Annotated in this window: 96 protein-coding genes and 2 pseudogenes (1 of these 98 cut by a window edge); 46 read left to right on the top strand and 52 right to left on the bottom strand. The window is 70.9% G+C overall.

Annotated elements, in window-relative coordinates; all coding sequences use genetic code 11:
• Positions 1-172: 172 nt before the first annotated feature.
• Positions 173-1,339, bottom strand: coding sequence for a CaiB/BaiF CoA transferase family protein (locus ACFT32_RS09500; protein WP_382487606.1), 1,167 nt, complete (start codon positions 1,337-1,339; stop codon positions 173-175).
• 143 nt (positions 1,340-1,482) lie between these two features.
• Positions 1,483-2,394 (bottom strand): LysR family transcriptional regulator, encoded by a 912-nt coding sequence (locus ACFT32_RS09505; protein WP_382488836.1) that lies wholly within the window; start codon positions 2,392-2,394, stop codon positions 1,483-1,485.
• Positions 2,395-2,550: 156 nt separating this feature from the next.
• Here ACFT32_RS09505 and ACFT32_RS09510 point away from each other — a divergent pair, with 156 nt between their 5' ends.
• On the top strand, positions 2,551-3,234 hold the full coding sequence (locus ACFT32_RS09510) for an SDR family NAD(P)-dependent oxidoreductase (protein WP_382487607.1): 684 nt from the start codon (positions 2,551-2,553) through the stop codon (positions 3,232-3,234).
• On the opposite strand, the gene ACFT32_RS09515 is transcribed toward ACFT32_RS09510, so the two are convergent.
• The gene (locus tag ACFT32_RS09515) at positions 3,231-3,863 is read right to left on the bottom strand and encodes an ABATE domain-containing protein (RefSeq protein WP_382487609.1); all 633 of its coding nucleotides are present in this window, start codon (positions 3,861-3,863) and stop codon (positions 3,231-3,233) included. The two genes, ACFT32_RS09510 and ACFT32_RS09515, sit on opposite strands and share 4 nt — an antisense overlap.
• 90 nt (positions 3,864-3,953) lie before the next feature.
• Between ACFT32_RS09515 and ACFT32_RS09520 the strand changes: the two genes are divergently transcribed.
• From ACFT32_RS09520 to ACFT32_RS09540, 5 genes are all read left to right on the top strand, one after another.
• Positions 3,954-4,745, top strand: coding sequence for an MBL fold metallo-hydrolase (locus ACFT32_RS09520; RefSeq protein ID WP_382487611.1), 792 nt, complete (start codon positions 3,954-3,956; stop codon positions 4,743-4,745).
• Positions 4,746-4,855: 110 nt separating this feature from the next.
• Complete coding sequence (locus tag ACFT32_RS09525) at positions 4,856-5,497, top strand: DNA alkylation repair protein (RefSeq protein ID WP_382488838.1); 642 nt, start codon at positions 4,856-4,858, stop codon at positions 5,495-5,497.
• A 411-nt stretch (positions 5,498-5,908) separates the two neighbouring features.
• The gene (locus ACFT32_RS09530) at positions 5,909-6,139 is read left to right on the top strand and encodes a hypothetical protein (RefSeq protein ID WP_382487613.1); all 231 of its coding nucleotides are present in this window, start codon (positions 5,909-5,911) and stop codon (positions 6,137-6,139) included.
• Positions 6,136-7,029, top strand: a complete 894-nt coding sequence (locus ACFT32_RS09535; RefSeq protein WP_382487615.1) for an XRE family transcriptional regulator — start codon at positions 6,136-6,138, stop codon at positions 7,027-7,029. The genes ACFT32_RS09530 and ACFT32_RS09535 overlap by 4 nt, the downstream gene beginning before the upstream one ends.
• Positions 7,013-8,002, top strand: coding sequence for a DUF6207 family protein (locus ACFT32_RS09540; RefSeq protein WP_382487617.1), 990 nt, complete (start codon positions 7,013-7,015; stop codon positions 8,000-8,002). The genes ACFT32_RS09535 and ACFT32_RS09540 overlap by 17 nt, the downstream gene beginning before the upstream one ends.
• Here the strand turns inward: ACFT32_RS09540 and ACFT32_RS09545 are convergent.
• Both ACFT32_RS09545 and ACFT32_RS09550 read right to left on the bottom strand, forming a co-directional pair.
• Positions 7,986-8,672 (bottom strand): DUF4397 domain-containing protein, encoded by a 687-nt coding sequence (locus ACFT32_RS09545; protein ID WP_382487619.1) that lies wholly within the window; start codon positions 8,670-8,672, stop codon positions 7,986-7,988. The two genes, ACFT32_RS09540 and ACFT32_RS09545, sit on opposite strands and share 17 nt — an antisense overlap.
• A 134-nt stretch (positions 8,673-8,806) precedes the next feature.
• Entirely contained in the window at positions 8,807-9,388 is a 582-nt protein-coding gene (locus tag ACFT32_RS09550) for an RNA polymerase sigma factor (protein WP_382487621.1), read from the bottom strand.
• Positions 9,389-9,500: 112 nt separating this feature from the next.
• Here ACFT32_RS09550 and ACFT32_RS09555 point away from each other — a divergent pair, with 112 nt between their 5' ends.
• Positions 9,501-10,502 (top strand): MerR family transcriptional regulator, encoded by a 1,002-nt coding sequence (locus tag ACFT32_RS09555; RefSeq protein WP_382487622.1) that lies wholly within the window; start codon positions 9,501-9,503, stop codon positions 10,500-10,502.
• Here ACFT32_RS09555 and ACFT32_RS09560 read toward each other — a convergent pair.
• From ACFT32_RS09560 to ACFT32_RS09575, 4 genes are all read right to left on the bottom strand, one after another.
• Positions 10,491-11,990, bottom strand: a complete 1,500-nt coding sequence (locus ACFT32_RS09560; RefSeq protein ID WP_382487624.1) for a cryptochrome/photolyase family protein — start codon at positions 11,988-11,990, stop codon at positions 10,491-10,493. The genes ACFT32_RS09555 and ACFT32_RS09560 overlap by 12 nt on opposite strands.
• 15 nt (positions 11,991-12,005) lie before the next feature.
• A complete protein-coding gene (locus ACFT32_RS09565) occupies positions 12,006-13,379 on the bottom strand; it encodes a cryptochrome/photolyase family protein (RefSeq protein WP_382487626.1) in 1,374 nt (457 codons plus the stop codon).
• A gap of 31 nt (positions 13,380-13,410) precedes the next feature.
• Positions 13,411-14,982: an SDR family oxidoreductase gene (locus tag ACFT32_RS09570; RefSeq protein WP_382487628.1), complete on the bottom strand. Its 1,572-nt coding sequence runs from the start codon at positions 14,980-14,982 to the stop codon at positions 13,411-13,413.
• Between the two features lie 169 nt (positions 14,983-15,151).
• A complete protein-coding gene (locus tag ACFT32_RS09575; protein WP_382487630.1) occupies positions 15,152-16,048 on the bottom strand; it encodes an SDR family oxidoreductase in 897 nt (298 codons plus the stop codon).
• A gap of 144 nt (positions 16,049-16,192) precedes the next feature.
• On the opposite strand from ACFT32_RS09575, the gene ACFT32_RS09580 reads away from it, so the two are divergent.
• Entirely contained in the window at positions 16,193-16,819 is a 627-nt protein-coding gene (locus ACFT32_RS09580) for a glyoxalase (protein ID WP_382487631.1), read from the top strand.
• Positions 16,820-16,852: 33 nt separating this feature from the next.
• Here ACFT32_RS09580 and ACFT32_RS09585 read toward each other — a convergent pair whose 3' ends face one another.
• The gene (locus tag ACFT32_RS09585) at positions 16,853-17,455 is read right to left on the bottom strand and encodes a peroxiredoxin-like family protein (RefSeq protein WP_382487633.1); all 603 of its coding nucleotides are present in this window, start codon (positions 17,453-17,455) and stop codon (positions 16,853-16,855) included.
• Between the two features lie 70 nt (positions 17,456-17,525).
• On the opposite strand from ACFT32_RS09585, the gene ACFT32_RS09590 reads away from it, so the two are divergent.
• Positions 17,526-18,140, top strand: a complete 615-nt coding sequence (locus ACFT32_RS09590) for a TetR/AcrR family transcriptional regulator (protein ID WP_382487635.1) — start codon at positions 17,526-17,528, stop codon at positions 18,138-18,140.
• A 22-nt stretch (positions 18,141-18,162) separates the two neighbouring features.
• Here the strand turns inward: ACFT32_RS09590 and ACFT32_RS09595 are convergent, their stop codons facing one another.
• The 6 genes from ACFT32_RS09595 to ACFT32_RS09620 all read right to left on the bottom strand — a co-directional run bounded on the left by ACFT32_RS09595 (position 18,163) and on the right by ACFT32_RS09620 (position 24,942).
• On the bottom strand, positions 18,163-19,389 hold the full coding sequence (locus ACFT32_RS09595) for an NAD(P)/FAD-dependent oxidoreductase (RefSeq protein ID WP_382487636.1): 1,227 nt from the start codon (positions 19,387-19,389) through the stop codon (positions 18,163-18,165).
• A 102-nt stretch (positions 19,390-19,491) separates the two neighbouring features.
• Positions 19,492-20,436 carry an RNA polymerase sigma-70 factor gene (locus tag ACFT32_RS09600; RefSeq protein ID WP_382487638.1) on the bottom strand — a complete coding sequence of 315 codons (945 nt, stop codon included), beginning with the start codon at positions 20,434-20,436 and terminating at the stop codon, positions 19,492-19,494.
• Positions 20,437-20,491: 55 nt separating this feature from the next.
• Positions 20,492-21,496 carry a TAXI family TRAP transporter solute-binding subunit gene (locus ACFT32_RS09605; RefSeq protein WP_382487640.1) on the bottom strand — a complete coding sequence of 335 codons (1,005 nt, stop codon included), beginning with the start codon at positions 21,494-21,496 and terminating at the stop codon, positions 20,492-20,494.
• Positions 21,493-22,884 carry a sensor histidine kinase gene (locus ACFT32_RS09610; protein WP_382487642.1) on the bottom strand — a complete coding sequence of 464 codons (1,392 nt, stop codon included), beginning with the start codon at positions 22,882-22,884 and terminating at the stop codon, positions 21,493-21,495. Before ACFT32_RS09610 ends, ACFT32_RS09605 begins: the two co-directional genes overlap by 4 nt.
• A gap of 26 nt (positions 22,885-22,910) precedes the next feature.
• On the bottom strand, positions 22,911-23,570 hold the full coding sequence (locus tag ACFT32_RS09615) for a response regulator transcription factor (RefSeq protein ID WP_382487643.1): 660 nt from the start codon (positions 23,568-23,570) through the stop codon (positions 22,911-22,913).
• 22 nt (positions 23,571-23,592) lie between these two features.
• Positions 23,593-24,942 carry an MFS transporter gene (locus ACFT32_RS09620; protein ID WP_382487645.1) on the bottom strand — a complete coding sequence of 450 codons (1,350 nt, stop codon included), beginning with the start codon at positions 24,940-24,942 and terminating at the stop codon, positions 23,593-23,595.
• Positions 24,943-25,187: 245 nt separating this feature from the next.
• Here ACFT32_RS09620 and ACFT32_RS09625 point away from each other — a divergent pair, with 245 nt between their 5' ends.
• Complete coding sequence (locus ACFT32_RS09625) at positions 25,188-27,650, top strand: SpoIIE family protein phosphatase (RefSeq protein WP_382487647.1); 2,463 nt, start codon at positions 25,188-25,190, stop codon at positions 27,648-27,650.
• Positions 27,651-28,000: 350 nt separating this feature from the next.
• Here the strand turns inward: ACFT32_RS09625 and ACFT32_RS09630 are convergent, their stop codons facing one another.
• Complete coding sequence (locus ACFT32_RS09630; protein WP_382487649.1) at positions 28,001-28,207, bottom strand: 2Fe-2S iron-sulfur cluster-binding protein; 207 nt, start codon at positions 28,205-28,207, stop codon at positions 28,001-28,003.
• Between the two features lie 109 nt (positions 28,208-28,316).
• Positions 28,317-29,192, bottom strand: coding sequence for a helix-turn-helix transcriptional regulator (locus ACFT32_RS09635; protein WP_382487650.1), 876 nt, complete (start codon positions 29,190-29,192; stop codon positions 28,317-28,319).
• Between the two features lie 194 nt (positions 29,193-29,386).
• Between ACFT32_RS09635 and ACFT32_RS09640 the strand changes: the two genes are divergently transcribed.
• Together ACFT32_RS09640 and ACFT32_RS09645 are read left to right on the top strand one after the other, a co-directional pair.
• Positions 29,387-30,409 (top strand): zinc-dependent alcohol dehydrogenase family protein, encoded by a 1,023-nt coding sequence (locus tag ACFT32_RS09640; protein ID WP_382487652.1) that lies wholly within the window; start codon positions 29,387-29,389, stop codon positions 30,407-30,409.
• Positions 30,410-30,499: 90 nt separating this feature from the next.
• Positions 30,500-31,213, top strand: a complete 714-nt coding sequence (locus ACFT32_RS09645) for an SDR family NAD(P)-dependent oxidoreductase (RefSeq protein ID WP_382487654.1) — start codon at positions 30,500-30,502, stop codon at positions 31,211-31,213.
• Positions 31,214-31,280: 67 nt separating this feature from the next.
• Here ACFT32_RS09645 and ACFT32_RS09650 read toward each other — a convergent pair whose 3' ends face one another.
• Positions 31,281-32,198, bottom strand: coding sequence for an aldo/keto reductase (locus ACFT32_RS09650; protein ID WP_382487656.1), 918 nt, complete (start codon positions 32,196-32,198; stop codon positions 31,281-31,283).
• 319 nt (positions 32,199-32,517) lie between these two features.
• Here ACFT32_RS09650 and ACFT32_RS09655 point away from each other — a divergent pair, with 319 nt between their 5' ends.
• The gene (locus ACFT32_RS09655) at positions 32,518-33,081 is read left to right on the top strand and encodes a cysteine hydrolase family protein (protein ID WP_382487657.1); all 564 of its coding nucleotides are present in this window, start codon (positions 32,518-32,520) and stop codon (positions 33,079-33,081) included.
• Positions 33,082-33,137: 56 nt separating this feature from the next.
• Here the strand turns inward: ACFT32_RS09655 and ACFT32_RS09660 are convergent, their stop codons facing one another.
• Entirely contained in the window at positions 33,138-33,578 is a 441-nt protein-coding gene (locus tag ACFT32_RS09660) for a MarR family winged helix-turn-helix transcriptional regulator (RefSeq protein WP_382487659.1), read from the bottom strand.
• Positions 33,579-33,692: 114 nt separating this feature from the next.
• Here ACFT32_RS09660 and ACFT32_RS09665 point away from each other — a divergent pair, with 114 nt between their 5' ends.
• Positions 33,693-34,181 carry an ester cyclase gene (locus ACFT32_RS09665; RefSeq protein ID WP_382487661.1) on the top strand — a complete coding sequence of 163 codons (489 nt, stop codon included), beginning with the start codon at positions 33,693-33,695 and terminating at the stop codon, positions 34,179-34,181.
• Between the two features lie 32 nt (positions 34,182-34,213).
• On the opposite strand, the gene ACFT32_RS09670 is transcribed toward ACFT32_RS09665, so the two are convergent.
• Positions 34,214-35,401 carry a PotD/PotF family extracellular solute-binding protein gene (locus ACFT32_RS09670; RefSeq protein WP_382487663.1) on the bottom strand — a complete coding sequence of 396 codons (1,188 nt, stop codon included), beginning with the start codon at positions 35,399-35,401 and terminating at the stop codon, positions 34,214-34,216.
• Between the two features lie 141 nt (positions 35,402-35,542).
• Between ACFT32_RS09670 and ACFT32_RS09675 the strand changes: the two genes are divergently transcribed.
• Positions 35,543-35,953, top strand: a complete 411-nt coding sequence (locus ACFT32_RS09675; RefSeq protein WP_382487665.1) for an MmpS family transport accessory protein — start codon at positions 35,543-35,545, stop codon at positions 35,951-35,953.
• Between the two features lie 100 nt (positions 35,954-36,053).
• On the opposite strand, the gene ACFT32_RS09680 is transcribed toward ACFT32_RS09675, so the two are convergent.
• The 12 genes from ACFT32_RS09680 to ACFT32_RS09735 all read right to left on the bottom strand — a co-directional run bounded on the left by ACFT32_RS09680 (position 36,054) and on the right by ACFT32_RS09735 (position 51,012).
• Positions 36,054-37,718 carry an alpha/beta hydrolase gene (locus ACFT32_RS09680; RefSeq protein WP_382487667.1) on the bottom strand — a complete coding sequence of 555 codons (1,665 nt, stop codon included), beginning with the start codon at positions 37,716-37,718 and terminating at the stop codon, positions 36,054-36,056.
• Positions 37,719-37,891: 173 nt separating this feature from the next.
• A complete protein-coding gene (locus tag ACFT32_RS09685) occupies positions 37,892-38,287 on the bottom strand; it encodes a zinc-binding dehydrogenase (RefSeq protein ID WP_382487668.1) in 396 nt (131 codons plus the stop codon).
• A 312-nt stretch (positions 38,288-38,599) separates the two neighbouring features.
• Positions 38,600-39,208, bottom strand: coding sequence for a TetR family transcriptional regulator (locus tag ACFT32_RS09690; RefSeq protein WP_382488839.1), 609 nt, complete (start codon positions 39,206-39,208; stop codon positions 38,600-38,602).
• Positions 39,209-39,237: 29 nt separating this feature from the next.
• Positions 39,238-40,629, bottom strand: a complete 1,392-nt coding sequence (locus ACFT32_RS09695) for an LLM class flavin-dependent oxidoreductase (protein WP_382487670.1) — start codon at positions 40,627-40,629, stop codon at positions 39,238-39,240.
• The gene (locus ACFT32_RS09700) at positions 40,626-42,332 is read right to left on the bottom strand and encodes a dipeptide ABC transporter ATP-binding protein (protein WP_382487672.1); all 1,707 of its coding nucleotides are present in this window, start codon (positions 42,330-42,332) and stop codon (positions 40,626-40,628) included. The genes ACFT32_RS09695 and ACFT32_RS09700 overlap by 4 nt, the downstream gene beginning before the upstream one ends.
• Positions 42,332-43,180 (bottom strand): ABC transporter permease, encoded by an 849-nt coding sequence (locus ACFT32_RS09705; protein WP_382487674.1) that lies wholly within the window; start codon positions 43,178-43,180, stop codon positions 42,332-42,334. The genes ACFT32_RS09700 and ACFT32_RS09705 overlap by 1 nt, the downstream gene beginning before the upstream one ends.
• 2 nt (positions 43,181-43,182) lie before the next feature.
• Entirely contained in the window at positions 43,183-44,136 is a 954-nt protein-coding gene (locus ACFT32_RS09710) for an ABC transporter permease (protein ID WP_382487675.1), read from the bottom strand.
• Positions 44,133-45,764, bottom strand: coding sequence for an ABC transporter substrate-binding protein (locus tag ACFT32_RS09715; protein ID WP_382487677.1), 1,632 nt, complete (start codon positions 45,762-45,764; stop codon positions 44,133-44,135). Before ACFT32_RS09715 ends, ACFT32_RS09710 begins: the two co-directional genes overlap by 4 nt.
• A 14-nt stretch (positions 45,765-45,778) precedes the next feature.
• Positions 45,779-46,975: an acyl-CoA dehydrogenase family protein gene (locus ACFT32_RS09720; protein WP_382487679.1), complete on the bottom strand. Its 1,197-nt coding sequence runs from the start codon at positions 46,973-46,975 to the stop codon at positions 45,779-45,781.
• A gap of 167 nt (positions 46,976-47,142) precedes the next feature.
• Positions 47,143-47,238, bottom strand: coding sequence for a putative leader peptide (locus tag ACFT32_RS09725; protein ID WP_382487681.1), 96 nt, complete (start codon positions 47,236-47,238; stop codon positions 47,143-47,145).
• A 105-nt stretch (positions 47,239-47,343) separates the two neighbouring features.
• Complete coding sequence (locus ACFT32_RS09730; protein WP_382487683.1) at positions 47,344-49,875, bottom strand: hypothetical protein; 2,532 nt, start codon at positions 49,873-49,875, stop codon at positions 47,344-47,346.
• A gap of 240 nt (positions 49,876-50,115) precedes the next feature.
• A complete protein-coding gene (locus tag ACFT32_RS09735) occupies positions 50,116-51,012 on the bottom strand; it encodes a helix-turn-helix domain-containing protein (RefSeq protein WP_382487685.1) in 897 nt (298 codons plus the stop codon).
• Positions 51,013-51,122: 110 nt separating this feature from the next.
• Here ACFT32_RS09735 and ACFT32_RS09740 point away from each other — a divergent pair, with 110 nt between their 5' ends.
• The 4 genes and pseudogenes from ACFT32_RS09740 to ACFT32_RS09755 all read left to right on the top strand — a co-directional run bounded on the left by ACFT32_RS09740 (position 51,123) and on the right by ACFT32_RS09755 (position 57,462).
• On the top strand, positions 51,123-51,290 hold the full coding sequence (locus tag ACFT32_RS09740; protein ID WP_382487687.1) for a hypothetical protein: 168 nt from the start codon (positions 51,123-51,125) through the stop codon (positions 51,288-51,290).
• Positions 51,291-51,425: 135 nt separating this feature from the next.
• A pseudogene (locus tag ACFT32_RS09745) lies at positions 51,426-51,590 on the top strand (hypothetical protein); the annotation flags it as partial.
• Between the two features lie 45 nt (positions 51,591-51,635).
• Positions 51,636-52,016, top strand: coding sequence for a nuclear transport factor 2 family protein (locus ACFT32_RS09750; RefSeq protein ID WP_382487689.1), 381 nt, complete (start codon positions 51,636-51,638; stop codon positions 52,014-52,016).
• A gap of 211 nt (positions 52,017-52,227) precedes the next feature.
• Positions 52,228-57,462, top strand: a complete 5,235-nt coding sequence (locus ACFT32_RS09755; RefSeq protein WP_382487691.1) for a family 43 glycosylhydrolase — start codon at positions 52,228-52,230, stop codon at positions 57,460-57,462.
• Between the two features lie 37 nt (positions 57,463-57,499).
• Here ACFT32_RS09755 and ACFT32_RS09760 read toward each other — a convergent pair whose 3' ends face one another.
• From ACFT32_RS09760 to ACFT32_RS09790, 7 genes are read right to left on the bottom strand one after another with little or no spacing between them, the layout of a single operon-like run.
• Positions 57,500-58,399 (bottom strand): TauD/TfdA dioxygenase family protein, encoded by a 900-nt coding sequence (locus tag ACFT32_RS09760; protein WP_382487693.1) that lies wholly within the window; start codon positions 58,397-58,399, stop codon positions 57,500-57,502.
• A 55-nt stretch (positions 58,400-58,454) separates the two neighbouring features.
• Complete coding sequence (locus tag ACFT32_RS09765) at positions 58,455-58,823, bottom strand: 4Fe-4S dicluster domain-containing protein (RefSeq protein WP_382487695.1); 369 nt, start codon at positions 58,821-58,823, stop codon at positions 58,455-58,457.
• The gene (locus ACFT32_RS09770; protein WP_382487697.1) at positions 58,820-60,424 is read right to left on the bottom strand and encodes an FAD-dependent oxidoreductase; all 1,605 of its coding nucleotides are present in this window, start codon (positions 60,422-60,424) and stop codon (positions 58,820-58,822) included. Before ACFT32_RS09770 ends, ACFT32_RS09765 begins: the two co-directional genes overlap by 4 nt.
• Positions 60,421-61,776, bottom strand: coding sequence for an LLM class flavin-dependent oxidoreductase (locus tag ACFT32_RS09775; RefSeq protein WP_382487699.1), 1,356 nt, complete (start codon positions 61,774-61,776; stop codon positions 60,421-60,423). The genes ACFT32_RS09770 and ACFT32_RS09775 overlap by 4 nt, the downstream gene beginning before the upstream one ends.
• 53 nt (positions 61,777-61,829) lie before the next feature.
• Positions 61,830-62,792, bottom strand: a complete 963-nt coding sequence (locus tag ACFT32_RS09780) for an ABC transporter permease (protein ID WP_382487700.1) — start codon at positions 62,790-62,792, stop codon at positions 61,830-61,832.
• Complete coding sequence (locus ACFT32_RS09785; protein ID WP_382487702.1) at positions 62,789-63,625, bottom strand: ABC transporter ATP-binding protein; 837 nt, start codon at positions 63,623-63,625, stop codon at positions 62,789-62,791. The genes ACFT32_RS09780 and ACFT32_RS09785 overlap by 4 nt, the downstream gene beginning before the upstream one ends.
• Positions 63,626-63,629: 4 nt before the next feature.
• Positions 63,630-64,646, bottom strand: a complete 1,017-nt coding sequence (locus ACFT32_RS09790) for an ABC transporter substrate-binding protein (protein WP_382487704.1) — start codon at positions 64,644-64,646, stop codon at positions 63,630-63,632.
• A 483-nt stretch (positions 64,647-65,129) separates the two neighbouring features.
• Here ACFT32_RS09790 and ACFT32_RS09795 point away from each other — a divergent pair, with 483 nt between their 5' ends.
• Complete coding sequence (locus ACFT32_RS09795; protein WP_382487706.1) at positions 65,130-65,864, top strand: GNAT family N-acetyltransferase; 735 nt, start codon at positions 65,130-65,132, stop codon at positions 65,862-65,864.
• A gap of 7 nt (positions 65,865-65,871) precedes the next feature.
• A complete protein-coding gene (locus tag ACFT32_RS09800) occupies positions 65,872-66,000 on the top strand; it encodes a hypothetical protein (protein ID WP_382487708.1) in 129 nt (42 codons plus the stop codon).
• Between the two features lie 151 nt (positions 66,001-66,151).
• Here ACFT32_RS09800 and ACFT32_RS09805 read toward each other — a convergent pair whose 3' ends face one another.
• The 3 genes from ACFT32_RS09805 to ACFT32_RS09815 are packed head-to-tail and all read right to left on the bottom strand — an operon-like array spanning position 66,152 to position 68,572.
• A complete protein-coding gene (locus tag ACFT32_RS09805; protein ID WP_382487709.1) occupies positions 66,152-66,673 on the bottom strand; it encodes an AAA family ATPase in 522 nt (173 codons plus the stop codon).
• 4 nt (positions 66,674-66,677) lie between these two features.
• A complete protein-coding gene (locus ACFT32_RS09810) occupies positions 66,678-67,745 on the bottom strand; it encodes an LLM class flavin-dependent oxidoreductase (RefSeq protein WP_382487711.1) in 1,068 nt (355 codons plus the stop codon).
• Positions 67,742-68,572, bottom strand: coding sequence for a DUF1684 domain-containing protein (locus tag ACFT32_RS09815; protein ID WP_382487713.1), 831 nt, complete (start codon positions 68,570-68,572; stop codon positions 67,742-67,744). Before ACFT32_RS09815 ends, ACFT32_RS09810 begins: the two co-directional genes overlap by 4 nt.
• Before the next feature lie 520 nt (positions 68,573-69,092).
• On the opposite strand from ACFT32_RS09815, the gene ACFT32_RS09820 reads away from it, so the two are divergent.
• On the top strand, positions 69,093-70,367 hold the full coding sequence (locus tag ACFT32_RS09820) for a sulfite oxidase (protein ID WP_382487715.1): 1,275 nt from the start codon (positions 69,093-69,095) through the stop codon (positions 70,365-70,367).
• Here the strand turns inward: ACFT32_RS09820 and ACFT32_RS09825 are convergent.
• The 4 genes from ACFT32_RS09825 to ACFT32_RS09840 are packed head-to-tail and all read right to left on the bottom strand — an operon-like array spanning position 70,354 to position 74,081.
• Entirely contained in the window at positions 70,354-71,289 is a 936-nt protein-coding gene (locus tag ACFT32_RS09825) for a TauD/TfdA dioxygenase family protein (protein ID WP_382487716.1), read from the bottom strand. The two genes, ACFT32_RS09820 and ACFT32_RS09825, sit on opposite strands and share 14 nt — an antisense overlap.
• A gap of 27 nt (positions 71,290-71,316) precedes the next feature.
• On the bottom strand, positions 71,317-72,135 hold the full coding sequence (locus ACFT32_RS09830) for an ABC transporter ATP-binding protein (RefSeq protein WP_382487718.1): 819 nt from the start codon (positions 72,133-72,135) through the stop codon (positions 71,317-71,319).
• On the bottom strand, positions 72,122-73,174 hold the full coding sequence (locus ACFT32_RS09835) for an ABC transporter substrate-binding protein (RefSeq protein ID WP_382487720.1): 1,053 nt from the start codon (positions 73,172-73,174) through the stop codon (positions 72,122-72,124). The genes ACFT32_RS09830 and ACFT32_RS09835 overlap by 14 nt, the downstream gene beginning before the upstream one ends.
• 40 nt (positions 73,175-73,214) lie before the next feature.
• Positions 73,215-74,081, bottom strand: coding sequence for an ABC transporter permease (locus tag ACFT32_RS09840; protein WP_382487722.1), 867 nt, complete (start codon positions 74,079-74,081; stop codon positions 73,215-73,217).
• Positions 74,082-74,491: 410 nt separating this feature from the next.
• Between ACFT32_RS09840 and ACFT32_RS09845 the strand changes: the two genes are divergently transcribed.
• Together ACFT32_RS09845 and ACFT32_RS09850 are read left to right on the top strand one after the other, a co-directional pair.
• Positions 74,492-74,623 (top strand): hypothetical protein, encoded by a 132-nt coding sequence (locus ACFT32_RS09845; protein ID WP_382487724.1) that lies wholly within the window; start codon positions 74,492-74,494, stop codon positions 74,621-74,623.
• Positions 74,624-74,840: 217 nt separating this feature from the next.
• Positions 74,841-76,598, top strand: a complete 1,758-nt coding sequence (locus tag ACFT32_RS09850; protein ID WP_382487726.1) for a lysyl oxidase family protein — start codon at positions 74,841-74,843, stop codon at positions 76,596-76,598.
• Between the two features lie 57 nt (positions 76,599-76,655).
• Here the strand turns inward: ACFT32_RS09850 and ACFT32_RS09855 are convergent.
• Positions 76,656-77,246: pseudogene (locus tag ACFT32_RS09855) on the bottom strand (metallophosphoesterase); the annotation flags it as partial.
• 12 nt (positions 77,247-77,258) lie between these two features.
• Positions 77,259-78,725 (bottom strand): non-reducing end alpha-L-arabinofuranosidase family hydrolase, encoded by a 1,467-nt coding sequence (locus ACFT32_RS09860; protein WP_382487728.1) that lies wholly within the window; start codon positions 78,723-78,725, stop codon positions 77,259-77,261.
• A 684-nt stretch (positions 78,726-79,409) separates the two neighbouring features.
• On the opposite strand from ACFT32_RS09860, the gene ACFT32_RS09865 reads away from it, so the two are divergent.
• Complete coding sequence (locus ACFT32_RS09865) at positions 79,410-80,840, top strand: endo-1,4-beta-xylanase (protein WP_382487730.1); 1,431 nt, start codon at positions 79,410-79,412, stop codon at positions 80,838-80,840.
• A gap of 292 nt (positions 80,841-81,132) precedes the next feature.
• Here the strand turns inward: ACFT32_RS09865 and adh are convergent, their stop codons facing one another.
• Complete coding sequence (adh, locus tag ACFT32_RS09870; RefSeq protein ID WP_382487731.1) at positions 81,133-82,650, bottom strand: aldehyde dehydrogenase; 1,518 nt, start codon at positions 82,648-82,650, stop codon at positions 81,133-81,135.
• 105 nt (positions 82,651-82,755) lie between these two features.
• On the bottom strand, positions 82,756-84,006 hold the full coding sequence (locus tag ACFT32_RS09875; RefSeq protein WP_382487733.1) for a transcriptional regulator: 1,251 nt from the start codon (positions 84,004-84,006) through the stop codon (positions 82,756-82,758).
• A 278-nt stretch (positions 84,007-84,284) separates the two neighbouring features.
• Between ACFT32_RS09875 and ACFT32_RS09880 the strand changes: the two genes are divergently transcribed.
• Positions 84,285-84,713: a hypothetical protein gene (locus ACFT32_RS09880; protein WP_382487735.1), complete on the top strand. Its 429-nt coding sequence runs from the start codon at positions 84,285-84,287 to the stop codon at positions 84,711-84,713.
• Here ACFT32_RS09880 and ACFT32_RS09885 read toward each other — a convergent pair.
• Positions 84,679-85,167, bottom strand: a complete 489-nt coding sequence (locus tag ACFT32_RS09885; RefSeq protein ID WP_382488840.1) for a hypothetical protein — start codon at positions 85,165-85,167, stop codon at positions 84,679-84,681. The two genes, ACFT32_RS09880 and ACFT32_RS09885, sit on opposite strands and share 35 nt — an antisense overlap.
• Positions 85,168-85,875: 708 nt before the next feature.
• On the opposite strand from ACFT32_RS09885, the gene ACFT32_RS09890 reads away from it, so the two are divergent.
• The 20 genes from ACFT32_RS09890 to ACFT32_RS09985 all read left to right on the top strand — a co-directional run.
• Positions 85,876-87,741 carry a phage tail sheath family protein gene (locus ACFT32_RS09890; protein ID WP_382487736.1) on the top strand — a complete coding sequence of 622 codons (1,866 nt, stop codon included), beginning with the start codon at positions 85,876-85,878 and terminating at the stop codon, positions 87,739-87,741.
• Between the two features lie 33 nt (positions 87,742-87,774).
• Complete coding sequence (locus tag ACFT32_RS09895; protein WP_004003113.1) at positions 87,775-88,299, top strand: phage tail protein; 525 nt, start codon at positions 87,775-87,777, stop codon at positions 88,297-88,299.
• Positions 88,300-88,452: 153 nt separating this feature from the next.
• Entirely contained in the window at positions 88,453-89,184 is a 732-nt protein-coding gene (locus ACFT32_RS09900) for a hypothetical protein (protein WP_382487739.1), read from the top strand.
• Complete coding sequence (locus ACFT32_RS09905) at positions 89,177-89,929, top strand: hypothetical protein (protein ID WP_382487740.1); 753 nt, start codon at positions 89,177-89,179, stop codon at positions 89,927-89,929. The genes ACFT32_RS09900 and ACFT32_RS09905 overlap by 8 nt, the downstream gene beginning before the upstream one ends.
• A gap of 73 nt (positions 89,930-90,002) precedes the next feature.
• Entirely contained in the window at positions 90,003-90,872 is an 870-nt protein-coding gene (locus tag ACFT32_RS09910) for a DUF4255 domain-containing protein (RefSeq protein WP_382487742.1), read from the top strand.
• A gap of 32 nt (positions 90,873-90,904) precedes the next feature.
• On the top strand, positions 90,905-93,019 hold the full coding sequence (locus ACFT32_RS09915) for an ATP-binding protein (RefSeq protein ID WP_382487744.1): 2,115 nt from the start codon (positions 90,905-90,907) through the stop codon (positions 93,017-93,019).
• A gap of 29 nt (positions 93,020-93,048) precedes the next feature.
• Entirely contained in the window at positions 93,049-93,327 is a 279-nt protein-coding gene (locus ACFT32_RS09920; protein WP_382487746.1) for a hypothetical protein, read from the top strand.
• Positions 93,324-100,196: a DUF4157 domain-containing protein gene (locus tag ACFT32_RS09925; protein WP_382487747.1), complete on the top strand. Its 6,873-nt coding sequence runs from the start codon at positions 93,324-93,326 to the stop codon at positions 100,194-100,196. Before ACFT32_RS09920 ends, ACFT32_RS09925 begins: the two co-directional genes overlap by 4 nt.
• Before the next feature lie 15 nt (positions 100,197-100,211).
• Positions 100,212-100,895 (top strand): hypothetical protein, encoded by a 684-nt coding sequence (locus ACFT32_RS09930; protein ID WP_382487749.1) that lies wholly within the window; start codon positions 100,212-100,214, stop codon positions 100,893-100,895.
• On the top strand, positions 100,892-101,593 hold the full coding sequence (locus tag ACFT32_RS09935) for a hypothetical protein (protein WP_382487751.1): 702 nt from the start codon (positions 100,892-100,894) through the stop codon (positions 101,591-101,593). Before ACFT32_RS09930 ends, ACFT32_RS09935 begins: the two co-directional genes overlap by 4 nt.
• An 8-nt stretch (positions 101,594-101,601) precedes the next feature.
• Positions 101,602-101,976, top strand: a complete 375-nt coding sequence (locus tag ACFT32_RS09940) for a hypothetical protein (protein WP_382487753.1) — start codon at positions 101,602-101,604, stop codon at positions 101,974-101,976.
• The gene (locus tag ACFT32_RS09945; protein WP_382487755.1) at positions 101,969-103,108 is read left to right on the top strand and encodes a hypothetical protein; all 1,140 of its coding nucleotides are present in this window, start codon (positions 101,969-101,971) and stop codon (positions 103,106-103,108) included. Before ACFT32_RS09940 ends, ACFT32_RS09945 begins: the two co-directional genes overlap by 8 nt.
• A gap of 37 nt (positions 103,109-103,145) precedes the next feature.
• The gene (locus ACFT32_RS09950; protein ID WP_193483451.1) at positions 103,146-103,682 is read left to right on the top strand and encodes a phage baseplate assembly protein V; all 537 of its coding nucleotides are present in this window, start codon (positions 103,146-103,148) and stop codon (positions 103,680-103,682) included.
• Positions 103,683-103,701: 19 nt separating this feature from the next.
• Positions 103,702-104,046 carry a hypothetical protein gene (locus ACFT32_RS09955; protein WP_382487757.1) on the top strand — a complete coding sequence of 115 codons (345 nt, stop codon included), beginning with the start codon at positions 103,702-103,704 and terminating at the stop codon, positions 104,044-104,046.
• A 14-nt stretch (positions 104,047-104,060) separates the two neighbouring features.
• Positions 104,061-104,471, top strand: a complete 411-nt coding sequence (locus ACFT32_RS09960) for a GPW/gp25 family protein (RefSeq protein ID WP_382488842.1) — start codon at positions 104,061-104,063, stop codon at positions 104,469-104,471.
• Positions 104,468-107,578 carry a putative baseplate assembly protein gene (locus ACFT32_RS09965; RefSeq protein ID WP_382487758.1) on the top strand — a complete coding sequence of 1,037 codons (3,111 nt, stop codon included), beginning with the start codon at positions 104,468-104,470 and terminating at the stop codon, positions 107,576-107,578. The genes ACFT32_RS09960 and ACFT32_RS09965 overlap by 4 nt, the downstream gene beginning before the upstream one ends.
• Entirely contained in the window at positions 107,575-111,411 is a 3,837-nt protein-coding gene (locus ACFT32_RS09970; RefSeq protein WP_382487760.1) for a putative baseplate assembly protein, read from the top strand. The genes ACFT32_RS09965 and ACFT32_RS09970 overlap by 4 nt, the downstream gene beginning before the upstream one ends.
• Positions 111,411-113,558, top strand: a complete 2,148-nt coding sequence (locus ACFT32_RS09975) for a hypothetical protein (RefSeq protein WP_382487762.1) — start codon at positions 111,411-111,413, stop codon at positions 113,556-113,558. Before ACFT32_RS09970 ends, ACFT32_RS09975 begins: the two co-directional genes overlap by 1 nt.
• Before the next feature lie 77 nt (positions 113,559-113,635).
• Positions 113,636-115,180, top strand: a complete 1,545-nt coding sequence (locus ACFT32_RS09980) for a DUF6519 domain-containing protein (RefSeq protein WP_382487763.1) — start codon at positions 113,636-113,638, stop codon at positions 115,178-115,180.
• Positions 115,180-115,343 carry the 5' end (the start) of a peptidoglycan-binding protein gene (locus ACFT32_RS09985; RefSeq protein ID WP_382487765.1) on the top strand. It continues 733 nt past the right edge of the window, so 164 of the gene's 897 nt are visible here — the first part of the coding sequence; its start codon is at positions 115,180-115,182; the stop codon falls past the right edge of the window. The genes ACFT32_RS09980 and ACFT32_RS09985 overlap by 1 nt, the downstream gene beginning before the upstream one ends.

The following is a 115,343-nucleotide window of genomic DNA, read 5'->3' on the forward strand; positions in this document are numbered from 1 at the left end:
CGGGCGGCGGCCCGCCCCCCCCCCCCCCGCCGCCCGGGGCCGGCCCGCCCGCGCGCCGCGCCCCGCCCCCCCCCCGGCGGGGGGGGGGGGGGGGGGGGGGGGGGCCCGGCGGGGGGGCCGGCGCCCCCCCCCCCCCCCCCCCGAGACGGGGGGGGAGGGAAAGCGACGGCGCTCAGCGGGCGGCGTCGAGTTCGGCGAGGACTTCCTCGGTGTCCTGGCCCGCGACCGGCGCCAGCCGGCGGATCGAGCCGGGGGTCGCGGAGAAGCGCACCGGGATGCCGATGGTGCGGACGGTGCCCTCGGTCGGGTGCTCGACGGTGTCGAGCAGGTGACCGTCGCGGACGTAGGGGTCCTCGTGGGCGTTCTCCAGCTCCAGCACCGGCGCCATCGGAATGCTGTGCTTGGCGCACACCTCCGCCCACTCCTCGGTGGTCAGCGCCGGGGCGCACACACCGATCAGCTCGGCCAGGCCCTCGTGGTCGGCGCTGTCGATGGCTTCCCCGCCGACCCGCGGGTCCTCGGCGAGGTCCGGGCGACCGGCGGCCGTGAAGAAGTCACGGTAGTTCTGCGGGTTGTACGGGATGACACAGGCCAGGCCGTCCTTGGTGCGCACCGCCTTGTGGCCCTTGAGCATCGACAGCGGGAAGCCGGTGGGGCTGCTCTCCGGGACGTGGGTGTGGCCCGCCAGGTGCTCGACGAGGTTGAAGGCGATCAGCGTGTCCGTCATCGGGATCTCGACCTGCTGGCCCAGGCCGGTCCTGTCCCGGTGCAGCAGGGCCGCGAGCACGCTGTAGGCGATGGTCAGGGAGGAGACCTTGTCGCCGATGATGGTCGGCAGGTAGACGGGCTCGCCCAGTGCGCGGTCGGCGATGTCCACCAGGCCGGACGCTGCCTGCACGGTCTCGTCGTACGCGGCGTGACCGGCGCGGTCCGAATCGCCGCGGAAGCCCTGGGCGTGCGCGTAGACGAGCCGCGGATTGCGGGCGGCGATGTCGGCGTACGACAGACCCAGGCGGTGCAGCGCGCCCGGCCGCATGTTCGTGATCAGCACGTCCGCGGTGTCGACCAGGTCGAGGGCGCGCTCCCGGTCGGTCTCGTCCTTGAGGTTGAGGGTCACGCTCCGCTTGTTGCGGTTGACGTTCAGGTTCAGCGGGGTCATGCCCGGCGTCGTGCGGTAGTGGCCCACCCGCACGGTGTCGGCGGGCGACTCGATCTTGATCACGTCGGCGCCCAGGTCACCGAGGATCTGGGCGGCGTACGGGCCCATCACCACGGTCGAGAGGTCGATCACGCGCACGCCGTCCAGAGGGCCGGCGGTGGTGTCCGTGATTTCCGTCATCGTTACCTTCACTCCTAGCTTCGCCGCATGTGTGTATCTGGAAACTAAGTTAGCAAGGGCCGGTCTCGAACGGAATGACCAAATAGCGAAAGGCGGTATGACCGCAGTGGTCATACCGCCTTTCCGGTGGGTTCTCCAGGGATTTAGGCGTGAAGAGGCTCGGCGAATACTTCGCGGGCGATGGCGATGACTTCTTCCAGGTCACCGCCGTTGGCTCGGTCCTTGCGCCAGAACAGTCCGGTCTCCATTGTCGGATGGAAATCAGAGAAGGGGAGGACTGCCACATTGTCAAGACGATAATTCTGCACAGGGCTTCTGGAATCCAGCATGGAAATGGAGAATGCCAGCCCGCTGGCCACTATCTCGGAAACTCCGTCGAAGGTGACGCTGCTCAGTTCGATCCGCTTCTTGATGCCGAGATCGGACAGCTGCTGGTCGAGTCCGCGGAAATACGCGTTGGTCACGGCCGTGGGGGAGCCCGCGTAGGCGAGCTCGGCCAGCTCCGCCAGCGCGACAGACTCCCGCCCCGGGAAGCGGTCCCTGGGCACGACCGCGCCGAGCCGCTCCGACATCACCGGCAACTGTTCCAGGGCGGGGTCGCCGCCGACCGGCAGCCGGGCCAGCGTCAGCGCGAGCCGTCCGTCGCACACCGCGTCGACCAGCCGGTCGGTGCCGCCCGGCCAGCGTTTGATCTCGAACCGGTCGCCGACCCGCTCGGCGAGGGTGTCCATCCTTTCGCGCAGGTCCGGATGGATGCCGCTGGGGACGCCGAGCAGCAACGTGGTCCGCTGCGGCCGGGCCGTCTCGTCGAGGCGCCACCGGATGGAGTCGACCTGCTCCAGAACGCCGCGCGCGAGCGGCAGCAGTGCCGTGCCGGCCGGGGTGAGTCTCACCCGATGCGTGTCGCGGTCGAACAGCCGGTGCCCTAGTTCACTCTCGAGGTCCTTGATCCGCCGGCTCAGCGGGGATGCCGCCATGTGCAGTTTGCGGGCCGCGGTGGAGAAGTTCAGTTCTTGGGCGACGGCGACGAAGTAGCGCAGGTGTAGGAGCTCCACGCCGTCCACCCTAGCGACCGCGTCAGTAACCGGATTGCCCTATCCGGTTTCGGTGGTACGGTGGCCCAGTGAACCGGTAAGGCCTATCCACTTTGAAAGTGGACAGGCCTATCCAAATGACTGGGTCTCATGTGGCCCACAGTGAAAGGACTTGCCGTGCCCAGCATCGCCATCGTCGGAGCCGGCCCCCAGTTGGGCCTGGCCATCGCCCGCACCTTCGGCTCCCAGGGCTTCGACGTCGCCCTGATCTCCCGCGACCGGGGCAAGCTCGACGACCTCGTCGGCAAGCTCACCGCCGAGGGTGTGAACGCCGCCGCGTTCCCTGCGGACGTGCTCGACCGTGCCGGGCTCACCGAGGCGCTCAAGGGCGCCGCGGCCGAGTTCGGCGGCATCGACGTCCTGGAGTACTCCCCGGTGGGGACGTTCGGTGTCACCGCCCTGACCGCTCCGACCGGCACCGAGCCGTCCCATGTGGAGTTCGAGATGAACTTCCAGCTGTACGGGGCCATCGCCGCCACGCAGGCCGTGCTGCCGGCCATGCGCGAGGCCGGTGCGGGCACCCTGCTCTACACCACCGGCGCAGGCTCCATCCGGCCCGACCCGCGTGTCGCCAACGTCAACGCCGCCGCGGCGGCTTTGCGCAACTGGGTGATGAACCTGCACAAGGAGCTGGCCGACGCCGGCACCGGCATCCAGGCCGCGCACATCGGCATCGACTCGTCGATCGGTGTCTCCGTCATCCCCGGTCTTGAGGCGGCCCGGCCCGAGCAGATCGCCCCGCTGTACTGGGAACTGCACACCGCCGAGCGGGACCAGGCCGAGCTCGTCTTCAAGCTCTAGTCGGCATCGGCTCCCGCCCGGGTACGACGTGCGTAGGCGCGGGCCGCGCGTGCGCGGTCGCCGCAGCGTGTCGAACACCAGTGGCGGCGGCCGTGCCGCAGCAGATAGCGGCCGCAGGGCGGGGATCCGCAGGCGATGAGGCGCTCGGCGTCGGGCCCGGTCAGCAGGTCGGCCGCGTCGGCGGCCAGGGTCGCGAGAGCGTGGTCGACGATCTCGGTGGTCGGGTGCGGGGGCGTCCGGTAGGGGCCGTTCTTCTCGTCCCACTGGAGCAGCGAGGCGGTCGGCACCTTGGTCATGGCGTCGTTGACGGCCGCGAGGGCGGCGGGCAGGGCCGGCACCGCCTCGACGCGGGAAGCCAGCAACGACCTGATCTGCTCGCGCAGCGACCGCAGTTGTGCCGTGCACATCTCCCGGAGGCCCGCGTCCACGGGGGCGAGGCCGCGGTCCGCCAGCCACTGATTCGCCTGCGCCGGTGTGCCGAGGAAGTCGGTGAACTTTCCGCCGGGCGACGCGATGGTGCTGTTGGCGAAGGCGAGGGCCGGGTACTGCTCGTCACCCGGCGCGGGGGGCACGGCGGGTTCGGTGAGTCCGTCGGCTTCGGCGGCTTCGGCGGCGGCGTTCACATCCATGGATCTCATGGTACGGCTTGCTCGTATCCGTGAGAAGCGTGCTACGTTCTCTCACGGATAAGTCGCTCCCATCCGTGAGGTGTTTCTTCTGTGGCTCCTTCAGTGACGACCCGTGAGCAGTTCCCCGTCCGCGTCTTCGGCGGCCCGACCGCTCTCTTCGAGTACGGCGGCCTGCGGTTCCTGACCGACCCCACCTTCGACGCCCCCGGCGACTACCCGGAGTCGGGCGGCCCGGTCCTGACCAAGACCGCCCCCGCCTCCGGCAGCCCCGCCGAGCTCGGCCGTGTCGACGTGGTCCTGCTCTCCCACGACGAGCACGCCGACAACCTCGACCGCGCCGGCCGGGCCCTCCTCGCCGACGTACCGCTGACCCTCACCACCCCCGGTGGCGGCAAGCGGCTCGGCGACAAGGCCAGGGGGCTGGCCGACTGGGAGTCGGCCGAGCTGGACCGCCCCGACGGCGGCACCGTCACCGTGACCGGCGTCCCCGCCGTCCACGGCCCCGGGCCGCGCGAGGAGACCGAGGCGATCACCGGACAGGTCGTCGGATTCGTCCTGACCGGAGACGGACTGCCCACCGTGTACGTCAGCGGCGACAACGCCTCCCTCGACGCGGTCAGGGAGACCGCCGAGCGCTTCGGGCCGGTGGACACCGCCGTCCTCTTCGCGGGCGCACCCCGCTTCGCCGGCCTCTTCGACGGAAGCACCCTCGTGCTGGACAGCGCCCAGGCCGCCGAAGCCACGCGGATACTCGGCGCCCGCCGGGTCGTCCCTGTCCACTACGACAGCTGGACCCACTTCACCGAGGGCCGCGACGCACTCCAGGCCGCCTTCACGGCCGCCGGGCTGGCCGACCGCCTGGACTGGGGGCACTCGGGCTGATCGGGGGCGTCCCGGCAGCCGGGTTCCGTCGTAGGGTGAATGCCGCTCGCGAGGGACAGGAGGCCGAGGTGGCCGAGACGGCGCGGATCCGGACGACGGTCGCCGAGGTGATGGCCGAGCTGGCCGCGCTCGAGGACCCGAAGGCGCGCGCGGTGAACGAGAGGCACGGTGACGATCACGGTGTGAACCTCGGCAAGCTGCGCGCGCTCGCCAAGCGGCTGAAGACACAGCAGGAACTCGCGGGCCGGCTCTGGAAGACGGATGACACCGCGGCGAGACTGCTGGCGATCCTGATCTGCCGCCCGAAGGCATTCGAGCGTGCCGAACTGGACGTCATGCTGCGCGAGGCGCGCGCCCCCAAGGTGCACGACTGGCTCGTGAACTATGTGGTGAAGAAGAGCCCGCACTCCGAGGAGCTGCGCCTGGCCTGGTCCGCCGATCCGGATCCCGTGGTCGCGAGCGCCGGCTGGGCGCTGACCACCGAACACGTGGCGAAGAAGCCCGAGAGCCTCGACCTCGCGGGACTGCTCGACGTCATCGAGGCGGAGATGAAGGACGCCCCGGACCGCTTGCAGTGGGCGATGAACCACTGCCTGGCCCGGATCGGCATCGAGCACGCCGGCCACCGCACCCGTGCCATCGACATCGGCGAGCGCCTGGAGGTACTCAAGGACTACCCGACGTCCCCCGGCTGCACATCCCCGTTCGCGCCGGTCTGGATCACCGAGATGGTGCGCCGGCAGGGCGGGTAGCCCGGTGTGACAGCGGCTCCCGCCCAGCACGGGGTCTGGGCGGGAGCGGTGCGGTCCCCTCCGGTGGTTCTTCAGCACGAAGGGACCGCTCGTCCTTCCAGACTGGAAGGTCCGACGCCCGGGGAGGCGTCCGTGTTCCATGGTGCGCCTCGCCCCGGGTGTCGCAGCGAGAAGTACGTTTCCGCCTTCAAAAGCGTTCAATCCGCCATGTTTTGCACGCGCGTGTGACCGACATGGCCCAGTGAGGCGCGCTGCGGGCGCAGAGACGCCCGGCGGCATTGTTCCGTAACTCCATGATCACGTTGAGTGTCCGGCGGTCGACACACCATGCTGACGTCCAACTCCTCCGCAGCGCCTCAGCACCGCCGTGGAAGAGCCTTCCAGACGCCTCGAGTTGAGAGACAAGGTGCGATGTCCAGTAAGCAGGTGTTGACCGTCGTCGTGATGGTGGCGGTCTTCGCGTGGAGCACGGTGATGACCGTGCTGGGGCACCTCGCGGCCGTGGCCGCGCTGCTGCCGTCGCTCGGACTGCTCGTACAGCAGATCGTCGCCGCCCTCCACACCGCGCAGTCCCCGCGCCACACCCCGGTGGACGCCGCCCCGACGGCCATAGCGGCCGGACCCGAGGAGTCGGTGCGATGACCCCGTTCTCCGCGTACGAGCAGCCCGACGGCGAGCCGCCGAGCAGGCGCGGCCGCAAACCGGAGTCGATCGGTGAGCAGGTGGGCCCCTCCCACCGGGCCTGGCTGGAGCCGGTGCGCAGCAGGCTCTTCGCCAGCGGGCTCACGCTCGACGACCTCGTCGGCCGCTCCGGCTACTCCAAGGCCCGCATCAGCGAACTGCTGCGCGGCAAGGGCTACTACCCCGGCTGGGAGATCACCTACAGCGTGGTCCGGGCCCTGGACATCCCCGTCTGGCCGCTGCGCCGTCTCTGGACCGCGGCGGCACGCGAGGCGGCCAAGGACGCCGCGTGGATCGAGAGCCGCATACACGCCGTCCAGCCGCTGCCCCCGGAACGGCCCCCGCTCGCGCACCAGGGCTTCACCGAGGCCATGCGCCACCCCTACACCGCCTACGCCCGCGCCTTCCTGCAGAGCGACCGGCGCGCCCACTGGGTCGTCTCGGAAGCCTGCGACATCCTCTGGCTGGGCTGGGACGACGCCGTCGCCGGCCCCAACGTCCCCCGCCACGCGTGGCGGCTGCTGCGCTCCCGCGTCCTGTTACGGGCCCAGCTCCACCCGGCCGGACACCCCGATCTGCGCCCGGCGGCGTTCCAGACCGTCGACCAGAGCCGGATCGACGATCTCACCGCCCGGTTCGCCCGCATCGGCCGGCTCGCCGAGTTCTTCGACGCCGTCGCCCGGCTGCCCCAGAACCAGCTCGACGTCACCGTCCTGCGCTATCTGTGCGGCATCCACCCCGACGCGGTCCCCGACGTCGTCGGCCTGTCCGCTGCCATCACCCAGTCCATCGACCACCACGCCCGAGGCGCCCTGGAAGGCACCTACCACCGCCATGACCACCGGGAGTGAGCACCCCGCCATGACCGCCATCGACGATCTCCTCTCCCGCTCGCTCCTGCTGCACGATCCCCACGTGCCGTCGGACACCGTCCCGTACGAGGACACCGCCTACCCGGCCTTCGCCCCGGACGGCACCCCGCTGTGGGACGTCGGCGGCGGCGACCTGGCCGACGACAACGCCGCCCGGAGTCTGCGGGCCCTGTGCGAGGCGGTCGTCGTCCACTCCACGCCCGGCCAGCTCGCCGACTTCGTCACCGAACAGCTGCCCTCCCCGCGCGGCGCCTGGATCCTGGGCTGCGTCCTGCAACTCGCCGACGAGCGGGACGGCGCGCGGTTCTGGTGGCAGTACGCCGCCGGGGCCGGTGAACCCGCGGCCTCCTACTGCCTCTACCTGCACCACCTCGCGCTCGGCGACCGGCAGGCGGCCGCCCTGTGGCACAAGCAGGCCGGCGACGACGCACCGGCCGACAGCGGCCTCGGCGTCGACACCAGCATTCCCACGGTCCTGCGCATCCTCAGCGGACTGGCCCCGACCGCCCGCCGCGACCGCACCGAGACGTTCATCGCGGTCAAGGCCTACGTCACCACCGCCGTCGCCGCCGGGTACGCCCGCAACCCCGGCTACGAAATCCCGCTCCCCGGCCCGCACTTCGCCGAACAACTCGAGATCATCCTGGCCGCCACGTCAGCGGTCTCCCGGTCCGTACGGCAGGCCGAGCCGACGGCCACCGGCCTGCCCAACCGCACCAGGCCGCGAGCCGACTCCGGGGACCGCTCCGGCGAGTCCGCGCACGAGCCGGAACGGGTCCTGGTGGAGACCGCCGCACGCGACGAGTCCGCCTCCAGCTTCTTCCGGGACGCCCTCGCGGCCTGCTGGGAAACGGCCGTCGCGGACCGTACGGCCAGGGGAGCGGACCGACGCGATGTGCGGCTGCGCTACCTCCTGGACCGCCGGCCCACCGAACCTACTTCGTGCCGCTGAGCGTCTGGGTCGCCAGCGCCAGGTTCTTGTCCTCGGCGCTGCCCCAGGCGTAGACGACATTGGCCGTCCCTGCCTTGAGAGTCAGGTCGGCCGGGCCGATGGCCACGTTGTCCGTGCCGGCGAGCACGACATCGGCATTCACGGTGCCCGCCTCGACCTCGGCGGTGGCCTCCTTGGGGTTCTCCAGGCCGGTGAAGAGCGGCTGTCCGTTCGCACGGACGTCGACGGCGGGCGCCGCGGCGACATGACGCACCGTGAGGCGTGCCTTGCCTTCGTCGACCTGCGAGACATCGTTGGTGAAGGCCGTCAGCTGGGGTGTGCCGTCGGCGGTGAGGTGGGCCGCGATCGTGGCGTTCCCGCCTTCGGGCACCTTGATCTCCTTCTCGAGGGCGGGTGTGCCGTCCGGGTTCTGGCCTGCTTCGAAGATCTGTATGTCGTACGTACCGGCGTTGAGCGCCTGCGGGTCGGTCACCGTGCCGGGCTTGAAGTCGCCGAGCAGCTCGTCACCGTTGGCGTAGACATCGACGGTCATCCCGGGAATGCCGTGGAAGACGGACACCATGGCCTGGTCCTGTGAGGCGGCACCCGCCATGGCGGGCGCGGTGGCGCCCAGGGTCAGGGCGCAGGCGGCGGCCGACGCGGCGACAGCGAGAGAGGTCCGGGAAATCATGGGGTGATCCCTTCGAATGCGCCTCCGCACGTTGCGGAGTCTCGATGTCGTTTCGTGAAGGGCGACCGCCGTGGATGCGCGAAATGTACCTTTCGTGGCTTCGGTGACCTTCGCGGGCGGGTCCGGCGTCGCGCCTAGACGCCCGTCCAGCGGACCTGGCCCGGTTCGATCGCCGTGCGCAGACGCTGCAGGCCACGGCGGGCGTGACTCTTCACCGTGCCGAGGGGCATTCCGGTCCGTTCCGCGATCTGGGCCTGGGTCAGGTCCTCGTAGAAGGCCAGACACAGCACGTGCCGCTGGTGCCGCGGCAGACAGGACAACTCGTTCACCAGCAGAACCCGGTCCAGGACCTCCTCCGCCGCCGACTCGTCCCGTCCGGGCGGGTCGTCGGCGTGGGCGAGCGAGTCGGCGAGAGCCAGCCGTCTGCTCCGGGCGGCCAGCGCATCGACGATCTTGCGACGGGTGATGCCCACGAGCCAGGCGCCCAACGGGCCCCGCTCCGGGCGGAAGCCGGCCTGGCCACGCCAGGCGCCGAGGAACACCTGCTGGGTGACGTCGTCGGCCTCGTACGTGTCGCCGAGCGACCGGGTGGCCATGGTGTGGACCAAGGGGGCCCAGCGCCGGTAGACCGCGGCGAAGGCGTCCTCGTCGGCGGCACGGAATCCGTGGGCCAGTTCGTCCTCGTACCTGGTTTCTTCATGGGTGTCGATGGTCATGGCCTGGTTCCTCCTGCCATGCGCGAGGTGCGGCCGTCCGCACGCGTCCCAGTGTTGTGACGCACAAACGACGCAGGCAACATGCGTCGTTTGTGCGTCGTACAGTGGGTCTGTGAGCAGAGGTGACGGCGACGGCCGGCACGACGAGGACCCGGGGAGCGGCGGGCTCACCACCGGAGAGGTGGCGAGACGCTTCGGGGTGGCGCCCACCACGGTCCGATCGTGGGACCGCCGCTACGGCATCGGTCCCGACGCGCACACCGGCGGCAGGCACCGGCGCTGGACCGCCGCGGACGTGGCCCGTCTGGAGCGGATGTGCGCCCTGACGGCGACCGGGCTGCCCCCTGCCGAGGCTGCGCGCATCGCGCTCGGCGCCGCGCCGCCGGACGGGGCCCCGGGCACACGGGCACCGCTCCCACCGCAGCGTCCTGTGCCCCGCGGCCGCAGCCGGGCCGGGAGCGGTATGCGACTCGGCGATGTGCGGCAGGAGTCGAGGGGCATCGCCCGTGCCGCCCTGCGCCTCGACGCCGCCGCCCTGGACGAACTGCTGCTGGCGGCGATCGCCGACCACGGACTGGTCACGGCCTGGACCGAGGTGATCATGCCGACCCTGCAGGCGACCGGCCGCAAGTGGGAGAGCTCGGGCGAGAAGTACGTCGAGGTGGAGCACTTCCTGTCGTGGCACGTCTCCGGGGCGCTGCGGCGCAGCACACCACCCGTGACCGCCGACGGCCCGGGCATCACCACCGTGCTCGCCTGCGTACCGGGGGAGAACCACACCCTGCCGCTGGAGGTGCTGACCGCCGCGCTGGCCGAACGCGGTCTGCCGGTACGCATGTTCGGTGCCGCGCTGCCCGTCGAATCGGTCGTCGCGGCGGTGCGCCGGACCGGGCCGGCCGCGGTGGGCTTGTGGGCGCAGTCCCGCACCACGGCCAGCAGACCACTGGCCCAGCATGTGGCCGCGATGCGATGGGGGGTGCGCGGTGCCCGCAGGAAGCCGGTCGTCCTGACCATGGGGCCGGGCTGGGCCGGGCAGACCGTTGCCGGACTGCCCCATCCCCCCGGCCTTGCCGAGGCCCTCGCGGTGGTGGAGTCGGTCGTGTCAGGGCGGTGAGTCACCGCGGGCCCGCTCCTGGCGTCGCACATCGGTGAGGTCGGCGAGCCGGTCCAGGCCGCGCACGGCCCGGGCCATGCGGTGGTTGCGCTCCAGCGCGGAGCGATGCCGGTCGAGGAAGGCCCAGTACCCCGCGGTGTAGGGGCACGCGTGGGCGCCGGTCCGGTCCGCCGGCCGGTAGACGCACGAGCCGCACAGGTCGCTCATCCGGTTCACATAGGCACCGCCGGACGTGTACGGCTTGGTCGTCATCCGGCCGCCGTCGGCGTACTGGGACATGCCGACGACATTGGGCACCATCACCCAGTCGTAGCCGTCGACGAAGCAGCGGTGGAACCAGTCCGTGACCGCGGCCGGATCCCAGCCCCGCTGGAGCGCGTGGCTTCCGAGGATCATCAGCCGGGGGATGTGGTGGGTCCATCCCGTGTCGCGTACCTGGGACAGCACCGTGCGCAGACAGCGCGCGTCCACGGCGTCCGCGTCCAGCTCGTTCCACCAGTCCGGCAGCGGGGCGGTGTGGCGCAGCGCGTTGGAGTTCCGGTAGTCCTCGCCGAAGTACCAGTACAGCTGCCACACGTACTCGCGCCAGCCGGCGATCTGCCGGACGAAGCCCTCCACGCTGTTCAGCGGCGCCCGCCCCTCGCGCCACGCCGTTTCGGCCTGCTCGACGCACTCGGCGGGGTCGAGCAGGCCCAGGTTGAGCGAGGACGACAGCAGACTGTGGCTCATGACGGGGTCGGCGGCCAGCATGGCGTCCTCGTACGGGCCGAAGTCGGTGAGCCGGCGCTCGATGAAGCGCCGCAGTGCCGCCCGGGCCTCGGCACGGGTCGCGGGGAACAGGCGTGGCCCGTCCCGCCCGACGAAGCTCACGTCACCGTCCTTCTCCCAGCGGTCGAGGTCATGGCGGACCTGCTCGTCGATGTCGTCCTCGCGCGGCCGGTAGGGACGGTCGACCGGCAGGGCGGTCGCGCCACGGGGCGGCGGCCGCCGGTTGTCGTGATCGAGGTTCCAGCGGCCTCCCGCGGGCCGGTCGCCGTCCATCAGCAGGTCGTGTCCGCGCCGGACCCAGCGGTAGAAGTCCTCCTGACGCACGCTCCTGCCGCCCCGACCGTCCGCCCACCCGGCGAAGGCGTCCATCGGCACCAGGAATCCGCGCGCCGGGCCCGTCGTGACCTGCGGCAGCGAGCGCACCAGCCGCAGCGCGGCGTACGAGGTCGGGTGGTGCACGGTCAGGGCCCGGCCGCGCGCCGCCCGGGCGAGCCCTTCCCGGTAGGTGTCGCCGCGCACGTAGGTGACGCGGTCGCCGAGTTCGGCAGCCCGGTGACGCATGGCGGACAGGACCAGGTGCGCCTTGGCCCGGTGAAAGCGCCGGCGCCGGAACACCGACCGGGCCTCGATCATCAGCAACGGCGTGTCCCGGGCCGGACCGCTGTCCTCCGACGGCCGCAGGAAGTGCGGACCGAGCTGATCACCGAAGAGCCAGTGCATGCGGCACTCCCGCCGTCAGTCCCGGCCGCGCGCGTGCTTGAACCGTGCCAGGCCCTCACCGAGATCGATCAGCGGCCGCGGGTAGTCCACCCGCGCCCGCTCCTCTTCGGACAGCCGCCAGGGCTCATGGACGCGTGCATCGGGCACGTCCGCCAGTTCCGGCACCCACCGCCGTACGTATCCGCCCGCCGGATCGAAGCGCTTGCCCTGGACGACCGGATTGAGGACGCGGTGGGGGCGGGTGTCGGTGCCGGTCCCGGCGACCCACTGCCAGTTGAGCTGGTTGTTGACGATGTCGCCGTCCACCAGCAGGTCCAGGAAGTGCCGGGCGCCGATCCGCCAGTCCACATACAGCGTCTTGACCAGGAAACTCGCCACCAGCAGCCGCGCCCGGTTGTGCATCCACCCCTCGTGGCGCAGCTGGCGCATGGCCGCGTCGACGACCGGATAGCCGGTGCGGCCGTCCCGCCACGCGGCGATGTCCTCGGCGGCCTCGTCCTCGGTCCGCCACCGGTCGTGCCGGGTCCGGTAGTCCTGACCGGAGGCGTCGGGGCGGGCCGCCAGCACCTGATGGTGGAAGTCGCGCCAGCACAACTGCCGTACGAACGCCTCCGCCCCCGGCCCGCCGCGCTCCCGGGCCCGCTGGACCAGCTCCACCGGCGACAGGGCACCGAAGTGCAGATACGGCGAGAGCCTGGAGGTCGCGTCGCCCGCCAGATCGTCGTGCCGGTCCTCGTACTCGGACAGGCCGCTCCGCACCCAGCGGGTGAACCGGTCGCGTCCCGGTGTCTCGCCCCCGGTGGGCAGGCCCGGCGAGAGGCCGGACAGCCCGTCCCGGGACGGCAGCGGCTCGCCCCGCACGGCGTCGGGGACGGCCACGGTGCGCGGCGCGGGAAAGACGTCCCTCAGCCGCTCCTGCGACCACCGGCGGAAGTAGGGGGTGAACACGGCGAAGTGGTCGTTGCCCGCGGGCGTCACGGTTCCGGGCGCCACGGCCGTGATCACGCTGTCGTGCACATGCAGCGCCACGCCCTGTCCGCGCAGCGCGTCCCGCAGCTGCTCCTCCCGCCGGTGGGCGTAGCCGCTGACGCCCGCCGAAAGGTGCACCTCCGTCGCCCCGCACTCCGCGGCCACCGCGCAGACCTCCTGGACGACAGGGCCCTTGCGGACGACGAGCCTGCCGCCGCACCGGCGCAGCGAGGCGTCGAGGTCGGCCAGGCAGTCGGCGAGGAAAGCGGCGCGGTTGGGCACGTCGAAGCCCGCGGCGTGGACACCGGGATCGCGGACGAAGAGCGGCACCACCTCGTCCGCCCACGCCAGTGCGGCGCGCAGCGGCGGATGGTCGTGCACCCGCAGATCCGAGGTGAACAAGACGACCGCGACGGTCATGGCGATGCTCCTGAGGGTGCGGTGTGGATCTCTACTGCCTGACTCTTCGTTCGCGGCGGGCGGTCCGGATGCGGCCGGGGCGCGGGCCGGCCCCGCGCGCGCTCATGCCCTTGGCGGCGGCCTGGGTGATGTTGCGGGCCATGCCGCCGAAGACGACGGCGTGGAACGGGGAGAGGGACCACCAGTAGGCGTGCCCCAGCAGTCCCCGGGGATGGAAGAGGGCGCGCTGCCGGTAGCGCGTGCGGCCCGCGTCGTCCGTCTCCGCGTACATCTCCAGCCATGCCAGGCCGGGCAGGCGCATCTCCGCCCGCAGTCTCAGCAGGCGGCTCGGCTCGATCTCCTCGACCCGCCAGAAGTCCAATGAGTCGCCGGCCCGCAGCCGCTCGGCGTCACGTCGTCCGCGGCGCAGGCCGACACCGCCGACGAAGCGGTCCAGCCAGCCCCGGACCGTCCAGGCGAGCGGGAAGGAGTACCAGCCGTTGTCGCCGCCGATGCCCTCGATCACCTTCCACAGCGACTCCCGGGACGCGTCCACGGGGAGGTGCCGCTCGTCCTCGTAGAGGCTGCCGCCCGCCCAGTCCGGGTCGGTGGGCAGCGGATCGCTGGGCGCCCCGGGCACGGCGGCGGACGACCAGCGGGTGACGACCTGCGCCTCCCGCACCTTGCGCAAGGCCAGTGCCAGCGCCGCGTCGAACGGCAGCGGCCGGCCCGGAAGGTCGGGCACGTACCGGGCGATGTCGTGCTCGCGGCACACGACCTCGTGGCGCAGCGACTCCGTCAGCGGCCGGGCGAGGGCGGCGGGCACCGGGGTGACCAGGCCGACCCAGTGGCTGGACAGCCTCGGGGTGAGCACCGGCACCGGCGCGATCAGCCTGCGCCGCAGCCCGGCCACCTCGGCGTACCGGTCCATCATGTCCCGGTAGGTGAGGACATCCGGCCCGCCGATGTCGAACGCGCGGTCGACGTCATCCGGCATCGAGGCCGAACCGACCAGGTACCGCAGCACGTCCCGTACGCCGATCGGCTGGGTCCGGGTGTGCACCCAACTGGGCGTGACCATGACCGGCAGCCGCTCGGTCAGATAGCGCAGCATCTCGAAGGACGCCGACCCCGAGCCGATGACGACCGCCGCCCGCAGCACCGTGGCCGGCACCGGCGCGCCGAGGAAGACGCGTCCCACCTCGGCCCTGGACCGCAGATGCGGGGAGAGGGACTCCTCGGGAACTCCCCGCGGTGTGAGCCCGCCGAGGTAGACGATCCGCCGCACACCGGCGGCGCGCGCCTGCTCGGCGAAGACCCGGGCCGCCCTGCGGTCGGTTTCCTCGAAGCCCGGACCGGTCCCCAGGGCGTGCACCAGGTAGTACGCGACGTCGACACCGCGCATCGCGGCGGCGACCGAATCGGCGTCCGTGACATCCCCCCGGACCGTCTCGGCGTGCCCCGCCCAGGGGTGATCGCGGAGCTTGCCGGGGGAGCGGGCCAGGCACCGGACCCGGTGACCGGCCTGGAGCAGTTCCGGCACCAGACGCCCGCCGATGTACCCGGACGCTCCGGTCACCAGACAGTGCAGCGACTGTGCGTCCCGTTGTCCGCCTGTCTCCACGATCGGCTCCTCCACGCGTGCGCTCCGGTGTTGCGGCCTCACTCCCTCGATCATGGGCTTTGCGGCAGGACCGCGCCTGTCGCGGCGGGGCGACCGGCCGCATTCGCTCTCACACGAGTACTTCGGACGCACCGGTGCCGGCGGATGCACGGATCCGCAGAGCGGGCGTTCAGCCGGGCGGAGGGTCGACGCCGGCCGCCTCCTGGTCGGCGCGGCCTCCGGCGCCGAGCAGCCCCGTGGCAGTGAACGGCTCGTCGGCGGCGAGACGCGGCAGTTCACGTCGCGACAGTCGCGTGACGACCGGCGGCATCGCCGCCCGCACCAGCTGGGTGTACCGCAGCCAACGGGGCATGTAGACCGAAGGCCGGCGCCGTTCGACCGCCCTGACCAGCCGCCCGGCGACGTACGGGACGGGATACACCTTGCGCGCCGGACGCGGCATGTGGCCGCGCAACTCCCGCAGCACCGCGTGCGCGTCGGCGTCGCGGACCATGTCCGTGTCCGTCCAGTTGATGTACGCGATGCCCACGCCCACCCGCTGATGGGCGACCTCCGCCTGCAGCGCGTGGGCGAACGACTCGACCCCGGCCTTCGACGCGCAATAGGCGCTCATCATCGGCGCCGCCCCGATGGACGCGAGCGACGCGACCTGGAGGAAGTAGCCCCGCGTGTCCAGGAGGTCCGCCAGGAACGTCCGCGCGGTGACGGCACTGCCGACGAGGTTCACCTCGACGACCCGGCGCCAGACCTCGAGATCGGCCTCGGCGAACGGTCCGCCCTCGGCGACCCCCGCGTTGGCGATCACCACCGAGGGCGGCCCGAAGCGCGCCCGGATCCCGTCGGCGGCGCGAGCCATCCCGCGCTCGTCCGTGACATCGACCTCCCAGCACTCGGCCACGCCCTGAAGGCTGTCCCGCACCCGGGCCAGCGTCCGCTCCTCACGGCCGAGCAACGCCACCCTCGCGCCCCGGCGGCACAGCTCCCGGGCCATCGCCTCCCCGAGGCCGCGCGCCGCACCGGTCACCACGGCGGTCCGGCCGTGCAGGGGGCTTCGAGCGACCGGCATGGGACGCTCCTCTCCGCGACGGCGCTGGCCCGGCCCACGTTAGGCGTGGACCGGGCCGTCGGCACGCCGGGCGTCCCGGGCTCGTCGCCGATCCGGTCAGGATTCGAGAAGCGTGGACCGCTGAGCCGACCTAGCGTCGAGGTCATGACTTCCATCGCATCCGTCACCCTCGAGGCGGCCGACCCCACCGCCGCCGAACGCTTCCTCACCACCGCCTTCGGCCTCGTCGGACAGGTACGTCTGCGGGCCTCGGAGGCACCGAGCACCGGCTTCCGCGGGTTCACGCTGTCGCTCGTGGTGTCCCAGCCGGCCAACGTCGACGCCCTCATGGACGCCGCCGTGGACGCCGGTGCCGAGACCCTGAAGCCCGCCGCCAAGTCCCTCTGGGGTTACGGGGGCGTCGTACAGGCCCCGGACGGGACGATCTGGCAGGTGGCCTCGTCGTCGAAGAAGAACACCGGCCCGGCCGCCCGGCAGATCGACGAGATCGTGCTCCTGCTCGGTGTCGAGGACGTGAAGGCCAGCAAGCAGTTCTACGTCGATCACGGTCTCGCCGTGGGGAAGAGCTTCGGCGGCAAGTACGTCGAGTTCGCCACCGGGTCGGGCCCGGTCAAGCTGGCGCTCTACAAGCGCCGGGGCCTGGCCAAGCTCGTCGGCACCTCACCGGACGGCACCGGATCGCACCGGCTCACGATCGACAGCGACGCCGGGACCTTCACCGACCCGGACGGATTCGCCTGGGCGACGGCGCCGGAGAACGCGTCGCTGTGAACCTGGTGCTGTCCGGGTACCCGCGGCCCTCGGTCATCGGGCCGTGGGTTTCGTACGGGGCGTGCGAGGGGCGCGGGCCGTCAGTTCCAGCAGTTCGTCGACCGACCACTGGTCGTAGACGTGCTCGCCGTGCTTGGCGGCGAGGACACGGCCGTCGGGAGCGATGAGGAAGTCGGCGGGGAGGCCGAGCCGACCGCCGTGCGGGGTCGTCGAGGGCAGGTGCTCCCGCCCGCGGGAGACCTCCCGTACACCGCTGAGGACCGCCCGGACGATCGGTCCCCAGGCTCGCGGGCTGAGCAGGGCGCGGGGCGACCGCTCCACACCGAACTCCGTGTACAGCCGCCTGCCGGGGTCGGCGACCACGGCGAACGGAAGACCGGCCGTGTGGGGCGACAGTTCCTCGGCGGGCGAGTGGAAGACCACGACCTCGCGTACACCGGCGGCCTCGATCTCCCCGTGTCGCCGTATCACCGACCGGAGATGCAGATTGCAGACCGGGCAGCCGGCGAACCGCCGGAACTGAAGGTGGACCAGCCGGCCGGGGTCGGGAACGGCGACCTCGTCGCCGGAGACGGCGGTGAGCGTGCGTGCGTTCACGGTGGACCCGGGCTCCACCGGACTACGGGACAGGCGCATGGACATTCCCTCCGTTGGCGTACGGCATACGCCTACCAGCGTAGGCGTATGCCGTACGCTGTCAACCGTCATGCCACGTCCCCGTTCCCTCACCCCCGATCAGCTCGCCTCGGCCGCCCTCGCCGTCATCGACCGCGACGGGCTCGCCGGGCTGTCGATGCGCGCCGTCGCCCAGGAGCTCGGCATGAGCACCATGGGGCTCTACCGGTATGTGCACGACCGCGAGGAGCTCGAACGGCTCGTCGTCGAGCTCGTGCTGAACGCCGTGAACACCGAGCCCCCGGATCCCGACGCGTCATGGCGCGAGCGGATCGAGGTCATGGTGCGGCGCCTGCGCGACACCGTGGGTGCTCATCCGGCGGTCGTCCCCCTGACCATCACCCACCGGCACCACTCCCTCGCAGTGCTGCGCTGGTCGGAGACCATGACCGCGATCCTGACCGAGGCGGGGATCGAGGGCGACCGTCGGGTCGTCGCCCTGCGCGCGCTGCTCGGCTATGTCATCGGAGCGATCCAGCTGGAACACCTCGGGCCCCTCTCCGGCCCGGGGACGACAGCCATCACCGAGCTGCCGCCCGCCGACTTCCCCCACATGACCGAAACCGCGCGAGACGCCCGGAACATCAGCGCGGACCAGGAGTTCCTGGGAGGGCTCGCCATGCTGCTCGACGGCCTCGGGGCATGAGGCCGTCGGGCTGTCGTGCGCGTCAGGCCGCTGCCCCGACCGGCGAATCCGCCCCGGCCGGCTGCCGCACGACGTGGCGGCGACGGCTCGGCAGGCCGAGCATCGGGTTGGCGACGCCCCAGGCCGCGCCCTTGCAGATCAGTTCCTTGTAGACGGCGGCGAACCGGCCCGTCAGAGCCGCCCGGACGGCGAGGTCGTCGGCGGTGACGTACTGGATCAGGCCTTCCTTGCGGCCCAGCGAGATGCACTGGTTGAAGTAGCGCAGCGGGACGTTCGGGAGCTTTCCGCCGGTCAGGCGGGCCGCGATGGCGTCGGCGGCCTGCCATGCCATGGGGGTGCCGGAGGCGCACGACATCCGCAGCGGCTTGTCGCCGGGGCCCACGGCCAGGGCCGCGTCGCCGACGGCGTACACGTCCGGGTGCGAGACCGAGCGCATGGTGCCGTCGACCAGGATCTGCCCGGCGTCGTCGACGTCCAGGGTGGTGGCCTGCGCCAGCGGGTGGACGGCGAAGCCGGTGGTCCACACGGTGACCGCGGCGGGGATCAGCTCGCCATCGGCGGTGGTGACGCGGTCGGCCTCGACGCCGGTGACGGAGGAGTTCTCGTGGACGGTGATGCCGAGCTTGCCGAAGACCTTCCGCAGGTGCCGGCGGCCCTTGGGGGAGAGCCAGTCGCCGAGTTCGCCGCGGGCGGCGAGGGCGACGTCGAGGTCCGGGCGGGCCTCGGCGATCTCGGTCGCGGCCTCCACGCCGGTGAGCCCGCCGCCGACCACGACCACGGACTCTCCGGCATCCAGCCGGGCCAGGCGCTCGCGCAACCGCAGTGCCCCGGGGCGGCCGGCGATCTGGTGGGCGTGCTCGGCGACGCCGGGGACGCCCTGGTCGTTCCAGCCGCTGCCGAGGGCGTACACGAGGGTGTCGTACTCCAGCTCCTCGGTCCGCAGCGCCTCGGTCTCCGGCTCCCCGGGGCCCTTCGCGTCGACGACGGCGACGGTCCTGCGGTCGACGTCGACGCCGGTGACCTTCGCGAGCTTCAGCTCGACGCCGGTGCCCGCGAACATCTCGCTGAAGGGCCGGGGCGTGAGGTCCTGGCCGGCCGCGAGCTGGTGCATCCGGACCCGCTCGACGAAGTCGGGCTCGGCGTTGACGAGGGTGATGGCGACGTCTTCGCGGTGCAGGCGCCTGGCGAGGCGGCCGGCGGCGATGGCTCCGGTGTAGCCGGCTCCGAGGACGACGATGCGGTGCTGCATTTCGGGCTCCTGTCTCGAGCGGGACTCGCCCCTTGAACCGGGCGGCCCGCCGTTCCCTGACAGGAACGTGGTATGAAGCACGTCACATCGTCGTCGGTGGTGTCAGAAGACCGTGAGCAGCGGGTCTCCGTGGTCGGTGGCCGCCCACCGCCTGGTCGCGCGTTCGAGCTTGTCGGGGTTGACCTGGTTGCGGAACCCGGCGATGCCCTCGGCGCTGATCTCCAGGCACATCACGCCGATGACGCGGCCGTCGAGGACCACCACGAGGGCGGGGTCGCCGTTGGCGGTCGTGGCGTAGACGTCGGGCGATCCGCCGACCAGATCGCGCTTGGCCTTGCCGGGCTTGAACAGACCCCGCATGAACTTCGCGACCGCGAGGGCACCCTCGAACGCCTTGGCGCGGGCCGGGACCTTCCCGCCACCGTCGCCGACCGAGATGGCGTCCTGGGTGAGCAGGCGCACGAGCGGCTCGGTCCGGCCACTGGTGGCGGCCGCGAGGAACTCGTCGACGATCCGCCGGGCGGCGGCCTCGTCGACCTCGGTGCGGGCCCTGCCGGCGGCGACGTGCTTCTTGGCGCGGTGGAAGATCTGCTGGGCGGCGGCCTCGGTGATGTCGAGGATCTCGGCGATCTCCCGGTGCGGGTAGGCGAACGCCTCCCGCAGGACGTACACCGCCCGCTCGCTGGGGGAGAGGCGCTCCAGCAGGGCGAGGACCGCGTACGAGACCGATTCGCGCTGTTCGGCGGTGTCGGCCGGGCCGAGCATCGGGTCCCCGGCGAGCACCGGCTCGGGGAGCCACTGGCCCACGTAGGTCTCGCGCCGCGCGCGGGCCGAGGTGAGCTGGTTGAGGCACAGGTTGGTGAGCACCTTCGTCAGCCAGGCCTCGGGGACCTCGACGCGGTCGATGTCGGCGGCCTGCCAGCGCAGGAAGGTCTCCTGCACGGCGTCCTCGGCCTCGCTGGCGGAACCCAGGAGACGGTAGGCGATGGCCTCCAGGCGGGGCCTCGCAGCTTCGAACCGGTCCACGTCTTTCATGGTCAGGGCCATGGCCGGGATCTTAGCCCGGGCGTGGCGGCTGAGGGATGGGGGTGGAGCGCCGTCGCTACCCGTGCAGTTCGCGATAGGCGGCGACCGCCCCGGGATGCAGCGGGACAGCGCCCGTGGAGATCAGGCTGCGGGCGTCGAGGAACTGGGTGCCGAGGGCCGGGGCGGGGACGAGGCGGGTGGCGCGGCGGACCAGGACGTGGGTGAGGGCGGCGGCGACGGAGGCAGGGAGGTCGGGGCGGCAGAGCAGGAGGTTGGCGACGCCGATGGTGGGGACCTCGGGGGACTTCCGGTACGCCCCGGCCGGCACCGACACCGCCTCCAGCCCCGACCCTGCCGAACCCATGCCGGCCCGCAGCCGGGGCAGCAGACCGGACAGGGGCAGCAGGCGGACACCGGGGCGCGTGTCGAGCCAGGAGAGCACGGGGAGCGGCACGCCCCCGGCGACCAGCAGGGCGTCGATCGTTCCGGCCCGCATCGCACGGGCCGCCTCCGGCATCAGCAGATGCCGGACCCGTACGTCGGTGCCGGGGGTCAGACCCGCGACGCGCAGGAGCCGGTCGCCGAGCACCGCTCCGCCGGACGCGGCCGCGCCCAGGGAGACGGTGCGGCCCGCCAGGTCGGTCACCGTGTGGATGCGGGCGTCGGAGCGCACGGCCAGCTGCACGTAGTTCTCATAGACCCTGCCGATCGCGCGCAGCGGAACACGGCGGTCGAACGGTGCGGTGCCGCCGTACCCCGCCCACGCGATGTCCGAAAGGGCCGGCGCCACATCGGCCCGGCGGGCCTGGAGCAGCCGAACGTTGTCCACGCTGCCCTCGCTGGTGACCACCTCGCAGGACAGCCGCGGGTAGACGGCCGTGACCTGGGCGGCGAGCAGCCGGCCGAAGGCCGTGTAGAAGCCGTCGGTCTCGCCGGTCGCGATCCGCAGCTCTCCCTCCGGTCCGCGGTCCGCGTGCCGTGCGTCGGCCGCCGCCGAACCCGCGAGCAGGCCGGTGCCCGCCATGCCGAGTGCGGCGCGCAGTGCGGTGCGGCGGCTCATGGAATGGGCGGAGCCGGTCATGCCGGGTGCCCCTTCGGGAGGACGACCCGGACGCGCAGGCCGTGCGGTTCGGCCGCCGTGAACTCGACGTGTCCGGTGTGACCGGCCACCAGCCGCTCGGCGATCGCCAGACCGAGTCCGCTGCCGCGCACCTCGCGGTGCCGTTCCGAGCGCCAGAAGCGGGTGCCCGCCCGGGAGAGTTCGCCGGCCGCGAGGCCCGGCCCGTTGTCCCGCACCTCGAGCACCGTGTCCGGGCCCTCGCCGATGCAGCGTGCCTCCACGCGAGCGCCGCCCCCTGCGTACTTGATCGCGTTGTCGAAGAGGATGTCGGCCACCTGGGCCAGCTCTCCCTCGGGGCAGGCCATGAGCACGGCGGGGCCGGGGACGAACTCCAGACGGACTCCGGCCTGTTCGGCCACCGGCTGCCACAGCCGGGCCTGGGCCGCGGTGACCGCCGTCGCGTCGCAGCACGACTCCCGTGCGTCCGAGACGGCGAGTTCGCCCGCGCGGTGCTCGGCGTTCGCCAGCGTGAGCAGGTCGTCGAGGAGGTGCTCCATGCGTTCGAGCTCGCCCGTCACCCCGGTGTAGGTGCGGGTGGCGGAGGCGCGCAGGTGGGGCTGGAGCGAGTCGATGCGCAGCCGCAGGGCGGCCAGGGGGTTGCGCAGCTGGTGCGAGGTGTCGGCGACGAGCCTGCGCTGCTGTTCCAGCGCGGTGGTGACGCCGTCGGCCATGCGGTTGAAGCCGGTGGCCAGCTGGCGCAGCTCCGGCGGGCCGCCGGCCCGGGCGTGCTCGGGCGGCAGCCCGGCGGCCAGGGTGCCGACCGCGCGGTCGAGGCGGTGCAGCGGCCGTACGACCCACCGCGTGGCGGCGCGGGCGAGCAGCACACAGGCCACGGCCAGCAGCCCGGCGCCGGCCAGGACCAGCGCCCAGCGCAGGGCGATGTCGTCCGCCGCGACCCGCACCGAGGCCCGCAGCACCACGGCTCCGGACACCCTGGTGCCGGTGCCCACGGGACGGGCGAGCAGCCGGTCGGCCCGGGACCAGGGCCGCAGCGTCCCTCCGGGCGAGACGGGCTGGTTGCGCAGCGCCGCGTCCACGAGCCGGGCGACGGCCGGGTCCGCGGCGCGCAGGCCGCCCGTCTGCACCACCGGGGCGCGGCGGGCGTCGACGACCACGACGGCCTCGCCGTACAGCTCGGTGTAGCGGCGCACGTCGGCGGTGAGCGCCCCGGTGTCGTCGCTCTCGGCGGCCTGTTCGGCCAGCCCGGCGAAACGGTCGAGGTCGGCGGTGCGCGCCGCGACGAGCTGCTGGGTGCGCTGCGCCGAGGTGACGGCCAGCAGCGGCACGGCGAAGCCGGCCACGGCGAGAACCACGAAGGCCAGGACCACGGTGAGGACGCGGGTGCGCATGAACAGGGCCTGCCGTGAGAACCGGCTCAGTCGCCGAAGCGGTAGCCGAAGCCGCGGATGGTGGTCAGCACCTCGGGGCGGCCGAGCTTGGCCCGCACCTGGGTGAGGTGCACGTCGAGCGAGCGGGACACGGCGAGGAAGGCGTCCCCCCACACCTCGTCCATCAGCTGCTGGCGGCTGACCGCCGTGCCGGCCCGGGCCGCCAGCGCGGCGAGGACCTCGAACTCCTTGGTGGTCAGCCGTACCTCGGCACCGCCGACCAGCACCCGGCGGGCGTCCAGGTCGACCTCGACGTCCCCGGCCCGCACCGTGCGCGTGGCCGGGGCCGAGGACGCCGCCGCCCGCCGGGTGACGGCCTCGATGCGGGCCAGCAGCTCGGCCAGCCGGACCGGCTTGACCAGGTAGTCGTCGGCGCCCAGCCGCAGGCCGCGCACCACCGACCGTTCGTCGCCCCGCGCGGTGAGCACCACCACCGGCAGGGGGCTGACCGCGCGCAGCTTGCGCAGCACCTCCAGACCGTCCAGGTCGGGCAGGCCGAGGTCGAGCAGCAGCAGGTCCGCCTGCCGGTGGCGGGCGAGGACGTCCTCGCCGCGCTTGACCCTGGCCGGCGCGTGGCCGTTGTCGTACAGGGCCTCGGTCAGCGCGCCCGCCACACCGTCGTCGTCCTCGGCCAGCAGCACCCGCACGGTCGCCTCCTCTCCCGCCTCGTCAGTCGCGAGACCGGGAATCGTCCTCGTCCAGTGGCGACGCGTCGGAGGTCTCGCGCATCCGAATGTAGACGAGCAGCGAGATCAGAACACAGGCGGTCACGTAGTAGAAGTACCAGTTCTCGTGTCCGGCCTTCTTGAACCAGAGCGCGATGTACTCGGCGGTCCCTCCGAACACGGCCACGGTCAGCGCGTACGGCAGGCCGACGCCGAGCGCCCGGATGGAGGTCGGGAACAGCTCGGCCTTCACCACCGCGCTGATCGAGGTGTACAGGGAGCTGACGGCCAAGGGCCCGACCATGAGCAGGAACGCGTACACGGGGTCGCTGGTGTGCGACAGCAGGGTGAGCGAGGGCACCACCACCACGGTGCCCAGCGCCCCGAACGCGATCAGCAGCGGACGCCGTCCCACCCGGTCGGAGAGCAGGCCCATCACCGGCTGGAGCAGGACGAACACGAGCAGCGCGAAGAAGTTGATCCAGGCAGCCGTCGGCTTGGCGATGCCGCTGGTGTTGACCATGAACTTCTGCAGGTAGGTCGTGTACGTGTAGAAGAACAGGGTGCCGCCCATGGTCAGCCCCACGACGACCAGGCACTGGCGCGGGTAGGACAGCAGCAGCCGCAGGCTGCCGCGGGCCGGCCCGTCCTGCTCCTTGTCGCCTTCCGACGCGGCGCGCTCGAAGCTCTCGGACTCGTCCATGCCGCGCCGCAGCCACAGCACGATCACCGCCCCCGCGGCACCGACGACGAACGCGATCCGCCAGCCCCAGGAATCCATCTGCGCGGGGCTGAGCACCTGCTGCAGGACGATCTGCAGACCGAGCGCCGTCAGCTGGCCGGCGATCAAAGTGACGTACTGGAAGCTCGAGTAATAGCCGCGGCGGCCGGGCGTGGCCACCTCGGACATATAGGTGGCCGAGGTCGAGTACTCACCCCCCACCGACAGCCCCTGCAACAGCCGGGCCAGGACCAGGAGGACCGGCGCGGCGACCCCGATCGAGCCGTACGACGGGGTCAGCGCGACGATCAGCGAACCGGCCGCCATCAGCGTCACCGACAGCGTCAGCGCCGCACGGCGGCCACGGCGGTCGGCGTAGCGGCCCAGGACCCAGCCGCCGATCGGCCGCATCAGGAAGCCGACGGCGAACACCGCGGCGGTGTTCAGCAGCTGGGCGGTCTGGTCGCCGGAGGGGAAGAAGACGGACGCGAAATAGACGCTGCACGCGGTGTACGCGTACCAGTCGTACCACTCGATCAGATTGCCGATCGATCCGCGCATGATGTTGCTGACGACCCTGCGTTCGTCGCGGCGTGGTTTCCGCGCACGCTCGGCGGTGGTCTGTGTGGCCATCGGAACTCCCTTGTCTGCGGCCCGGAAGCACACAGAGTCGACGGCGCGAACAGCGCCGCTCAATGTCGGGAGCCAAGTCCTTACAGTCCCTTAGGGCTTCCCCGAGCCACATGACCGGCACGGCGGTGGTGAGCGCGGAGAGCCGCTGAGCTGGTGACCACGGATGAATACTCAATTATCCTGGTTTGCACTCAATACCGTGCATAGCGATCAGGGTCCGGTGCTGCTTTGGGCAGGATGGCGCGATGACGCAACCGGGAACCACCGGGGACGAGCCGGGGGCGGAGCCGGTGCAGTCCGACGGCGAGGCGGCAACGGCCAGGGCGGTCGTGGACGCCCACGGCAGGCTGACCGGGTGGAGCGAAGGCGCACGACGGCTGCTGGGGTACCGCGCACCGGAGGTCACGGGCCGCTCCGCGACCGTGTTGCTCGCCGACGAGCCGCCCACCGAGACGCTGCGTTCCATCACGGGACTACGCCGGTGGAACGGCTCGGTGGACCTCCGCCACCGGGACGGCCGCCTCGTCCGGGTCAGTCTGCTGGCCCACCGCCGTGAGCGGGACCCCGCCGGCGACGGCCGCGGCCATGAGTGGCTTCTCGTCTCGCCGGTCGCCCGCTCCCGCACGGAGATCGACGAGGACGGTCTGCTCGGGTGGTCACTCACCCAGTCACCGTGCACCACGGCGCTCTACGACACACGGCTGCGGCTGCTGCGGGCCAACGCGGACATGGAACGTGTGATGGGTCTGACCGAGGCCGAGATGCGCGGGCTACGGGTGTCGGAGATCGTCCTCGACGCGGAGAGCGACCGTACCGAGCACGTGATGCGGCAGGTCCTGGTGACCGGCGAACGGCAGCACCTGCGGGCCGTCCTGCAACTGTCCGGCGACCGGCGGGAGAGCCTGTGGACGGTGACGCTGGCGCCGGTGCACGACCCCGACGGCCTGGTTCAGGGCGTCCTCCTGTCCGCCCACAACATGACCGAGGAGCACCTGGCCCGGCAGCGCCTCGCCCTGGTCGCCGAGGCCGGCGTCCGTATCGGCACCACCCTCGACCTGACCCAGACCGCTCAGGAGCTGGCCGACGTGGCGGTCGGGCAGCTGGCGGACTTCGTCACCGTGGACCTGCTCCCCGACATCGAGGACGACCAGGAACTGCGCGCCATGACCCTGCCCAGTCCGGTCATGCTGCGCCGGGTGGCCAATCAGTCGGTGCTGCCGGGCTGCCCCGAAGCCGTGGTGCCACTGGGCACGGTCGCCGTCTACCCGAACGTGTCACCGGCTGCCGAGGTCCTCGCCTCGGGACAACCCCTGATCCACGAGGTGACCCCGGCCGGCGTGGCCAAGTGGGAGAGCCAGGCCCCGGAGCGGGCGGAACGGGTACGGCGGTTCGGTTTCCACTCGGTCCTGGCGGTGCCGATGCGGGCCCGAGGCATCACGCTCGGCGTGGCCACCTTCACCCGGCACCGGAGTCCGGAACCCTTCACGGAGGACGACCTGCTCCTGGGGCAGGAGATCACCGCCCGGGCCGCTCTGAGCATCGACAACGCCCGCCGCTACACCCGGGAGCGCAGCACCGCGCTGACCCTCCAGAGCAGCCTGCTGCCGCAGGGACATCCCCGGCAGCCCGCGGTCGAGACCGCCTCACGGTATCTGCCGGCCAGCGCGCAGGCCGGTGTGGGCGGCGACTGGTTCGACGTCATCCCGCTCTCCGGCGCCCGGGTGGGCCTCGTCGTCGGCGACGTCGTAGGCCACGGGATCCAGGCCTCGGCCTCCATGGGGCGGCTGCGGGCGACCGTGCGCACTCTGGCGGACGTCGACCTCCCGCCCGACGAGCTCATGACGCACCTGGACGATCTGGTGGACCGGCTGTCGGCCGAGGGCGAGGACGACGCACCCGGCAGCGCCGCCGCCGACATCGGCGCCACCTGTCTCTACGCCGTCTACGACCCGGTCAGCCGGCGCTGCTGCGTGGCGCGCGCGGGCCATCCGGCGCCGGCGCTGCTCATCCCCGGCAGCGAACCGTTTCTGCTCGACCTTCCCGCCGGGCCGCCACTGGGTCTTGGCGGCCTGCCGTTCGAGGCGACCGAGATCGAGCTGCCCGAAGGCAGCCTGCTCGCGCTGTACACCGACGGTCTCGTCGAGGCGCGCGGGCGCGACATCGACCAGGGGGTCGACGACCTGCTCAAGACGCTGGCCCGAGCGGGAACCTCGCTGGAGAGCACCTGCGACGATGTGCTGCAGGCCCTGCTCCCTGACCGCGCGGCAGACGACGTGGCGCTGCTGCTGGCCCGGACGAAGGCTTTGGACTCGGGTCATGTGGCCACCTGGGACGTGCCGGCGGAACCGTCCGAGGTCGCCCGGATCCGACGCAGCGTCACCCGGCAGTTGCAGGAGTGGAATCTGGAGGAGGACGCGTTCGTCACCGAACTCGTCGTCAGCGAACTGATCACCAACGCGATCCGCTACGCCGATCCGCCCATCGAACTGCGCCTGATCCTGGACCGCCACCTGATCTGCGAGGTGTCCGACACCAGCAGCACCGCACCGCACCTCCGCCGCGCCCTCACCTACGACGAAGGCGGCCGCGGCCTGCTCCTGGTAGCCCAGCTCAGCCGAAGGTGGGGCACCCGCCACGCGCGCCGCGGGAAAACCATCTGGGCGGAACAGGCCCTGTCGACCGGCGACTCGGGTCCGGCCACGATGTGATCCGGAGCTGGGGGCCGGGGCAGCGCCTCTTCGTACGGCAGGTCGAGGTCTTCGAGGCGGAGCTCAAGCTGTCCTCGGGAATCGGTCACAAGGTGTCCGGTGGCGTCCAGTCCGACGTTCGGGTTCCCGGCAATCCTCGGACCGCTTCAGCCGCTGTCGTCACCGCGTTGGACACCCGGGCGCGGGAGATGGACCAGGACGGTCTCGACGGTCACGGGTTCGCTGGCGGCGAGTGCGACGACGGCACGTACTTGCTGCGGCACGAGCGGGTTCTCCTTGCGGTGGCCGCGGTGCCCGGCAGCCGGGCCAGGTCATCGCTGTCCTTTTCACGCGTCGGTCACGAGATCCTCCTACGGCTTCGAGCGGCAGAGCAGGATCTCGTTCCGGGCGATCTCGCCAGGGCGGATGCCGCCGTTGTGCCGCATGTCGACGGAGCCGGAGACCAGGGTCGCCTTGCAGGTGCCGCACATGCCCCGGGCGCAGGAGGCCGGCAGGTTGAGTCCGGCACGGGTGAAGACCTCCCGGTCGAGGAAGTCCGGCGCGATCTGCCGAAGCATCTCGCGCGTCAGGTTCGGCGCGGTCGCGGCGATGAGGTCGAGTTCGTGGCGGATCGAACTGCTCAGTCACGCTCCGCATGACGCGCGACTCGCCTGATGGCCACCGGGGTCAAGTGGAGGAGCCCGCCTCCTGAGTGGCGGCCCAGGTCGCCAGGAGGCTCAGGTTCTCCGCGGAGGGCGAGCCGGGTTCGGCGGTGTAGACGGTGAGGGTGAGCCCGGGTTCGGCCGTGACGGCCAGGGCCTGCCAGGTGAGGGTGAGGTCGCCGACGACCGGGTGGCGGAAGGGCTTGGTGCCGGTGCCGTGGCGGGTCACGTTGTGGGCGCCCCAGCGGGTACGGAAGGCGTCGCTGCGGGTGGACAGTTCGCCGACGAGGTCGTGGAGATCCTTGTCGTGCGGGTTGCGCCCGGCTTCGGTGCGCAGGACGTCGACGGTCATGTCGGCCGCGAGATCCCAGTTGGCGTAGAAGCGGTGACCGGCGGGGTCGAGGAACTGGTAGCGGGCGAGGTTCGGCGGCTGGGTGTGGTGGTGGGCGCAGATGTCGCTGAAGAAGGCGCGGGCCAGCCGGTTGGTGGCGAGCAGGTCCAGGCGGCCGTTGGCGACGTAGGCGGGTGTGGTGGTGATGGCGTCCAGGGTCCACTGCACACTCTTGTGCAGGGCCCGCTGCCGGCCGGGTCGTGGCCGGGGGCGAGCGAGGGCGTCGGAGCCTTCCTGGGCCTGCGCCAGATGGAGCAGATGGGCGCGTTCGGCGTCGTCGAGCTGGAGGGCACGGGCGACGGCTTCGAGCACGGTGGGGGAGACCCCGGAGAGATTGCCGCGTTCGAGCTTGGCGTAGTACTCGACGCTGACGTCCGCCAGGGCCGCGACCTCGCTGCGGCGCAGTCCGGGCACCCGACGCCGGGTACCGGAGGGCAGCCCCGCCTGCTCGGGGGTGATCTTGGCACGCCGCGAGGTGAGGAACTCGCGGACTTCTTCACGGTTGTCCACAAGACGACCGTACGGCCGGCTCCGGCAGGTATGGGTGTACTGGCAGTACACCCATCAACAGTGCCTCGCTCCAGGCACCGAATGGCTGTTCCCTGGATGGCGTGGTGCTCTCCGGGAACGTTTCCCCGTTCCCGGGCACGACGCACGATGCGGCGCTGCGCGCGCCGGCTTCCAGAAGGCAAGGAGACGCAGCCATGCGTGGAGTAGTCATGCACACGGCCGGTGACGTCCGGGTCGAGGAACGTGAAGACCCGAAGATCACCGAGCCCACCGACGCGATCGTCCGGCTCACCGCGACCTGCATCTGCGGGTCGGACCTGTGGCCGTACCGCGGGGTCGAGCCCGCCGACCACACGGCCATGGGGCACGAGTACGTGGGCGTCGTCGAGGAGGTCGGCGACGACGTGCGGAACGTCAAGGTGGGCGACTTCGTCGTCGGGTCGTTCGTCATCTCCGACAACACCTGCGAGATCTGCCGTGCGGGCTACCAGTCCGGCTGCGTGCACAGGGAATTCGTGGCGGGGACGATCGGCACCCAGGCCGAGAAGGCCCGCATCCCGCACGCGGACGGCACCCTGGTGGCCACGCCGGGCCGGCCGGACGAGGACCTGATCCCGTCGCTGCTGGCCGCCTCCGACGTGCTCGGCACCGGCTGGTACGGCGCCGTCGCCGCCGAGGCCGGTCCCGGCAAGACGGTCGCGGTCGTCGGCGACGGCGCGGTCGGCCTGATGGCCGTTCTCGCCGCGAAGCAGCTGGGCGCGGAGCGGATCATCGCGATGTCCCGCCACCCCGAGCGGCAGAAGCTGGCCCGCTACTACGGCGCGACCGACATCGTCGAGGAGCGTGGTGACGCAGGCGTGACGAAGATCAAGGAACTCACCGGAGGGCTCGGCGCGCACTCGGTGGTCGAGGCCGTCGGAACCCAGGAGTCGACGATGCAGGCGATCGGCGCCACCCGCCCCGGCGGGCACCTGGGCTTCGTCGGAGTCAACTACGACGTCACGATCCAGGGCATCGACCTGTTCTTCGCCGGTATCCACACGGAGGGCGGCCCGGCTCCGGTGCGGCGGTTCCTGCCCGAGCTGATCCAGCTCATCTGGGACCGGAAGATGGACCCCGGCAAGGTCTTCGACCTCACCCTCCCGCTGGAAGAGGCAGCGGAGGGCTACAAGGCCATGGACGAGCGGCGCGCGACCAAGGTGATGCTCACCTTCTGACGCGGTCCCTCGCTCGTCGCCGTCCGTCCCGCGCCCACTGGGGCGGGGCGTACGGCTTCGTCCATGCGCGCACAGGCAGGAGTAACTGACATGGCATTGATTCTGGTGACCGGAGCGGCCAGTGGCCTCGGGCACAACACGGCGAACGCGCTGGCCGACGACGGCCATGACGTGGTGGTCCACGTCCGCGACCCGGGCCGTCTCACCCACGCGGACGACTCCGTACGGTGGAAAGGTGTCGTCACCGGGGACCTGGCCGACCTCGACGAGATCCGGGACGTCGCCCGGCAGGCCTCCGGGTTCGGACGCTTCGACGCCGTCATCCACAACGCCGGCGTCATGAACCGCCCGGAGGACGCCACGGTCAACACGATCGCGCCCTACCTGCTCACGGCCCTGATGGAGAAACCGGCCAGGCTCGTCTACCTCAGCAGCTCCATGCACCGGACCGGCTCAACGGACCTGCGACGACTGACCGACGGATCGGCTTCCTACGACGACAGCAAGCTGTGGGTCACCGCCCTCGCGCTCGCCTTCGCGTCCCGCTGGGAGGGAACGTCCAGCCACGCGGTCGACCCCGGCTGGGTCCCCACCCGTATGGGCGGCCGCGGCGCACCGGACGACCTGACCGCCGGGCACGAGACCCAGGTGTGGCTCGCGACGCACCCCGACCCGATCCCGAGCAGCGGCGGCTACTGGCACCACCGGCAGACGCAGACACCGCACCCCGCCTCCCAGGACCCGGACTTCCAGACACAGCTCCTCCAAGCGTTGGAGAGCCACACGGGCGTCCGACTCGACTGACCTCGACCCTCTCCGGGATGAGGCCGCCGCGGCAGTCAGCCGCGGCGGCCTCGGTTCGACTGTCGGGTCAGGGGTTGTGCTGGGAGAAGGAGTCCAGACGGGTCGCCTCGGGGTCGGGGCCGGAGCGGTGTCCGGTGTCCAGGGCGTCGATGGCCTCGACCTGTTCCGGGGTGAGGGAGAAGTCGAAGACGTCCAAGTTCTCCGCGATCCGGTGCGCCTTGACCGACTTCGGGATCACGCAGGTGCCGTGCTCCAGATGCCAGCGCAGCACCGTCTGGGCGGGCGTCTTGCCGTGCTTCGCCGCGATTTCGGTGATCACCGGCTCGTCCAGTACGCGGCGCCCGCTGTTGGGGCTGTCGGGCTCGTACTGTGTGACGGCACCGAGGGGCGACCACGCCTGGGTGAGAATGCCCAACTGCTCATGCAGGGCGCGCAGTTCGTTCTGCATGAAGTACGGGTGCAGCTCGACCTGGTTGACCGCGGGCAGCACCTCGGCGATGTCCACCAGCCGGCGCAGCAGCCGTGGGGTGTAGTTGGACACGCCGATCGCCCTGACCCGGCCCTCCGCGACCAGCTTCTCCGCGGCCTTGTAGGAGGCGTCGACGATGTCCTGCGCGACCGGGACCGGGTAGTGGAGCAGCCACAGGTCGAGGTAATCCACGCCGAGCTCGTTCAGGCTGGTGTCGAAGGACCGCAGGGCGGAGTCGTAGCCGTAGTCGGTCAGCCACAGCTTGGTGGTGAGGAACACCTCGCCCCGGTCCACACCGGAGCGGCGCAGACCCTGGCCGACCTCCTTTTCGTTGGCGTAGGCAACCGCGGTGTCGACCAGCCGGTAGCCACCACGCAGAGCGGTCTCGACGGCCGCCGCGGTTTCCTCCGGAGGGCTCTGGAAGACGCCCAAGCCCAGCGACGGCATCTCCACGCCGTTGTTCAGGGTCACGGACTCGGGCGAACCATGTCCGGGGCTCGCGGGAGTGTTCGTCATGTCGTGCTCCTTCGTGCCGACTTCGAGGTTCCTCTCGAAATGACGCCGCCCATTGCCCCATAGCCGACCTCGGATGTGGCCGGGCCCTGTCAGAAACCAAGAGGCCGGGGCGTCACACCATTCAGGGAACCAGCTCGTCGTGTGGGTAGCGAGGCACTGATAGTGGGTGTACTGGCAGTACGCCCGTCTGGTTGAGCAGACGTCGTGCGCTGGCTCGCGGGTCAGCTCCCGCGTGACTGCCAGGATCTCCGATCCTCCACCGCGGCTCGGTCGATCCATCAGACTTGCCTTGTTTCCCAGCGGCGGAGGGACGGCGAGCATGGCGGGCAGCGCACTTCTGGTGATGGACGTCCAACGGGACGTCGTGGCCATCGCCGACGACGGTTCTGGGTATCTGCAGCGCTTGCGCAGGGCGATCGACGGTGCCCGGGCTGCCGGGATCCCCGTGATCTACGTGGTGATGGGGTTGCGGCCGGGTGATCCGGAAGTCGGTCCTCGCAACAGGGTGATGGCAAATGTCGTGCGGGCCGGCCTGTTCACCGAGGGTGCTTCCGGCACCGAGATCCATGACGATGTCGCGCCACAGCAGGGCGACGTGGTGGTGACCAAGAGGCGGGGGAGTGCGTTCTCGGGCAGCGACCTCGACCTGGTACTCAGGGCTCGCGATATCGACAGCCTTGTTCTCACCGGCATCGCGACCAGCGCTGTCGTGCTGTCCACTCTGTGGCACGCCATCGACCTGGACTTCGGCCTCACCGTCCTGGCGGATGCCTGCCTCGACACCGATCCCGAGGTGCACACGATGCTCACCGAGAAGCTGTTCCCGCAGTGGGCGGACGTCGTCGCCGTCGAGGACTGGCTCAAAGCAATCACACTGCGATAGCGGGAGGCCGACCGGACCCTCGCGTGCGGAGGCGCTCAGGGCGGGCTGTGGTCGGGTCAGCCGGTGCGCAGGCGTGCGGTCTGTTCGGTGCCGACGTCGGTCGTGCGCCGCAGGTACCGCTCGATCACGGTGAGTTCGTCGTCGGTGAAGTCGTCCAGGGCCTGGTCGAAGGCTCTCCCGGGGGTGTCCCAGGCGGCTTCGATCTCAGGGGTGCGGCCGGTGGTGAGGGAGACGAGCATCTTGCGCCGGTCGTGGGCGTCAGGACGGCGCTCGGCCAGGCCGGCCTTCTGGAGGCGGTCGACCAGTCGGGTGGCTGATCCGGAGGTCAGCCCGGTCAGCTCCGCGATCTGCCCCGTGCTGTGAGGGCCGGGTTCCAGCGCGAGCAGGCTCACGCACTGCAGGTCGGTGGGATGCAGGCCGAGGTGTTCGGCCATGGCCTGGTTGAACAGCGTGTAGGCGGCGTGGTGGCGCCGGGCCGTCGCGGTGACCGCAGCCACCAGCTCCCTACGACTTCGGTTTGACATGTGATCACCCTTGTGCCGTACTAATCTCTGCGTCACGCAGATAATGTGTGGCGCAGGTCCTTTGTAGCATGACCCTCGGGAGAACCCATGACCACCCACACCCCTGAGCAACTGCGCGCCCTCTACGACCGCTGGAGCGAGATGTGGCGCGGCGACTTCAGCAACGCCGAGGAGATCCTCGACCCCGGCTTCGTCGTCCACCAGGCACGTCCCGACGGCAGCGACTCCGAGGCCGTCACCGGCCCCGAGCGCCTGCTGCCCGAGATCGAGCAGACCATGGCCGCCTTCGGCGACATCACCATCACCGTCGACCTCGGCCCGATCGTCGACGGCGACCTGATCTCCGCCCGCTGGACCATGCGCGCCGCCTACACCGGGGGCATCCCTCACGCCACCGCCCCCATCGGCACGAAGATCTCCTTCAGCGGAAACGACATCCTGCGCGTCGCCGACGGCAGGTTCGTCGAATACTGGACCTGCACTGACATCCTCGACGGCCTGTCCCAGCTCGGCGCCGTCTCCGGCCCCAACGGCCCCGCCCAGGCCGATGTGTGTCTTGACGGTGCCGGCGGCTGAGGCGGAGGAACTCACACTCAGGCACGCACGCCCTACAACCCCGCGATCTTGTTCCATCGCTTCCCGAACTCCACCCGCTCCGTCGATGTGATGTCACGCGCGACGGCGAGCCGGCTGCGCAGCTCCGTGTCCGGGAAGATCAGGGGGTTCTCGGCGAGGGCGGCCGTCTCCTTGTCCTCGGCGGAGGCGAGGACGTCCTGGGCGGCCGGGACCGGGCAGACGTAGTTGACCCAGGCGGCGAGTTCGGCGGCGACCTCGGGGTCGTAGTAGTAGTCGATCAGCCGCTCGGCATTCGCCTTGTGGCGGGCGAGGTTGGGGACCATCAGCGACTCGGCCCACAGCTCGGCGCCCCCTTCGGGGACGACGAACTCGATGTCCGGGTCGTCCGCCTGGAGCTGGATCACATCGCCCGAGTACGCCTGACAGGCCAGTACATCCCCGCTCGACAGATCCTTGATGTAGTCGTTGCCGGTGAAGCGCCGGATCTGTCCCCGGCTCACCTGCTCCTCCACCTGGTCGCAGACTGTGTGGAAGTCGTCGGCCGTCCACCGGGTGATGTCGACGCCGTTGCCTTGCATCAGCAGCGCGAACGCCTCGTCCAGACCGGAGAGCAGGGTGACCCGGCCCTTCAGGTCGCCGGCCCACAGATCGGAGACCTGCCGTATCTCCCGGCCGGTCGTACGCCGGTTGTACGCGATCCCGGTGATCCCGGACTGCCACGGCACGGTGCACCTACGGCCGGGATCGAAGGCCGGTGAACGCAACTGCGGGTCCAGATACCTGATGACGTTCGGCTGCCGCGCCCGGTCCATCTCCTGGACCCAGCCGAGCCGCACGAACCGTGCGCACATCCAGTCGCTGATGACGATCAGATCGCGGCCGGTGGACTGATGGTTCATCAGCGCGGGGCTGATCTTGCCGAAGAACTCGTCGTTGTCGTTGATCTCCTCGACGTAGTCCACCGATACGCCCGTGCGCCGCTCGAAGCCCTCCAGGGTCGGTCGCCGCGCCTGGTTCTCGTCGTCGGTGTCGATGTACAAAGGCCAGTTCGCCCAGATCAGCCGTCGATCGGTGGCGGAGAGATCGGCCGTGGCACGGTCGTCGGGCGGTACGTACGCGGCCGGCACACCGCACCCGGCGAGTCCGCCGAGCACAGCGCCGGAGCCGAGAGCGCGCAGCAGGGTACGGCGGGAGAGCGGAGGGATCGTCTTCAGGGGCATTCGGGCAGCATGCCGCGCCTTTCGGGACCGAACAATTGACGCCGCGTCCGGAAGTCGATTCGTTGGATCACATAACAGTTGACCTTGCTTTCCCTTTGCGATTGGCTGCGGGCTCGACCATCACGATCCGGGGGGATCTCAATGCACCGCACCATCCGCGCGGCCGTCTGTTCCGTCGCCGTCGCCGGCCTCGCGCTCGGTCTCAGTTCCTGTTCCGAGGCGGTCGACCAGGTCGACAAAGCCGTGGACGAGACGTACGAGGTCACCTACGAGGTGACGGGGAAGAACGTGGACTCGATCGAGTTCCACGGCGGCGGTGGCAAGGCCACGGCGCCGAAGATCGAGTCGGTGTCGAAGCCCGAGCTGCCCTGGACGAAGACGGTCAAGCTGCGCGGCATCATGCCCTCGGCGGTCATGCCGGTCGCGGCGGACCCCGAAGGCGCCCAGGTCGCGTGCAAGATCACCTACAAGGGCAAGGTGATCGAGGAGCAGAGCTCCAAGGGCCTGGTGACCGCCGGCGGTTGCACCGCGGAGTCCCCGGTCACGGGGTAATTCTGAGAATGACTCGGCGGGACCCCACCAGGAGGTCCCGCCGAGTCTTCAACGGGTCATGCGGCAACAGGCCGTGCCCCGATGGGTGATGCGACTCCGATCAGAAACGGTCCGGGGCCCGGTCCGGGAGCGGAGACCCGGGGAGCGCGTCCCGCTTCTGGTTCTTCCGTGCCTCCTCGTTCGAAGCGGCCGTCGCCTCGCAGGACACGTCCTTCGCAGGGAGCTTGCCGGTGAGCAGATAGCGGGTGACCGTGCCGTCCGTGCACGCGTTGCCGTTCGGGTAGACGCCATGGCCCTCGCCGCCGAGGACGGTGACCATCTTCGAGCCCTTCAGGTCGGCGTGCAGGGCCTGGCCGCTGGGCAGCGGGGTCTGCGAGTCCCACTCGTTCTGGACGACCAGGGAGCGGACCTTGTTGTTCACCTCGGTCGCCGGTTCCACGGACCTGTCCCAGAACGCACAGGGCTTGATGCTGGACGCGAAGTCACCGTAGAGCGGGTATCGGCCCTTGTCCTCGATGGCGTCCTGCCGGTAGCTCTCGGGATCGCGGGACCACGCTGCCGAGTTGTCGCCGCACACCACGGCCCAGAAGCTCGCCGTCATGTTGTCGGACGGCACCTCGGCGGCATCGGCGGAGGAGTCCGCCGGCCCAGTCCCGGCGGATCCGGTGCCCTCGGATCGGGTGAACGCCGCGAGCTTCTTCGCGGAGGCGGCCCGGCCGTCCGCTGCCTTCTTCAGTTCCACGATCGCCTCGGTGGCTTCCCGCGGGCTGAAGACCGCCCCGCGCATACCGCTGCGGATGTCGTCACCGGTGGTCGGCTGGCCCTCCACCTCGATGGGCTTCTCGTCGGCCTGCGCGACCAGGCCCCAGAAGGTACGGTCGACCTCCTTCGGGGTGTCACCGAGGCCGTACTTCTCCGAACGCTCGGCGGCCCACTCGGTCCACCGGTCGAACGCGGGCTCGGCGCCCTCCGCCCACCACTGGATCATCCCTCGCCAGGCGCGCGCCGGATCGACCGCGCTGTCCAGCACGAACCGGTCGGCCCGCCCCGGGAAGAGCTGCGTGTAGACGGCGCCCAGATAGGTGCCGTACGAGTAGCCCAGGTACGAGATCTTCTTCTCACCGAGGATCGCCCGGAGCAGATCCATGTCGCGCGCGGTGTTGCGCGTGGTGATGTGCGGCAGTGTGTCGCCGGCCTTCTCCTCGCACTTCTTGGCGACGTCCCGTGCCCAGGAGACGTCCTTGTCGAACGTCTCCTCCTTGTACGGCCGCAGCCAGTTCTCCTCCTCCGGCCGCAGATCGCAGGAGACGGGGCTGCTCCGCCCCACACCGCGTGGGTCGAAGCCGATGAGGTCGTACTTCTGCTGTGCGGACTCGGGGAGCCTCTCCCGCAGTCCCAGCGGCATGTAGAGCCCCGGCCCGCCGGGGCCGCCGGGGTTGGAGAAGAGGACGCCGTGGCGCTTGCCGGGCGCGGTGCTCTTGAGCCGGGATATCGCTAAGTCGATCTGCTTGCCGCCGGGGGCCCGGTAGTCCAGCGGGACTTTGATCGTGGCGCACTCCAACTCCGCCGGAGCGTCGGCTTCGCAGCGCTTCCACTGCGGCTTCTGCTTCACATACCGGTCCAGCGCGCCCTTGGTGGCTGCGGACGAAGAGGCGGTCGACGGAGTGGCGGCCGGAGCGGCGGTCGCCGTCGAGCCGGCGAGCGCGGGAGCCAGCGTTGCCGTGACACTCACGGCCAACAGGGGCGCGAGACGTCGTCTGCGCACGATATCGATCCTTCCGGTCGCATGTTCGGACGGGAAAGATCTTTCCGGAACCTGCCAGACGTGCGGATCACTCGCTGGGGCTGCACTCCCCTCCACCCTGGGGATGACACAACAGCCGCGTGTGGTCCCCGAGTTGTAGGGGGAGTGCAGTGCCGTGTCGTCCGGTGCTTCGCTCAATCCCGGACGTGGACGAGCTTGCCGCGGACGCCGCGGCCCGACAGCTCGACGAGTGCCGCCGGTACATCCTCCAAGGCGATGCCGCGCGCCAGCATCGGATCAAGGCGGTCCTCGGCGGTCAGCTCGAGCAGGTCCGTCAGCATGCCGAACGGCGGTACGGCGCTCAGGTCAGGTCGGCCCGCGATGGCTGCCAGACCGCCTCCGTGCACCAGGAGCCGGAGGTTGGCGGTCGCGGAGTCGGTGCCGATGGTGTCGACCACGGCGTCCAGACCCCGGCCGTCGGTCAACTCCCGTACCCGCGCGGGGATGTCCTCGGTGCGGAAGTCGATGACCGCTTCCGCGCCGAGCGCCTCGACGTGCCCGGCGTTGTGCGCGGCCTCGGTGGCGAACACGCGGGCGCCCGGCCAGGGCGGAAAGCTGCACGGCGAAGCCGCCCACCCCGCCCGCGCCACCGGTGATCAGCACGGTGTCGCCCTTGCCGACACGGAGATGGTGGAGCACCGCCTGGTAGGCGGTCAGCCCGGCCGAGGGCAGTGCGGCGGCCGTCGCGGGTTCCATTCCGTCGGGGACGGGCGCGAGGACCGTGACGTCGGCCAGGCTGTACTCGGCGAAGCCGCCGCGTTCGCGGATGTCGCCGTGGTACGCGACACGTTGCCCCGGGCGCATGTGCGGTGCGGTGCGGTGCGGTGTGAAGCGGTGCGCGGTCAGTGGTCCGCGACGAGTTCCCGCAGGCGCGCGCAGGTCGTGCGGTACGTCTCGGCCAGGGCGGACTCCTTGCCCGGTTCGTATCGCGTCGCCCAGTCGTCGAAGGCCACGCGCAGTGTGACGCTCACTGTCTCGGCCAGAAGACGGGCCCGCGGATCCACCACCTCGCTGCCCGTGGCCGCGGCCAGAAGCCGCAGGAACCGCTCGCACTGTTCGGCCTCCCGCCGCAGGGCCGCGCCGCGCAACGCCTCGTCCTTCATGACCAGACGGCGTACGCGCACCATGCGCCGCACGACGTCGGGCCGGCTCGAGCCGAGTTCGCCGAGTACGCCTGCCACGGCCTCCTCCACGTCGCGCAGCGTCGACGTGCCCGCCACCCGCCCGTCGAGCCGCGCGGTGAGCAGCGCCTCGAAAGCGCGGTTCGGCCCCAGGGCAGCGTCCTCCTTCGTCGCGAAGTACCGGAAGAAGGTGCGTTGCGACATGCCGACCCGCGCGGCGATGCCGTCCACGGTCGTGCCCTCGAACCCGCGCTGCTCGAACAGGTCGAGAGCGGCGTCCTCGATCTCGGACTCCGTGGCCAGCCGGCGCCGCTCCCGAAGGTCTTTCATGTCAGTCACAGACATGACGTTAGCGATGCCTAGCTGTCAGTGACTGACAGAGTCGAAGTCCGGCGGTGGCGGGCCGCCGGGTGGGAGGCGGGCAGGCGGTCGCCGTGGCCGAACAGCTTCTGGCGCAGCGTGCCTTGCTCGTACGCCGTCTTCAGCAGGCCCCGCTTCTGCAGCACCGGCGCCAGGTGGTCGGCGAAGTCCGTGAAGGTGCCGGGGCTGGTGACGTACGCGAGGTTGATCCCGTCGACGCCGGCGGCTCGCCAGCGCTCCAGCTCGTCGGCGATCCGCTCCGGCACCCCGGCGACCGGCCGCGTCCAGGCGCGTGCCCGCAGCACCTCGCCGAACGTCCATGTCCTGTCCGGCGCCCCCTCCACCAGCGAACGCACGAAGCCCTGCACGCCGTTGGTGTCGATCTCGCCGACCGGGGCGTCGAAGTCGACCTGCGACAGGTCGAGTTGCAGCGATCCCGACAGGTGCGCGGCGAATCCCTCGAGGCTCGTGTGTTCCCGGTAGTCGGCGAGCTTGCGCTCCGCCTCTTTCTCGGTGCTGCCCACGATCAGGGTCAGCCCCTGGAAGAAGAGGATGTCGCCGCCGTCCCTGCCGTACGCCACCGCCCGCGCCCGGACGTCCTCCACCTGGGCCCGCGCGCCCTCCGGGGACACGGCCCCGAGGAACACGGCCTCCGCGTTCCGGGCCGCGAACTCCCGTCCCCGCTCGGACGATCCGGCCTGGAAGAGGATCGGCGTGCGCTGCGGGGAAGGCTCCGAGAGGTGAGGGCCGTTCACACGGTAGAAGCGGCCCTCGTGGCGGACGTCGTGGATACGGGCCGGGTCGGCGTAGACGCGTCGCTCGCGGTCACGCAGGACGGCGTTCTCCTCCCAACTCCCCTCCAGGAGCTGGTAGAGCACGTCGGTGTACTCCTCGGCCCGCTCGTACCGCTCGTCGTGGAGCGGAAGCCCGTCCAGGCCGAGTCCCTTCGCCGCCGACTCCAGATACGACGTGACGATGTTCCACGCGACGCGGCCCTTGGTGAGGTGGTCGAGGGTGGAGAGGCGCCGCGCGAAGTTGTACGGGGGTTCCTGGAGGACCGACTGGGTGAAGGCGAGGCCCAGATGTTCGGTGGCGTGGGCGAGGGCGGCGACCAGCAGCGACGGGTCGTTCACCGGGATTTGGAGCCCTTCGCGCACCGCGGTGTCGCGCGAGCCGCGGTAGGTGTCGTACGTCCCGATGACATCGGCGAGGAAGAGCGCGTCGAAGTACCCGCGCTCCAGGGTCCGCGCGAGCTCCGTCCATGTCTCCAGGTCGGTGTACGAGGTCTGGCTCGTGTCGTCGCGCACCCACTGGCCGTGGTTGATGTGCGAGACGCAGTTCATGGCGAAGGCGTTGAAGCGCAGCGGGCGGGGTGCGGAGGCGTCGGTCATCGGGTGGCTCCGGCGGTGGCGGTGGGGTGCGGGTGCACGGCATCCAGCAGGACGCGGGTGTAGGCGTGCTGAGGTGCGGAGAACAGGTCGTCGGCGGGTCCCGACTCCACGACCCGGCCGTCCTTCATCACGAGGACGTCGTCGCTGACATGGCGTACGACGCCGAGATCGTGCGAGATGAACAGGTAGGCCAGTCCGAGGGACTCCTGTAGTTCGGCGAGCAGGTCGAGGACCTGGGCCTGCACGGAGACATCGAGCGCGGACACCGGCTCGTCGAGAACCAGGACGCTCGGGTGCGGGGCCAACGCCCGTGCCAGAGCGGCTCGTTGGCGCTGACCTCCGGAGAGGGAGAGCGGATGCCGGTCGAGGGTGTCCTCGGGGAGGCCGACCTGCGCGGCGAGCTCGGTCACCCGGCGTGCGGCCTCGTCGGCTGTCGCCACCGGGTGTCCGGCGCGCCGCAGTCGTACGGCGTCGATCAGCGAGCGGCGCACGGTCCAGCGCGGGTCGAACGCGGACAGCGCATCCTGGTACACCAGCTGGATGCCGTGCCGACGCGGCCGCCGCTCCCGCTCCGGCAGCTCGCTCCACGGTTCGCCGTGCAGGGTGACCGTGCCGGCGTCGGGGCGGGTCAGGCCGAGCGCGATCCGGGCCGTCGTCGACTTGCCGGACCCCGACTCGCCCACGATGCCCAGAGTGCGGCCCGCCGCGAGCGCGAACGACACGTCGTGCACGGCGTCCCGGCCGCCGAAGGACTTGTGGAGCCGGTCGGCTGTGAGCACGGCCCCGCCGGGCGGGCCTGGGGCGCGGGCGTGTCCGGGCGCCTCTTCGGCCGGACGGCTGCCGTGTACGTCCTCGGGCGACTGCGGATCGGCGGGGGCGGGCCCCGGCATGAGGCGTGTGCCCTTGGGATGGCGGGCGGGGTCCGCGGCCAGCAGGTTCCTCGTGTACGGGTGCCGCGGATCCTCCAGCACGGCGACCGCCTCTCCCTCCTCGACGATCTCGCCGCCGCGCATCACCGCCACCCGGTCCGCGAGCCGTCGTACGACCCCCAGGTCGTGGGTGATGAACAGCAGACCGCGCTCCCGGCTGCGGGCCGCCGCCAGGAGGTCGAGGATCTGGGCCTGCACCGTCGCGTCCAGGGCCGTCGTCGGCTCGTCCGCGATGAGCAGCGGCGGGTCGAGCGCGAGCGCGGCGGCGATCAGGGCGCGCTGGCGCAGCCCGCCGGACAGCTCGTGCGGACGCTGGGCGGCCCGCAGTTCGGGGTCCGGGACGCCGACCTGAGTCATGACGTCGAGGACGCGGGCGCGCCGCGTGGCCCGGTCGCCGTAGCCGTGCAGCCGCAGGGCGTCCTCGATCTCCTTGCCGACCGGGCGCAGTGGGTCGAGCGAGACGAGCGCGTCCTGGAGCACGAACCCGATGCCCCGGCCGCGCACCCGGCGCCACCGCCGCTCACCCCATCCGCGTACGTCCTCGCCCTGCCAGGTCAGCCCGTCCGCCGTCACCCGCGCACCGGCGCCGGTCAGGCCGACCAGGGTGCGGGCCGTGACGCTCTTGCCGGAGCCGGACTCGCCGACCAGGGCGACGGTCTCGCCGCGCCGCACGGTGAGGGAGACACCGCGCACGACCTCGCGGCCGCCGAAGCCCACGGTCAGGTTCCCCGCGGATATCAACGCGTCATCGTTGTCAGGGGCGTTGGAAGCCATCAGCTGCTCCTCACGTCGAGCCACGCCTGCAGACGGCGGCCGAGAACGGTCGTGGACAAGGTGGTCAGGACGATGAACAGGCCCGGGAAGAACGACGTCCACCAGGCGTACTGGAGGAAGGTGCGGCCGTCCGCGAGCATCGCGCCCCACTCGGCAGCGGGCGGCTGCGCGCCGAGGCCGAGGAACGACAGCGACGACGCCCACACCACGGACTGACCGATGCCGAGGGTCGCGAGGGCGGCCAGCGGCCGCAGCACATTGGGCAGGACCGTGCGCCGCACGACGCGGGCGGGGGAGTGCCCGAGGCCGCGTGCCGCCTCGACGTAGCCGGAGCGGACGACGGTGGTGGCCTGGGAGCGGATGAGCCGCGCGTACCCGGCGGCCTCCCCGATCCCGACCGCGATCGCCGCCGTCACCGCGCCCGTGCCGAACACGGCGATGAAGAGCAGCGCCAGCAGCAACCCCGGGAAGGCGAAGAGGACTTCGAGGACGCGGCCGACGGCGAAGTCCACGCGGCGCCCGCCGAGCGCCGAGCCCAGGCCGAGTGTGATGCCGAGGCTCAGGGAGATCGCGGTTGCGCCGAGGCCGATGAGAAGGGACTGCCCCGCGCCGTACACGACGCGCGTGTACACGTCGCGGCCGTTCTGGTCCGTGCCGAACCAGTGCTCGGCGGAGGGGGACCGGAAGAACTCCGCGGGCTTGATCGCGTCCGGGGCGTACGACGTGAGCAGGCCGGGGACGAGCGCGGCGACGACGACCAGGGTCAGGAAGAGGCCGGCGGCGAACAGGCCGGGGCGCACCCGCGACCGGGTGCGAGCCGGGGCCAGGGACGTGGTCAGGGCGGTCACGGTCAGATCTCCCGAGGGGTGCGGACGCGCGGGTCGACCACCGCGTGGAGCAGGTCGACGGCGAGGTTGACGAGGACGTACACCGTGGCGATGAGCAGCACGATCCCGGTGACGAGCGGCAGGTCTCGGGCGATCACGGCGTTCAGGAGCGCCCGGCCGACGCCCTGGCGCGCGAACACCGCTTCCACGACGACCTCGCTGGAGAACAGCGCGCCGACCGCCCAGCCGGACAGGGTGAGCGGCGGCAGCAGCGCGTGGCGCAGGGCACGCCGGGCGCGCACGGCCCCCGCGCTCATGCCGCGCAGCCGCGCCGACGTGATGAACGGCTGGTCGAGTGCGGTGAGGAGCGCGACCCGCGTCACCTGCCCGAGATACCCGGCGAGCGGCACGGCCAGGGTCAGCGCGGGCAGCACCAGGCCGGTGAACCCGGTGCCGCCCGCGACCGGGAACCAGCCCAGACGGAAGGCGAACACATACAGCAGCACGACCCCCAGCCAGAAGTGCGGAAGCCCTGCGGCGACCGTCTCCAGACCCGAGCCGAGGGCCCGCCCGACGGCCCCCTCGCCGGTCGACAGGAGGACCACCGCCGCGCCGATCAGCCACGCGAACAGCAGTGCCAGGGCGGTGAGTCGGAGCGTAGAGGGCAGCTGCTCGGTGATGACCGTCCCCACCGACTCCTTCAAGGAGGTCGACACGCCCAGGTCTCCGGTGAGCAGTCGCCCGAGGTGCTGCGCGTACTGGACGTACAGCGGCTGGTCGAGGCCGTACGCGTGGCGCGTCGCGGCGATCGTCTCCGGCGTCGGATTGGCTCCGGAACCGCCGCCGAGCAGCACGAGCACCGGGTCGCCCGGCACCAGATGCAGCGCGAGGAACGTGACCGTCGCAGCCGCCCACAGGACGAGCGCGGCGCCCGCCACTCGGACCAGGACCCGGCGGTACAAGGGAGGTGTCGTCATCGGGAGCTCACCCACGCGTCGTAGAGGTAGGGCAGGGACAGGGCCGGTTCGAGGACGGCGCCGCGCACCGAGCCGTCATGCGCGGCGAGGCGGGTCGTCTGCGGGTAGAGCGTCAGCTGGTAGGCACCCGCGGAGATCAGCCGCTGCGCCTCGCTGTAGAGCCGTTGCTGCTCGGCCGGGTCGGTAGTCGCCTGAGCGGCCCGGAACAGCTTGTCCAGGGCAGGGTCCTTCGCGTACGTCGCGTTGGAGTGGATGCCGTTCTTCACGGCGTACTCGCTGCCGAAGACGGTGTGCAGCACATCGGGCGTGTTGGTGTTCCAGTAGCCGTCGCGCAGGTCGTACTTCCCCGCCTGATAACGGCTGTTGACGCTCGCGGCGTCCAGACGCAGCAGCTTCAGCTGGAAGCCGGCGTCCTTGGCGGTGGCCTGGATCTGCTCCATCAGGGCCAGCTGGTTCGGGGTGATGTCCGACTTGAGGAGTACCTCGGCGGTGAGGCGTACGCCGTTCCTGACGCGGTAGCCCTCGCTGTCGCGCTTGCGCCAACCCGACTGATCCAACAGGGCGTTGGCCTTGTCCGGGTCGTAGGGCCAGGCGTTCTCGTACGCGTCCGAGTAGTGCGGTGTCACATAGCTGAGCGGGCCGCCCGCCCGTTGGTACTGGCCGAAGAACACGCTCTTGAGGCCGTCGGCGACATCCGCCGAGTACAGGAACGCCTTGCGGACGCGCAGGTCGTCGAAGGGCGCGCGGGAGGTGTTCAGGGCCAGGTTCGTCGGATTGCCCGGGCGGTCGCGCACGACGACCTTCAGACGGTCGTCGTGCTCGGCGGTCCGCTGGTCCTCCGGCGGCAGCGCGTCGATCACGTCGACCTGCCCCGACTGCACGGCCGCGAACCGCGTCGCGGGTTCCGGAATGAACCGCCAGATCACCTTGTCCGCGTACGCCGGACCGGAGTGCTTCGCGTACGGCGGCGGTGAGTTGTAGCGAGGGTTGCGAACGAGGACGACGTCCGACTGCCGGTTCCACTTCCGCACGATGAACGGGCCGGTGCCGACGGGCGCCGCGCAGTTCGCCTCCTTGCCCCGGGCGAGGGCCTTGGGCGACTGGATGCCGAGGAAGGCCTGGGCGAGCATGTTCAGGAACGGCGAGTACGGGCGGTCCAGACGGACGCGCGCCGTGAACTCGTCGACCACGTCGGTCCGCTGGTAGGGAGCGAGATAGCCGCCCGCCGTACCGGACTGGGTGTCGGGGTCGACCATGTGGTCGAAGTTGGCCTTGACGGCCGCCGCGTCGAAACGGGTGCCGTCGGTGAACCGGACATCACGGCGCAGGTGGAAGGTGTAGGTGCGGCCGTCCTTCGCGATGTCCCAGGATGTGGCCAGCCACGGCCGGGCCCTGCCCTTGGCGTCGAGCGCGACGAGCGAGTCCAGGACCTGCTGGGCCACGTACGCCTGCGGCATGTCACCGGCCACATGCGGGTCCAGGCAGGTGGGCTCGCGGTCGGTGGCATAGGTGAGGGTGCCGCCCGGGGCTGGTCGCGCGGTGACGGACGTGACGGCTTTGCCGGTTCCGCAGGCGGTGGCGAGGAGCAGCAGCGGGAGGGCGAGGAGGAGACGGGAGGGCGGTTTCACGGGGACTCCGGGGGTCAGAAGAAGCCGTTGAGCGGAGGAGGGGTGCCGTTGAGCAGCCAGTCGCCGGACACCCGCGACTTGTGCGCGATCGGGTTGTGGGAGGCGACGGTGCGGGCGTTGCGCCAGTGCCGGTCCAGGTGGTGCTCGCGGAGCGTGGCCGACGCCCCGCCGACGTCGTAGAGGCGCTCACCCGCGCTCAACGCGGCCCGGGCGGCGGTCACCTGGGCCTGCGCGACCGTGGCGGCCGCCGCGTGCAGGGCGTCCGGGGCGCCGGTGATGCCGTCGTCGGCGGGGACCGCGAGGGCCGCGTCGATCACGCCGGCGGCGTGCAGCACCACCGTCTCGGCGGCCAGCGCCCCGGCCGCGATGTCACCGACGGCGAGCTGCACCAGCGGATCGTCAACTGCCTTTTCGACCCCCGCGTGTTGCACGGCACGCGCCTTCTCCCGGGCGTACGTCACCGCGTCCGCCAGGGCCGCCTTGGCGATGCCGGCATGCACGGCGGCCAGGAACAGCTGGTAGTACGGGCCCAGATGGGTCCGACGCTGCCGGCCGGTCGCGTCGACGGCCACCTCGTCGTCGTACGCGACCACCTGCCGCAGGCGCGTCGTACCGGAGGCGGTGGTGCGCTGGCCGAGCGCGTCCCAGTCGTCGACCAGCTCGATGCCCTCGCGCGAGCGCGGCAGCACGACCCGGACGCGACGGTCCTCGTCGTCGAGCGCGATCACGACGACGTGGTCGGCGAGGAGCGCGCCGGTCGAGTAGAACTTCGTGCCGTCAACTCGGAACGCCGCGCCGTCCCGTGTAATACGGGTGCGAATCTCGCCGGGGTGGGCGGTGCCGCGCTCGGACGCCGCGTTGCCGAACAGCTGACCGGCGACGACCACGGGATACCAGCGGGCACGCTCGTCCGCGGTGCCCTGGCTGATGAGCAGCTCCACGAAACCGAAGTGCGGGCGCAACGCCTGCGCCACGTTCGAGTCGGCCTCGGCCAGATCGATGACGAGGCGGAACAGGTCGACGAGCGTCCCGCCCGCGCCACCGTGCTCCCGGGGCACCCGCAACGCGCCGAGCCCGCTGTCGCGGACCAAGTCGACGCTCTTGTACGGGAGTTCCCGTGCGGCCTCCAGCGCTGCGGCATCGGCGCGGATGCGGTCGAGGAGCTCGGGCGGTGCCACGGAGAGGGCGTGCGTAGGGACGCGAGAGGGCATGGCGAGGCCTCCGGGGGCGGGGCGCGTGTCGGCGAGCGCGCGGGGGCGGAAGACGGCACGGCGTAGAGCCGCAAACTGAATGGGGAGAGCGCGGAGGCGGGTGCGACCGGGCCTGCGGAGAGGGCGGTGCTCAGCCCCTCGGGCCTGTCAGGAAGGCGACGCGCGACCTACGCGGCGGCGCTGCGACAGACGGCACTCGAGACACGCGACAGATCGACATGACGTCGCTGCGTGAGCTTCTGCCGGTCGAACATGATCGACATTGAACCAGACGGCTGTCATCGCGGTCGAGACGGCTTTCGCGAAGCGGCGATCGGGATTCCCTTCCACGGACCGCCGGCGCGTGGCCAAGCCGGGTCCGTGGAGGACTATCCCTTCGGCTCAGGGAAGCTCTGCACGGCGTTGAGGAACGACCGTTCACCGTCCTGGTTCTTGGGCTCCCCTGCCAGCCAGTCGCGGAGCGTCTGCCACGTTGCCGCATATCCGGACGCCAGATCGTGGAAGGTGGTCGAACTGAGTGAATCTTCACGCGTCGCTGTGGCCTGGCTGAGGAACTGTTGCCATTGGAGACTACGTGAGTGGGGAGCCCGCGATCCCTCCGTATCCTTCATCACTTTCTTCAGCCGTTCATCGATTTTCTTGAAGGTCGGGCGGCCGTCCGGGGCCCCGTCCGCGAGTACGGAAGGAGGGAAACCCGGGGTGCCGCACAGGACCTGATAACTGTTGCCCTGGACCGAGCGTATGAGATCCACGCGGTAGCGCCATCTCCATATGTGGTCAGCGGCGGCGACCTCATGAATCCGTTTCCAGATGTCGCGTTCGACTCGCAGCCACTCGGTCGCCTCATGAATGTCGAAGCCATCCTCCTCGCTCCGTCGGAGCCAGACCTCCTGCATCACCTTGGCGGTTTCCTCAAGGAGTCGGTAGTCGTAGGCCCTCATCTGCTCTATGTTGCTCGGAACAGGTTTCTTGGAGACCTCCGGGGAGGGGTAGGCGGTATCCCTAAACCTCTCGAAAAGGAGGTCATCCTGGAGCTCTGCCAGGTCGGGGTCCTCATTGACCAGCCATGCCTGCTCCACCGACGCGAACCTGCCTTTCGAGACCAGGACCGCTTTCTCCAGAGTCGTGACCGCACGTCGGGCAAACTCCTCCCTGCGGTCTTTGTCGTCGGTCTCTTTCATCATCGCTACGGCATACACGCACGCGCTGTTGTAAAGCGTCAACCAGTCGCGACGGCGCCACACAGAACAAAGGGGGATTCGCCCCCGGGCTCTGTTGATCTTTTTGCGGAGCTTCTTGGCGTCGGTGTGGTGCCTGCACAAGGGGCAGTTTTTGAAGCACTCGGTTGCCCAGGCCCAACGCAGTGGTGCCCACACCTTTCGATTGACCTGGAATGCTCCCCGGGTTACCGGCTGCAGTGGGCCGCGCGCACTTTGGACATAGGAGAAGGGCCAGAAGAGCCGCATCAAACTCCACACCCTCTCGGGCGCATAGAGCCCAGCGATGCGAGCCCATAGGTCATCGGCGGCGAGGCGGTCTGTCTCCTGTGTAGCGGCTCTCTGAAAGAACAGGCGGATCTGATTTCTATCGATCGTATCGCGGCCTTCGTCCCCGGGTCTACGCGTCTGCAACAGCACGGCCTCGATCCATTCTTTGGCCTTTTCTCTGTTGTCGGGGCGCTCCGCTGATTCTGGATACGGTAGGCCGATGTCGGCCAATCGAATGGCCACTGGCCAGTAACGTTCAGCAAGAATCGGCATCAGATCTTCATGGGTGCTTTCGCCGTTCGCGCCGCTGCGCTCGTACCACTGTTGCGCTGTCTTCTCGGAGATTCCCAGGATGATGGTGTTTCGGTAGCGCAGGCCGAGCACGTCGCGGTATTTTCGAGGGTGCCGGAGATAGCGGAATCGGCGCCAGTGCAGGTTCCAGCCGCTTTGCCACAGGCGTTTGTCATACTCGTGCGCGGTCTGTCCGTCGAGAGTGAGAGCCCTTTGGCAGGTATCGAGCGCATCGATGTGCAGGTCCATCTTCTCCTGTACCTCAGCCAACTCCGCTCGTAGGCATGGATTTGCAGGATCGAGCCTGATCGCTTCGTAGTACTGTGCCAAAGCCTCGTGATATTGGCCTGCCCGGCTGAATTCGTTCGCTCTCTGATAGGCCGCGTACAGCGCTGGATTCAGCTCCCGCCCCCACCATTGCCGCCAAGGCGGCTGCCTGCCGGCGCGGGTCACGGGCAACAGCGAGCTGATCACACAGTGTCCGGCTTTGCGGATGACCTCGTCCCAGTCCTTTCCCCATACGGTCAACGCGCGTGAGCCGCCGAAGACAAATGCCATGACGGTGACGGTCATGCCGTAGTGTTCCGGCCCTTCGCCCCGATGCCGGAGCACCCCGCTGACCCGATAGGCCAACTTCGGGCGAAGCCTGCTGAGCAGGCGCGGCAGAACGGCGCCCAGCTTCTTGGGGTCGATCTCGACGTCGCCGAGCAGTTCCAGAAAGCTCGTCGGCGGTGCCTCGGCGGGCAGCGTTGTCGGCGCGTACATGCTGCTCTCGGACAGTTGCCGCCGAAACTCGGCTGTCAGGTCCTCGATGGAGGGTTTGTTCGTCCCCAGAGGCGGTGTCGAGTCAATGAGTTGCTGTACGTCGACGGGGCCCGGCTTGTACGCCAGCCACGCTCGCGTCGCCCTCCAGTAGAAGTAGAGGAGGAGCAGGATGGCGGCGAAGAATCCGAGCCGTTCGCCCAGCGAGAGGCCGCCGCTCTGATCGAAGACCCTGCCGAGGCCGCCGCAGATCTGCGCCACCCATCCGGCGATCCCCTGCACCCACCCCCAAGCCCAGTCCCACGCATTGTCAGTCCAGGCTGGATAACCTTTGCCGGCCCACATCAGCAGACCGATCATCCCGACGGTCCCCAAACCGCTCCACACCCACCACGCCACCCTCCGGGGAGCAGGCAGTGAAGAGGTCAGACCCCCTTCGCTTGCTCCTCGGCGGTTGAACATGACGAATCCACGAGTCGTGTGAATCCCGGTGGTGAAGTTCTTACCCAAGAACCACGGTATCCAAGAACGAGGTTGTAGACAGGGCAACCATTTCGCGCTGCCGAGAGAAAGCAATCGCCCGATTCCATAGGACGCGTTTCACCTCGCGGTGTGCCCGCGGACCGTGTCGCGGAAGGCGATCGGGGTCTGGCCGGTGTGATGGTGGAAGTACTTGCTGAAGTGCGTCGCGCTGGAGAAGCCGAGGCGGTCCGCGATACGGGCGGCGCTCTGGTCGCTGTGGGCGAGGAGGCGCTTGGCCTCCAGGACGACGCGGCGGTCGATGAATTCCTTGGCGCCCAGGCCGGCGGCGGTGAGCGTGGCGCGGGAGAGGGTGCGTGCCGAGTAGCCGAGCGTTTCGGCGTAGTCCTCCACTCGGCGGGTGCGCGCGAAGTCCTTCTCCACGGCATCGCGGAAACGCAGATACGTGGCGTCGGGTTCGGGCGCGGGACCACCGGCGGGCGCGGTGAGGTGCGCCAGCCTCAGGACGAGGACCGCGAGCAGATGGCGCAGTGCCGCGGTGTGGATCTCGAGGGGCAGCTGTCCGAGGGCGTGGAACTCGCTGGCGAGGTGGTCTACGGCCAGTCGCAGAGCCGCTTCGTCGTCGGGCAGGGGGCGTCGCAGGATCGGGCCGTACGGGTCTTCCGTGCGAGCGCCGTGCGTGGTGGCCGGGTCGAGGAAGTCCTGGCGGAACAGGATGAGAGTGCCCTCGGCGTCGGTGAGGTCCCCCCATTGCTGGACCTGTCCGGGTCGTACCCACAGCCAGGAGCCCGGGTCGAGGGCGTAGGCGGTGAAGTCGACGGTGTGGCCCAGGGCCCCGTCGGTGAGGGTGATCAGGTGGTGGAAGTCCGGGCGCTGAGGGGCCGCGAGCCGCTCTGGCGGGACTCGGTGGCGCAGGTCGTCGAGGGACAGCACCTCCACGCCGGCCGGGGTGCCGACGGGCGCGGCGAAGGGGATCTCCGGGATGCCGCGATCGGCATCGTGTCGCTTTTTGACCATGGCGAGTCGTCAGCGTATCCGATCTGCCCTGTTCATGGCCCATAACTTGAAGGTGTCGGCCCGTTCGAAGTGGGGCCGGTGTCGGAAAGCAGTAAGCAAGGAGAACCGTCATGAGCAGCACCAAGAAAACCGTCCTGACCGCAGCCGCCGAGCTGTTCGGAAAGAAGGACCCGAGCGCGGTGGACCGCTGGGTCGCTGCAGCCCGCGGCGCCGACCGGCCGCCGGCTCTCGTGGCCCTGACGCCGACGGCAAGCTCGCCGAGCACTGGGACGCCCTGACCCCGCTGGTCGAGGACACCGCCTCCGGCCGCTCCCAGACCGACGGCCCCACCGAGCCGGCCGACCTGGACAAGACCGAGGCCAACCGCGCACTGGTGAGGGAGTTCGCCGAGAAGGTACAAGACGGTCCACCAGGTCATCGCCGATGGCGACCTCGTACTGCTCCAGTCGGAGGGCGAGTTCGGTGTTCCCGTCGCCTACTACGACCTCTTCCGCGTCCAGGACGGCAAGATCGTGGAGCACTGGGACGTCGTAGCCCCCGTGCCCGCGGAACTCCCGCACTCCAACGGCCTGTTCTGACGCACTCATCGCGCCGCACCCGACGCCCGACCCTACGGAGGAACCATGACGGACCGCGAGAAGAACAAGGCCACGGCCAAAGCCTTCTACCACCTGATGTTCAACCAGTGCCGTCCTGCCGAGGCCATCGACCAGTTCGCCGGAGACACCTACATCCAGCACAACCCGCACGTCGCCGACGGCAAGCAGGCGTTCATCGACTACTTCGAACGCATGGCCGCCGAGTATCCCGGCAAGCGCGTCGAATTCAAGCGCGCCTTTGCCGAAGGCGACCACGTCATCCTGCACTGCCACCAGATCTGGCCCGAAGAGGAGTACGCGGGCATCGACATCTTCCGCTTCGACGCGGGCGGCAAGATCGTCGAGCACTGGGATGTCCTCCAGGTCATCCCGCCCACCTCCAAGAACGACAACACCATGTTCTAGTGCCATCGCGAGAAGGACGGATGTGTTCGGCCTGTCGGACATTGTTCGAAACCTATTGACGCTGCCCTGGGCGTCGGCTGAGACTCTCGCAACACACGTCACCTGCGTGTAACGGCAGGCCCACGGCAAGAGCTTGCCGTCGCTTCGTCGGCTCCTCGTTCTGCGTTCCGCCTTGCCCGTCATCAGCCATGCCTCAGCAGGGAACCTCGACATGACGCACGTCGCTCGATGCGCACTACTTCGCAGCCGCGCGAGACGTTGGGCGGGCCATCTCGCCGGACTGACCGCCGCGTCGATGCTGCTCACCCTCGCCGGACCCACCGCTTCCGCCCAAGCGGAACCGGCGGGACGGGCGGCACCGGCGGCCGAAGCCGCGGACATCACCGACGGCCTGGCCCTGTGGTACAAGCTGGACGCAGGGTCAGGCGGCACCGTGACCGACGCCTCCGGCAACGGCCGGAACGGCACGGTCAGCGGCACCGCCGACTGGTCGGCAGCCGGCCAGGGGCTCGCCTTCAACGGGTCCGACACCTACATCAAGGTGCCGGACGACGTCATGAAGGGCATGGACTCGATCACCGTCTCCATGGACGTACTGATCGACTCCGCCCAGAGCACGCCCTACTTCCTCTACGGCTTCGGCAACACCAGCGCGGGCAGCGGCAACGGCTACCTGTTCACCACAGGCAACTCCTTCCGCACCTCCGTCGCGACGGGCAACTGGTCGACCGAGCAGACCACCAAGCCGTCCGACTCCCACAACCTGACCCGCGGCGTGTGGAAGCACATCACCTACGCCCAGACCGGCTCCACGGGCGTGCTCTACGAGGACGGCGTCGAGGCCGGCCGCAACACCTCGGTCACTACCACGCCCGGCGCCATCGGCTCCGGCACCACCAAGGCCAACTACATCGGCAAGTCCGTCTACGACGGCGACAAGCTCTTCAAGGGCCGGATACGCGACTTCCGTGTGTACGACAGGGCACTGGACGGCTCGGAGGTCGAGCAGCTCTCCCTCCCCGTCGCCACACAGGGCGTCGCCGACGACAAGGACGCCCTCAGCCTCGGTGACACCAGCGGCGTCACCTCCGACCTGGACCTGCCGAAGACCGGCCCGGCCGGTGGCTCCTCCATCAGCTGGGACAGCGACAACCCGTCCGTGGTGTCGGACACCGGCAAGGTGACCCGCCCCGAGGCCGGTTCACCGGACGGCCGCGCCACGCTCACGGCGACCCTGAACAAGGGCACCGTGACCGGCACCAAGACCTTCGACATCACGGTCCGGCCCGCGCTCGACGACGACGCCGCCGCCCGCGAGGCCGCCGAGGCGCTCACGGTCCACAACCTCGACGACGCGCGCGGCAACCTCACTCTGCCCGAGAGCGGCAAGTACGGCACGGCCGTCACCTGGTCCTCCGCGAAGCCGGACGTCGTCTCCGCCGGCGGCGAGGTCCACCGTCCCGCGCACGGCGACGGCGCCACCACCGTCGAGCTGACCGCCACCGTCACCAAGGGCGAGGCCAAGGCCACGCGCGTCATGACGGCCAAGGTGCCCGAACTGCCCGCCGAGGCGGCCCTCAAGGGCTATATGTTCAGCTACTTCACCGGCGAAGGCACCTCGGACGGCGAACAGCTCTACGCCGCCCTCAGCAAGGGCAACGACCCGCTGCACTGGCGCGAACTGAACGACGGCAAGCCGGTCCTCACCTCCACGCTCGGCGAGAAGGGCCTGCGCGACCCGTTCATCATCCGCTCCCCGGAGGGCGACAAGTTCTACCAGATCGCCACCGACCTCAGGATCTACGGCAACGGCGACTGGGACGCCTCCCAGCGCACCGGCAGCAAGTCCATCATGGTCTGGGAGTCCACCGACCTGGTGCACTGGACGAACCAGCGCCTGGTCAAGGTCTCACCCGACAGCGCCGGCAACACCTGGGCACCGGAGGCGTTCTACGACGCCGAGCGCGGCGAGTACGTCGTCTTCTGGGCGTCGAAGCTGTACGACAACGCCGACCACTCCGGCGACACGTACAACCGTATGATGTACGCCACCACCCGCGACTTCCACACCTTCAGCGAACCCAAGGTCTGGATCGACCGCGGCTACTCGGTCATCGACTCCACGATGATCCGGCACGACGGCACGTACTACCGCCTGTCCAAGGACGAGCGGAACAACACCTCCTCCACCCCCAACAGCAAGTTCATCTTCGAGGAGAAGAGCGACTCCATCCTGAACCCGTCCTGGACCCCGGTCGCCGAGGGCATCGGCAAGGGCGCGATGAACGCCGCCGAAGGACCGCTGGTGTTCAAGTCCAACACCGAGGAGAAGTGGTACGCGTTCCTCGACGAGTTCGGTGGCCGCGGCTACATCCCCTTCGAGACGACCGACCTCGACTCCGGCACCTGGACCCCCTCCACCGGCTACGACCTGCCCGCCAAGCCCCGGCACGGCACCGTGCTGCCCGTCACCCAGGCCGAGTACGACCGGCTGCTGCGCGCCTACCAGCCGGACCAGATCGTGAAGAGCGTCGAGGACGTGTCGGTCAAAACCCGGGTCGGCGACGCCCCGGTCCTGCCGGCCACGGTGATCGCCGAGTACGCCGACGGCGTCAAGCGCCCCGTCGCGGTCACCTGGGAGGACGTACCGGCGTCGAAGTACGCCCAGGCCGGCACCTTCACCGTGACCGGCAGCCTGCCGGACGGCGCCGCCATCCCCGTCCGGGCCGAGGTCACCGTGTCCGAGGAGGGGCCGGACGTCCCCGCCGATCTGCTCCTGCACTACGACTTCGATGAGACGAGCGGCAGCATCGCCCGTGACTCCAGCGGGCACGGCTACCACGGCACCTACGTCCGCACGCCCGACTTCGGCACCGGTGTCGACGGCGGCTCGTTCAAGATGTCCGGCGACTCGTCGAGCTCGCCGTACGTGAGGATCCCGAACGGTGTGCTGAAGAACGCCGACAGCGTGACGGTGTCGACGTACGCCAAGTGGAAGGGCGGCAGCAGCTTCCAGTGGCTGTTCGGGCTCGGGCCCGACAGTGACAAGTACCTGTTCGCCACCCCGTCCAACGGCGGCTCCAGCCTCTACTCGGCCATCACCAAGGCGAGTTGGTCGGCGGAGTCGAAGCTGACGGCGGGCTCGCAGCTCACGCCCGGCCAGTGGCGGCACGTGACGGTGACGCTGGACGGCTCCACCGGCACGATGGTCCTCTACGCCGACGGTGTCGAGGCGGCCCGCACCACGACCACCATCAAGCCGTCGGAGCTGTACGACGCGGCCAAGGACCACAGCGGCTACATCGGGCGCTCCCTGTACTCGGCAGACCCCTACTTCGGCGGCGAGGTCGACGACTTCCGCCTCTACGACCGTGCCCTCAGCGGCGCCGAGGTCATGGAACTCAGCGGCAACACGGCGGGCATCGCCAAGGCGACGCACCCGGCGCTCAAGGTCGACGCGATCGTCGACAACGCCGAAGGAACGATCACCCTGCCGATGAAGGCGGGCACCGATCTCACCGCGCTGGCGCCGGAGTTCACGCTCGCCGAGGGCGCGACGATCAGCCCCGCCTCCGGCAGCGTGCGTGACTTCACCCGGCCGGTGACGTACGAGGTCACGGGGTCGGACGGCAAGAAACGCACCTGGAAGGTCTCGGCGCTGATCATGAAGACCCCGGTCCTGCCGGGTCTGAACGCCGACCCGAACATCGAGCGCTTCGGCGACACCTTCTACATCTACCCGACGACCGACGGCTTCGAGGGCTGGAGCGGCACACAGTTCAAGGCCTACTCCTCCACGGACCTGGTCCACTGGAAGGACCACGGCATCATCCTCGACCTTGGGCCGGACGTCAGCTGGGCCGACAGCCGGGCCTGGGCGCCGGCGATGACCGAGAAGGACGGGAAGTACTACTTCTACTTCTGCGCCGACGCGAACATCGGCGTCGCGGTGTCCCACTCGCCCACCGGGCCGTTCAAGGACGCCCTGGGCAAGCCCCTGCTGAAGGCCGGGGACTTCCGCGGCCAGATGATCGACCCGGCGGTCTTCACCGACGACGACGGCAAGAAATACCTCTACTGGGGCAACGGCCGCGCCTACGTCGTCCCGCTGGGCGACGACATGACCTCCATCGACACCTCACAGGTCAAGGACATCACCCCCAGCGGCTACAACGAGGGCACCTTCGTCATCAAGCGCAAGGGCACCTACTACTTCATGTGGTCGGAGAACGACACCCGGGACGAGAACTACCGCGTCGCCTACGCGACCGGCCCCTCGCCCACCGGCCCGTGGACCAAGCAGGGCGTGATCCTGGAGAAGGACCTGTCCCTGGGCATCAAGGGCCCGGGCCACCACTCCGTCGTCCACGTCCCGAACACCGACGACTGGTACATCGCCTACCACCGCTTCGCCATCCCCGGCGGTGACGGCACCCACCGCGAAACCACCATCGACAAGCTGGAGTTCGACTCCGACGGCCTGATCAAGAAGGTCGTCCCGACCCTCGGGGGCATCGACCCGGTCACCGTCGTCCACGCCGGGCCGGACGCCACCGGTACCGAGGGCGAGGCGATCACACTCGCCGGCACCGTCTCCGGGGCCGGCGCCCCCAAGTGGACGGTGCAGGACGGTGCCCCGTGCGCCGTCAAGGACCCGGCGGCGGCCCGAACGACCCTCACCTGCACAGACAACGGCACCTTTCAGATCACCCTGACCGGCGGACGCGGCACCGACACGGCGACCGTCAAGGTCTCCAACGCCGACCCGACGATCACCTCGGCCAAGGGCCCCGGCTCGCCCCTCCCGGCGGGCAAAACCGCCGTGGTCACGGCCTCCTTCGACGACCCGGGCACGGCCGACCGCCACACCTGCACGGTCGACTGGAAGGACGGCAGCCGGCCGACGACCGGCACGGTCACCGGCTCCGGCTGCCGCGCCTCACACGTCTACGACGACGCGGGCATCCACCGACCTGTCGTCACGGTCACCGACGACGAGGGCACGGACAGCACCACACTCGCGGAGCTGATCGTCTACGACCGTGCCGCCGGGCCCGCTGCCGGTGCTGGCACGATCACTTCTCCCGCCGGTGCCTACCCGGCCAGGCCTGGGCTGACCGGAAAGGCGGCGTTCACCCTGGGCGCCGAGTACCGGAAGGGAGCCACCGTTCCCACCGGCAAGGCCACATTCGTCTTCGGCCCGGCCCGACTCACCTTCCGCTCGACCGGCTCCGACTGGCTCGTGGTGCACGACTCCCAGGCCGTCTACCAGGGCACCGGCACGGTGGGCGGCAAGGGCGGCTACGCCTTCAGGATCACCGCCACCGACGGCCCGGACACCTTCCGCATCAAGATCTGGAAGATGTCCACCGGCGATGTCCTCTACGACAACAGGACCGGCGCCAGATCGAAGGGCATCGTCACCATCGGAAACCAGCGGCGTTAGGGGCGCCCTGAAGGATCAGACGTTTCGGCACTCACCTTCAGGCCACCGTGGGTGTGTAGTGGGAGGCGTCGTCTCCCTCGACGACGTGGCTGAGGGTGCCGTCGACGCCGGCGGGGACGTCGCCGGCGACGGTGACGCGGTGGAGGAGGCGGGGGAGGTCGCCGTAGTCGTCGGGGGCGTAGTGCTGGGTGATGCGGTTGTCGAAGAGGACCAGGTCGCCGGGTGTCCAAGTGACGCGCACGATGTTCTCCGGGCGGGTGACGTACGCCTGGAAGAGGCGCAGCAGGTCGCGGGAGTCGGAGGGGCCGAGGCCGACGATGCTGTGGGCGAAGCCGCCGATGAACAGGCCGCGTTCGCCGGTTTCCGGGTGGACGCGGACGACCGGGTGGGCGGTGCGGTACTTGCGGGAGACGAACCGCTTGCGGTGTTCGGCGGCCTTCTCGCTCTTCGGGGCGGCGTAGTCGTAGTCGTTGGTGTGGACGGCCCACAGCTTGTCGGCCAGCTCGCGCAGGGGCTCGGGCAGGTCCCGGTAGGCGGCGGCCGAGTTGGCGATGAGGGTGTTGCCGCCGTAAGGCGGGACGACGATGCTGCGCAGCGTGGAGGCCTTGGGCGGGGTGCGGACGAAGGTGACGTCCGTGTGCCACCGGTTGGCGCGGATGCCTTCGTCGCCGTCGACGGGCAGGATCTGGGGCCGGCCTTCGACGGAGGGCACGGTGGGATGCGCGGTGGTCAGCTCGCCGAAGAGCGAGGCGAAGCGGAGCTGGCCCGCGTCGTCGAGGTTCTGGTCGCGGAAGACGAGTGCCTTGTGCTCCAGGAGGGCGGAGTTGATCTCGGTGACGAGGGTGGGGTCGAGGTCGCCGGAGAGGTCCACGCCGTGGATCTCGGCGCCGATGCGGCCGCCGATCCTGCGGATGTCGAAGCCGGTGCTGGTGGTCATGGGCGGGTGTTCCTTTCGGGAAGTGACCAGGTAGAGGTCATCAGCGGGCGGGTCGTCAGGAAGTGATGGGCGGAGAAGCTCCCATGGATCCGGGAGGCCCGAGGGAAGGGCCGACGGCCCGGAGCGCGCCGGGCGTGCGGCCCTGCCCCCAGCCGATGTGCCGGCGGTAGCTGCCGAGCAGGCCGGCGCGGTCCAGGTTCTCCTCGTCCCGCGCGGTGGAGTCGTCGGCCAGCGGGCTGGTCAGGGGTGCCACGTACAGCGCGTCGGCCGGGCAGTTCGCCTCGCACTGGAAGCAGGTCTGGCAGTCGTCGCGGCGGGCGAGCACGGGAATGCCGTCGTCGCCGCGGTCGAAGACGTTGGTCGGGCAGACCTTGACGCACTTGTCGCAGGTGATGCAGCGCTCCGCCGAGACCAGTTCGATCACGAGGCCACCTCCAGCGGTGCCGGCGGTGCGGCCGACAGGGGCTCGGTGCGGGTCCACACCCGGTCGAGACCACCCGTGACGATGCGGTGATGCTGCTCGGGGTCCTGCGCCGGGTGGTCGAGCCGTTTGGCCATACCGCGGGTTTCGGTGCGCGCCAGCGCCGAGGCGTACATCCAGCGGGCATGCGCCGCCATGGCCGCTGCCTGCCTGGCCCGGACGGTGTCCCCGCTCCCGGCGTGCAGGGCGGCACGCGACTCCTCCCACACACGGTCGAGCACCCTCATCGAGGCGGTGAGCCGGTCGCCGTGGCGCAGATAGTTCTTCTCGTACGGGAGCACCTCGCCCTGGACCGCGGCGACGATCGCACGGAAGCCGTCGGCCGGACCCGGGGTCCCGGTGGGCCGGAGCCCCGCTCCGCCCGCTGCCACCAGGCGCCTGGTACCGGCACGGCCGCCGAGCGTGCGGGCATGGCGGGACGCGCCTCGGCCCGCCCAGGTGCCGGAGGCGATGGCCCAGGCGGCGTTGTGGCTGCCGCCGCCGGTGAAGCCGCCGCAGATCAGCTCGCGGGTCGCCGCGTCTCCGGCCGCGTACAGCCCGGGCACCGTGGTGGAGCAGTCGTCGCCGGTGATACGGATCCCGCCGGTACCGCGCACGGTGCCCTCGGCGAGGAGCGTGACGGCGAAGAGCTGGGTGAACGGGTCGATGCCGAGCCGGTCGAACGTGAGGAAGAAGTTGGGCTGGGCCAGTCGCATCGCCTTCCGGGCCGCGGCGTCGGCCCGGTCCAGGCGGCAGTACACCCTCTCGCTGAGCAGCGCCTTCGCGATCACGGACCGGCCGCCCTGGCTGGCCGCGCCCTCCAGGACCGTGCCGTCCTCGTGGTAGAAGGTCGCGAAGGAGTAGAAGGCTGTCTTGGTGACGGAGGTCCCCTCGGGCGCGATGCCGTAGGCGTTGGAGAACTCCATTCCGGACAGCTCCGCGCCCGCCTCGGCGGCGAACAGCGCTCCGTCGCCGGTGTTGACGTTGCAGCCGAGCGCGCCGCTGAGGAACGCGCAGCCGCCCGTGGCCAGGACGACCGCGCCGGCGCGTACCCGGTACGGCTGCCCGGCCTGGCGCCGGTGACCTCTGGCTCCGGCGATCGCCCCTGAGGGGTCGGTGAGCAGCTCGGTGACGGGGCTGTGGTCGAGGACGCGTACCCCGGCGCGCTGGACGCGGATACGCATCCTGCGCATGTACTCCGGACCCTGAAGGCCGTTCCTGAGCTGCTTCCCGTCCGGCCCTGTGGGGAACGGGTAGCGTCCGGCGGCCGCCAGCTCGTTCACGCCCGCGTACGTCTGGTCCAGCACCCGGGTCATCCAGCGCCGGTCGGCCAGATATCCGCCCAGTGCCTCTCTGCTCGCCATGGCGGCCTCCCGCGCGGCGGGCTCCGGGGCGACGTACCAGACTCCGGTTCCGGCGGAGGCGGTCGCGCCGCTGGTGCCGCAGTAACCCTTGTCGGCGAGGACGACGTCCGCCCCGTCCTGAGCCGCCTTGAGCGCGGCCCAGGTGGCTGCGGGGCCGCCGCCGACGACCAGGACGTCGGTGGTGAGTTCCAGCCCGGTCATACGGACCGCCCTTCTCCCACGGCCGCCGCGACCAGCCGGTTGGCGGGGCGGGGCAGGCCGTAGTGCTCGCGCAGGGTGCTGCCGGTGTATTCGGTGCGGAACAGGCCGCGCCGCTGCAGGATCGGTACGACGTGGTCGACGAAGTCCTCCAGACCGCCCGGCAGATGGGGCGGCATGATGTTGAAGCCGTCCGCGGCGCCCTGCGTGAACCACTCCTCGAGCTGGTCGGCCACCTGCTCCGGAGTGCCGGCGAACACCCGATGACCACGGCCCGCACCGAGGCGGGCGATGAGTTCGCGCAGGGTGAGGCCGTCGCGGCGCGCGAGTTCGGCGACGAGCGTGAAACGGCTCTTGTTGCCGTTGATGTCCCGCTCCTCGGGCAGCTCGGGCAGCGGCCCGTCCAACGGCAGCCCGGTCAGATCGGTGCCGAGCATCGCGGACAGCTGGGTGAGCCCGTACTCGGGCACCTGCAGCTCCGTCAGCTCCTGTTCCAGCGCGCGGGCTTCGGCCTCCGTCGAGCCGATGACCGGAGCGATGCCCGGCAGCACCAGCAGCTGGTCCTCGGTGCGGCCGTGGCGGACGAGCCGTGACTTGAGATCCTTGTAGAAGGCCTGGCCGTCGGCGAGGGTCTGCTGGGCGGTGAAGACGGCTTCGGCGTGCTGGGCGGCGAACTCCTTGCCGTCCTCCGACGAGCCTGCCTGCACCAGCAGTGGGTAACCCTGCGGGGTGCGGGGGACGTTGAGCGGTCCCTGCACCCCGAAGTACTCCCCGCGGTGGTTGATCTCCCGCACCTTGGCGGTGTCGGCGTAGACGCCGCGCTCCCGGTCGAGCACGATCGCGTCGTCCTCCCAGCTGTCCCACAGCTTGGTGGCCACCTCGACGAACTCCCGCGCCCGCTCGTAGCGCAGCCGGTGCTCCAGGTGCTCGTCCTGCCCGAAGTTGCGGGCCTCGTTCACGGTGCCGGAGGTGACGATGTTCCAGCCGGCCCGGCCGCCGCTGATGTGGTCCAGGGAGGCGAACTTGCGGGCGGTGTGAAAGGGCTCGTTGAAGGTGGTGGAGACGGTGGCGATCAGGCCGACGTGGTCGGTGACCGCCGCCAGGGCCGACAGCAGCGTGAGCGGTTCGAAGCCGCCGAGGGCGTTGTGCCGGACCTTCCCCCACAGGGCGAGACCGTCGGCGAGGAAGACGGAGTCGAACAGGCCTCGCTCGGCGGTCCGGGCGAGCTGCTGGAAGTAGCGCAGATCGGTGACCCGTTCGGGTTGGGTACGGGGGTGGCGCCAGGCGGCGTCGTGGTGGCCGGCGTTCATCAGGAAGGCGTTGAGATGCAGGCGTCTGGGGCTGGTCGCGGTCATGAGGTTCCTCGGATCGGGAGCGTGGGACTGAGAGGCGGGAGAGCGGTCCGAGGTCAGCCGTCGGCCGGGAGGCGCCAGGTGCTGAGCCGTCGTTCCACCGCGACCAGAAGCTGGTTGAAGGCCACTCCGATGGCGGAGATGGTGACGATGCCCGCGTACATCTGCGGGATGGCGAAGTTGTACTGCGAGGCGTTGATCAGATAGCCCAGGCCTGCCTTGGCGCCGATCATCTCGGCGGCGACGAGCACGAGGATGGAGACCGCCCCGGCCAGTCGGATGCCGGTGAAGACGACCGGTACGGCGGACGGCAGGATGACCTTCTGGAACAGCCTGGGCGCGGACAGGTCCATCGACTTCGCCAGCTTCAGCAGGGTCGGGTCGACACCGCGGACCGCGCTGATGGTGTTGAGCAGGATGGGCCAGGTGCACGCGTAGAGCACGATGGAGATCTTCGAGGTCTCGCCGATGCCCAGCAGTAGTACGAACACCGGCAGCAGGGCCAGCGCCGCGGTGTTGCGGAAGACCTCCAGCAGCGGGCCGAGGAAGTCGGCCACCGGCCGGTACCAGCCGATCAGCAGACCGAGCGGCACGGCGACGAGCACGGCGAGCCCGAACCCGCTGAGCGAACGCACCAGGCTGGCACGGGCGTTGTCGGCGAGCTGGCCGTCGACGGCCAGTTCCCACCAGGCGCGGGCGACCTCGCTGAACGGCGGCAGGAACGTGCGGTCGACCAGCCCCAGGCGCGGCGCGGTCTCCCAGAGCAGCAGCAGGGCCACTATCGCCGCGGACTTGGTGGCTCCGCTCACCAGCAGACTCGGCAGCCGGTGGGTCACCCGGCGGAGACGGGCAGCCGTGGAGCGAAGGTGTCGCCGCGTCCCCGGCGATGCGCCCCCCGGTGCGGACGCAGCGGACGGGGCAGCGGACTCGGCAGAGGAAGGGGCCGGGGCGGGCCCGATGGTGCTCACAGCGTCCGACGTCGTGGTGTCCACGGCGGTCGTTCCGGTTGTGGGGCTCATGCGGCAGCGGCCTCCTTCTCCAATTGCTGGGCCCTGGCGACCTCGTCGTGCAGCAGCGACCAGATCTCGTGGCGGTGGTGTGCGAACTCGGGGCTGGAGCGCAGGTCGTCCGTCGCGTCCCGGGAGCCGAGGGCGACCGGCACGATCTGCTTGATGCGGCCCGGCCTGGAGGTCATGACTGCGACGCGCTGTCCGAGGTAGACGGCCTCGTCGATGCCGTGGGTGATGAAGACGACGGTCTTGCCGGTGCGCTGCCAGATGCGCAGCAGCTCGTCCTGGAGCGACTCGCGGGTCTGGGCGTCCAGCGCGGCGAACGGCTCGTCCATCAGCAGCACATCGGGGTCGTAGGCGAGGCTGCGGGCGATCGCCACGCGCTGCCGCATCCCGCCCGACAGCTCGTGCGGGTGGCGGTCCTCGAAGCCGGTGAGGCCGACGAGATCGAGGAACTCCCGAGCGCGCTGGGCGCGTTGGCGTCGCGGGACGCCGGTGGCTTCCAGGCCGAACTCGACGTTGCCCTGCGCTGTGCGCCAGGGCAGCAGTGCGTACTGCTGGAAGACGATGCCGCGGTCCAGGCCGGGCCCGGTGACAGGCCGCCCGTCGAGCAGGATGCGTCCGCCGGTGGGCCGGGTGAGGCCGCCGAGCAGATCCAGCAGGGTCGACTTTCCGCAGCCGCTGGGACCGACGAGGACGATGAATTCGCCGTCCGCTATCCGCAGATCGATTCCGTCGAGGGCGGTGAACCGGGTCGTTTGCCGAGTCCCCTTCCGGTCCTTGACGGTGAATTCCTTCGTGATGTTCTCGAATTCGATCTTGGGTGTGGTGGATTCCGGCATGGGGTCAGCTCCCGCTGGCGTTGAACTTGTTGGTGTAGAGGTCCGACAACGTGACCTGGTCCTTCTTGATGTCGCCGCGCTCGGTCAGCCAGTCGACCCACAGCTTGAGTTCTTTCCCGGTGATACGGCCCGCCTTCTCGGCGACTCCGAAGGACTGCCAGTACTTCAGGGGTGCGGGGTCCTCGTTGCGGCCACGCTTTTTCACGATGTCGGTCATCCGGGCGATGACTTCCTCGCGGGGAGTGGCACGGGACCAGTCGATGGCCTTTCCGATGCCGGTGACGAAGATGCGCGCGGTGTCGGGGTTCTGGTTGAGGAACCGGTCGGTCATCACGTAGGTGCCGGCGCTGAACGCGCCCAGCAGCTGATAGTCGGTGAACAGCGGGCGGATGCCTCCGGTGGCCAGGGCCTTGTCGCGCAGGAGGCCGCCGAGTACGGCCACGTCGATCTGCTTCTGGCGCAGGGTCTGCTCGGTGTTGACCGGCGGGACGACCAGGGGCTCGGCCTTGCCGATGTCCGACTGCGACAGGCCGCCCCGCTGGAGGTAGATGTCGAGCATGGCCTCGGAGTGGGCTCCGAGGGTGTTCATCCCGATCTTCTTGCCGATGAGGTCCCGGGCCGAGCGGATGGGGCTGTCCTTGAGGACGTAGAAGCCGTTGTAGGCGTACTTGTCGGCGCCGTAGTAGCTGATGACGGCCTTGATGGGGGCGTTGTTCGCGGCGAGTTTGACGACCGCTCCGTTGAACGCGCCGCCGAAGTCGACCTGGCCCGTCGCCGCGGACTGGATGTCCTGCGGCCCGCTGATGGTGTTGCCGACCCAGTCCAGCTTCACGTCCTCCAGATAGCCGAGGTCCTCGGCCAGCTCCGGCAGGGTGACCTGGCCCGCCCAGCCCTGATACCGCAGCGTCTTGGTCCCGCCCTTGCCGGACGAGGCGCCGGCGGTCGTACCGCAGCTCACGGCCACCGCCGAAAGACCGAGCAGGGAAAGGAACTGACGTCGGTTCGATGCCGTAGTGGCCATGAAAGGGTCCTGTTCAAGGGAATGGGGAAATCCGCCCATGGTCAGGCCCGCGTGCGGTTCTTGAACAGGACGGCACGCGAAGCCGCGACGGACGGCGGAAGAGGGACCTCGTCGGAAAGAGCCACGAGGAGTTCAGCGTCTACGGCAGCAGCGGATGACGCGACAGTTGAATATGAAAACGGAGCGCGTGAGAGATGCCCGTCCGGGGCTCAGAAGCCGACGGCACAGATGGCGCTGGCCTGGCGTCGCAAGTCGACGTGCAGGCGCGCGGCTAGTTTCTCGGAATGGCTCACAGCCAAGAGAGTCGCAGCGAAAACCAGCCACGTCAATGTCGCTTGCGCATACGTCTCATCTTCTGAACTGCCCGACACGGGAGTGAAGCACAGCGTTCACAATCGTCCGGCCGGAGCCGGCCTAACGGCGAGCCAGAAATTCATGCCGCTGCAATGATCCACCCCTGAACTGCCTGCTAGACATGCCTTCGTGGCACATTCGATCGACGTTCGTGGTGGCGAAGCCCTGGCCGACCCGAGCACGCATCCCCTGGACAACGCGGTCTGGGCCGCACTGGCCGGCCCGCACGCCCCCTTCGCCGAACGGCTCGGCCGTGCCGCCCGCTACCCCGCCGACGTCTACGACTTCGCCGCCCTCGCCGATCCGGCCGACCCGGCCGCCTGGGCCGACCTGCGCGCGCTCGTCGGCCCCGGAACCGTCGTACGGGTCAAGCCGGTCGAAGAGGTCCCGTCCGGATGGGATGTCGTCGGTGGTGGTCTGGGAGTCCAGTTCGTCGACACCGCGCTACGTGCCCGGCCCGCGCCGGAAGCGGTACGACTCGGACCCGACGACGTCCCCGAGATCCTCGACCTGGTCGCCCGCACCAAACCGGGCCCCTTCCTGAAGCGCACCGTCGAACTGGGCACCTATCTCGGCATCCGGGACCAGGGGCGGCTGATCGCCATGGCCGGCGAGCGGATCCGGCCGCCCGGCTGGACGGAGATCAGCGCCGTCTGCACCGACCCGGAGCACCGCGGCCGCGGTCTGGGCACTCGCCTGGTGCGCGCCGTCGCGGCGGGCATCCGCGCCCGCGGCGACGTCCCGTTTCTGCACGCCGCAGCCGGCAACGTGCAGGCGATCCGGCTGTACGAGTCCATCGGCTTCACCCTGCGCCGCCGTTCTCCCATCCTGCTGGTCCGCAGTCCGGAGCATCGCACGAGGTGAAGGCGGAGTGACCGCGGACGAGGTGTGCGAGGCGCCGAAGCTCGTGACCCGACGGACCCGCGAACTCGCCGACGGGGTCCTGCTGGTGGACGTCCGCGCGGACCCGAGGCGCCGGGGGACGCTCCTGTCGCCCTGACCTCGCTGGAGTTCCCGCTGCCGCGGGTCAACGGCCGCGTGAACCCCGGGAGGACCTGCGTGCGGGCCTGGGCAGATGGGCCGCGGGCCGGAGCCGCGCTCGGCGCTCGTCCCGGCCGACGGGCACCGATCCTCGTGAAGCCCGGGCCTCGCTAGCCGGATTCACCGGCGGCCGCCGACGACACGGCTCTCAGCAGTAGGGCCGACGACGCGGCAGGATCCTGTCCCGCGGTGTCGACGACGACCCGGTCCCGGTCCCACGGCTCGTACTCCCGGTCGAGGATCTGCTGCCAGTCGGGCAGCGGCAGGTCCGGGATGTCGACCGACCTCGACGTCACCCGCCGCCGGTGCTCGACCGGATCGGAACAGACGACCTCCACCTCGACGCAACGCACACCCGCCCGTGCGGCCGCACCACGCCAGGCGTCCCGCGTCACCGCCAGCGGGTTCACCGACTCCGCGATCACGGTCAGCCCCTGCCGCAGATGCTCCTCGGCCAGGGCGTACCCGACGACGTAGCCCGCCGGACCTACCGGATGCCGGGCCAGGCCGGAGAGGGCCAGTGCCTGTTCGATGGTGTCGACGCGCAGGTGGACCGCGCCGATCTGCGCCGCCAGCAGGCGGGCCAGCGTGGTCTTTCCGGCGGCGGGCAGACCGCCGATCACGACGAGCACGGAGTCATCCTGCCGCCTGCGACGGGGCGACGATGTGTCGACCGTGGTCCCGGGCAGGCCGCCAGCCCAGCCGGGGCGCGATGTGATGGCGCACATCGTGCAGGATCTGCTCGTAGTCGCCCGGTTCGAACTCGTACGGCAGTTCCAGGCGCAGCTCCGACACCTCCGCGAGCGCGGCGTCGGAGCTCAGCAGCTCCAGGATCTCCTCCGACGTCCCCACCACATCGGGGGCGAACAGGGTGCGTTTGGCGCCCTGCGGTGCGAGGGTCCGCTCGTGGCGGCTCGCCGCGTAGGCGCGGTAGCGCCGACGGGTCACCGCATCCGCGCTGTCGAAGGGCACGATCACCCGGCCGATCGCCACCCGTCCCGGTCGTTCCCGCCCGAGCAGGCGACGGTACTCGTGGATCAGTGCCGACTGCGCGGTGCGGAAGTCGTCGGTGCCCTCGCCGGCGACGATGTTCCCGCTGAGCATGCTCAGCCCCTGTTCGCCCGCCCAGCGTGCCGATCGCAGGCTGCCGGCTCCGTACCAGGTGCGGTCGACCAGGCCGGTGCTGTACGGCTGAAGACGGGGCCGCTGGGCGCCGCCCGGCGTCTGGATGACGGTGTCCGCACTGCCCAGAGGGCGTCCGCGCAGATGTTCGCGCACCCGGGCGATACGGCCGTACGACAGATCGAGGGTTCGCCAGTCGCCGTCATGGACGAGATGGGCCATCAGCTCCGCATGCGGCATTCCCGTGCTGAAACCGACCTGCAGCCGCCCGCGGGAGAGCGCATCGGCGAGTGCGAGGTCCTCGGCGAGCCGGAACGGGTTCTCGTACCCGATCGGGATCACCGCTGTGCCCAGCTCGATGTGCTCGGTGCGCTGGCCCGCGGCGGCGAGGAACACCGCCGCCGAGGACACTCCGTGCTCCAGGTGCCGCTGCCGCACCCAGGCACCGTCGAACCCCGTGCGCTCGCCGTACTCGAACAGCCGGAGAGTGGCCTCGAGACCCGCGTACGGGTCGTCATCCGTGTAGTTGCCCGGCGTCAGGAACGACAGCGAGCGGATCCGGGGGAGGGGCGAGGAGCTCACCGAGCGACCGGCTTCCGCTCGTGCGGGATCTGCTCACCGGCCTCGATCGCGACCGGGAGCCGGTTCTCGCCGGGCGGCAGCGGGCAGGTCGCGAAGTCGGTGTAGGCGCACGGAAGGTTGGTGGCACGGTTGAAGTCCAGCACCACGGTGCCGTCGGGTCCGGGTGCGTCGATCTGCAGGGCGCGATTGGCCGCGTACGTGGTCACGCCGGAGGTCGCGTCGGTGAACAGCACCATGAGGCTGCCCGGGGTGGGCCCGTTGAACGCGGTCAGGCCCAGCGTCCGGCCGTCGATCCGGAAGCGGATCCTGCCGGGTGCGTCGTAGACGTGCCGCAGCCCTTCGACGGCGGCGCCCACGGTGGTCGGCCGTGGCTCCGGGAATGGCGTGAAGGTGCCGGCGACCACCCAGCGCGGGTCGGGCGCGTACGCAGGTGTTCCGGCGAACTCGGTACGCAGCGGATGCTCCGGGTGCCGTGGCCGGATCACGTCGTGGCCGCCGCGCTTGGCGATCTCGATCACCGCATCGCCCCAGACGGCGGTGATGCCACCGCGTTCCGGGATGACACCGAACGTGTGCCGTCCGTGCACCGCGGTCCCGTCGATGACGAGTTCCTCCCCCTCCTCGAGCACGACGGTGACGCCGTCGTCGCCCGTCGACCAGGTGCCGGGTGCGCCGGGGAAGCGCTGGGGGTCGGTGGACGGCCAGTGCAGGCCGGTGACGGCGAGGAATCCGTGTTCATGGGCGAGCGCGGAGTCCCTCCGCTGATGCCATGCCTCCCATGCGGCGGCGAAGGCGTCGATGCCGGTGGGGGCGTCCTGGACGGTCATGTGTGCTCCTGCGGAACTCGGCGCTGATGGTCGGGAGATGCTGAGGGCGGAGAAGACGGCAAGTGTGAGGACACCGCCGGACAGGCAGCCGCGCCCGTACTCGCGCAGGGCAGCGGTCAGTGTGATGCGGTGGAGGAAACGCGGGTCGGAAGCCGGAGCGAGGCGTCAGCTCACGGCGGAACAGCCCGTGGTGGTGACACGCACGTAATCGACGTGGCGGCGGGTCACGAGCACGGTCATGGGGTCAGGTAACCACACACGGGCGGCGACGCACCAGATCGGCCGGACGAGGACGCTCCGTTGACACCCTCCGACCCACGTGCTTGCATCCCGCCATGCCGTTGTCGGAGCCTCTGACCCGCCGCCGCGCCGTGGACCTCGTCCGGGTGGCCGCCGCGCTGTGTCGGGCGACCGGCTGATCGCGCGCCCCTGACGACTCCGTCAACGGCCGCGCCGCACATACCCGTTGTGCTGTAGCGCCCCTGTCGTGCTCCTTCGCCCCACATGACGAGGACCCGCCATGCCTTCTCCCGCCCCCGCCGGTCACCGCCACGAAACCGACTACGACCGCCGAAGGCTGCGCCAGTGGCTCGCCGGTGAGGCCAGGGCCGACGGGGTCACGCGCCGTCGGCTGCTCACCCTGCTCGCCGCCACCGCCGCCGGGACCGCACTCGGCGCCACGCGGCCCGCCCATGCCGCCGACGCACCGATCGTCAAGCCCCTGCCGCCCGAGTGGTTCATCCAGCGCGGCACCAACGCCGAGACCCGCTGGGAGGCGCTGCGCGGCACCGGTCACCACACCCCCAACGAGCTGTTCTTCGTACGCAACCACACCGCCACCCCCGTGCTGAAGGCCGGCGACTGGCGGCTGCGGCTGTGGGGGAGCGGGCTGCGCGGCACCCCCGGCGAGGACCGGCCGGTGGAGTTCGGGTACGACGATCTGCGCGCCCTGCCGGCCGTCACCCGGACCGCCTTCGTCGAGTGCGCGGGGAACGGCCGCTCCTACTACACGACCCAGCAGGGCGAGACGGTCAGCGGCACCTCGTGGACCCTGGGCGCGATCGGCGTCGCACGCTGGCGCGGGGTGCGCCTGGCCGACGTACTGCGCCGGGCCGGACTGTCCCCGCACGCCGTGGACATCCAGCCGCGTGGTCTGGACGCCGAGTACGTCAGCGGCGGCGAGAGCCTGGGCCGGGTACGCCGTCCGCTGCCGCTGTCCAAGGCGCTGGACGACGTGCTGCTCGCGTACGAGATGAACGGCGAGCCGCTCCCGTACGACCACGGGTACCCGGTGCGGGTGCTGGTGCCGTCCTGGGTGGGGATCGCTTCGATCAAGTGGGTCGGCGACATCGAGGTGTCCGCGCAGCCGCTCTTCTCGCCCTGGAACACCACCTTCTACCGGCTGTTCGGTCCCTCCCATCCGGAGGGCGGCAGCGCGCCGCTGACCCGGCAGGCCACGAAGAGCGCCTTCGAGCTGGCGAACGGGGCCACGTTCACCGCGGGGCGGCGGCATGTGCTGCACGGACGGTCGTGGTCGGGTGCGGGGGCCGTGGCCCGGGTCGATGTCAGCACCGACGGCGGGGCGAACTGGCGTCCCGCCCGCCTGCACGACCGGCCCCGCACCGATACCTGGACCCGCTGGTCCGTCAGCTGGCGGCCCGACGCTCCCGGTGCCACCCACCTGCTGGCCCGCGCCACGGACACGGCCGGCCGTACTCAGCCGGACATCGCGGTGCCCAACACACAGGGCTACCTGTTCGACGCGGCGGTGCGGCACCCGGTCAGCGTGGTGTGACGGACGATCGCCCCTCTCCCCGATTCCCGGCCTGCGCGACGTCGAGAGTGAGGGCGGGGCCGACCGGTGTGTCGCCGCGCAGCGTGATGCGGTGCATGACGCGATGCTGGTCGCCGTAGTCGCGGTTGGCGTAGTGGGCCGTGCTGCGGTTGTCCCACAACGCCACGTCGCCCGGCTGCCAGCGATTCCGCACGACGTGCTCGGGCTTGGTCAGGTGGGCGTACAGGATGTCGAGGATGCCGCGGCTCTCGTGCTCCGAGACGCCCACGATGTGCGAGGTGAAGCCGGGGTTCACGAACAGGCCCTTGCGGCCGCTCTCGGGGTGCACCCGCACCACCGGGTGCTCCGTCGGGGTCAGTTCGGTGAACACCTCCCCGTCCCACAGGTTGCCCCGGCCCTGCCGGTGCTGGGCGAGGTAGTAGCCGAACTCGCGGCTGCCGTCGTGGACGGCGGTGAGCGTGTCGACGTACGCCCGCAGGCCCGGAGACAGCGACTCGTAGGCGAGCTGGCTGTCGGCCCAGTTGGTGTCGCCGCCGTTGGGCGGCAGCACCACGGCCCGCAGGACGGAGATCGCGGGCGGCCGCCGTACGAACGTCACGTCCGTGTGCCACACGTCGGCGAATCCGTTGTCCTGGCTGTCCAGGGAGTACACCTCGGGGGCCACGTCACCGGAATCGTGGACCGGGTGCCCGACGGTGACCTCCCCGAGACGTCTGCCGAACTCGATCTGCGCGGCGTCGTCGAGTCCGTGCTGGCCGCGCACGAAAAGCACCTTGTACGCGACGAGCGCTTCGCGGAGGGCGAGGATCTGGTCGTCGTCGAGGCGTCCGAGGTCGATGCCGTGGATCTCGGCACCGAAGCCGGGGCCGAGTGCGGTGAGGGGCAGCCGGGTGACGGCGGGCCGCTCGCTGAGGACGCTCATGAGTGTGTCCCTTCCTGGGTACGGGGATCAGGCCGCAGCGGCGGCTTTGACGGTGTGGGAGACCTGCGCGCGCAGCTCGGCGAACTCGTCCGAGTTACGGAGCTCCTCGGCGTCGATGTCGCCGCGCGGCAGGGTGATCGGCAGGTCCAGGGCCACCGTCCCGGGGCCCTTGGTCAGCACCACGATGCGGGAGCCGAGGAACACCGCCTCGTCCGCCGAGTGCGTCACGAACACCGTGGTCCGGCCGGTTCGGTCGGTCACCCGGCGGACGTCCTCCTGCAGCCGTTCCCGGGTCAGCGCGTCCAGCGCCGCGAACGGCTCGTCGAGCAGAAGGAGCGGGTTCTCGGCGGCCAGGGCACGGGCAATGGCGACGCGTTGCTGCTGGCCTCCGGAGATCTCCCAGGTGCGCCGCTTCTCGGTGCCCTCGAGGCCGACGCGGGCCAGCAGCTCCGCACGCCGCTCGGGCCATCGGGCGCGCGGCACACCCGCGTACCGCAGCGCCAGGTCGATGTTGCCCCGCACTGTCCGCCAGGGGAACAGCCGAGGCGTCTGGAACACCACACCGGCCGCCTCGCCGGGCCGGGGCCGGGTGCCGGAGACCCGCACCGATCCCTGCGTGGGCTGTTCGAAGCCGGCGATCAGCCGCAGCAGTGTGCTCTTGCCGCAGCCGGAGGCACCCACCAGTACCAGGAACTCCCCGGCCGGGACGGTCAGATCGACCGGCCCGACGGCGGTGAAGACCTTGCCGCCCCGGCCGTAGAGGTGGGTGACATGGTCGAGACGGACGGATCCGGCGCGCGCGGTGTCCACCTCTGCCGTGGCTTCGGTGATCTCACTTGAGGACATCGGGCAGCCCCTTGAGGTAGAACGCCTTACGGACGAGGTCTTCGGACGGCGCGGCGCCGATCTGCTTCTGTTCGGCCAGGAACCGAGCGGTGTCGGTGACGTAGTCGGCCAGCTTGCCGGGGCTGCCGTCGGCGCCCAGCCAGTCGGCGGAGACCACTTGCTCCGGGGTGAGGAACACCCCCTGCGAGAGCTGCGCCTTGGCATCCGCCGCACTGATGCCGAGCTCGGCCGCGACGGCCTTGACCGTCCCGTCGGGGTCGGACTTGATCAGACGCAGCGCCTCGGCCTCCGCCTTGCGCCAGGCGTCGATCGCCTCGGGGTCCCTGGCGATCAGGTCGTCCGATACGACGGCCAGATCGAGGGTCGGTTGCCCTGCCGCGCCGATCTCCTTGCTGCTGGTGAGCTGGGTGCCGGTCCTGCGCAGCTCGTCCAGGGTCGGCAGCCAGACATAGGCGGCGTCGATGTCGCCGCGTTGCCAGGCGGCGAGGATGGGCTGCGGCTGGAGGTCGATGAGTTCGACGTCCGACGGCCCGAGACCGGCAGCCTTCAGGGCCGCCAGCAGGCTGTAGTGCGAGGTGGAGGCGAAGGGAGTGGCTATCTTCCTGCCCTTGAGACCGGCGACATCGGAGATGCCGGTGTCCTTGCGCGCGACGAGGGCCTCGTTCTCGCCCGCGACGTCGAGGATCCACGCGACCTTGTACGGAATGGGCGAGCTGCCGGACACCCCGCGGGCGAACGGGCTGGAGCCCAGAGCGGCGATGTCGAGCGAGTTGCCGATGAAGGCCTGGTTGACACTGGCGCCGGAGTCGAACTTGATCCAGGTGATCTTGTGCTCCGGCAGCGCCTTCTCCAGCAGCTTTCTGTTCTTCACGAGCAAGTCGCCGCTGGGAAAGGCGAAGTAGCCGATGCGCAGCTGCTTGGAGCCGCCGGACGCCGACGCCTCGCTGCCCGAGGAGCAGCCCGTGACGGCCGCCGACACGGTGGCCAGGGCACCGGCCAGGAGGAGACGGCGGGACGGACCTTGAGGGGCAGGGGACATGGCGAAGCCGTTTCTGTGCAGAGGGAAGGGGAGGGAGGGACTACGCACGACCGCGCCAAGGAACGACCGCGCGTTCGAGCCGCAGGAGCAGGCCGTCGATGACCAGGCCGGAGATGCCGATGGCGATGATGCCGACGAGCACCACAGGCGTGTTGTTGTAGTTGGCCGCGTCCTTGACCATGCCGCCGATCCCGGGCAGGCCGTTGACCAACTCGGCGGCGACCAGGGAGGAGTAGGCCACCCCCACGGCGAGCCGGACTCCGGTGAGCGTCTCCGGCAGGGCGGAAGGGACGACGACGTCCCTGACGACGTCCCACCGTGACGCGCCGAGCGCACGGGCGGCCTCGATCAGGCTCTTCGGCACGGCCGCGACGGCCGTGGTGGTGGACACCGCGACGGGCGGGAAGGCGGCCACGGCCAGCAGCGTGACCTTCGGTTCCTCGTTGATGCCCAGCCAGATGATGAGCAGCGAGAAGTACGCCAGCGGCGGCAACGTCCGCAGAAAGGTGATCCAGGGCTCGAACAGCGAGCGCACCCAGCCGACGGTGCCCATGAGCAGCCCGAACACCACTCCGGCGGCGATGCCGATTCCGGCGCCGAGCGCGATGCGCCGCAGGCTGATGCCCAGGTGCTCGACGAGCGTGGTGCCGTTGTACCCCCGAATGCCGCCGTGCGTGGTGGAAACCTCGATGAACGCGTCCCACACCTTGGCCGGTGGCGGAACCAGTGTCTCGCTCCAGGTCCCGGTCGTCGCCAGCAGCTGCCACAGGACGAGGAAGAGCAGGAGCGAGCCGAAGGGCAGCGCGACATGGCGCAGGCGCGTCCACCCGCCCCGCGTCGGAGCGCCCGGTTCGGGCGGCGCGTCGGCGGGGTCAACAGGCTTGAGCAGGCTGGGAGTTGTGGACATGGGGCGTCCTCCAAGGGCGCCGGGACATGAGCAGCTGTCGCCGAACGACAGGGATGGCCGGCCCCGAGCGAGAGTCATGCCGAACGAAGAGGGAGCGCGCGCCCTGGTGCGGGTGCAGTCACTGCACGGCAGGGCGGAGGGCGCGTTGAGAAAGCTGGGTCAGCAACAACACGAGGCCGGGCGTCGGCACAGGTCGATGACCAGGCGTCGCACCAAGGACTCGGAGATCATGGGGCCATTTCTACCGCAGCCGCAGCCCTGCACCAACAGGCGTCCACTCTCTGGAACACAGTTGATCGGCACCCGGCTCTTGACGCCGGGTTCACGTGTGGGAACCATCCTCGGATGCCCGAGGACGACGGCATGATGCACCAGGAGCTGATCGCCAAACTCGGTCTGCCACTGGGGAGTTGTGGAACCTGACAGCTCTGACCGGCGACTGCCGGTCCAACGGCCGCTGGAGCAGCCTGGTCACCGTCAAGCCGCCCCTCAACCCCACCGGCGGCGTGGGCTCACCCGCCAACGCGACGGCACTGCGCTGACGAACACCGACCCGCACCGACGGTCGGATCCGGTCATTACGACGGCATTCGGTCAACACCCCACCACTTTCCGCCTTCCGGACAACCGAGCAACCGGTTCCCTTCTCTCACAGCGCGGGCGAAGCAAGACGCCTCTCACCTGACGGCCCCGGCCCGGACCTCGCGGACGTGCCGTGCCGCCTGCTTCCTTCTCACAGCACCGGAGGACGAGGGAACCATGACCAGAAGACGCACCGCCCGGCTGCGGCGAACGCTGCTCGCCGGCACCACGGCCGTCGCCGTGACGGCCGTCACGGCCGGCATCGTGGCCGCTGCGCAGGAGCCTGCGAAGGCCGCGACGGGCCCCGAGCTGAGCCTCGTCGCGGCGACCACTTCGGTGACGCTCACCACCTGGAAGGAGGAGCCGGGTGTGTACTTGGACCTCGGCACCTACCTCATCTCCGAGGGGACGCCGCTGGAGCTCAAGGTGACCAGGAAGTCCTACAAGGACCCGGTGACCGTCACCCAGACCGTGTACGAGGGCGGCAAGGCCAAGGCGAAGAAGCTGCCCGCGGGCACCGTGAAGGACTTCTCCGGGCTGCCCGGCTTCTCGGAGATCACCCTCACCGACAAGGCCGGCAAGAAGGTCCTCACCCGCAGCGAGAGTTTCTGCCCGAACAACGCCAGCGGCCGAGTGCGGCCCGACGCACCCTCCACCTCCAAGTATCCGGAGAGCTGCTCCACCAACCCCTTCACTCTCGGCTCCGTGTGGGGCGTCGAGAAGGGCTGGGCGGCCAACACCTACGCGGGCTCCTACACCGAGCCGGCCCAGCTGCCGGCCGGTACGTACACGGCCAAGGTCGGTGTTGCCAAGAAGTATCGCGACCTGTTCGGCATCGCCGACAAACCGGCCACGGTCAAGGTGACCGTGGTGGAACGAAGCGACGAGGACCCGGAGAGCACCGCCGAGGCGGCCCCCCGCTCCGCGAAGGCCGGCGAGCACGCCGGGCACGGTGCCGGTCACCAGGCGCCGTCCGCGCACGCCGGTCACGGGCCCGGCCATGCCCCGACGCCCGCTGAGGCCGCCGCGCCGGTGACGAGCGGTGCGGGTCCCTCGTACAACGTGGGCCACGGTCCGCTGAAGGCCGCGCCGCCGGCCCTGCCCTGGGCGTTGAAGAAGAAGCAGCTGTCCGCGCAGTCTCCGCAGGCCCGGGACGGCGGCGGTCAGACCGACGGCTCGCGTCAGGCGCCCGCCCTCGAACCGCTGTCGAAGCGGCCCACCGGTAAGGCCTCCGTCCCGGACGTCCCCAAGCCGGACCTGCGCTCGCTGCCGGCCTATGGCATCACCATCGGCGACGGCGGCGAGGACGTCCCGGGCAAGGACTACCTGGCGTTCAGCGCCAACGTCTGGAACGCCGGTCCGGCCCAGCTCGTGGTGGACGGGTTCCGCTCGCCCGGCAAGGCCAAGATGGACGCCTTCCAGTACTTCTACGACGCCAAGGGCAAGCAGGTCGGCTACACCCCGACCGGCACCATGGAGTGGGACCCGCGCCCGGGGCATGTGCACTGGCACTTCACCGACTTCGCCAGCTACCGGCTGCTGAAGGCCGACAAGAAGGAAGCCGTGCGCAGCGGCAAGGAAGCGTTCTGCCTGGCCAACACCGACGCCATCGACTACACGGTGAAGAACGCCAACTGGCACCCGTACAACACCGACCTGGCCACCGCCTGCGGTGAGGAGAACTCGATCTCCGTCCGCGAGGTGCTGGACGTCGGCTCCGGTGACACCTACACCCAGGACCTGCCGGGCCAGTCCTTCGACATCACCGGCGTGCCCAACGGCACCTACTACATCCAGGTGCTGGCCAACCCGGAGAAGCGGCTGAAGGAAACCAACCTCGACAACAACAGTGCCCTGCGGAAGATCGTGCTCGGCGGCACGCCGGGTAAGCGGACGGTCACCGTGCCGGCGCACGACCTCGTGAACGCCAACTGACCCCGCCCTGCGACTGGGGGAGTGTCCCCGCCCGGGATCAGGGCGGGGACACGGCCATCAGCGGCATTCTCTGAGCACGAGCAGGGTGATCTCGCTGGGGGCGAAGACGCGGAACGGCGGGCCCCAGAAGCCGGTGCCGCGGCTGGTGTAGAGGAGGGTGCGGGGGCCGTGGTGGCTGAGGCCGGCGAGGGCGGGCTGGTCGAGGCGGACGAGGTGGTGGAAGGGCCAGATCTGGCCGCCGTGGGTGTGGCCGGAGAGTTGGAGGTCGATGCCGGCGGCCGCTGCCCGGTCGATGAACTTGGGCTGGTGCGCCAGGAGCAGGACGGGTAGGCCGGGGTCGGCGCCGTTAAAGGCTCCCTCGAGGTGGGCGCGGTGGCCTGCCAGGCCGGAGGACTCGGCGGTGACGTCGTCCACGCCGGCGACCACGAGGGTGTCGCCTCCGCGTTCGAGCAGCAGATGGCGGTTGCGCAGCGGCTCCCAGCCCAGCTCGTCCATCAGGTCGATCCAGCCCTGGGCCTCGCTGTAGTACTCGTGGTTGCCGGTGACGTAGACCCGGGCCCGGGTGGCCCGCACGGTTCCGAGTGGGGCGGCTTGGGCGCGGCGGCGTTCGGCCGTGCCGTCCGCGATGTCGCCGGTGTGGCAGACGAGCCCGCCACGCCGTCAGCGCTGCAGTGTCAGCAGACCCGGACGGTAGGGCAGGAGGCCGTAGTCGCCGCCGGAGTTGGGGCTGCGCCCTTGGTAGAGCAACTGCAGATTGCAGGGATCGACGGTCATCGTCTGATCGGCGCTGGTGCGGATCAGTTCGCCATGGCTGATGTCGTTGGTCCAGGTGGCGCCACTGTTGGCCTTGCCGGCGAAGGGATTGCTCTCGGTCGCGGCCTGGGGTGTCCATGAGCCGTTCAGACTGGTGGCCGTGAACGAGCGGAAGTAGCGGCCCTGCGAGCCGATCGCCTCGACGATCATGAGGTAGCGGTTCTGGCCCTGGAGCTTGTAGACCTGCGGGGCTTCGAACAGGTTGTTCGTCGTATCGCTCATGATCGTCGTGTACGACGAGCCGAAGCTGCCCGGGAAGTTCCCGATCGGCATGCTGGCCCGGTAGATCTTGCCGTTGTCGCCGGCGAAGAACAGGTACATGTTCGACCCGTCGGCGATGAGCGTCTGGTCGATGGGCCCTGTACCGGAGCCGGTGATGCTCCCGGAGAAGAGCACCTGCGGTGAGGACCAGCCGTTGGGGTTGGTCGGGTCGCTCGACGTCCGGTAGGAGAAGGCGGTACTACCCCACTGGTGGGCGAGCACCCAGATGTTCTTCGGCGCGAAATAGAAGAGCGTGGGCGCGACGGTGGAAGCTGACATCGTGTTCTGGCCGGCCGAGGCCATCTCCGACCAATTGGTGAACAGGCCGAAGTTCATCGAACCCCAACTCGTCCCCGTGTCGTGCGTCGTCGCGTAGACGAGTTGCCTGCCGTTGTAGGGGACGACGGTGAAGTCCTTGAGCGAGACCCACCCCGGCTTGGGCTGCGCCAGTGCGCCCGTTGATGTCCAGCGGTATGTCGACGGAAGATCGCACGGGCCGGGGTTGTCGCCGCCGACCTTGACGAGCTGCCACTGCTGGTTGGTGCCGCCCCAGTCGTCGTACTGGACGATGTTCGCGTTGTCGGCGGTGGCGGCGCCTTGTACTTCGAGAGCCTTGTTGCTGTGGCGCGAGATGAGCCTCACGTAGCCATCCGAGCTGTCGGCCAGCCGCCACTGCTGGTTGGTGCCGTTCAGGTCGGCCCACTGGACGATCGAGCCGCCGTTCGCGGTGGACCAGTTGTGGACGTCCAGCACCTTGCCCGAGTGGCGGGACTTGATGCGGTAGTAGCCGCCCCCGGAATCGACGAACTGCCACTGCTGCTGGTTCTGATCGTTCCTGGTCCACTGGGTGATGCGGGCGCCGTCGTCGGTCGCCATGTTGTGGACATCCAGGGCCTTGCCGCTGTTGCGGTTGACCAGCACATACGAGGCGTTGGGGTCTATGGTCGCCGCGCCGGCGGGCTGGGCACCGAGGAGGGTGGCCACGAGCAGCAAGGGCGCAAGGACGGCGAGTAAGCGTCTCAGACGGACCGGGGACGGGTGGCGAATCCACATCAGAGGGACTCCTTTGGGGCGGGGGTGAGGTGACCCCGATGAACCGCGGAGCGGACGTGCCGAGGGCAGGAGGGAATCTCGAAATGTTTCGAAGAATTCCCGGATGATTCGACGCCACAAGCTAGGAATGTGCGGCCCTCTGGTCAAGGCCTGTCGCCGGTCTGTCCATAAACAGCGCATCCCGAGAGAAGTCGAGCAAGCGGTGTCCGCACACTCCTCCCGGCCCCGGACCTACGGCATCCGCCGACGGCGGCGCCGAGGGTTCGCCGTCCGGCTTGCCGGTTCCCGAATGTTTCGGAAGAGAAATCGAAACTTCTTCTGCGTGGAGTATTGACGATCCATCGTCAATACCTCAATCATCCCTGTCTGAGAGCCCGGCCAAGTTCGAGATATCGAACCACGTCGGCCCTGGGCAATTCTGTGCTGCACGACAGATCTGCGCACCCGAGTACCTGCGCCACCCTGTTTCGTTCCGGTGAGGTTCGCGCCAGCGCATCCTGGCTCTTCGCGCAGTTGGAGGCCTGTGTCGAAACACGCCGCCGCCCGCCGCTCCTATGACCGCGGTGTCCGGTGATTCCGTGCTGCCCGGGTTCCGGCCCGCCCCGTCCGTCTGCCGAGTGGGAGCGGACGACGCATTCCCCTGCGCTTCAGTCCTTCCGTGATTTCTACCTTGGAGGCACAGCCATGGGCTCGTATGCCATTCCCAGACCCGTTGTCCGCCGGAAGATCCGCGGCCTGCTGTTGGCGCTGGTCGTCGGCGTCCTCTGTGCGGTCGCCGCACTGGTCGCGCCGCCGACCGCACACGCCGCCGAGAACACGCTCGGCGCCGCGGCGGCGCAGAGCGGGCGCTACTTCGGCACCGCCATCGCCTCGGGCAGGCTGGGCGACTCGGCGTACACGACGATCGCGGGCCGTGAGTTCAACTCGGTGACGGCCGAGAACGAGATGAAGATCGACGCCACCGAACCACAGCGGGGCCAGTTCAACTTCACCGCCGGTGACCGCGTCTACAACTGGGCGGTGCAGAACGGCAAGCAGGTGCGCGGCCACACCCTGGCCTGGCACTCCCAGCAGCCCGGCTGGATGCAGAGTCTCAGCGGCAGCACGCTGCGCCAGGCGATGATCAACCACATCAACGGCGTGATGGCCCACTACAGGGGCAAGATCGCCCAGTGGGACGTCGTGAACGAGGCGTTCGCCGACGGCAGTTCGGGAGCGCGGCGCGACTCCAACCTGCAACGCACAGGCAACGACTGGATCGAGGTCGCCTTCCGCACCGCGCGCGCCGCCGACCCGGCCGCCAAGCTCTGCTACAACGACTACAACGTCGAGAACTGGACCTGGGCCAAAACCCAGGCCATGTACGCCATGGTCCGGGACTTCAAGCAGCGCGGCGTGCCGATCGACTGCGTGGGCTTCCAGTCGCACTTCAACAGCGGCAGCCCCTACAACAGCAACTTCCGCACCACCCTGCAGAACTTCGCGGCCCTCGGCGTCGACGTGGCCATCACCGAACTCGACATCCAGGGCGCCTCGGCCACGACCTACGCCAACGTGACCAACGACTGCCTGGCTGTCCCGCGCTGCCTCGGCATCACCGTCTGGGGTGTGCGCGACACCGACTCCTGGCGACCGGAGCACACGCCGCTGCTGTTCAACGGTGACGGCAGCAAGAAGCCCGCCTACACCGCCGTCCTCAACGCACTCAACGGCGGCTCCCCTACGCCCCCTTCGGATTCCGGACCGATCAAGGGCGTCGGTTCAGGCCGCTGCCTGGACGTGCCCGGCACCAGTACCACCGACGGCACCCAGCTCCACCTGTGGGACTGCAACGACCGCACCAACCAGCAGTGGGCCTACACCGCCGCGGGCGAGCTCAGGGTCTACGGCAACAAGTGCCTGGACGCCGCCGGCACCGGCAACGGCACCAAAGTCCAGATCTACAGCTGCTGGGGCGGCGACAACCAGAAATGGCGCCTCAACTCCGACGGATCCATCGTCGGCGTCCAGTCCGGCCTCTGCCTCGACGCCGCCGCGGCCGGCACCACCAACGGCACCCTGATCCAGCTCTACTCCTGCTCGAACGGCAGCAACCAACGCTGGACCCGCCCCTGATGGGACCTGCCACAAACGAATGGGCGAATCGTCCGGGGCGTACGAGATGGCGCCGTGACAGCCGCCGAGAGGGCTCGTCGACCTGTGACGGCCAGGGCCCCGGGAGCAGTAACGCTCGTACCGTGGTGCGCGACCTGCCATCCTTCGGCGCTGTTTGGTCCGCGACTGGTCCGGCGGGAACTCCCTTGGACGTCAGGAAGTAACTCGAAGAACCCAATTGAGCGCAGTGGGTACCTGCCGTGTCGGGTTGCCTGGAGCGCAACGATGCCTCCAGGCGACCCGACTTCAGGCTCTAGAAGAAGCCCAGCTTCTTCGGCGAGTACGACACCAACAAGTTCTTCGTCTGCTGATAGTGGTCCAGCATCATCTTGTGCGTCTCGCGGCCGATGCCTGACTTCTTGTAGCCGCCGAACGCCGCGTGTGCCGGGTACGCGTGGTAGCAGTTGGTCCAGACTCGGCCCGCCTTGATCTCGCGGCCCAGGCGGTAGGCCGTGTTGCCGTCGCGGGTCCAGACGCCGGCGCCCAGGCCGTACAGGGTGTCGTTGGCCAGTTTGAGGGCCTCGTCGACGGAGTCGTACGTCGTGACCGAGACGACCGGGCCGAAGATCTCCTCTTGGAAGATCCGCATGTCGTTGCTGCCGCGGAAGATCGTCGGCTCGATGTAGTAGCCGCCCTCGAGGCCGGGGACCGCGCGGGGGTTGCCGCCCGTGACGACCTCGGCGCCTTCCTTCCTGCCGATGTCGAGGTAGGAGAGGATCTTCTCGTACTGGTCGTTGCTCGCCTGCGCGCCGATCATGGTGTCCGGGTCCAGCGGGTCGCCGCCGACGATGGCCTGGGTGCGTGCGACGCAACGGGCCATGAAGTCCTCGTAGATGGAGGAGTGGATCAGGGCGCGGGACGGGCAGGTGCACACCTCGCCCTGGTTGAGGGCGAACATCACGAAGCCCTCTACGGCCTTGTCCAGGAAGTCGTCGTCCGCGTCCATGACGTCGGGCAGGAAGATGTTCGGGCTCTTGCCGCCCAGTTCCAGCGTGACCGGGATGATGTTCTCGCTCGCGTACTGCATGATCAGGCGGCCGGTCGTCGTCTCCCCGGTGAACGCCACCTTCGCCACGCGCGGGCTGGAGGCCAGCGGCTTGCCCGCCTCGACGCCGAAGCCGTTCACGACGTTGACCACACCCGGGGGCAGCAGGTCCGCGATCAGTTCCATGACGTAGAGCAGGCTGACCGGGGTCTGTTCGGCCGGCTTGATGACGACGCAGTTGCCCGCGGCCAGCGCGGGGGCCAGCTTCCACGTGGCCATCAGGATCGGGAAGTTCCACGGGATGATCTGCCCGACCACGCCCAGCGGCTCGTGGAAGTGGTACGCGACCGTGTCGGCGTCGATCTCCGCGATGCTGCCCTCCTGCGCGCGGACGATACCGGCGAAGTACCGGAAGTGGTCGACGGCCAGCGGGATGTCGGCGGCCAGGGTCTCGCGGACCGGCTTGCCGTTCTCCCAGGTCTCGGCGACCGCGATCTTCTCCAGGTGTTCTTCCAGGCGGTCCGCGATCCTGTTGAGGATGCCGGCGCGTTCCGCGACGGACGTGCGGCCCCACTTGTCGGCCGCCCGGTGCGCCGCGTCCAGGGCGAGGTCGACGTCGGCGGCGGAGGAGCGGGCCACCTCGCAGAAGACCTTGCCGGTCACAGGGCTCGGGTTCTCGAAGTAGCGGCCCTCGACCGGGGCGACGAAGTCACCGCCGATGAAGTTGTCGTAGCGCCGGGCGAAGTCGACGATGCTGCCGTCGGTTCCTGGCTGCGCGTACACCATGGCGGCTCTCCTCGGTGAAGGGCGGTGACGGGTGACGCCCTTCACTGTGCTCCCGTGAGGTTGGCGCAAGGTTGGCGCCGCGGTACTCGGGCGCCGCGCGGAGGCTCAGTCGCGCAGCGCCGTGGTCAGCCGGCCCGCCGCGATCGCACGGCGCGTGTCCTCCGGGTCGAGCAGCCGTAGCGCGTGCTCGTGGATCTCCGCGTCGTACGGGGCCCGTTCGCCGTAGCGCAGGGCGTGGTCCGGGCGGGTGCTCGCCAGCACGGCCTCGCGTACGGCCACTTCGATGCGGGTACGCCACTCCTCGATGCCGGGTGCCTCGGAACGGGGCAGCAGCGGACCGCCGTAGCGGCGCAGGGCACGGTCCGTGTCGCCCTGCTCCAGCGCGCGCAGGACGTCGGCGGCGTCGCACGACACCGTGATCGTCAGGGCGTAGCGGCGCGGGGCGATGCCGCCGCCGAGGGCGCGGCGCAGGTGGGAGATCTCGGCCTTGAAGGTGGACGCGGTGACCGGCCGGTCGCCGTACAGGGCGGCGCGCAGCCGCTCCGGGGAGTAGCCGTCGGGTTCGAGCGCGAGCAGGGTGAGGATCTCCAACTGGCGGGGGCGAAGGGGGAGTTGTCGGCCTTCCTGTGCGGCCTGCACGGCCTGTTCGGTGCCCAGGCAGGTGAGCCGCAGCCGGCTCTGCCGGCTCGGCTGAGCCGGGCGGTCGTGTTCCGTGGTGAGGCGGGCCTCGATCGTGGACACCAGCGTCCGTACGGTGGACATGGCCAGGGGATGCGAGCGGTCCCAGGTGGTGGACAGGTCCAGTACGCCGAGGACCCGGCCGTCCGGGCCGTGCACGGGGGCGCAGTAGCAGACCCAGCCGTGCAGGGCCGACACCAGGTGTTCGGCCGAGAAGACGGAACTGGGGCGGCCGGTGCGCAGGGCGAGGGACAGGGCGTTGGTGCCCATGGCCTGCTCGTCCCACCGGCCGCCCGGCGCGAAGTTGACCCGCTCGGCCTTGCGGCGCATGGTCGGGCCGCCGCAGGTCCACAGGATGGTGCCGGACTCGTCGGTGACCGCCGTGACGAAACCGGCGTCCTCGGCGATGCTGTGCAGTTCGCCGGCGAGGCCGGAGACCGGCCGGTACAGCGGTGAGGACGTCCAGCGCTGGTGCACCGGGCCGCCGTCGGTGACCGGGGCGCTGTCCCGGCCCGGGTCCACACTGCCCAGCGAACGCGCCCAGGACTCGGTCACCTCGTGGCGCAACGCCGCGCTGCCGCCCGGCCGCGTGCCGGGGACGCTCAGCCGCGGCACCCACTGGGACCACTCGTGCTCCAGCACGGTCCTGCGCTGCCGGAGGTCAGGGCGCTGTGACATGGCCTCTCCCTGCCGTCGTAGCCGTCGTAGCCGTCGTACCGGTTCTCGGCGTGAGGTCAGTGTTACCGGATGCGCCGGGCCCGGTCGAGGAAACCGGCGGACCGGGGTCCGGGGTTCCGCATGACCGGCCGGGAAGCGGCTCTGCTCTGAACGGGCGACCGCCTGACTGGATGTTTGTCCGGACCCCGCATGCCGCCGTACGGGTGACGGGTTCACTCGACCCGACGGACGGGGTCCCGGCCGCGTACCACCGGCGCGCGGCATGGCGTTGCCCTGGCATGGACAGCACTGCGACGGCGTGGCGCCTGCTCGGGAACGACGCCGCGTCCCGGCCGTACGCCGAACTCACCAGCGGATACTCGGGCCATCCGCCGATCTACGCGGCTCTGGTCGCCGAGTGGGAGGCGAGGGGCCACACCACCCCGGAGCACCGTGACGGCCAGTGGGTCTCCTTCGCCGCGCCGACCGAGAGCGAGACCTGGACGGCCGTCCCCGCGTGGAACACCGGCCCGCACCTGGGCCCGGTCGTCCCCAGCGGCCCCCACCCGTCTGCCGGCCGGCTCACAGGCTCGGTCGTCCCTGCCGGCGCACCCCCGGCCCCCGGCCGCCACACAGGCCTGGTCGCCCATCGGCACCCGGGAACCCCGGCCGCCCCTCCCGCCGCCGTCCGTCTCACCAGCCCTCAAGGGCCACCGGCTCCGCGCTGACCGGTGCCAGGACCGCGAGGGTGCCCGTGGCCTCGCGCAGGGCCGATTCGAGTGTGCCGGGGGAGTGCAGGGCGCCGGTGCCGTCCGGTGGGACGAGCCACTCCAGGCGGCCGGCGGGCCGGTACGGCGGCGGTACGGCGACCCAGGAACCACGGCCGACGTGCCGGACCCCGAACCCCACCCACTCGCTGACGGGGTCGGGCGGAAGGAAGAAACCCACTCTGCGCGCCGTGCAGTCCACCAGGGTGGGGCCCGGCACCTTCAGCGGATCGCGCCACAGGTAGTCAAGGGCGAGCAGGCCGAGCCGGTCGGGAACGCTCAGCACGTCCCAGTAGCGCCCGGCCTCCACGAGAACCGTGCCCGCGCCGTAGTCCCACTCCCGCTTGCACTCCTGGGGGTCCGTGGCGGCCGCGGCGAGCCACTCGACGGCTTGCTTCCACATGACGCTCTGCATGGCCACCCCAGGCACAGTCGGCGCGCCCCGAAGGACGCACGCGGGACACGGGCCGGTGGCCCACGGGTATCCGGGAGATCCGCGGTGCCGGTCCGGCCCAGTCATGCTCGTAGATATTTCTAGGCGCCGGAAGGGGTGGCGTGGCCTGGCGTTTGGGTCGGGCATGTCCCGGTCGAAACAGGGCACTCGAAGGCGCAACACGTAAGGCCGCGGTCAACTCCGTACGCGTCCACGCCGCCCATACGAAACCGGCCACTGGCCGATGAACGACTCGGGGAGAACTCGGGGAGTGCGCTGGGCGGGCGGGCCGTCGTCGCAGGAAATGCGCGGCCTCCCAGGCGTGCCCGCCACCCGCGTTCACACCCCCTGTGCGCGAAGTGTGGGCCAGTCCACGAGGGCGCGCGGGCAGGATGTGTTAATCGGGGAAGTTTGCCTTCACAAAACCTTCCAGTGTGCTGGCCAGAACCTGTCTTGTTCGGTCAACTCCGAACGCACCAAGGTGGATTGAGCACTTGAGCATCAGGAGTCACAAGCGCGCTGCTTGACCCGTGCGACCGAACCGCACGGGTACTGACGGGGGAACTGATGAGGTGCGCGTGCCCACCGCCGACGCTCGGGGGGCAGTTCCTCGCGCACGGCCGGAACGTCCCTCCCTCACCGTCTCTTGGTGCCGTCATCCGGTGCCCGAGACAGGGATTAGGAGGGGGAATGCCGATGAGTGCAGTGAGCGCCGCCAAGCCGACGTATCCCGGTGTCTACGTCGAAGAGCTTCCCAGCAGCACCCGCACCATCTCGACCCTGACCACTTCGGTGACCGCCTTCGTGGGCCACACCCGCCGCGGTCCGCTGAACGAGCCGGTGCGCGTCACCAGCTTCACGGAGTTCGAGCGCCGCTTCGGAGGCCTGAGCGCCCAGAGCGCCGTCGGCTACGCCGTTCACCAGTTCTTCGGCAACGGCGGCAGCGTCGCCGTGATCGTCCGGGTCGCCAAGGCCGGCAGCGGCCAGGCCGCCTGCGTCACGCTGGAGTCCACCGAGGGCCACAGCGAGTGCGACGTCCTCAAGGTGCACGCCAAGGAACCCGGTGTGTGGGGCAACGGCCTGCGCGTCGCCGTCGACTACGACACGCCCTGCCCCGACGAGACCTTCAACCTGCGCGTCCACGACGCCAAGGGCGAGGCCCGCGAGAGCTTCACCGGTCTGTCCGCCGACCCGTCCAGCGGCCGGTACGTGCAGACCGTCGTCAACGCCGGCTCCCGGCTGATCCGCGTCGAGGTCGTCGGCGAGGGCCGGCCCGACCCGTCCGGCACCGTCTCCAAGCCGTTCGGGCACGAGCTGCCCGACCTCGCCGTGGACCTCACCGTCAAGATCGGCGACGTCGAGCGGGAGTTCACGCTCCACGACCCCGACTGCGACGGCGAGGCCCCGCACTCCGTCGCCGAGCTGGCGCTGCTGCTGGAGCGCAAGCTGCGCGCCCTGCCCGACGCGCCCGGCAAGCACGCCTTCGCCGGCGCCGAGGTCACCGCCTTCGGCCGGCGCGTCCAGGTCGTCGCCGGCTCCACCGACCCCGACGACGTCGTCCGCTTCCTCGGCGAGTGCGCCAACGACCTCGGCCTCGAGGCCTCCGTCAACCCGCCCGTCTTCCCGCTGGAGGGCGGCGAGGACGGCGAGGCGCCCGGCCCGCGCGACCTCATCGGCTCCGAGGCCGACAAGTCCGGCATCCAGGCCCTGCGCGGCGTCGCCGACGTCAACCTGCTCGTGCTGCCCGAACTCGCGGCGTACGAGAAGGCGGAGGACGCCGTCACCGTCGTCTCGGCCGCCCAGCGGCTGTGCCAGGAGCGGCGGATCTTCCTGCTGGTCGACGCGCCGAGCACCTGGGTCAGCGTGGACACGGCCCGTGCCGGGCTCGCCGCGTTCGACGCCGTCCGCGGCAACCACGCGGGCCTGTACTTCCCGCACCTCCAGCTCACCGACCCGCTCACCGGCAGGCTGCGCTCCTTCCCGCCGTCCGGCGCCGTCGCGGGTGTCATCGCCCGTACGGACTCCGAGCGCGGCGTGTGGAAGGCCCCGGCCGGCACCGAGGCGCGGCTCGCGGGCGTGCACTCGCTCACGGTCAACCTGACCGACCGCGAGACCGGCCTGCTCAACCCGCTCGGCGTCAACGTCCTGCGGACGTTCCCGGTGACCGGCCCGGTCGTCTGGGGCGCGCGCACGCTGGAGGGCTCCGACGCCCTCGACAGCGAGTGGAAGTACGTGCCTGTGCGGCGGCTCGCCCTGCATGTCGAGGAGAGCCTCCAGCGGGGCCTGCAGTGGGTGGTGTTCGAGCCCAACGACGAGAACCTGTGGCAGCAGATCCGCCTCAACGCCTCGTCCTACCTGCACACGCTCTTCCGCCAGGGCGCCTTCAAGGGCGGCACACCGCGCGAGGCCTACTTCGTCAAGTGCGACAGCGACACCACGACCGACGAGGACATCGAGAACGGCATCGTCAACGTCCTGGTCGGCATCGCGCCGGTCCGCCCGGCCGAGTTCGTGGTCGTCAAGATCCAGCAGACGTCCGGACAGTTCGCGCTCTAAGGAACGCTCCAAGGAATCCCTGAGGACATTTCGATGGCAGAGTTCACGGTCAACGCCCATCGTTTCGACCCGTACAAGAACTTCAAGTTCCTGGTCCTGTGGGACGGTCGGACGGTCGCGGGCATCAGCAAGATCAGTCCCCTCAAGCGGACCACCGAGGTCGTCAAGCACCGCCACGGCGGCGACCCCTCGTCACCGCGCAAGTCGCCGGGCCGCTCCGAGTTCGAGGGCATCACCCTGGAGCGCGGCGTCACGCACGACCCCGAGTTCGACCGCTGGGCCAACAAGGTCTGGCAGGTCGGCGCGGGCCTCGGCTCGGAGGTGTCCCTCGCGGACTTCCGCAAGGACATCGTGATCCAGGTCCTCAACGAGGCCGGGCAGGTCGCCGTCTCGCACAAGCTGTACCGGACCTGGCCGAGTGAGTACCAGGTCCTCGGCGAACTGGACGCCAACGCCAACGCGGTGGCCATTCAGTCGCTGAAGCTCGAGTGCGAGGGCTGGGAGCGGGATTACGAGGTGCCGGAGCCGGAGGAGCCCTCGTTCCTCAACCCGGCGTAGGCACTCCGCTGGGAGAGCCGTAGTGGGGTCGTTGGCTGTCTGGCGGGTTCGTTGTGGCTGGTCGCGCAGTTCCCGCGCCCCTGTGGGGCGCGTTGCCGAACCGGCCAGGAGTTCATTGAACCTGCCCAGACGCAGGCAAGGGGGGGACAGAGCGTGATCACGCGGGCGGCTGATGTGCTGGCCACCTGGGAGTCCGGGCTCGGGCAGGCGCCGGCCGGGCGGGCGGTGCTGTTGCACCGGGCTGCCCGGCCGGATCTGGGCGGTGATCAGCAGGCGCTGCTGTCGCTCCCGGTGGGGGAGCGGGAGGCGGATCTGTTCGCCCTGCGCCGGGCCCTGTTCGGGGAGCGGATGCAGGTGCGCCTGGACTGCTCGGCGTGCGGCGCGGACATGGAGTTCGAGCTGGACGCCGGGGAGTTCGCCCGCACCCTGGCCGACCGGGGCGATCCGCTGGTGCGGGTCGCCGAGGACGGCTGGGAGGTCGAGTTCCGGGTGCCCGGCGTCGCCGACCTGACGGCGGCGGCCCGGGCGGCCGACCCGCGCGGCGTGCTGCTGGCGCGGTGTGTGGTGAGCGCCGTACGCGAGGGGGAGACCGTGTCCGCGGACACGCTGCCCGTCACCGTACAGCGGCGGATCGCCGAGGCGGCCCGGACCGCCGACCCGGGGGCCGACGTCACGCTCGCCATCGCCTGCCCCGAATGCGGGGAGCCCACCCGGGCCGAGCTGGACATCGCCTCCTACCTGTGGACCGAACTGGACGCCTGGGCCCGGGACCTCCTGCTCGACGTCCATCTGCTCGCCACCGCGTACGGCTGGAGCGAGCCGGAGATCCTGGCGCTCAGCCCGCTGCGGCGCCGTTACTACCTGGAGCTGTGTGCGGATGTCTGACTCCACCTCGCAAGGGCGGCCGGAGCCCGACTTCCTGGACCGGCTGCTCGCCCGGCACGCGACGCCCGCCACGCGGCGACCCGGCGTGGTGCGCGTACGGCCGCGGCTGGCCGGTCCGTTCGAACGCGTCGAGGCGGTACGGGCCGCCGCGCCGGACCCGGCCGGTACCGAGCCGCTGTGGCCCGTAGTCGCCCCGGACGCCGTCGCCCGGCCGGACGGGACGCGCCCGGCGGCCCGTGAGGTCGTCCGTACGGAACGGGAGCGGACGGTCGTACGGACCGAGCAGGCCCCGGCGTCCGACGAACCCGCACTTCGGCCGGCCCGGCCGGCCGAGTCCGAAGGGCCGCTGCTGCGTCCCGTCACACCCACGGTCCCCGTGCTGCGGCCGGTCCCCGACACCGCCCGCCGCGCGGCGGGCCGGGGCCGCACCGAGCGGGCGGCCCCCACGAACGCGGCGTCCGTGCCGACCCCCCCTGGTACGGACGCCGCTTCCCCCGCCGCCGTGTCCGCCCCGCGGCGCCCCCGCGCGGCGGACACGGCGGCCGCACGGGACGCCGTCCGGCAGGCCGCGGCCCGCCGTCCCGGGCGCCCGGCCGAGCAGGTGGTGCAGGTGCAGATCGGGCGGCTGGAGGTCACCGCGGGCGGCACGCCGCAGGGCGGTGGCGACAGGCCCCGGCCACGGGACGGGGAGCGCCCCCGGGCCGCGGTCAGTCTCGCGGACTATCTGGCCAGGGGGCGCGAGTGAGTGACACACGACGGCACTACAGCCGTACGACGAGAAGGACCAGGACGAGCAGAGGGACCGAGGAACCGACGCCATGAGCAACGCACTTGCCCTCGCCCATGTCACCCAGGCCCTCGCCCTGCTGATCGAGGCCAACCTTCCGCCGGACATCGACATCGCGGTGAAGGTCGAGCCGCGCAAGCCGCCGGCCGACCCGCCTCTCGAGCCGACCATCACCGTGTTCCTGTACCAGGTCACGCCCAACACCTCGCAGCGCAACAACGACCTGCCGGCCCGGGCGTCCGACGGAACGCTGGTCCGGCGTCCGGCCGCAGCGCTCGACCTGCACTACCTGATCAGCGCGTACGGCGAGGAGGCGGAACTGGTCGGGCAGCGCCTGATCGGCTCGGTGGTGCGCACCCTGCACGAGATACCCGTACTGCCCAGGGACATCATCGAACTCGCCGGTCAGCGCCCGCACTTGAGCGGGAGCGACCTGGCCGAGGCGGTGCAGCGGGTGCGGTTCACGCCGACGGTGATGGACGTCGACGAGACGTCCAAGCTGTGGGGGATGCTCCACCAGACGCCGTACACGCTGTCCGTCGTCTACCAGGCGGTCCTGGTCCTCATCGACGGGCGCGAGACGCCGGTACCGGCGAAGCCGGTGGAACGGCCGGAGGTGCGGGTGCTGCCGTTCGGGGCGCCGGGCGCGCCGGTGCCGCCGGCCGCCTCGCCGGAGCCGACTCCCGACGGCCCGCCCTCGCAGGGTGCAGCGGAGCCGTCCGGCGTACCGGTGAAGGCCGTCGCCAAGACACCGGCGAAGACCCCCGCGAAGCCGACCCGGGGACGTAAGCCCGCGCCGCCCGCCAGGGCCGCGAAGAAGACGGCCGCCAAGTCCGCGAAATCCCCGCAGACACGGTCGGCGGCGGAGAACACGGACGGCGACGAGGACACGGAGAACTGAGGCACATGGGAGCGGCGGGGGCAGGTGAGGACATGAGAGCGCACGGCACGGGCGCCGCGGGAACGACGGCTGCCGCCGCGCCGGGCGTCGGCACGACGCTGACCGCCGAGATCCGGCGTGTCCTGGCCCGCGTCGACGCTCATGCGAGGCGGGCGGCGGGGGAGAGGCCCGGGGGCACGGCCTCGCGTCGTGGTGCGCAGGATGGTGCGGGTGCGGGTGCGGGCGAAGGCGTTGGGGTCGCCGCGCAGCGTGTGTCGCAGGACAGCGCGGATGCGGAGCGCGTCGCAGATGGTCCCTCCGACAGCGGCGCCGCGCAGCGTGTCTCGCGGGTCCCCGACGGCCCCGGCGTCGCGCCCCTCGACGCCCTGGTCGCCTGCTTCGGGCTCACCGTGTTCGAGCGTGACCTCGTGCTGCTCGCCGCCGCGCAGGAGCTGGAGCCGACGACCGGCGCCCGGTGTGCCGCCGCGAGTGGTGATCCGGAGCGGGCGTACCCGACGTTCTCGCTCGCCCTGGCCGCCCTGGACGAACCGCACTGGAGCGCGCTGCCGCCCGTGTCGCCGCTGCGTCGCTGGCGGATCGTGGAGCTGGACGACGCGTCACGCCTGACGACCTCCCGGCTCCGGCTCGACGAACGCATCCTGCACTTCCTGCTCGGCTCGCCCTACCTGGACGCCCGGCTGCACGGCCAGCTGCGCCGCACGCCGGTGCCCGACCGGCTGCCGCCGTCGTACGACCTCGCCGCGAGCGGCGTCGCGGCCGGCTGGACGGACGGCGCCCGCCCCGACGCGCCCCTGCTCGTCGAACTGGTCGGCGGCGACCTGCGCAGCCGTGCCGACATCGCCGCCGCGGCCGCCGCGCGTGCCGGACTCGGGCTGTACGCGCTGGGCGCCGAGGACATCCCCGTCGACCCCGCCGAACGCGACCGGTTCGCCCGGCTGTGGCAGCGCGAGGCGATCCTGCTGCCCGCCGCGCTGCTCCTGGAGTTCGGCGAGCCGGACCGGGATCAGCAGGCCGCCACGGAGGCGTTCCTGGCCGGGGCCGCCGTACCGGTCGTCGTGTCGAGCGCCGACCCGCGCCGCACGGACCGCCCGCACGGCACCCGGGTGAGCGTGCCGCGCCTGGACGACGAGGAGCAACTGGCCCTGTGGACGGACGCGTTCAGTGACGTGGCTGACCTGGAGCAGACCGAACTGCGCTCCCTGATCGCCCAGTTCGAACTGCCGCCGCACGTCGTACGGTCCGCCGCGGCCACCGTCCGCCGTGAACTGCCCTACGAGGACGAGCTCGACGCCGCCGGCCTGGCCTGGCGGGCCGGTATGGACGAGGCCCGGGTCGGCATGGACGAACTCGGCCGCCGTATCGAACCGCAGGCCGGCTGGAACGACCTCGTGCTGCACGAGCGGCAGACCGGTGTGCTGCGCGAGATCGTCGCGCATGTGCGTCAGCGCGCCATGGTCCACCAGGAGTGGGGCTTCGCGGCCACCCTGCGCCGCGGCCTCGGCGTCACCGCGCTCTTCGCCGGCGGCTCCGGCACGGGGAAGACCCTGGCCGCCGAGGTGATGGCAAAGGAACTCGGCCTCGACCTGTTCGTCATCGACCTCTCGCAGGTCGTCAGCAAGTACATCGGCGAGACCGAGAAGAACCTCCGCCGCGTCTTCGACGCCGCCGAACGCGGCGGCGCGCTCCTCCTCTTCGACGAGGCCGACGCCCTGTTCGGCAAGCGCAGCGAGGTCAAGGACAGCCACGACCGGTACGCCAATCTCGAGGTCAGCTATCTGCTGATGCGGATGGAGGCCTACCGCGGCCTAGCCATCCTCACAACCAACATGAAGAAGGCCCTGGACAACGCCTTCCTGCGGCGCATCCGCTTCGTCGTCGACTTCCCCTTCCCGGCCGAGCACGAACGCGCCGAGATCTGGCGCCGTGTGCTGCCGCCGCAGGCCCCGGTGAAGGACATCGATCCGCGGCTGCTCGCGCAGCTGACCGTGGCGGGCGGCTCGATCCGCAACATCGCCCTGTCGGGCGCGTTCCTCGCCGCCGAGGAGGGCGAATCCCTCCAGATGCGGCACATGCTCGCGGGAGCCCGTACCGAATACCTCAAGCTGGAACGCTCCTTGACGCCGACGGAGGTCCGCGGATGGGTGTGACACAGACAGGCGCAACCGGTGGGACGCGGGTGGGTGCGACACCGGCGCCGCGCGAGATCCGTGTGGAGATAGGCGAGCTGGTCCTCGACGGATTCCGCGCGGACCCCGACCGGGTCTCGGCCGCCTTCGAGGACGAGCTGACCCGGCTGGTCCGCGAGCGCGGCGTGCCCGCCGACGGTCCTTGGACGGCCGACGTCCTGTCCGGCCTGCCCCCGCTGCCCGCCGGCCTGTCCGCCCGCCGCCTCGGGCAGGAACTGGCGCGCGCGGTGCACGAAGGCCTGTGCGGCCGCGGGGAGGTGACGTCATGAGTAACTCACCGACCCAGGACAGCCGTTCCGAGCAGTCCGCCGAGCAGCGCCGCCGCAAGCGCAAGGAGCGCGCGGCCACGTCCCGCGCCCCCGAGCCGAAGAACATCGTCAGCGGCGCGGGCCAGCCGCTCGATCCGGGCGTACGACGGGAGCTGGAGGAGCGCCTCGGGCACGATCTGAGCCGCGTACGCCTGCACACCGGCCGGGACGCCGGTCAGCTCGCGGACCTGCTCGGCGCGGACGCGGTCGCCGTCGGCCAGGACATCTTCTTCGGCGAGGGGGCGTACCGGCCGGGCACCGACGAGGGCCGCCGGCTGCTCGCCCACGAGTTGCTGCACACCGTCCAGAACCCGCACGGGCTCGGCACCCTGCGCGCAGGCCGCGACCTGGGCGCGGTGAGCCTGCCGCAGCAGGCCATCGAACGGGAGGCCGAGTCGGCCGCGCAGGAGCTGGTACGGGGCACGGAACCCGGGCCGGACGCGGCCGCGGACCTCGACCAGGCACAGGCCACCCCCGGCTGGCTCCGCTACGCGACCGTCGACGCCGACCGCCGCCGCACGGAGCAACTGGACCCCGCGACCCTCGTCGACCGCCTCGCCAACGGCCTTCTGCGTTCCCTGCGCGGCGACCCGGAGGACCGGTCGGGCCGCGTCCGGATCCAGCTGGCCCGCATGGCGCCCGAGGTGCAGGACAGCGTCCTGGACCGACTGGAACTGCGGCTGCCCGTGCCCGTCGTCGACCGGCTGCTGGAGGGCGTGGAGGAGACGGAGCGGTCGGGCCCGCTGCCGATGGAGGCCGCCGCGGCTCCCCTGGCCGTACCCGGTGCGGCGGAGGAGATCGAGGAGGAGCGCGCTCGCGAGGACTCCGAAACCGATGCCGCCCCCGGCCAGGACGTAGGGCCGAACGAGCCCGGCAAGCCCGGCGGGGAAGCGAAGGACGGCCGGCCCGCGCCCGGTGGCGACCGGGAGGAGGACGCCGGGAACCAGGACGGAGGATCCGCCTCCGGCGACGCCGGCCAGGAGAACGCCCAGGAGCCCGCCCAGGGCGGCGCCGGTTCGGCCGGGCGGCGGCAGGAGGGGGCCCAGGAGGAGCAGGAGCGCTCGCAGGATCGGCAGGGGGAGAAGGACGCCTCCGGACGGGACGCCGAGAAGGACGCCGCCGACGAACGCAAGGACGCCTCGGACACCGAACGCGACCAGCAGGACCAGGACAAGCAGGACGAGCGCGACGCCGAGGAGGACCGGGGCGGCCCCGAGGACGAGGCGGCCCAGGAGCCCGAGAAGCAGGCCGGCGAGCAGGAGCGGCGCGAGGACGGGGGCGCGTCCGAGGCGACCCGCCGCCAGGCCCCCGCCCCGGGCACCGTCGACCGCAGCGGCGCAGAGCCCGGGGAGAAGTCCCGGACCGGCGGGGACACCGGAACGGCCCGTTCCGTGGGCGACCCGGAGAACGAACAGGACGGCGACGACGAGCCGTTGGGCCTGGACGCGGAACCCGCGCAGGACGAGACGGAACGGGAGGCGGGTGACGACACGGCCGGGGCGGCCGCGCAGCCCGTGCCCGATGCCGACCTGGTCGGATACACGGACGCGGCGAGGAACCCGGGCCTCGCCGAGGAGCGACGGAAGGGTACGGCCCCGCTGCCCAGCCTGTCGTCAGCCTCCGAAGCCCCGACGCCGGACACGGCAGCGCAGGAGGCCACGCCCGGTAACACGTCCCGGGACGCCGCGGCGCGCTCCGAGGAGGAGGAAGGCAGCGGCGGCGAGTCCTTCGAGGACCTCCTGAGCGGTACGGCCAACGCGCAGCAGAGCGACGCGTCCGGAATCGGCGGCGCCCTCGGTACGGCGTCTCCGGGTGCGGCCTCGACGGCGGACACCGCCGGGACGGACCGGGACCGGAAGCAGTCGGACGAACGCCGGGAGGACGCCGAGGCCGCACGGCGCGACGAGGAGGCCCGGACCTCGGACGCCGCGGCGGCCGGTGCGGCCGCGGGGCCCGGTGAGACCGCCGCGCCGGACCAGTTGGCCAAGTCGGGCGAGGACGCCCGTACGCAGGGTGCCGGTGCACCGTCGAGCACCGGGGCGCAGAGGGACGGCGCGGGCGAGACCGCCCAGAGCGCCCGGAAGCCTGAAGCCGGAACCCCCGACCGCAGTGGCGGCAAGGAGGCGGACTCCGGAGCGGACAAGGGCAAGGACAAGCAGGCCGACAAGTCCGAGGGCGGGCGCGAAGCGGGCGGCACGAGCGGCGCACGCGACACCGCAGACGACCAGGGGACCACGGCTCCCGCACCCGACACGTCCCCCGGTGGCCAGGAGACCTCCGAAGGCAAGGGCCCGGCCACCACTCCCGGCCCCGAGAGCGGGCCGGACAAGGTCTCCACCCCGGGGCCCTCGAGCGCGCCGAAACTGGCACCGGGCAACGGCCCTTCGCCCATGGCCGCGGGACCGCAGCCCAGGACCAACACTCCCAAGGCCGCCGAGTCCGCGGCCCCCACCGGATCATCCGGCGGCTCCACCAGCTCGCGCTCCCGCCCGGCGGGCAGCAAGCGCCAGGCCGCACGCAAGGCCGCGAAGACCGCGTCGCGCCGCGGCGGCGGAGGGGGCGGAGGCGGCGGCCGTAAGTCCGCGTCCCCCGCACCCGTACGCTCCGGCGGCCGCGGTGGCGGTGGCCGCTCCGCCGCGTCCGGCGGATCCAAAGCCAAGGCCAAGAAGGAGACCCCGCCGCCGGACGTCTCCAACGCCACCCCCGAGTCCGGTCTGTCGACGGCCGCGGGGCTGAAGCCGCACCAGGCCCTGGAAACGCTCAAGGGCGTCGGCAGCGCGGTCGGCCGCTCGGTCGACAAGGAACGCACCACCCTGCTCAAGGCACCGCCGAAGACGCAGCGGCCCTCCGGCTCCCCGCGTACCGTCCCCGGCGGCCCGCGGGCGGCGGCCCCGGGCACGTACACGAACGCCAAGGTCGCCCGTACGGACGCGGCTCAGGGCAAGACGCCCGAGATCAAGGGCGAGCAGAAGCCGGAAGGCGACGTCCCGGGCGCGAACGTGCCGGAGCCGAGCTGGTGGGACATCGCCGTCACCATCGGCGCCCAGCTGTTCGGCAAGCTGCTGAAGGAGATCCTCCCGCTCGACGACCTGATCGACTCCATCCTGGGGCTGCCGACCCAGGACGAGGGGCTGAAGAACGCCCGCGTGGGCGACGCCCCGAGGCTTCCGCTGGAGAACGACTCGGACCCGCAGCGCACCGACGAGCAGGGCCGCAAGCTCGACGAGCGGAAGAACGAGCTGCACCAGTCGGGACGTGACGACGCGGCCCGCCCGATGGGCGAGGACCAGATCTATCCCGATGTGCCCAAGGAGACCCTGACCGGCAAGGTGGCCGGCGGGAAGAAGACGGCGAAGGGCGGCGGCGCACGGTCGGTGTCGGGCGGCGGTGTGCCGATCGAGTCCGCCTCCGCGGTCGCCGAGCACGACCGGGGCCCGCAGATCCAGGCCGGCTTCTCCCAGGGCCGGGACAAGATGGGGCAGGAGCGCCAGGCCAAGGACAAGAAGGCGGCGGACGACCGCAAGCAGCACGACCAGGACCTCCAGAAGGAGGTCACGGCCAGCGGAAAGAAGCAGTCCGACGCCCGTGACAAGGGCCGTTCCGACATCGCCGACTCACGAGACCGGTGGCGAGGGGAGCAGGACGACAAGGTCTCGGAGATCGACGGCAAGAAGGGCAAGAAGTACGACAAGGTCCGCGACGACATCAAGAAGAAGGAGGAGGACACCGACAAGGACGTCGACAAGCGGACCGAGGACGACAACAAGAAGATCGACGACGAGCAGACGGGCGCCGAGAAGGAGGCGGAGAAGAAGCAGGAGGACGGCAAGGACGACGCCGACAACTGGCTCGAAGAGGCCATCGAGAAGCTCAAGGAGTTCTTCGAGAAGCTCAAGAACGCCATCAAGAGCGTCTTCGAGAAGGCCCGTCAGGTCGTCACCGACCTCATCGACAAGTTCAAGCAGCAGGTCTTCAAGCTCATCGACGACGCCCGCAACTGGGTCATCGACCAGATCAACACCTTCGCCGACGCGCTGATCGCCCTCGGTGACGAGCTCCTCGCCGACTACCCGGCGATGCGCGACAAGTGGCGCAACACGATCGACGGCGCGCGCGACTGGGCGGTACAGAAGGTCAACGAGTTCGCCGACGCGCTCAAGGAGGTCGCCGGCAAGCTCCTCGACGGCCTGTGCGGCGCGCTCCTGGCCGGGCTCGACGCCCTGGAGGGCGGCCTGCTGGCGGCGGTCGACATCGCCGAGACGGTCACCGTCGGGGCGCTGGAGTTCGGTGCCGCGGCCGTTGCCGCGCTCGGTGAGTGGGCGGCCATCTTCAACGACATCGTCTCCGACCCGGGCGACTGGATCAGCAAGGCCGGTGCCGCCGCGGAGACGGGCGCCAAGGAACACCTCTTCGAGGAGATCAAGACCGCGGTCAGGGCCTGGTTCAACCAGAAGGTCCAGGAGATCATCGGCATCCCGATGGAGGACTTCCAGGAGCTGATCTCCGGCGGTGTCACCGTCGAGCAGATGGCGCAGATGGCCTGGGACGAGGCCCTTCCCCAACTCCCGGTCATCATCGGCGTCATGGTCGTCGAGAAGGTCGTCGCCAAGCTCATCCCCGGCGCCGGCTGGGTCATGGCCGTCATCGACGCCCTCCAGACCGCGTGGGGCGCCCTCAGCGAGATCCTCGCCGCCTTCGGCCTGTTCATGGACTTCCTGAAGTCGGTCAAGAGCGGCAACGGCGCGCTGCCGTTCGCCAAGGCGGTCGCGGCCGGGGTCGTGGCCCTACTGGAACTGGTCTACGAGTTCCTCATCGAAGGCGTCGGCCGCTTCATGGGCAAGGTCGCCGAACGGCTCGGCGACATGCTCAAGAACCTCCGCACGAAGAAGAACAAGCCGGGCCCGTCCGACGCCCCGTCCCCGCCGGACGCCCCCACCAAGCCCAAGGACGACCGCACCCCGTCCCCGGACCGCACGGACGACCGCCCCGCGGACCGCACGGACGACAGGCCCGCCGACCGCCCGTCGCCCCCGCGGAAGCCGTCCCCGGACAAGACGTCCCGCCCCTCGCCGAAGCCCCGCCCCGGCAAGCGCTCCGCCCCGGAGAAGAAGCGCCGCCCGGCCCACACCACCCGCCCGAAGAAGCGCCGCGACGACGACGAACGCCGCGACGAGGGGCGCGAGGTGAACGCGGCCCGCAAGCGCATGCGGGACGCGGACCGCAGGATGAAGGACGACGACAGGGACGACCGCCCCGGCACGCCGTCCCGCCGAGGCCCGGCCCGCGACTCGGTCCGCCCGGACCGCCGCCGCGACCGGAACGACAGCGACCGCGACCCGAAGGACACTCGTCCGGGCGGCCGTCGTACGGACGACCGCCGGCATGACGACGACCGCAGGAACGACCGCCGACGGGACGACGACCGCCGTCGCGACGAAGACCGCCCCAACGACCGCCGCCGTGACGACGACAAGCGCCGCGACACCGACAAGGACCGCCCCCGCCGCCGCCCACTCCGACGCGCCCGCCAGACCATCAAGTCGGCGGTCAAGAGGGCCCGCCGGGCAGCCGGCAAGCTTTTCGGCAAGTCCCGCCGCAGGTTCGGCAACCGCGTGAACGACCGGCTGCGGAAGTTGCGCGACCAATGGCGGCGTCGGAATGAGCGCGTCAAGAACCGAGCAGGAGATCGCGATCGCCGACGCGAGAGGGAGAGCGAGCAGGAGAAGGACCCGACGCGTCAATACAACATGCCCAGGGTGCACTTCCGCGCCAGGGACGGCGAAGCACATACCTTGATGTATCAAGGCCGTGGTCGGGGTGCCGACTTGGTGGTCCGCAGCGACCCGAGGCAGATCCGCCGCTACTTGGATTCATGGGAAGCGGACATCGAGCCGATCAAGGACACTTCGCAGGGCCGTATGCAAGATGCGATTCACCACCAGGCGGAGGGAGCCCTTCGCGAGGTGAACGCCGATCAGCGAGGGCTTCCCGTGCGTGTGACCAACGCGAACTACCAACAGGCACTCGCAGCACGAGATCGACTGCACGACGAGTTGAAGCGTCTCGCCACACTGCTCGAGTACCGAGAGTCCGACGAGCCCAAGCCGCCGCTCCTCCCCACTATCATCCCGGAATTCCAGGACGGGATACGGGCTCGCGGTTTCGAGGCCACGGGGATCAACAAGAAGATTCCTCGCGGTCAGGTCTCCACACTGGCGCGACCCGGCAACCCGATCGGATGGGACACACTCCCCAGTACGGATACGACGTGGGTGCGCATGCACCTGCTGACCGAACGGCTCGCGGGCCCGGCCAAGGGCTCCAACCTGGTCCCTGCACCGGGTTCCGAGGTGAACACCAAATTCCATTACAGGTTGGAGGGGCCCGCGCACAGGGCCGTAGCGGTCAACAAGACCGAGGACATGATCTGGTATCAGGTGGCCGTCGCCTTCCACTCGGACGACCGGACAAACTCGGATTACGGGTATCCGAAATCGATCGGCATGAAATGGGGTGGCTACGAGCCCAAGGGCAAGCGCTGGGTCAGGAAGCCCACGGAGATGTCCTACGAGCGGGACAACGTCGAAAAGCCGGGCCGGTACACACACTTCAACATCAATGGCCGAAGCCCGGCGAAAATGGTCCGCGAGTTCAAGGTGACCCCCGTCTTCGCTAAGGCTGTCGTCTTGCAGGGGCCATACCGGGACTTCGTCTCTCTCCGGCTGAGGATGACCAAATACAAGAGGAAGCTGCCCGCGGGGCAGCTCACCACCTTCCAGGCAGACCTGGCCAAGCTTGCAGCCAGGCAGAACGAACTTCGTTACAACTGACCCCGGAGAAACCCTGTGCCCGACCTGAGTGAGTACGAGCGGCGCTTTTTGTCCATGCTTGACGAGTTGCGGGACGCCTCCGATGTGGAAGTCCTGTACGAAGAGCGGGGGCCCGTCGAAGAGGAGATCGGCGATGCCACCGAAGCCTTCGAATTGATTGCAGATGAAGAAGGCGTAGTCCTGGACCCGTCGCTACACAGCAGCTTTCTTCGATTCGAAGGCCTGTCAAGCCACTGGGCCGTCGAGCGGTCCGAGGTGTATCTGACAGGAGAGTTCTCTGTCCGTCACCTGGCTGCCGCCATGCTCACCACCGGAGTTGAACCCGCTGTGGACGAGCCCACTGACCAGCAGCGGAAGCTCTACAGCGAACTCCGTGCCTTCGATGAGCAGCCTCGTGGCGGGGCGGGCACCCTGTCCGCCCTGCGCATCGACCCGGGGATGAGCCAGCCCGAGGTCTGGTACTGCCACCCCACTCGTGGCGTCTTCCGCATGGATCTCGGATACCCCGAGTACCTGGAGACTCTCCTGGTCACCAAGGGTACGTACGGATGGCAGTACCTCTTCACCGACGTCTCGATGCGCGACATCGATTTCCAGGGTGCGGTGGAGAGCATTCAGAACATGCTGCTGATCTTCCCCGACCTCTTTCCCGGGCACGACTACGACCACCTGCGGGCCCGTCTGGAGGCCCGCCTGTGACCCGCTACGCCGACATCCCCAAGCCCATCCGCTCCGGCATCGTCGTGGTCAACCCCGACACCGGCACCCCCCAGCGCATCATCGTGCTGCAGTTCAACCCGGACACCCTCGAACGCAGCGTGAGCCCCCAGTCGGCGGGTGACAGCGGGGACGCCGGAGGCGGGGGGACCGGCAGTGGGGACCGGAACGAGGCGTTGCGGCTCAAGGGGCCCGCGCAGGAGACCTGGAAGTTCACCGCCGAGATCGACGCGACCGACCAGTTCGAGATCGCGGCGCCCGACGGGATCCATCCCCAGCTCGCCACGCTGGAGATGCTCGTACAGCCGACCACCGCGCAACTGCGCGCCGCGAGCAAGCTGTCGCAGAAGGGTGCCATCGAGATCAGCCCGATCGAGATGCCCCTGACGCTGTTCACGTGGGGGAGCAAGCGGGTCATGCCCGTGCGGTTGACGGAGTTGTCCGTGAACGAGTCCGCCTTCGACGTGAACCTCAATCCCATCCGCGCCTCCCTCAGCATCGGCATGAAGATCCTCACCGTCAGCGATCTGCCCGCCGGGCACCGCGGCGCCGATCTGTACATGGCACACCTCGCGCAGAAGGAGCGGCTGGCCGCGGCGGCAAGGGGCGGCAGCCTCGGCGCGCTGGGGCTCGGCGGCGGCATCGGAGCAGCGGCGAGCGCATCGATCAGGAGGGGCTGAGCCACACCATGGCCGACATCGAACCGTACGAGAGCGCCCTGGACGCCATACCCGGCGCTCATCCCTATCCGCGCACCAGCCGGTACCACGACGCCGAGATCGGGGTGCACCGCCGCCCCGACGGGAGCGAGGTCCGGTACACCAGGCGCCGGTTGCTGCCGCCCCTCGACGGCGGCGGCGACCAGGAGACCCAGCCCCATGTCGTCGGCGCGGGGGAGCGGCCCGACCTGCTCGCCCAGCGGTACTTCGGCGATCCCGGGCAGTGGTGGCAGATCGCCGACGCCAACCCCGTACTCGATCCACGCGAGTTGACGGACGAGGCCGGGCGGATCATCGGCATACCGACCGCCGGTGGCTTCCCGCAGGGGGACCGGCGTGTTTGACCTGCCCGTGGGGCAGGGCCCCGTGCACATCACCCTCCTCATGGGGCCCAAGCTCGCCCGCCCCGTGCCCGCCGAGGTCACCGAGGCCCTGCTCTCCGCGCAGATCACCGCCACCGCGGGCGAGCGCAGCGGCTTCCAGCTCGCCTTCGACCTCACCAAGAACGGCATCATCAGCCGCCGGCTGCTGCCCGAGGGGTACTTCGATCCGAAGACCAGGCTCATCGTCACCGTCAATGTGCGGGGCACGGCCGCCGTGCTCTTCGACGGGCTCGTCGTACGGCAGGAGGTCGGTGCCAGCAACCGGCCCGGCCACTCCACCCTCACCGTCACCGGCGAGGACCTCACCCTGCTGATGGACCTGGAGGAGCGCACCGCCCGCTACCCCAACCTGCCGCCCTCCGAGCGGGCCCTCGCCATCCTGCGCCGCTACTCCGACTACGGCATCCGGCCCGACGTCTACACCGAGAAGGTCGCCCAGCCCCCGCACCAGGACCTGCGCGTGCACTACCAGACCGGCACCGACCTCCAGTACGTCACCGAGCTGGCCCGCGCCAACGGCTACACCTTCTACCTGGAGCCCGGCCCCAACCCGGGCCAGTCGTCCGCCCGTTGGGGCCCGGAGGTCCGGCTCGGCATCCGCCAGCACGCCCTCAACGTCAACATGGACGCCCAGTCCACCGTCGACCAGCTGACGTTCGCCTACGACGGGACGGCCAGGGAAGAGCCGCAGGCACGCTGGCAGGACCCCGGCACCCGGCAGTCCACCCTGCTGCCGCAACCGCCGATCAGCCCGCTGCGCCCGCCCCTCGGCAGGCGCCCCACCCCGGCCCTGAAGCGCAAGACGCTGTCCGGCACCGCCAAGCAGCAGCGCGAGCAGGCCGAGGCCGAACTGCTCGCCCGCGCGGCCGTCTCCGCCGACGTCGTCTCCGGCTCCGGCTCCCTCGACGTCAACCGCCACGGCTACATCCTCCAGCCGCGCCAGCTCGTCGGCGTACGGGGCGCCGGACGTGCCTACGACGGCGACTACTACGTCAAGTCCGTCACGCACAACCTGCGGCCGGGCTCGTACCAGCAGAACTTCACCCTCTCCAGGGAAGGGCTCGAAGCCCGCAGCGACTACGTCCGGCCGTAACCCACCCCCAAGACCTTCAACCAGGAGCACCTCCACCATGGCGGCACCCAGCAATCGCTACCTCGGCAAATTCCGTGGCCGGGTCGTCGACAACAACGACCCGCTGCGCATCGGCCGCGTCACCGTCGAGGTCCCCGACGTGCTCGGCGACGAGCCGTCGACCTGGGCGCTGCCCTGCCTGCCGTTCACCGGGCCGGAGTCCGGGCAGTTCGTGGTGCCGCCGCCCGGCGCGGGCGTGTGGGTGGAGTTCGAGCAGGGGGACCCGAGCTTCCCGGTGTGGACGGGGTGCTGGTACGGCGCCGCCGAGGAACTGCCGCCCGACGCGCGCCGCGAGCTCCAGGCGAACTCGCCGAGCAAGCCGGTCGTCGTGCAGACACCGCAGGCGCACAAGCTCGTCATGAACGACACCCCCGGCGCCGAGCAGGGGATCCTCCTGCAGGCCCAGGGCGGCGCCTACATCCGCATCACCAAAGAGGCCGTGGTCATCGCGACCGGCGCGGGTGCCGAGGTCGTGCTGCGCGGACGTGAAGTGACGATCAACGAGGGCCAGTTGACCGTGCTCTCGAAGCGATAGACGACGGGGGACCCAGCAAGTGACAGGAACGACCAGAAGACTTCTCGACGCCGGCACCGTGCTCGGCTGCCCGCACGGCGGGCGCGTCACCGCGGCCACCCCGCCCTCCGGCGGCGTCCGCGTCGCGGGTGCCGCCGTCGCCACGGCCGCGCACTCCTACGTGGTCACCGGCTGCCCGCACACCGTCGACCGGGTGCCCTCGCCGTGCGTCACGGTCCGCTGGACCGCCGACTCCACCGGCATCACGGTCGACGGCGCGCCCGTGCTGCTCGACACCTCCGCGGCCCAGTGCTTCAGCGCGGCCTTCGTCCCGCAGGGGCCGCCCGTCGTCCAGGCCGCGCAGCGAAAGGTCACCGTCCGATGAGTTCGACGAGCCCGATGAATCCCGGCAACGCCACCGCTCCCGTGGGCGCCAGGGGCCCGCGCAGCGATGTCGCGTTCCCCTTCCGCGCCGACCGCCGCGGCCGCACCGCCCACGCCGGCCACGGCGAGCACGTCCACGACCTGATCGAGCAGCTGCTGTTCACCAGCCCCGGCGAGCGCGTGATGCGCCCCGACTTCGGCTGCGGACTGCTCGACCTGGTGTTCGCGCCGAACAGCCCCGAGCTGATCAGCACCCTCGAACTCTCCGTGCAGGCCGCGCTGCAGCGCTGGCTCGGCGACCTCATCGAGATCACGGCCCTCGACATCGTCAGCGAGGACCACTCCGTCCGCGTGTTCCTGTCGTACGCCGTCCGGGCCACCGGCGCCCGGCGCGACGACGTCTTCGAAGGGAGGGCCGCCGCATGACGACCGGCACCACAGCGTCCCGCCGCGCCAAGGTGAGGGCCGCCCAGCTCAACGGCGTCGACACCGTCGAGACAGGCGACGACGGCCTGCTGCTCACCGTCACCTTCCTCGGCAAGGCCCCGCACGGTCTCTGCCCCGAGAACGTCCGCATCGACGGCGGCCGCCGTGTCACCGGTATCACCGCCGTCGACGTCAGCGTCGAACGCGAGGAGGACCCGGAGCTCGACGACCGGCTCTACGTCACCCTCGACCGGGCCGGAGACACCTCCCGCTACCGGCTCTCCCTCGTCGAGACCGACCCGTACGGACGGCCCGGCACCGAGCCGTACCGAGGCTTCGACCAGCGCTACCACAGCGCCACGTTCTCCTTCCGGCCCGACTGCCCCACCCCCTTCGACTGCAAGGACGAGCACCGGCCGGAGACGGACTTCCCCGCCGCGCCCGTCATCGACTACACGGCCCGCGACTACGAGACCATCCGCAAGCTGCTTCTGGACCGGCTCGCGCTCACCACCCCCGACTGGGTCGAGCGCAACCCCGCAGACCTGGGCGTGACCCTCGTCGAACTCCTCGCCCACACCGGCGACCAGATCAGCTACCACCAGGACGCGGTCGCCACCGAGGCCTACCTCGACACCGCCCGCCGCCGGGTCTCCGTACGCCGTCACGTCAAGCTCATCGACTACGCGATGCACGACGGCTGCAACGCCCGCGCCTACGTCACCGTCCGGACCGCGGAGGACCGGACGCTCGCCCCGGGCACCTTCCGCTTCGCGTCCGTCGACGTACGCAGCCTCGATCCGCACGACCGCCCCGAACCGGGCACGGTGATCGACGAGGCCGACCTCGGCGATCTCGACGAGCGCGGCTCGGTGGAGGTCTTCGAACCGGTCGTCGCCACCGACCCGCTGGAGCTGCGGGTCGCGCACAACGCCATCCGGCTGTGGACCTGGGGCGGCGAGGTGTGCACCCTGCCGCGGGGCGCCACCGCCGCCACTCTGCGGGACGCCTGGGTGGACCAGGAGACCTGCCGCGAGCGCCGGCTGGCCCTCAGGCCGGGCGATGTGCTCGTCCTGGAGGAGGTGAAGGGCCCGCGCACCGGCACCCCCGGCGACGCCGACCCCGCCCACCGCCAGGCCGTCCGGATCACCTCCGTCACCCCCGGCCTCGACCGGATCGAGGACCAGCCGGTCCTGGAGATCACCTGGGCCGCCGAGGACGCGCTGCGCTTCCCGCTCTGCCTCACCACCCGCGGCGGACGCGACTGCCTGCCCGTCGAGGACGTCACCCTCGCGCGTGGCAACGTCGTCCTCGCCGATCACGGACGGACGCTCACCGGCCTGCCCGAGACGGTCACCGTGCCGCCCGTGCCCGCCGTGACCGCCCCCTGCGACCCGCCCGCCTTCGGCTGCCACGACACCGAGGAGGGCAACGCCCCCGCACGGCTCATCAACGCCCTGACGGACCGGACCGAGTCGGGCCGGGCCCTCGTACCCGGCGACGTCCGCGAACTCTTCGACGTCGTCGGCGAGGCCGCGACCAACCGCGCGGGCCTCGGCCTGGAGAGCGCCGGGCAGCGGCACGAACAGGTCGTGCCCGGCACCGCGTACGCCCAGGCCGCCGCCCTGCGCACCCTGCTCGCCCAGTCCGTCTACCCGGGTATCGCGCCCCGCTTCCGCCCGGTCCTCGGCCGTACGCCCGTCACCCAGGCGGTGCCCTTCCCCGACGCCGGCACCGTCGCCGCCGGGCAGGCAGAGCGGATCGCGGCCATCCCGGGCCGGGTGCGGCAGCGCCTCGTCGAACTGTGGCGCAGCGCCCGCGACCGGGACGGACTCGGCCAGGAGGAGATCGCCGAACTCGCGGTGATCTACGGCCTGAACGTGCTGGAGCGGTTCGAACTGCACCGCCACCCGGTCCGTGCCCTGCGCGAACTGCTCTACCGCAGCGACCAGTTGCTCGACACCAAGCTGCGACGCGTCGAGGTCCTCACCGCCCGGGCCCGGGCGGGAACCGTCCTCGACGGGCACATCGCCTGGGAGATCGCCCACGCCTGGGGCCCGGCCTACGCGACCGGACTCCACCCCGAGGAGACGGTGCTGCGCGGCTCGGCGACCGCCGCCCTCGCCCAGGACCCGCGCCGGGCGCTGCCCGCCGTACGCCCGCACGACGGGGACCAGACCTGGATGCCGCGCCGCGACCTGCTCGACAGCGGTCCGCGCGAGCGGCACTTCGTCGGCGAACTGGAGGACGACGGCCGCCTCGCGCTGCGCTTCGGGGACGGCCGCCACGGCGCGAAGCCCACGCCCGGCTCCCGCCTGGAGCTGCGCTACCGGCTCGGCGGCGGCACCGCGGGCAACGTCGGCGCCGAGGCCATCAACCACCTGGTCGTGCAGGGCGACTGCGACGCCCCGGCCGCCGTGGTGCGCAACCCGCTGCCCGCCACCGGCGGCATCCAGCCCGAACCCGTCGAGCAGGTACGCCAGCTCGCCCCGCTCGACCTGCGCCGCACCCGGCTGCGCGCGGTCACCGCCGACGACTATGCCGCCCTCGCGGGCGCCCTGCCGGGCGTGCAGCGGGCGGCGGCCGAGATCCGCTGGACCGGCAGCGTCCAGGAAGCACACATCGCGATCGACGCGTACGGCACCGCCGACCCGGCGCCGGGCCTGCTCGACTCGGTCGCCCAGGCCCTGGAGACGTACCGGCGCATCGGCCACGACCTCGTCGTGGGGCCCGCCCGCCTGGTGCCGCTCGACATCGCGCTGAGCGTCTGCGCCAAGCCCGGCCACCAGCACGGGCAGATCCTGGCCGAGCTGTACCGCGTGCTCGGCAGCGGACGGCTGCCCGGCGGACGGCTCGGCTTCTTCCACCCCGACGCGCTGACCTTCGGCGAACCGGTCCGGCTCAGCCGCCTGGTCGCCGTAGCCGCGGCCGTGCCAGGGGTGGAGAGCGTCGAGGTCACCCGGCTTCGCCGGCTGTCCGAACAGGACCGAGGAGAGAGGGAGGACGGCGTGCTGCGGCTCGGCCCGCTGGAGATCGCCATCTGCGACAACGACCCGGACCGGCCGGAGAACGGCCTGCTGGCGATATCCCTGGGAGGTGCCCGATGACGGACCCGTACCCGGTCCCCGCGACCGACGACTGCGGCTGCGGCGGCGCCTGCCGCGGCGGCCACGACGAGCGCCTCGCGCCTACGCCGCCGCACAACCCGCCCGGCCGCACCGCGCTGGACTACCGCGTCGGCGAGTACGGCTCCTTCCTGGCCGCCCTGCTCGACCGGCTCGCCTCGCCCGCCTACCCGGCGCTGAACCGCCTGACCGTCCGCACCCCGGACGACCCGGCGATCGGCCTGCTCGACGCCACGGCCGTCCTCGGCGACCTGCTCACCTTCCACTCCGAGCGGATCGCCGACGAGGCCTACATCCGCACCGCCGACGAGCACCGCTCCCTGGTGCTGCTCGGCCGGCTCGTCGGGCACCGCCCGCGTCCCGGCGTCGCCGCCGCCACGCACCTGGCGTACACCCTCGAACGCGACCCGCGCGCCGAGGCGCAGAACGTGCTGATCCCGCGCGGCGCGCGCAGCCACAGCGTCCCCGCGAACGCCGACGAGGCGTCGCTGACGTTCGAGACCGCCCGGGACCTGACGGCGCGCTGGGACTTCAACGAGCTGAAGGTCCGCCGCCGCCGTCCCTCGCTCCTCACCCCGCAGGACCTCGAGAAGCGCTCCGAACTCTTCGTCGAGGGCACGGCGCTGTCCCTCCAGACCGGCGACCAGTTGCTGTTCGTCTTCGGTGAGGGAGCGGGCGGTGCGCGCAAGCTGCTGCCGGTGGCGAGGACGCGGGTCGACCGGGACGACGAGATCACGGCGATCTCCCTGCCGAAGTCGGCGCCGGCGACGCTCAAGGAACTCGTCGATGAGGTACGGCGCTGGACGGCTCCGCCCGCGCAGCCGGGAGAGCCGGGGGAGGAGCCGCCCACGCCGGAGGTTCCCAACCCGCGGCCGGTCAGCCGGATGATCGAGGACTTCGAGGATCAGGTTCTCGAACCTCTCCGTGACGACTTGGAGGAGATCAAGACGCCCGAGCGGCTCGCGGCGCGGCTTGCCGAGCCTCTTGCCCGGCTCGGTGAGGCGCAGGTGCTGGCTGCTCCGTATGAGGGGGTGGCGGCGTGGTTCGAGCAGTTGGAAGCGGTGCTGGCCGAACTTGCCGAGCGGGCGCTGGAGTTGGCGCCTGCGCAGACGGATACGGGTACGGATGAGGAGGGTGTGGTGGTGGGTGCGCGGCCGTCTGCTGCGCCGTTGGGGCTGGTCGCGCAGTTCCCCGCGCCCCTGGGGGGCGATGCGCGGGCTGCCGCTCTGGAAGCCCTGGGGGTCGTACTTCCGGCTCTGCGCGCCCCCGCGCCCGCACCCCGTGGCACCACCGGGCGGCAGCTCCCCGGCACGGACACCGCACGGCTCCTGTCCGCCCTCAACCCCGGGCTCGGCAGTCTCTATCCGGCCTGGCGCACTGCCGCCGCCCCCGGTACCCCGCAGCTTCTGCGCGAGCTGCTCGCCCTGCGGGTCTCCGCGGCCCCCTTCGGTGCCACGGCCCCGCTGAAGCCGGTCCAGGACGATCGGGGCCGGGTCATCCGTACCGCCGACTGGCCGCTGACCGGCGCGGTGCTGGCGACCATGCGGGTCGTCTTCGACACGGCGGGCAAGTCCCCGGTGCGGGCCGAGTTCCAGTACGTCGAGGGCAGCAGCTCCGACCAGCGCGCGGAGAACCTGCCCGTCGCCCAGCCGGTCACCTTCACCCTCGGCCCCGGCCAGGTCGAACTGTCCGTGCGCTCCGGCCAGGACCGTGACCTGAGCTGGCTGAACCGACGGCCCGCCGACTCCCAGGAGCCCGGAGTCACGGCCCGCTTCCTGTCCGCCCTGCCCGAGCGCACGCTCTTCGTGTCCCGGCCCGACGACGAGGGCCTGGTCCACGTCGGCGTCCACAACGGCACCTCCGAGCAGATCGCCCTGCGGCCGGGCGCCAGTGAGCAGTTCACGCACGGCGACCACGAGGTCAGCCTCAAGTACACGGCGGGCAGCGCCGAGCCGGGCGTCGAGGTCGTCATCGCCAGCAAGCCGGAGCCGGTCAACCGCCGCACGCTCCAGCTGGACACCGTGCACGAGGGCATCACCGTCGGCAGCTGGGTGGCGATCCAGCGGCCCGCCAAGGGCGCCGAGGGCGGTGTGCCCGGCGATCCGAAGCTGGCGTTCGTCACCACCCAGGTGGTGGCCGCGCGCACGGCCGCGTACACCAACTACGGCATCACCGGACGCGGCACCGAACTCACCCTCGCCGACCCCTGGCTGGACGAGTTCGACGTCCTGCTGTCGCACATCCGCGACACCACCGTGCACGCGGCCGGGGAGCCCCTGCGTCTCGCCGACGAGCCCCTCGGCGAGGATGTGCACGGCAACGAGATCGAACTCGCCGAGCTGTACGAGGGGCTGCGGCCCGGCCGCACCCTCATGGTGGCGGGCGAACGCAGCGACATCCCGGGCACGGCCGGCGTCAAGGCCACCGAGGTGGTCACCGTCGCCGCCGCCGACCCGGCGGTCGACCCTCAGCTCCCCGGCGACCACGTCCACACGCGGCTCACCCTCACCGCCGACCTCGCCCACCGCTACCGTCGTGAGACGGTCCGCATCCTGGGCAACGTCGTCGAGGCCACCCACGGCGAGAGCCGCGAGGAGGCCATCGGCAGCGGGGACTCGGACCGCGTCAACCAGACCTTCGCGCTCTGGCAGTCCCCGCTGACCTGGCTCGCCGACGACAACCCCCTCGGCGCCACCCCCGTGCTGGAGATCCGCGTCGACGGCGTGCTGTGGCACGAGGTCGACAGTCTCGCCGGACGCGGCCCGACCGAGCGGGTCTACATCAGCGGTGCCACGGCCGACGGCCGGACGACCGTGACCTTCGGCGACGGTGTGCACGGCGCCCGGCTGCCCTCCGGCCACGAGAACGTCCGCGCCCGCTACCGCTTCGGCACCGGCAGGGCCGCCAACGTGCCCGCGGACCGCGTCACCCAGCCCCTCACCCGGCCGCTGGGTGTCACCGCTGTCACCAACCCGCGTCCGGCCACCGGCGGTGCCGACGCCGACGGTCCCGGCCTGACGCGGCGTACGGTCCCGCTGGCCGTCTCGGCGCTGGACCGGCTGGTGTCCGAGTCCGACTACGAGGACTTCGCCCGCTCCCGCGCCGGCATCGGCCGGGCCTCGGCACGCGAACTCTTCGACGGGCGGCGGCGCGTGCTGCACGTGACGGTCGCGGGCACGGACGACGTTCCCATCGCCCCCGACTCGGACACCCTGCGCGCCCTGCGGGGTGCCCTCACCGAGTACGGCGACCCCAACCTCCCGGTCCGCGTCGACGGCAGGGAACTGGTCCTGCTGCTGATCGCCGCCAAGGTGAAGGTGGCCCCCGACCACGCCTGGCACCACGTGGAGCCGCGCCTGCGGCAGGCCCTGCTGAACCGGCTCGGCTTCGAGGGCCGGGAGCTGGGCCGGCCCGCCCGCCTCTCCGAGGTCCTGGCCACCGCCCACACCGTGCCGGGCGTCGACTACGTGGACGTCGACGTCTTCACCGGCGTGCCCGCCTCCGCCACCCCGGAGGAGCTCACCGTGCTGCTCACCCGGCCCGGCCCGCCCAAGGCGTCCGTCCCCGCGCACGCGGCGACGTACGACGAGAAGATCCACACGGTCCGCGCCGAGAACGGCGAGACGCTGTCGGAGATCTGCGCGAAGTACGGCGTCCCGCTCGCCGAACTGCTGCGCCTCAACCCCGACATCACCGACACCCGGCGCCTGCCCCGGGGCCGGTCGGTGTACGTCTTCCGCGGCATCCGCCCGGCCCAGCTCGCGCTGCTGTCGCCCCGGGCCGCGGACACCCTGATTCTGACGGAGGTCAAGTGATGTCCCCGGATCCCCAGTTGGAGACCCCGGCCCCGGTGGTGCCCAGGGAGCCGGACGGGCTCGCCGACCTGCTGCCCCGCTGGCACCGGCTGCGCGACGCCGAGGAGGGCGAGCCGCTGCGCGCGCTGCTCGCCGTGATCGCCGAGCAGGTCGACCGCGTCCGCGACGGCGTCCAGCAGGGCTACGAGGACCTGTTCGTGGAGACGGCGGCCCCCTGGGTGCTGCCGTACCTCGGCGACCTCGTCGGCTACCGCACCCTGCCCGGCTACGAACGCGTCCTCACCACCGGCCTGCACGACGGCGGCCGGGCCGCCCTCGCCGAGGCCGTCGCCCCGCGCCGGGACGTGGCCGCCACGGTCGCGAGCCGCCGCCGCAAGGGCACCCTGCACCTGCTGGAGGAACTGTCCGAGCAGGTGGCGGCCTGGCCGGCGCGCGCCGTCGAACTGTCCCGGCAGGTGGCCCACACCCAGCCGGTGAAGCTGTACGGCACCGGCACCCACCGGGGCGAGCGCGGCCGGCTCACCGACCTGCGCGACGGCGCCGAACTCGCCCTCGGCGGCGGCCCCTTCGCGAACAGCGCCCGTACGGCCGACGTCCGCCGCGCCGAGTCAAGGCACCGGCAGGGCGGCTGGACCCCGGCCGGTGTCGCCCTGTTCGTATGGCGGCTGAAGGCGTACGCGCTGACCCGGACGCCGGCCTACTGCATCGACCGGGCCCGCAACCTCTACACCTTCTCGATCCTCGGCAACGACACCGCGCTGGCCACCAAGCCGTTCCCGGAGCCCTCGCCGACACACATCGCCACCGTCGACAACGTGCCGGCGTTCATCACCCGCCGTCTCCTGCACGACCGGCTGCTCGACTACTACGGCCCCGGCAAGAGCTTCGTCATCCGGCGCGACGGCGAGGACAACCCCGTACCGCCCTCGGACATCGTGGTCGCCGACCTGTCGGACTGGCGCTACCGGCCCAAGCGCGGACAAGTGGCCGTCGACCCTGAGCTGGGCCGCATCGCCTTCGGTTCGCGGTCCGCGCCCCGGCAGGGCGTATGGGTGGACTACCACTACGCGTTCGCGGCCGACATGGGCGGCGGCGAGTACGAGCGCGACCGTGAGCCCCGTCCCGACGCCGAGTTCTACCGGGTCGGGCCCGGACAGCCGTACCGGCAGATCATGGACGCCTACCGGGCCTGGCAGCACGACCGCCGGGCCGGGCGCACCGGGCCCGACGGCATCATCGAGATCACGCACAGCGGCGCCTACCAGGAGCAGCTGGACTTCGACCTCGACCCGGGCGACCGGCTCGAACTGCGGGCGGCGGAGGGCACACGTCCCGTGATCCGCCTGCTCGACTGGTACAGCAACCGCCCCGACGCGCTCAACGTCCGCGCGGTGTCCGAGGACTGCGCTCCGCACGAGCGGCCGCGTGTCGTCCTCGACGGACTGCTGGTCGCCGGACGCGGCATCAACGTGACCGGCGCGATGGGCGCCGTCGTCGTACGGCACAGCACGCTGGTGCCCGGCTGGTCCCTGGAGCCCGAGTGCGATCCGCACTCGCCCGAGGAGCCGAGCATCGTCCTGGACCGCACCACCGCCTGCCTCCAGATCGAGCACAGCGTCCTCGGCACCATCGAGGTCATCGGCGACGAGGTGAGCGAGGATCCCCTCGACATCCACATCCGGGACAGCGTCCTCGACGCCACCGCCGACGACCGCGAGGCCCTGTCCGCCCCGGACTGCCGCCACGCCCACGCCGTGCTGCACCTGCACCGCACCACCGTCATCGGCGAGATCCACACGCACGCGGTGAAGATCGCCGAGAACAGCGTCTTCACGGGCCGGCTCCACGTGGCCCGGCGCGGCATCGGCTGCGTGCGCTATTCCTCCGTCCCCACCGGCTCACGCACCCCGCGCCGCCACCGCTGCACGGACACCAAGCCGTCGTTCACGTCCCAGCGCTACGGCACGCCCTGGTACGCGCTGTTGTCCGATCGCTGCGCTGAGGGGATCCGGCGCGGCGCGGACGACGGCGCCGAGATGGGCGCCTTCCACGACCTTTACCGGCCGCAGCGCGAGGACGGCCTGCGGGCCCGGCTCGCCGAGTACACGCCGGCCGGCACCGACGCCGGGATCTTCTTCGTGACATGAGCCGCACCGCCACCGGCTGAGCCGTACCGCCACCGACTTCGTGAACCCGCACTTCTGAACCAGGGGGGACACCCTTCATGCACGCAGACCTCTCCCGCTCCACGTTCCGGCCGGAGCGGCACTATTCGGCGGTCGTCGCCCAGCAGGGCCGCGTCCAGCTCGACGCCGACCTCAACGAGCAGACCGCGATCCAGCTCCACCAGGCCCGCAGCCTCGCCGCCGACCTGATCGGACCGCACGGCGGGCCGCGCGACGCCGCCGGCTTCCGCATCGAGTACGTGGGCGGCAAGCACGAGATCGACACCCTCGTCGTCCACGGCGGCCGCTACTACGTCGACGGCATCCTGTGCGACGCCGACCGCCCGGCGCCCGGGGTGCCCGTCACCGACGAGGAGAGCGAGGAGTCCGCGCCGGAGCCGCCCGCGCAGTGGACCTACTGGGACCAGCCCGACGCCTTCCGCGACCCGGAGAAGCCCGGCGACCGGCTGCCCTCGCCCGCCCAGACGCCGTTCCTCGTCTACCTGAACGTGTGGGAGCGCTCGGTCAGCGCCGCCGAGGACCCCGCGCTGCGCGAGGTCGCCCTCGGCGCGGCCATGCCCGACACCGCCGCCCGACTCAAGGTCGTCTGGCAGGTGCTGCCGCTCTCCCTCACCCAGCTGGAGATCGAGGAGACCGACCCGTCCAAGGAGGTCGTCCGGGCCGCCTTCACCCGATGGGCGCAGCGGCAGTCGGCCCCCTCGGCCAGGCTCGCCGCCCGCAGCGAGCGGCCCGACCACGCCGACGAGGACCCGTGCCTCGTCAAGCCGGACGCCCGCTACCGAGGCCCGGAGAACCAGCTGTACCGGGTGGAGGTCCACGCCGGCGGCGAGGCGAAGGACGCCACCTTCAAGTGGTCCCGCGAGAACGGCTCCGTCGTCTTCCCCGTCGACGAACTCGACGGCACCTGGGTGCGGTTGGCGTCCCTGGGTCACGACGACAAGCTGGACCTGGACGTCGGCGACCACGTCGAGTTCACCGACACCGCCTACGCCTCCCGCCTGGAGCCGCTGCCGCTGCTGCGCGTCGAGGAACTGGACCTGCCCGGCCGCCGCGTCCGCCTCTCGGCCGAACCCGACCCGGGCGTCGGACGGCTGGCGCACCTGAACCCGTACCTGCGCCGCTGGGACCACCGAGGCGGCCCGAAGCGCAAGGGCCGCGGCACCGACCTGCGCGGCGGCGCGATCCCCGTCACGGAGGGGGAGTGGCTGCCCCTGGAGGACGGCGTCGAGGTGTACTTCGCCAAGGGCGGCGCCTACCGCACCGGCGACCACTGGATCGTGCCCGCCCGCACCGCCACCGGCGGCGTCGAGTGGCCGCTCGACCCGGCCCGCCGCCCGCTGCTGAGGGGACCGGCCGGCATCGCCCGGCACTTCGCCCCGCTGGCCCTGATCAAGGGCGAGGGCAGCGCGGTCGATCTGCGTCTGGCGTTCGGCCCGCTGGCGAGCAGCGTGCCGGCCGCCGACGAGGCGACGCTCGCCGCGGAGGAACAGGCCCGCCGCGAGGAGCTGGCCGCCGAGGACCCCTCACAGGGGAGGTCCCAGACCACAGCGGAGGCGGAAGCCGCCGTCGAAGGAGACAACTGATGGCCAAGCCGCTCAGCGCGTCGAAGCTGGTGGAGATCCTGCGAGCCGAGGGCGTGACCGTCCACGAGATCCGCAGCTGGCGCACCCACAACCGCAACAGCAAGGGCCCCTGGGGCCCGGTGAACGGCGTGATGATCCACCACACCGTCACCTCCGGCACCGC

This window comes from Streptomyces sp. NPDC057002, from assembly GCF_042673825.1.
Classification (GTDB): Bacteria; Actinomycetota; Actinomycetes; order Streptomycetales; family Streptomycetaceae; genus Streptomyces.

Coding starts and splice junctions, on each gene's coding strand:
- ACFT32_RS09730 (WP_382487683.1), bottom strand. CDS start 49,875: ATGATCGGTCTGCTGATGTGGGCCGGCAAAGGTTATCCAGCCTGGACT.
- ACFT32_RS09535 (WP_382487615.1), top strand. CDS start 6,136: ATGACCCCGTTCTCCGCGTACGAGCAGCCCGACGGCGAGCCGCCGAGC.
- ACFT32_RS09815 (WP_382487713.1), bottom strand. CDS start 68,572: ATGACCGTCCAGGACGCCCCCACCGGCATCGACGCCTTCGCCGCCGCA.
- ACFT32_RS09575 (WP_382487630.1), bottom strand. CDS start 16,048: ATGCCGGTCGCTCGAAGCCCCCTGCACGGCCGGACCGCCGTGGTGACC.
- ACFT32_RS09890 (WP_382487736.1), top strand. CDS start 85,876: ATGCCGATGAGTGCAGTGAGCGCCGCCAAGCCGACGTATCCCGGTGTC.
- ACFT32_RS09655 (WP_382487657.1), top strand. CDS start 32,518: ATGGCGGGCAGCGCACTTCTGGTGATGGACGTCCAACGGGACGTCGTG.
- ACFT32_RS09895 (WP_004003113.1), top strand. CDS start 87,775: ATGGCAGAGTTCACGGTCAACGCCCATCGTTTCGACCCGTACAAGAAC.
- ACFT32_RS09980 (WP_382487763.1), top strand. CDS start 113,636: ATGCACGCAGACCTCTCCCGCTCCACGTTCCGGCCGGAGCGGCACTAT.
- ACFT32_RS09700 (WP_382487672.1), bottom strand. CDS start 42,332: ATGGCTTCCAACGCCCCTGACAACGATGACGCGTTGATATCCGCGGGG.
- ACFT32_RS09830 (WP_382487718.1), bottom strand. CDS start 72,135: ATGTCCTCAAGTGAGATCACCGAAGCCACGGCAGAGGTGGACACCGCG.
- ACFT32_RS09595 (WP_382487636.1), bottom strand. CDS start 19,389: ATGCAGCACCGCATCGTCGTCCTCGGAGCCGGCTACACCGGAGCCATC.
- ACFT32_RS09525 (WP_382488838.1), top strand. CDS start 4,856: ATGGCCGAGCTGGCCGCGCTCGAGGACCCGAAGGCGCGCGCGGTGAAC.
- ACFT32_RS09590 (WP_382487635.1), top strand. CDS start 17,526: ATGCCACGTCCCCGTTCCCTCACCCCCGATCAGCTCGCCTCGGCCGCC.
- ACFT32_RS09975 (WP_382487762.1), top strand. CDS start 111,411: ATGTCCCCGGATCCCCAGTTGGAGACCCCGGCCCCGGTGGTGCCCAGG.
- ACFT32_RS09695 (WP_382487670.1), bottom strand. CDS start 40,629: ATGACCGACGCCTCCGCACCCCGCCCGCTGCGCTTCAACGCCTTCGCC.
- ACFT32_RS09545 (WP_382487619.1), bottom strand. CDS start 8,672: ATGATTTCCCGGACCTCTCTCGCTGTCGCCGCGTCGGCCGCCGCCTGC.
- ACFT32_RS09610 (WP_382487642.1), bottom strand. CDS start 22,884: ATGCGCACCCGCGTCCTCACCGTGGTCCTGGCCTTCGTGGTTCTCGCC.
- ACFT32_RS09645 (WP_382487654.1), top strand. CDS start 30,500: ATGGCATTGATTCTGGTGACCGGAGCGGCCAGTGGCCTCGGGCACAAC.
- ACFT32_RS09565 (WP_382487626.1), bottom strand. CDS start 13,379: ATGACCGTCGCGGTCGTCTTGTTCACCTCGGATCTGCGGGTGCACGAC.
- ACFT32_RS09630 (WP_382487649.1), bottom strand. CDS start 28,207: ATGCTTCGGCAGATCGCGCCGGACTTCCTCGACCGGGAGGTCTTCACC.
- ACFT32_RS09860 (WP_382487728.1), bottom strand. CDS start 78,725: ATGTGGATTCGCCACCCGTCCCCGGTCCGTCTGAGACGCTTACTCGCC.
- ACFT32_RS09600 (WP_382487638.1), bottom strand. CDS start 20,436: ATGGCCCTGACCATGAAAGACGTGGACCGGTTCGAAGCTGCGAGGCCC.
- ACFT32_RS09910 (WP_382487742.1), top strand. CDS start 90,003: ATGAGCAACGCACTTGCCCTCGCCCATGTCACCCAGGCCCTCGCCCTG.
- ACFT32_RS09665 (WP_382487661.1), top strand. CDS start 33,693: ATGACCACCCACACCCCTGAGCAACTGCGCGCCCTCTACGACCGCTGG.
- ACFT32_RS09585 (WP_382487633.1), bottom strand. CDS start 17,455: ATGCGCCTGTCCCGTAGTCCGGTGGAGCCCGGGTCCACCGTGAACGCA.
- ACFT32_RS09690 (WP_382488839.1), bottom strand. CDS start 39,208: ATGAAAGACCTTCGGGAGCGGCGCCGGCTGGCCACGGAGTCCGAGATC.
- ACFT32_RS09970 (WP_382487760.1), top strand. CDS start 107,575: ATGACGGACCCGTACCCGGTCCCCGCGACCGACGACTGCGGCTGCGGC.
- ACFT32_RS09905 (WP_382487740.1), top strand. CDS start 89,177: ATGTCTGACTCCACCTCGCAAGGGCGGCCGGAGCCCGACTTCCTGGAC.
- ACFT32_RS09775 (WP_382487699.1), bottom strand. CDS start 61,776: ATGACCGCGACCAGCCCCAGACGCCTGCATCTCAACGCCTTCCTGATG.
- ACFT32_RS09550 (WP_382487621.1), bottom strand. CDS start 9,388: ATGACCATCGACACCCATGAAGAAACCAGGTACGAGGACGAACTGGCC.
- ACFT32_RS09740 (WP_382487687.1), top strand. CDS start 51,123: ATGAGCAGCACCAAGAAAACCGTCCTGACCGCAGCCGCCGAGCTGTTC.
- ACFT32_RS09750 (WP_382487689.1), top strand. CDS start 51,636: ATGACGGACCGCGAGAAGAACAAGGCCACGGCCAAAGCCTTCTACCAC.
- ACFT32_RS09820 (WP_382487715.1), top strand. CDS start 69,093: ATGCCTTCTCCCGCCCCCGCCGGTCACCGCCACGAAACCGACTACGAC.
- ACFT32_RS09650 (WP_382487656.1), bottom strand. CDS start 32,198: ATGACGAACACTCCCGCGAGCCCCGGACATGGTTCGCCCGAGTCCGTG.
- ACFT32_RS09625 (WP_382487647.1), top strand. CDS start 25,188: ATGACGCAACCGGGAACCACCGGGGACGAGCCGGGGGCGGAGCCGGTG.
- ACFT32_RS09770 (WP_382487697.1), bottom strand. CDS start 60,424: ATGACCGGGCTGGAACTCACCACCGACGTCCTGGTCGTCGGCGGCGGC.
- ACFT32_RS09735 (WP_382487685.1), bottom strand. CDS start 51,012: ATGGTCAAAAAGCGACACGATGCCGATCGCGGCATCCCGGAGATCCCC.
- ACFT32_RS09560 (WP_382487624.1), bottom strand. CDS start 11,990: ATGCACTGGCTCTTCGGTGATCAGCTCGGTCCGCACTTCCTGCGGCCG.
- ACFT32_RS09840 (WP_382487722.1), bottom strand. CDS start 74,081: ATGTCCACAACTCCCAGCCTGCTCAAGCCTGTTGACCCCGCCGACGCG.
- ACFT32_RS09530 (WP_382487613.1), top strand. CDS start 5,909: ATGTCCAGTAAGCAGGTGTTGACCGTCGTCGTGATGGTGGCGGTCTTC.
- ACFT32_RS09540 (WP_382487617.1), top strand. CDS start 7,013: ATGACCACCGGGAGTGAGCACCCCGCCATGACCGCCATCGACGATCTC.
- ACFT32_RS09755 (WP_382487691.1), top strand. CDS start 52,228: ATGACGCACGTCGCTCGATGCGCACTACTTCGCAGCCGCGCGAGACGT.
- ACFT32_RS09675 (WP_382487665.1), top strand. CDS start 35,543: ATGCACCGCACCATCCGCGCGGCCGTCTGTTCCGTCGCCGTCGCCGGC.
- ACFT32_RS09515 (WP_382487609.1), bottom strand. CDS start 3,863: ATGGATGTGAACGCCGCCGCCGAAGCCGCCGAAGCCGACGGACTCACC.
- ACFT32_RS09710 (WP_382487675.1), bottom strand. CDS start 44,136: ATGACGACACCTCCCTTGTACCGCCGGGTCCTGGTCCGAGTGGCGGGC.
- ACFT32_RS09865 (WP_382487730.1), top strand. CDS start 79,410: ATGGGCTCGTATGCCATTCCCAGACCCGTTGTCCGCCGGAAGATCCGC.
- ACFT32_RS09825 (WP_382487716.1), bottom strand. CDS start 71,289: ATGAGCGTCCTCAGCGAGCGGCCCGCCGTCACCCGGCTGCCCCTCACC.
- ACFT32_RS09850 (WP_382487726.1), top strand. CDS start 74,841: ATGACCAGAAGACGCACCGCCCGGCTGCGGCGAACGCTGCTCGCCGGC.
- ACFT32_RS09960 (WP_382488842.1), top strand. CDS start 104,061: ATGAATCCCGGCAACGCCACCGCTCCCGTGGGCGCCAGGGGCCCGCGC.
- ACFT32_RS09875 (WP_382487733.1), bottom strand. CDS start 84,006: ATGTCACAGCGCCCTGACCTCCGGCAGCGCAGGACCGTGCTGGAGCAC.
- ACFT32_RS09580 (WP_382487631.1), top strand. CDS start 16,193: ATGACTTCCATCGCATCCGTCACCCTCGAGGCGGCCGACCCCACCGCC.
- ACFT32_RS09760 (WP_382487693.1), bottom strand. CDS start 58,399: ATGACCACCAGCACCGGCTTCGACATCCGCAGGATCGGCGGCCGCATC.
- ACFT32_RS09720 (WP_382487679.1), bottom strand. CDS start 46,975: ATGCCCTCTCGCGTCCCTACGCACGCCCTCTCCGTGGCACCGCCCGAG.
- ACFT32_RS09605 (WP_382487640.1), bottom strand. CDS start 21,496: ATGACCGGCTCCGCCCATTCCATGAGCCGCCGCACCGCACTGCGCGCC.
- ACFT32_RS09500 (WP_382487606.1), bottom strand. CDS start 1,339: ATGACGGAAATCACGGACACCACCGCCGGCCCTCTGGACGGCGTGCGC.
- ACFT32_RS09885 (WP_382488840.1), bottom strand. CDS start 85,167: ATGCAGAGCGTCATGTGGAAGCAAGCCGTCGAGTGGCTCGCCGCGGCC.
- ACFT32_RS09670 (WP_382487663.1), bottom strand. CDS start 35,401: ATGCCCCTGAAGACGATCCCTCCGCTCTCCCGCCGTACCCTGCTGCGC.
- ACFT32_RS09925 (WP_382487747.1), top strand. CDS start 93,324: ATGAGTAACTCACCGACCCAGGACAGCCGTTCCGAGCAGTCCGCCGAG.
- ACFT32_RS09640 (WP_382487652.1), top strand. CDS start 29,387: ATGCGTGGAGTAGTCATGCACACGGCCGGTGACGTCCGGGTCGAGGAA.
- ACFT32_RS09620 (WP_382487645.1), bottom strand. CDS start 24,942: ATGGCCACACAGACCACCGCCGAGCGTGCGCGGAAACCACGCCGCGAC.
- ACFT32_RS09780 (WP_382487700.1), bottom strand. CDS start 62,792: ATGAGCCCCACAACCGGAACGACCGCCGTGGACACCACGACGTCGGAC.
- adh (WP_382487731.1), bottom strand. CDS start 82,650: ATGGTGTACGCGCAGCCAGGAACCGACGGCAGCATCGTCGACTTCGCC.
- ACFT32_RS09835 (WP_382487720.1), bottom strand. CDS start 73,174: ATGTCCCCTGCCCCTCAAGGTCCGTCCCGCCGTCTCCTCCTGGCCGGT.
- ACFT32_RS09790 (WP_382487704.1), bottom strand. CDS start 64,646: ATGGCCACTACGGCATCGAACCGACGTCAGTTCCTTTCCCTGCTCGGT.
- ACFT32_RS09880 (WP_382487735.1), top strand. CDS start 84,285: ATGGACAGCACTGCGACGGCGTGGCGCCTGCTCGGGAACGACGCCGCG.
- ACFT32_RS09785 (WP_382487702.1), bottom strand. CDS start 63,625: ATGCCGGAATCCACCACACCCAAGATCGAATTCGAGAACATCACGAAG.
- ACFT32_RS09915 (WP_382487744.1), top strand. CDS start 90,905: ATGAGAGCGCACGGCACGGGCGCCGCGGGAACGACGGCTGCCGCCGCG.
- ACFT32_RS09950 (WP_193483451.1), top strand. CDS start 103,146: ATGGCGGCACCCAGCAATCGCTACCTCGGCAAATTCCGTGGCCGGGTC.
- ACFT32_RS09965 (WP_382487758.1), top strand. CDS start 104,468: ATGACGACCGGCACCACAGCGTCCCGCCGCGCCAAGGTGAGGGCCGCC.
- ACFT32_RS09725 (WP_382487681.1), bottom strand. CDS start 47,238: ATGTCGATCATGTTCGACCGGCAGAAGCTCACGCAGCGACGTCATGTC.
- ACFT32_RS09940 (WP_382487753.1), top strand. CDS start 101,602: ATGGCCGACATCGAACCGTACGAGAGCGCCCTGGACGCCATACCCGGC.